102 protein-coding genes, 25 tRNA genes, 4 rRNA genes, 1 riboswitch and 2 other annotated features (1 of these 134 running past the window's edge) are annotated in these 115,343 nt (G+C 35.5%); of the genes, 100 read left to right on the top strand and 31 right to left on the bottom strand.

The genetic code is table 11. From position 1 onward, the window contains the following. The 3 genes from NST49_RS00655 to NST49_RS00645 form a co-directional block, all read left to right on the top strand. Positions 1-1,705, top strand: the 3' portion of a protein-coding gene (locus tag NST49_RS00655; protein WP_341046468.1) for an ABC transporter ATP-binding protein. It extends 11 nt beyond the left edge of the window; only the last 1,705 of its 1,716 coding nucleotides appear in the window; its start codon lies beyond the left edge, outside the window; it ends in the stop codon at positions 1,703-1,705. Between the two features lies 1 nt (position 1,706). Further along, complete coding sequence (locus NST49_RS00650; RefSeq protein ID WP_341046467.1) at positions 1,707-3,461, top strand: ABC transporter ATP-binding protein; 1,755 nt, start codon at positions 1,707-1,709, stop codon at positions 3,459-3,461. A 105-nt stretch (positions 3,462-3,566) separates the two neighbouring features. Next, positions 3,567-3,843: a binding site (T-box leader), on the top strand. Positions 3,844-4,013: 170 nt separating this feature from the next. Then, positions 4,014-5,672 carry a peptide ABC transporter substrate-binding protein gene (locus tag NST49_RS00645; protein WP_341046466.1) on the top strand — a complete coding sequence of 553 codons (1,659 nt, stop codon included), beginning with the start codon at positions 4,014-4,016 and terminating at the stop codon, positions 5,670-5,672. 967 nt (positions 5,673-6,639) lie between these two features. Here the strand turns inward: NST49_RS00645 and NST49_RS00640 are convergent. From NST49_RS00640 to NST49_RS00625, 4 genes are all read right to left on the bottom strand, one after another. Next, complete coding sequence (locus NST49_RS00640) at positions 6,640-8,292, bottom strand: peptide ABC transporter substrate-binding protein (protein WP_341046465.1); 1,653 nt, start codon at positions 8,290-8,292, stop codon at positions 6,640-6,642. 232 nt (positions 8,293-8,524) lie between these two features. Continuing rightward, positions 8,525-8,929, bottom strand: coding sequence for a Zn-finger containing protein (locus NST49_RS00635; protein WP_034538315.1), 405 nt, complete (start codon positions 8,927-8,929; stop codon positions 8,525-8,527). A 161-nt stretch (positions 8,930-9,090) separates the two neighbouring features. Further along, complete coding sequence (locus tag NST49_RS00630; RefSeq protein WP_034538316.1) at positions 9,091-9,531, bottom strand: hypothetical protein; 441 nt, start codon at positions 9,529-9,531, stop codon at positions 9,091-9,093. A gap of 2 nt (positions 9,532-9,533) precedes the next feature. Continuing rightward, positions 9,534-9,731: a helix-turn-helix transcriptional regulator gene (locus tag NST49_RS00625; RefSeq protein WP_034538318.1), complete on the bottom strand. Its 198-nt coding sequence runs from the start codon at positions 9,729-9,731 to the stop codon at positions 9,534-9,536. A gap of 232 nt (positions 9,732-9,963) precedes the next feature. On the opposite strand from NST49_RS00625, the gene NST49_RS00620 reads away from it, so the two are divergent. The 28 genes from NST49_RS00620 (at position 9,964) to NST49_RS00485 (ending at position 37,842) form a co-directional block, all read left to right on the top strand. Further along, on the top strand, positions 9,964-10,719 hold the full coding sequence (locus NST49_RS00620) for a class I SAM-dependent methyltransferase (protein ID WP_341046463.1): 756 nt from the start codon (positions 9,964-9,966) through the stop codon (positions 10,717-10,719). 326 nt (positions 10,720-11,045) lie between these two features. Next, entirely contained in the window at positions 11,046-12,035 is a 990-nt protein-coding gene (locus tag NST49_RS00615; RefSeq protein ID WP_187949172.1) for a mannose/fructose/sorbose PTS transporter subunit IIA, read from the top strand. Positions 12,036-12,073: 38 nt separating this feature from the next. Beyond that, positions 12,074-12,874 carry a PTS mannose/fructose/sorbose transporter subunit IIC gene (locus NST49_RS00610; protein ID WP_341046462.1) on the top strand — a complete coding sequence of 267 codons (801 nt, stop codon included), beginning with the start codon at positions 12,074-12,076 and terminating at the stop codon, positions 12,872-12,874. 21 nt (positions 12,875-12,895) lie between these two features. Further along, on the top strand, positions 12,896-13,807 hold the full coding sequence (locus NST49_RS00605) for a PTS system mannose/fructose/sorbose family transporter subunit IID (protein WP_341046461.1): 912 nt from the start codon (positions 12,896-12,898) through the stop codon (positions 13,805-13,807). A 155-nt stretch (positions 13,808-13,962) separates the two neighbouring features. Further along, the gene (locus tag NST49_RS00600; RefSeq protein WP_341046460.1) at positions 13,963-14,346 is read left to right on the top strand and encodes a DUF956 family protein; all 384 of its coding nucleotides are present in this window, start codon (positions 13,963-13,965) and stop codon (positions 14,344-14,346) included. Between the two features lie 283 nt (positions 14,347-14,629). Continuing rightward, on the top strand, positions 14,630-15,457 hold the full coding sequence (locus NST49_RS00595) for a hypothetical protein (protein ID WP_341046459.1): 828 nt from the start codon (positions 14,630-14,632) through the stop codon (positions 15,455-15,457). Between the two features lie 512 nt (positions 15,458-15,969). After that, entirely contained in the window at positions 15,970-18,747 is a 2,778-nt protein-coding gene (locus NST49_RS00590) for a sigma 54-interacting transcriptional regulator (protein WP_341046458.1), read from the top strand. 72 nt (positions 18,748-18,819) lie between these two features. Then, positions 18,820-19,239, top strand: coding sequence for a PTS sugar transporter subunit IIA (locus NST49_RS00585; RefSeq protein WP_341046457.1), 420 nt, complete (start codon positions 18,820-18,822; stop codon positions 19,237-19,239). Positions 19,240-19,253: 14 nt separating this feature from the next. Further along, positions 19,254-19,724, top strand: a complete 471-nt coding sequence (locus NST49_RS00580) for a PTS sugar transporter subunit IIB (protein WP_341046456.1) — start codon at positions 19,254-19,256, stop codon at positions 19,722-19,724. An 18-nt stretch (positions 19,725-19,742) separates the two neighbouring features. Beyond that, positions 19,743-20,534: a PTS mannose/fructose/sorbose/N-acetylgalactosamine transporter subunit IIC gene (locus NST49_RS00575; protein ID WP_341046455.1), complete on the top strand. Its 792-nt coding sequence runs from the start codon at positions 19,743-19,745 to the stop codon at positions 20,532-20,534. Next, positions 20,518-21,345, top strand: coding sequence for a PTS system mannose/fructose/sorbose family transporter subunit IID (locus tag NST49_RS00570; protein ID WP_341046454.1), 828 nt, complete (start codon positions 20,518-20,520; stop codon positions 21,343-21,345). The genes NST49_RS00575 and NST49_RS00570 overlap by 17 nt, the downstream gene beginning before the upstream one ends. Positions 21,346-21,356: 11 nt before the next feature. Beyond that, on the top strand, positions 21,357-22,406 hold the full coding sequence (locus tag NST49_RS00565; protein WP_341046453.1) for an SIS domain-containing protein: 1,050 nt from the start codon (positions 21,357-21,359) through the stop codon (positions 22,404-22,406). 20 nt (positions 22,407-22,426) lie between these two features. Continuing rightward, on the top strand, positions 22,427-23,422 hold the full coding sequence (locus NST49_RS00560; protein WP_341046451.1) for an SIS domain-containing protein: 996 nt from the start codon (positions 22,427-22,429) through the stop codon (positions 23,420-23,422). Between the two features lie 293 nt (positions 23,423-23,715). Further along, positions 23,716-24,312 carry a DJ-1/PfpI family protein gene (locus NST49_RS00555; RefSeq protein WP_341048636.1) on the top strand — a complete coding sequence of 199 codons (597 nt, stop codon included), beginning with the start codon at positions 23,716-23,718 and terminating at the stop codon, positions 24,310-24,312. A gap of 573 nt (positions 24,313-24,885) precedes the next feature. Next, the gene (locus NST49_RS00550) at positions 24,886-26,847 is read left to right on the top strand and encodes a peptide ABC transporter substrate-binding protein (protein ID WP_341046448.1); all 1,962 of its coding nucleotides are present in this window, start codon (positions 24,886-24,888) and stop codon (positions 26,845-26,847) included. Positions 26,848-26,935: 88 nt separating this feature from the next. Next, a complete protein-coding gene (locus tag NST49_RS00545) occupies positions 26,936-28,438 on the top strand; it encodes an ABC transporter permease (RefSeq protein ID WP_341046447.1) in 1,503 nt (500 codons plus the stop codon). Position 28,439: 1 nt separating this feature from the next. After that, entirely contained in the window at positions 28,440-29,369 is a 930-nt protein-coding gene (gene oppC, locus NST49_RS00540) for an oligopeptide ABC transporter permease OppC (RefSeq protein WP_023177001.1), read from the top strand. An 11-nt stretch (positions 29,370-29,380) separates the two neighbouring features. After that, on the top strand, positions 29,381-30,472 hold the full coding sequence (locus NST49_RS00535; protein ID WP_341046446.1) for an ABC transporter ATP-binding protein: 1,092 nt from the start codon (positions 29,381-29,383) through the stop codon (positions 30,470-30,472). After that, entirely contained in the window at positions 30,465-31,418 is a 954-nt protein-coding gene (locus tag NST49_RS00530) for an ATP-binding cassette domain-containing protein (RefSeq protein WP_341046445.1), read from the top strand. Before NST49_RS00535 ends, NST49_RS00530 begins: the two co-directional genes overlap by 8 nt. Before the next feature lie 222 nt (positions 31,419-31,640). Then, the gene (locus NST49_RS00525) at positions 31,641-32,561 is read left to right on the top strand and encodes an alpha/beta fold hydrolase (protein WP_341046444.1); all 921 of its coding nucleotides are present in this window, start codon (positions 31,641-31,643) and stop codon (positions 32,559-32,561) included. Positions 32,562-32,630: 69 nt separating this feature from the next. After that, positions 32,631-33,173 carry a DUF1697 domain-containing protein gene (locus NST49_RS00520; RefSeq protein WP_187949180.1) on the top strand — a complete coding sequence of 181 codons (543 nt, stop codon included), beginning with the start codon at positions 32,631-32,633 and terminating at the stop codon, positions 33,171-33,173. 140 nt (positions 33,174-33,313) lie between these two features. Continuing rightward, on the top strand, positions 33,314-34,255 hold the full coding sequence (locus NST49_RS00515) for an alpha/beta hydrolase (RefSeq protein WP_023177006.1): 942 nt from the start codon (positions 33,314-33,316) through the stop codon (positions 34,253-34,255). 148 nt (positions 34,256-34,403) lie between these two features. Further along, positions 34,404-34,688: a hypothetical protein gene (locus NST49_RS00510; protein WP_034538341.1), complete on the top strand. Its 285-nt coding sequence runs from the start codon at positions 34,404-34,406 to the stop codon at positions 34,686-34,688. A gap of 81 nt (positions 34,689-34,769) precedes the next feature. Beyond that, the gene (locus NST49_RS00505) at positions 34,770-35,039 is read left to right on the top strand and encodes a toxin-antitoxin system YwqK family antitoxin (protein WP_051932769.1); all 270 of its coding nucleotides are present in this window, start codon (positions 34,770-34,772) and stop codon (positions 35,037-35,039) included. Positions 35,040-35,269: 230 nt separating this feature from the next. Continuing rightward, the gene (locus tag NST49_RS00500) at positions 35,270-35,836 is read left to right on the top strand and encodes a hypothetical protein (protein WP_023177009.1); all 567 of its coding nucleotides are present in this window, start codon (positions 35,270-35,272) and stop codon (positions 35,834-35,836) included. Positions 35,837-36,038: 202 nt separating this feature from the next. After that, a complete protein-coding gene (locus NST49_RS00495) occupies positions 36,039-36,848 on the top strand; it encodes an aldo/keto reductase family protein (protein ID WP_341046439.1) in 810 nt (269 codons plus the stop codon). A 95-nt stretch (positions 36,849-36,943) separates the two neighbouring features. Continuing rightward, positions 36,944-37,390: a VOC family protein gene (locus tag NST49_RS00490; RefSeq protein WP_301426271.1), complete on the top strand. Its 447-nt coding sequence runs from the start codon at positions 36,944-36,946 to the stop codon at positions 37,388-37,390. 14 nt (positions 37,391-37,404) lie between these two features. After that, positions 37,405-37,842 (top strand): GNAT family N-acetyltransferase, encoded by a 438-nt coding sequence (locus NST49_RS00485; RefSeq protein ID WP_341046435.1) that lies wholly within the window; start codon positions 37,405-37,407, stop codon positions 37,840-37,842. 63 nt (positions 37,843-37,905) lie between these two features. Here NST49_RS00485 and NST49_RS00480 read toward each other — a convergent pair whose 3' ends face one another. From NST49_RS00480 to NST49_RS00460, 5 genes are all read right to left on the bottom strand, one after another. Then, positions 37,906-38,238 carry an MGMT family protein gene (locus NST49_RS00480; protein WP_034538344.1) on the bottom strand — a complete coding sequence of 111 codons (333 nt, stop codon included), beginning with the start codon at positions 38,236-38,238 and terminating at the stop codon, positions 37,906-37,908. 111 nt (positions 38,239-38,349) lie between these two features. After that, a complete protein-coding gene (locus NST49_RS00475) occupies positions 38,350-38,973 on the bottom strand; it encodes an amino acid ABC transporter permease (protein ID WP_034538824.1) in 624 nt (207 codons plus the stop codon). Positions 38,974-39,016: 43 nt separating this feature from the next. After that, positions 39,017-39,664: an amino acid ABC transporter permease gene (locus tag NST49_RS00470; protein WP_023177014.1), complete on the bottom strand. Its 648-nt coding sequence runs from the start codon at positions 39,662-39,664 to the stop codon at positions 39,017-39,019. Positions 39,665-39,730: 66 nt separating this feature from the next. Continuing rightward, positions 39,731-40,531 (bottom strand): transporter substrate-binding domain-containing protein, encoded by an 801-nt coding sequence (locus NST49_RS00465; protein ID WP_034538348.1) that lies wholly within the window; start codon positions 40,529-40,531, stop codon positions 39,731-39,733. Between the two features lie 21 nt (positions 40,532-40,552). Continuing rightward, the gene (locus tag NST49_RS00460; RefSeq protein ID WP_034538350.1) at positions 40,553-41,281 is read right to left on the bottom strand and encodes an amino acid ABC transporter ATP-binding protein; all 729 of its coding nucleotides are present in this window, start codon (positions 41,279-41,281) and stop codon (positions 40,553-40,555) included. Positions 41,282-41,878: 597 nt separating this feature from the next. On the opposite strand from NST49_RS00460, the gene NST49_RS00455 reads away from it, so the two are divergent. Genes NST49_RS00455 through NST49_RS00440 form a run of 4 tightly spaced genes read left to right on the top strand, consistent with a single transcriptional unit; the run spans position 41,879 to position 45,537 of the window. Continuing rightward, complete coding sequence (locus NST49_RS00455; protein WP_034538351.1) at positions 41,879-43,270, top strand: bifunctional metallophosphatase/5'-nucleotidase; 1,392 nt, start codon at positions 41,879-41,881, stop codon at positions 43,268-43,270. 24 nt (positions 43,271-43,294) lie between these two features. Next, on the top strand, positions 43,295-44,113 hold the full coding sequence (locus NST49_RS00450) for a YutD family protein (RefSeq protein ID WP_034538353.1): 819 nt from the start codon (positions 43,295-43,297) through the stop codon (positions 44,111-44,113). A gap of 30 nt (positions 44,114-44,143) precedes the next feature. Beyond that, complete coding sequence (locus NST49_RS00445) at positions 44,144-44,908, top strand: TIGR01457 family HAD-type hydrolase (protein WP_023177020.1); 765 nt, start codon at positions 44,144-44,146, stop codon at positions 44,906-44,908. 29 nt (positions 44,909-44,937) lie between these two features. Further along, a complete protein-coding gene (locus NST49_RS00440) occupies positions 44,938-45,537 on the top strand; it encodes a TIGR01906 family membrane protein (protein WP_341048635.1) in 600 nt (199 codons plus the stop codon). Positions 45,538-45,597: 60 nt separating this feature from the next. On the opposite strand, the gene NST49_RS00435 is transcribed toward NST49_RS00440, so the two are convergent. From NST49_RS00435 to NST49_RS12655, 4 genes are all read right to left on the bottom strand, one after another. Continuing rightward, complete coding sequence (locus NST49_RS00435) at positions 45,598-46,104, bottom strand: phosphatidylglycerophosphatase A family protein (RefSeq protein ID WP_341046425.1); 507 nt, start codon at positions 46,102-46,104, stop codon at positions 45,598-45,600. 119 nt (positions 46,105-46,223) lie between these two features. After that, a complete protein-coding gene (locus NST49_RS00430) occupies positions 46,224-47,216 on the bottom strand; it encodes an NAD(P)/FAD-dependent oxidoreductase (protein ID WP_187949228.1) in 993 nt (330 codons plus the stop codon). A gap of 143 nt (positions 47,217-47,359) precedes the next feature. Then, entirely contained in the window at positions 47,360-47,863 is a 504-nt protein-coding gene (locus tag NST49_RS00425; RefSeq protein WP_251166353.1) for a divergent PAP2 family protein, read from the bottom strand. An 82-nt stretch (positions 47,864-47,945) separates the two neighbouring features. Then, positions 47,946-48,146, bottom strand: a complete 201-nt coding sequence (locus NST49_RS12655; RefSeq protein WP_432803437.1) for a hypothetical protein — start codon at positions 48,144-48,146, stop codon at positions 47,946-47,948. Between NST49_RS12655 and NST49_RS00420 the strand changes: the two genes are divergently transcribed. Then, a complete protein-coding gene (locus NST49_RS00420; RefSeq protein WP_023177025.1) occupies positions 48,076-48,666 on the top strand; it encodes a peptidylprolyl isomerase in 591 nt (196 codons plus the stop codon). The genes NST49_RS12655 and NST49_RS00420 overlap by 71 nt on opposite strands. 39 nt (positions 48,667-48,705) lie before the next feature. Here the strand turns inward: NST49_RS00420 and NST49_RS00415 are convergent, their stop codons facing one another. Then, a complete protein-coding gene (locus NST49_RS00415; protein ID WP_034538359.1) occupies positions 48,706-49,887 on the bottom strand; it encodes a MalY/PatB family protein in 1,182 nt (393 codons plus the stop codon). A gap of 221 nt (positions 49,888-50,108) precedes the next feature. Between NST49_RS00415 and NST49_RS00410 the strand changes: the two genes are divergently transcribed. The 32 genes from NST49_RS00410 to NST49_RS00255 all read left to right on the top strand — a co-directional run bounded on the left by NST49_RS00410 (position 50,109) and on the right by NST49_RS00255 (position 61,541). Next, complete coding sequence (locus NST49_RS00410) at positions 50,109-50,489, top strand: CvfD/Ygs/GSP13 family RNA-binding post-transcriptional regulator (RefSeq protein ID WP_023177027.1); 381 nt, start codon at positions 50,109-50,111, stop codon at positions 50,487-50,489. A 65-nt stretch (positions 50,490-50,554) separates the two neighbouring features. Beyond that, positions 50,555-50,938 carry a hypothetical protein gene (locus tag NST49_RS00405; protein ID WP_023177028.1) on the top strand — a complete coding sequence of 128 codons (384 nt, stop codon included), beginning with the start codon at positions 50,555-50,557 and terminating at the stop codon, positions 50,936-50,938. 133 nt (positions 50,939-51,071) lie between these two features. Further along, positions 51,072-52,418, top strand: coding sequence for a glucose-6-phosphate isomerase (locus NST49_RS00400; protein WP_023177029.1), 1,347 nt, complete (start codon positions 51,072-51,074; stop codon positions 52,416-52,418). Between the two features lie 646 nt (positions 52,419-53,064). Beyond that, a complete protein-coding gene (locus NST49_RS00395; RefSeq protein WP_023177030.1) occupies positions 53,065-53,595 on the top strand; it encodes a GNAT family N-acetyltransferase in 531 nt (176 codons plus the stop codon). Between the two features lie 540 nt (positions 53,596-54,135). Then, a 16S ribosomal RNA gene (locus NST49_RS00390) occupies positions 54,136-55,697 on the top strand. Between the two features lie 216 nt (positions 55,698-55,913). Beyond that, positions 55,914-58,834, top strand: a 23S ribosomal RNA gene (locus NST49_RS00385). Positions 58,835-58,925: 91 nt separating this feature from the next. Continuing rightward, positions 58,926-59,041 (top strand): 5S ribosomal RNA (rrf, locus tag NST49_RS00380). The 16S, 23S and 5S rRNA genes sit together here with 25 tRNA genes alongside, the layout of an rRNA operon. Before the next feature lie 24 nt (positions 59,042-59,065). Then, positions 59,066-59,141 (top strand) — tRNA-Val (locus tag NST49_RS00375). A 1-nt stretch (position 59,142) separates the two neighbouring features. After that, positions 59,143-59,215: transfer RNA gene (locus NST49_RS00370), tRNA-Lys, on the top strand. Positions 59,216-59,254: 39 nt separating this feature from the next. After that, a tRNA-Leu gene (locus NST49_RS00365) sits at positions 59,255-59,339 on the top strand. A 33-nt stretch (positions 59,340-59,372) separates the two neighbouring features. Beyond that, positions 59,373-59,445 (top strand) — tRNA-Thr (locus tag NST49_RS00360). Between the two features lie 7 nt (positions 59,446-59,452). Further along, positions 59,453-59,524: transfer RNA gene (locus NST49_RS00355), tRNA-Gly, on the top strand. Between the two features lie 50 nt (positions 59,525-59,574). Further along, positions 59,575-59,663 (top strand) — tRNA-Leu (locus NST49_RS00350). A gap of 3 nt (positions 59,664-59,666) precedes the next feature. Continuing rightward, positions 59,667-59,740: transfer RNA gene (locus tag NST49_RS00345), tRNA-Arg, on the top strand. A 34-nt stretch (positions 59,741-59,774) separates the two neighbouring features. Next, positions 59,775-59,848 (top strand) — tRNA-Pro (locus tag NST49_RS00340). 11 nt (positions 59,849-59,859) lie between these two features. Beyond that, positions 59,860-59,932, top strand: a tRNA-Ala gene (locus tag NST49_RS00335). Positions 59,933-59,962: 30 nt separating this feature from the next. Next, positions 59,963-60,036: transfer RNA gene (locus NST49_RS00330), tRNA-Met, on the top strand. Between the two features lie 25 nt (positions 60,037-60,061). Beyond that, positions 60,062-60,135 (top strand) — tRNA-Ile (locus NST49_RS00325). 37 nt (positions 60,136-60,172) lie between these two features. Further along, positions 60,173-60,262, top strand: a tRNA-Ser gene (locus NST49_RS00320). Positions 60,263-60,289: 27 nt separating this feature from the next. Then, positions 60,290-60,362 (top strand) — tRNA-Met (locus NST49_RS00315). Positions 60,363-60,400: 38 nt separating this feature from the next. Next, positions 60,401-60,473, top strand: a tRNA-Asp gene (locus NST49_RS00310). A 6-nt stretch (positions 60,474-60,479) separates the two neighbouring features. Further along, a tRNA-Gly gene (locus NST49_RS00305) sits at positions 60,480-60,550 on the top strand. 8 nt (positions 60,551-60,558) lie between these two features. After that, positions 60,559-60,632: transfer RNA gene (locus NST49_RS00300), tRNA-Ile, on the top strand. 36 nt (positions 60,633-60,668) lie between these two features. Next, a tRNA-Ser gene (locus tag NST49_RS00295) sits at positions 60,669-60,756 on the top strand. A gap of 25 nt (positions 60,757-60,781) precedes the next feature. Beyond that, a tRNA-Glu gene (locus NST49_RS00290) sits at positions 60,782-60,853 on the top strand. 47 nt (positions 60,854-60,900) lie between these two features. After that, a tRNA-Ser gene (locus tag NST49_RS00285) sits at positions 60,901-60,990 on the top strand. A gap of 24 nt (positions 60,991-61,014) precedes the next feature. Beyond that, positions 61,015-61,087 (top strand) — tRNA-Met (locus NST49_RS00280). A 38-nt stretch (positions 61,088-61,125) separates the two neighbouring features. Continuing rightward, positions 61,126-61,198, top strand: a tRNA-Asp gene (locus tag NST49_RS00275). Between the two features lie 15 nt (positions 61,199-61,213). Continuing rightward, positions 61,214-61,286: transfer RNA gene (locus NST49_RS00270), tRNA-Phe, on the top strand. A gap of 10 nt (positions 61,287-61,296) precedes the next feature. Beyond that, positions 61,297-61,367 (top strand) — tRNA-Gly (locus tag NST49_RS00265). Between the two features lie 8 nt (positions 61,368-61,375). After that, a tRNA-Ile gene (locus NST49_RS00260) sits at positions 61,376-61,449 on the top strand. Positions 61,450-61,469: 20 nt separating this feature from the next. Further along, positions 61,470-61,541: transfer RNA gene (locus NST49_RS00255), tRNA-Glu, on the top strand. Between the two features lie 119 nt (positions 61,542-61,660). On the opposite strand, the gene NST49_RS00250 is transcribed toward NST49_RS00255, so the two are convergent. Further along, entirely contained in the window at positions 61,661-62,500 is an 840-nt protein-coding gene (locus tag NST49_RS00250; RefSeq protein ID WP_341046418.1) for a hypothetical protein, read from the bottom strand. A 177-nt stretch (positions 62,501-62,677) separates the two neighbouring features. Continuing rightward, a riboswitch (SMK box riboswitch) is annotated at positions 62,678-62,765 on the top strand. Between NST49_RS00250 and metK the strand changes: the two genes are divergently transcribed. Continuing rightward, positions 62,763-63,953 carry a methionine adenosyltransferase gene (gene metK, locus NST49_RS00245; RefSeq protein WP_034538365.1) on the top strand — a complete coding sequence of 397 codons (1,191 nt, stop codon included), beginning with the start codon at positions 62,763-62,765 and terminating at the stop codon, positions 63,951-63,953. Its footprint overlaps the riboswitch before it by 3 nt. A 22-nt stretch (positions 63,954-63,975) precedes the next feature. Here the strand turns inward: metK and NST49_RS00240 are convergent, their stop codons facing one another. After that, a complete protein-coding gene (locus NST49_RS00240; protein WP_023177033.1) occupies positions 63,976-64,554 on the bottom strand; it encodes a tRNA (mnm(5)s(2)U34)-methyltransferase in 579 nt (192 codons plus the stop codon). Positions 64,555-64,710: 156 nt separating this feature from the next. After that, entirely contained in the window at positions 64,711-65,385 is a 675-nt protein-coding gene (locus NST49_RS00235; RefSeq protein WP_023177034.1) for a phosphatase PAP2 family protein, read from the bottom strand. 198 nt (positions 65,386-65,583) lie between these two features. On the opposite strand from NST49_RS00235, the gene NST49_RS00230 reads away from it, so the two are divergent. The 7 genes from NST49_RS00230 to rbsK all read left to right on the top strand — a co-directional run bounded on the left by NST49_RS00230 (position 65,584) and on the right by rbsK (position 76,511). After that, complete coding sequence (locus NST49_RS00230) at positions 65,584-65,847, top strand: hypothetical protein (RefSeq protein ID WP_341046413.1); 264 nt, start codon at positions 65,584-65,586, stop codon at positions 65,845-65,847. A 236-nt stretch (positions 65,848-66,083) separates the two neighbouring features. Then, positions 66,084-69,392 (top strand): LysM peptidoglycan-binding domain-containing protein, encoded by a 3,309-nt coding sequence (locus NST49_RS00225; RefSeq protein ID WP_341046411.1) that lies wholly within the window; start codon positions 66,084-66,086, stop codon positions 69,390-69,392. Between the two features lie 74 nt (positions 69,393-69,466). Next, complete coding sequence (locus NST49_RS00220; protein ID WP_023177037.1) at positions 69,467-69,796, top strand: putative heavy metal-binding protein; 330 nt, start codon at positions 69,467-69,469, stop codon at positions 69,794-69,796. A 96-nt stretch (positions 69,797-69,892) separates the two neighbouring features. Next, positions 69,893-70,134: a binding site (T-box leader), on the top strand. Positions 70,135-70,201: 67 nt separating this feature from the next. After that, on the top strand, positions 70,202-72,619 hold the full coding sequence (leuS, locus tag NST49_RS00215) for a leucine--tRNA ligase (protein WP_023177038.1): 2,418 nt from the start codon (positions 70,202-70,204) through the stop codon (positions 72,617-72,619). A gap of 210 nt (positions 72,620-72,829) precedes the next feature. Continuing rightward, positions 72,830-74,506 carry a putative polysaccharide biosynthesis protein gene (locus NST49_RS00210; protein ID WP_251166412.1) on the top strand — a complete coding sequence of 559 codons (1,677 nt, stop codon included), beginning with the start codon at positions 72,830-72,832 and terminating at the stop codon, positions 74,504-74,506. 108 nt (positions 74,507-74,614) lie between these two features. After that, a complete protein-coding gene (locus NST49_RS00205) occupies positions 74,615-75,334 on the top strand; it encodes a pseudouridine synthase (protein ID WP_023177040.1) in 720 nt (239 codons plus the stop codon). Between the two features lie 178 nt (positions 75,335-75,512). Beyond that, a complete protein-coding gene (gene rbsK, locus NST49_RS00200) occupies positions 75,513-76,511 on the top strand; it encodes a ribokinase (protein ID WP_341046406.1) in 999 nt (332 codons plus the stop codon). A gap of 269 nt (positions 76,512-76,780) precedes the next feature. On the opposite strand, the gene NST49_RS00195 is transcribed toward rbsK, so the two are convergent. Together NST49_RS00195 and NST49_RS00190 are read right to left on the bottom strand one after the other, a co-directional pair. Then, entirely contained in the window at positions 76,781-77,380 is a 600-nt protein-coding gene (locus NST49_RS00195) for a general stress protein (RefSeq protein WP_251166413.1), read from the bottom strand. A gap of 160 nt (positions 77,381-77,540) precedes the next feature. Beyond that, positions 77,541-78,377: an NAD(P)H-hydrate dehydratase gene (locus tag NST49_RS00190; RefSeq protein WP_251166414.1), complete on the bottom strand. Its 837-nt coding sequence runs from the start codon at positions 78,375-78,377 to the stop codon at positions 77,541-77,543. Between the two features lie 186 nt (positions 78,378-78,563). Between NST49_RS00190 and pepV the strand changes: the two genes are divergently transcribed. From pepV to NST49_RS00135, 11 genes are all read left to right on the top strand, one after another. Beyond that, positions 78,564-79,964: a dipeptidase PepV gene (pepV, locus tag NST49_RS00185; RefSeq protein ID WP_341046402.1), complete on the top strand. Its 1,401-nt coding sequence runs from the start codon at positions 78,564-78,566 to the stop codon at positions 79,962-79,964. 181 nt (positions 79,965-80,145) lie between these two features. Next, positions 80,146-80,931 carry an SDR family oxidoreductase gene (locus NST49_RS00180; protein WP_023177049.1) on the top strand — a complete coding sequence of 262 codons (786 nt, stop codon included), beginning with the start codon at positions 80,146-80,148 and terminating at the stop codon, positions 80,929-80,931. 88 nt (positions 80,932-81,019) lie between these two features. Continuing rightward, the gene (locus tag NST49_RS00175; protein WP_301426548.1) at positions 81,020-82,027 is read left to right on the top strand and encodes a glycosyltransferase family 2 protein; all 1,008 of its coding nucleotides are present in this window, start codon (positions 81,020-81,022) and stop codon (positions 82,025-82,027) included. A 91-nt stretch (positions 82,028-82,118) separates the two neighbouring features. Then, positions 82,119-82,868, top strand: coding sequence for a DUF975 family protein (locus NST49_RS00170; protein WP_341046397.1), 750 nt, complete (start codon positions 82,119-82,121; stop codon positions 82,866-82,868). Between the two features lie 97 nt (positions 82,869-82,965). Next, positions 82,966-84,225, top strand: coding sequence for a voltage-gated chloride channel family protein (locus NST49_RS00165; RefSeq protein ID WP_341046395.1), 1,260 nt, complete (start codon positions 82,966-82,968; stop codon positions 84,223-84,225). 133 nt (positions 84,226-84,358) lie between these two features. After that, entirely contained in the window at positions 84,359-84,928 is a 570-nt protein-coding gene (locus NST49_RS00160) for a DsbA family protein (protein ID WP_023177056.1), read from the top strand. A gap of 447 nt (positions 84,929-85,375) precedes the next feature. Continuing rightward, positions 85,376-86,290, top strand: coding sequence for a PLP-dependent cysteine synthase family protein (locus NST49_RS00155; RefSeq protein ID WP_341046392.1), 915 nt, complete (start codon positions 85,376-85,378; stop codon positions 86,288-86,290). 13 nt (positions 86,291-86,303) lie between these two features. Further along, positions 86,304-87,461: a cystathionine gamma-synthase gene (locus tag NST49_RS00150; RefSeq protein WP_341046389.1), complete on the top strand. Its 1,158-nt coding sequence runs from the start codon at positions 86,304-86,306 to the stop codon at positions 87,459-87,461. 6 nt (positions 87,462-87,467) lie between these two features. Then, a complete protein-coding gene (locus tag NST49_RS00145) occupies positions 87,468-88,112 on the top strand; it encodes a class I SAM-dependent methyltransferase (RefSeq protein ID WP_341046387.1) in 645 nt (214 codons plus the stop codon). A gap of 159 nt (positions 88,113-88,271) precedes the next feature. Continuing rightward, entirely contained in the window at positions 88,272-89,072 is an 801-nt protein-coding gene (locus NST49_RS00140; protein WP_034538390.1) for a formate/nitrite transporter family protein, read from the top strand. Between the two features lie 129 nt (positions 89,073-89,201). Beyond that, positions 89,202-90,989 (top strand): DUF4153 domain-containing protein, encoded by a 1,788-nt coding sequence (locus NST49_RS00135; protein ID WP_341046386.1) that lies wholly within the window; start codon positions 89,202-89,204, stop codon positions 90,987-90,989. A gap of 84 nt (positions 90,990-91,073) precedes the next feature. On the opposite strand, the gene NST49_RS00130 is transcribed toward NST49_RS00135, so the two are convergent. The 6 genes from NST49_RS00130 to rpoN all read right to left on the bottom strand — a co-directional run bounded on the left by NST49_RS00130 (position 91,074) and on the right by rpoN (position 95,831). Beyond that, positions 91,074-91,889, bottom strand: coding sequence for a carbohydrate ABC transporter permease (locus NST49_RS00130; RefSeq protein ID WP_023177066.1), 816 nt, complete (start codon positions 91,887-91,889; stop codon positions 91,074-91,076). A 25-nt stretch (positions 91,890-91,914) separates the two neighbouring features. Beyond that, on the bottom strand, positions 91,915-92,787 hold the full coding sequence (locus NST49_RS00125; protein ID WP_341046385.1) for a carbohydrate ABC transporter permease: 873 nt from the start codon (positions 92,785-92,787) through the stop codon (positions 91,915-91,917). A gap of 213 nt (positions 92,788-93,000) precedes the next feature. Continuing rightward, on the bottom strand, positions 93,001-93,837 hold the full coding sequence (locus NST49_RS00120; protein ID WP_341046383.1) for an ABC transporter substrate-binding protein: 837 nt from the start codon (positions 93,835-93,837) through the stop codon (positions 93,001-93,003). Further along, positions 93,809-94,021 (bottom strand): hypothetical protein, encoded by a 213-nt coding sequence (locus NST49_RS00115; protein WP_236620732.1) that lies wholly within the window; start codon positions 94,019-94,021, stop codon positions 93,809-93,811. The genes NST49_RS00120 and NST49_RS00115 overlap by 29 nt, the downstream gene beginning before the upstream one ends. A 24-nt stretch (positions 94,022-94,045) precedes the next feature. Further along, the gene (locus NST49_RS00110) at positions 94,046-94,186 is read right to left on the bottom strand and encodes a hypothetical protein (RefSeq protein WP_236620733.1); all 141 of its coding nucleotides are present in this window, start codon (positions 94,184-94,186) and stop codon (positions 94,046-94,048) included. 289 nt (positions 94,187-94,475) lie between these two features. Continuing rightward, on the bottom strand, positions 94,476-95,831 hold the full coding sequence (rpoN, locus tag NST49_RS00105) for an RNA polymerase factor sigma-54 (RefSeq protein ID WP_034538828.1): 1,356 nt from the start codon (positions 95,829-95,831) through the stop codon (positions 94,476-94,478). A gap of 192 nt (positions 95,832-96,023) precedes the next feature. Between rpoN and NST49_RS00100 the strand changes: the two genes are divergently transcribed. Both NST49_RS00100 and NST49_RS00095 read left to right on the top strand, forming a co-directional pair. Then, entirely contained in the window at positions 96,024-96,503 is a 480-nt protein-coding gene (locus NST49_RS00100) for an LURP-one-related/scramblase family protein (RefSeq protein ID WP_023177068.1), read from the top strand. Positions 96,504-96,601: 98 nt separating this feature from the next. Then, positions 96,602-97,516, top strand: a complete 915-nt coding sequence (locus NST49_RS00095) for a YsnF/AvaK domain-containing protein (RefSeq protein ID WP_341046376.1) — start codon at positions 96,602-96,604, stop codon at positions 97,514-97,516. Positions 97,517-97,596: 80 nt separating this feature from the next. On the opposite strand, the gene NST49_RS00090 is transcribed toward NST49_RS00095, so the two are convergent. From NST49_RS00090 to NST49_RS00075, 4 genes are all read right to left on the bottom strand, one after another. Continuing rightward, positions 97,597-98,076 (bottom strand): LapA family protein, encoded by a 480-nt coding sequence (locus NST49_RS00090; RefSeq protein WP_043945148.1) that lies wholly within the window; start codon positions 98,074-98,076, stop codon positions 97,597-97,599. A 599-nt stretch (positions 98,077-98,675) separates the two neighbouring features. Further along, positions 98,676-99,899: an MFS transporter gene (locus NST49_RS00085; protein WP_251166422.1), complete on the bottom strand. Its 1,224-nt coding sequence runs from the start codon at positions 99,897-99,899 to the stop codon at positions 98,676-98,678. 237 nt (positions 99,900-100,136) lie between these two features. Beyond that, positions 100,137-100,952, bottom strand: coding sequence for an aldo/keto reductase (locus tag NST49_RS00080; RefSeq protein ID WP_341046373.1), 816 nt, complete (start codon positions 100,950-100,952; stop codon positions 100,137-100,139). Between the two features lie 103 nt (positions 100,953-101,055). Further along, positions 101,056-101,508, bottom strand: a complete 453-nt coding sequence (locus NST49_RS00075; protein ID WP_341046371.1) for a hypothetical protein — start codon at positions 101,506-101,508, stop codon at positions 101,056-101,058. A gap of 1,178 nt (positions 101,509-102,686) precedes the next feature. Between NST49_RS00075 and NST49_RS00065 the strand changes: the two genes are divergently transcribed. The 4 genes from NST49_RS00065 to NST49_RS00050 all read left to right on the top strand — a co-directional run bounded on the left by NST49_RS00065 (position 102,687) and on the right by NST49_RS00050 (position 105,395). Beyond that, on the top strand, positions 102,687-103,031 hold the full coding sequence (locus NST49_RS00065) for a hypothetical protein (RefSeq protein ID WP_341046370.1): 345 nt from the start codon (positions 102,687-102,689) through the stop codon (positions 103,029-103,031). Between the two features lie 185 nt (positions 103,032-103,216). Further along, a complete protein-coding gene (locus NST49_RS00060; protein WP_341046367.1) occupies positions 103,217-103,690 on the top strand; it encodes a hypothetical protein in 474 nt (157 codons plus the stop codon). A gap of 115 nt (positions 103,691-103,805) precedes the next feature. Beyond that, positions 103,806-104,300 (top strand): AAA family ATPase, encoded by a 495-nt coding sequence (locus tag NST49_RS00055; RefSeq protein WP_023177079.1) that lies wholly within the window; start codon positions 103,806-103,808, stop codon positions 104,298-104,300. A 237-nt stretch (positions 104,301-104,537) separates the two neighbouring features. Next, complete coding sequence (locus NST49_RS00050) at positions 104,538-105,395, top strand: DUF368 domain-containing protein (RefSeq protein ID WP_023177081.1); 858 nt, start codon at positions 104,538-104,540, stop codon at positions 105,393-105,395. Between the two features lie 85 nt (positions 105,396-105,480). On the opposite strand, the gene NST49_RS00045 is transcribed toward NST49_RS00050, so the two are convergent. After that, positions 105,481-105,963, bottom strand: a complete 483-nt coding sequence (locus tag NST49_RS00045) for an ECF transporter S component (protein ID WP_023177083.1) — start codon at positions 105,961-105,963, stop codon at positions 105,481-105,483. Positions 105,964-106,127: 164 nt separating this feature from the next. Here NST49_RS00045 and NST49_RS00040 point away from each other — a divergent pair, with 164 nt between their 5' ends. From NST49_RS00040 to NST49_RS00020, 5 genes are all read left to right on the top strand, one after another. Beyond that, complete coding sequence (locus NST49_RS00040; protein ID WP_341046363.1) at positions 106,128-106,988, top strand: pyridoxamine kinase; 861 nt, start codon at positions 106,128-106,130, stop codon at positions 106,986-106,988. Positions 106,989-107,188: 200 nt separating this feature from the next. Further along, complete coding sequence (locus tag NST49_RS00035; RefSeq protein ID WP_023177086.1) at positions 107,189-108,130, top strand: NADP-dependent oxidoreductase; 942 nt, start codon at positions 107,189-107,191, stop codon at positions 108,128-108,130. A gap of 295 nt (positions 108,131-108,425) precedes the next feature. Continuing rightward, positions 108,426-109,754: a murein hydrolase activator EnvC family protein gene (locus NST49_RS00030; protein ID WP_341046360.1), complete on the top strand. Its 1,329-nt coding sequence runs from the start codon at positions 108,426-108,428 to the stop codon at positions 109,752-109,754. A gap of 131 nt (positions 109,755-109,885) precedes the next feature. Further along, entirely contained in the window at positions 109,886-110,647 is a 762-nt protein-coding gene (locus NST49_RS00025; RefSeq protein WP_023177090.1) for a TrmH family RNA methyltransferase, read from the top strand. Between the two features lie 157 nt (positions 110,648-110,804). After that, on the top strand, positions 110,805-111,320 hold the full coding sequence (locus NST49_RS00020) for an HD domain-containing protein (protein ID WP_034538410.1): 516 nt from the start codon (positions 110,805-110,807) through the stop codon (positions 111,318-111,320). 88 nt (positions 111,321-111,408) lie between these two features. On the opposite strand, the gene NST49_RS00015 is transcribed toward NST49_RS00020, so the two are convergent. Next, entirely contained in the window at positions 111,409-112,401 is a 993-nt protein-coding gene (locus NST49_RS00015; protein ID WP_034538411.1) for a hypothetical protein, read from the bottom strand. A gap of 325 nt (positions 112,402-112,726) precedes the next feature. Between NST49_RS00015 and NST49_RS00010 the strand changes: the two genes are divergently transcribed. Together NST49_RS00010 and NST49_RS00005 are read left to right on the top strand one after the other, a co-directional pair. Further along, complete coding sequence (locus NST49_RS00010) at positions 112,727-113,251, top strand: GNAT family N-acetyltransferase (protein ID WP_034538412.1); 525 nt, start codon at positions 112,727-112,729, stop codon at positions 113,249-113,251. Between the two features lie 471 nt (positions 113,252-113,722). Next, positions 113,723-115,284, top strand: a 16S ribosomal RNA gene (locus NST49_RS00005). Positions 115,285-115,343: the final 59 nt, after the last annotated feature.

Here is a 115,343-nt window from a genome sequence, read left to right as displayed (position 1 = left end):
GTTACACTATGCCAAAAGATATCGGAAACAAATTATATTAGGACCTTTTTTCAAATTTTTAGAGGCCTTCTTTGAATTGCTCTTACCTTTAATGATGGCAATGTTGATTGATGAAGGAATAGCCGTTGGAAATAGTACACGCATTTGGCAAATGGCAGGATGGATGGTGTTACTGACGGTGGCTGGGGGAGTTTGTGCTCTGATCTGTCAGTATTTTTCTTCTATTGCATCACAAGGGTTTGGAACGGAATTGCGTAATCAAATGATGAGAAAAATCAATCAGTTTTCCCATGATGACCTCAATCTCTTTGGAACAGATACATTAGTGACAAGGATGACCAATGACATTAATCAATTACAGCTGGCTTTGGCTATGTTGATTCGTCTTGTCGTGCGAGCTCCCTTTTTAAGCGTGGGCTCTGTTTTGATGGCCTTTATCATTGACGCACGTTTAGGCATGCTTTACCTTCTATTACTACCCATTTTTTGTGTCATACTTTATTTGATTATTCGATATGCTGTTCCTTTGTATCAAAAAGTTCAACAGCGTTTGGATAGAGTGAATAAGCTGATTGCACAAAACTTGAGCGGTGTACGCGTGATTCGTGCTTATGCCCGAACAGAAACGGATACTAAGGTTTTTGCCAAGACGACAGATGAATTGGCCGATATTAACGAAAAAGTTTCCAATATATCTGCTTTATTATCTCCAAGTACGACATTAATTATGAATTTAGGGGTTATTACTCTATTATACTTAGGTGGTTTTTCTGTTAATGAAGGAACACTGCAACAAGGCCAGATCTTAGCTTTGATTAGCTATATGAATCAGATGTTGCTTGCACTGATCGTAGTATCAAATCTTGTCGTTATCTTTACCCGCGCATATGCTTCAGGGCAACGAGTAAATGAAGTGTTAGATACTGAACCAAGCCTAGTTTCTCCAGAAAATGGCAAAATTGAGAAGCAACTCAATCAGCCGCTGGTTGAATTTAATCATGTTGATTTTCGTTATAGTAAAGATGCTGGCCTTTCGTTAACGGATATTGATTTTTCGATAGAGGATAACACCGTTATTGGCATCACTGGTGGTACTGGTAGCGGGAAGTCAACGTTGACTCAGTTAATCCCACGTTTTTATGATTCCAGTGCCGGTACTGTCGATTTTATGGGACTAGATGTCAAAGAGTGGAACTTAAAAGAATTGCGCAAACAGATTAAAATGGTACCGCAAATAGCGGTGTTATTTCATGGAACGATTCGTGAGAACTTGCAGTGGGGAAAAACGGATGCAACGGATGACGAATGTTGGGAAGCGTTGAAAACAGCACAATGTTTAGAATTTGTCCAGAAGTTGCCAAGTAAGCTGGACACTCTTGTAATGGAAAATGGAAAAAATTTTTCTGGTGGTCAACGTCAAAGGTTAACGATTGCACGTGCAATCGTTAGTAAACCAAAGTTATTAATTTTGGACGATTCGTTATCTGCATTGGATTATCAAACAGACTTAGATTTGCGGGAAGCATTAAAAAATGATTTAAATGGTACGGTTATTATTATTTCACAACGTATCCGTTCATTGCAGCAAGCCAAGCAGATTTTGTTGATGGATAGTGGACGAATTTCAGCTGTTGGAACACATGAAGAGTTGTTAAAACATTCTGCAGCTTATCAAGAATTGGTTGCTTCACAGGAGGAGGTTTAAGATGAAAAAAATATCTTCCAAAGGATTCAAATTGTTTTGGCCATATCTTACTGCGTATCGAAAAGAATTAGGATTTGCCAGTTTATTTGGTTTAGTTAGCGGGGTAACGGTTGTTTTAATGACTTATTATATAGGAGTCGGAGTAGATTTGTTAATAGGAGCAGGGGAAGTGGATTTTTCTGTTTTATATCGAACACTATTTTTATTAGCAGGAATTTTATTGGTTACAGTGGTGAGCCAATGGTTGATCCAAATTTTAGCGAATCGAGTCGCTTACAAGTCGATCGCAGAATTACGAAAAGATACGTTTATCCACTTAAATCAACTGCCGTTAAACTATTACGATCAAACAGCTCATGGAAATATTGTCAGCCGGTTTACAAATGATATGGACAATGTATCTGTAGCCGTTGCTTCTGTATTGATGCAATTATTTTCTGGCGTGTCGACATTAGTGGTTGCCTTTATTTTTATGATGGTTTTAAGTCCGATACTAACATTAGTTGTATTAGTTGCAACACCCGTAATCTTTTTTGTGATGTGGTTTGTAGCGAAAACCTCTCAGTATCGTTTTAAAAGTCAACAAGGGATAACGGGAGAATTATCTGGGTTTATTAATGAAAGGATTCTAAATCAAAAAATTGTTAAAGCTTTTCAACAAGAAGAATCTTCTCAAGAAAAATTTGAAGTCATCAACCAACGGTTATATGTAGAAGGACAAAAAGCACAATTTGCTTCTTCTTTAACGAATCCTCTTTCAAGAGTTGTGGATCACTTAGCGTATATTGCGGTAGGTTTAGTAGGTGGGCTATTGATTATTTATGGCAACACTGGTGTGACGATCGGAATTATTTCTAGCTTCACGATTTATTCGACACAATTTACAAAACCGTTTATTGAGATTTCCGGAATCACGACAGAAATTCAATTGGCAATAGCTGGACTTGATCGAACTTATGACATCATGAAGCAAACAATTGAAAAACCTGATGAAATAACTGCAAAGGTTCTAACGAATGCTAAAGGTGTAGTGGAATTTGATCAAGTCGATTTTGCGTATAAAAAAGACCAACCTTTGATTACTGATTTTAGCTTGAAAGTTTATGCGGGAGAAACAGTTGCGATTGTAGGGAAGACGGGTGCTGGAAAATCTACATTGATCAATCTGCTTATGCGCTTTTATGACGTTGATGCAGGGAGTATCTCTATTGATGGAACCGACATTCGCGCTATTACACGAGACAGCTTACGTCAGAGTTTTGGCATGGTATTACAGGATACTTGGCTTTTTGATGGTTCTTTACGCGCTAATTTACGATATGGAAATAAAGAAGCGACAGATGAAATGATCTATGACGCATTGAAAAAAACTTACATGTATGAATATGTGATTCGGTTACCTGAAAAGCTGGACACGAATATTGGAGCTAGTGGAATAAAGGTATCAGAAGGTCAAAGACAATTATTGACGATTGCGCGTACGATGATTTCCAATCCGGATATGTTGATTTTAGACGAAGCAACAAGCTCTGTAGATACATTGACGGAGCAAAAAATTCAATCTGCTTTCTTGCAAATGATGGAGGGACACACAAGTTTTGTCATCGCCCATCGATTATCTACGATTAAGAATGCTGATCAAATTATCGTTTTAGATCAAGGACATATTCTAGAAGTTGGTACACATGAGGAATTGCTGGAAAAAGGTGGAAGTTATGCTAAACTTCATAAAGCTCAGTTTACTGTAGAAGACTAGCAATACGCTTATTATTTCAAAATGGTAGCCTTTCATTAGTTGGCAATTGACTTCTTTAGGTCCAGTATGATAGGGTAATTGTACGAACACTAACGAACGATAAAAATATACACAATGATGAGAAGAGTAAAGTATCCATTTCTTTTTTTAGAGAACCTGGTAAGGTGAAAGCAGGTAAAGAAATGCTACTCGAAGATGGTCTCGGAGTGGCTAATTTGATTGTAGCAGTTGATGCTATTTTAAAATTAGACGGGTCCTCCCGTTACAGTGGAACAGTATAACTTTTAAGTAATTTTTAAAGCGTACTGGTTGAGGCAAAAATAGTAATGTTTTTGCGAAAAAAGGTGGTACCACGTGTAGATTTAACATCTCCGTCCTTCTTTCATATGTTTCGGCATATGAAGGGAGGACTTTTTTTGTTCTTTTTTTTAGAGGTTCTGTGTTCAGAAAGCATTTTTTAATTGTGAGAACAGGAGGGAGAGCAAGCAGGGGAAACAATGTTCAAAAAACTAGGTATCATCAAAAAAATTATAATAGAAAGTAGGAAAATAAATGTTTAAATCTATAACAAAAGGATTTATTGCGTTAGCATCAATAATAGTTTTGAGTGCTTGTGGACAAAACGGAACTGCAGAAGATTCAGAAACATCAAGTAACGGAAATGGTTTAGCGGAACAGCAAGAATTGAGCGTCAGTGTTCCAGCAAGTATAACGAGTATTGATACAATACAAACGACTGATAAAAATACTTTTACGATTATTCAACATTTATATGAAGGATTATACCGTTTGGATGAAGATAGCAACCCAGTTCCAGGTTTAGCTGCAGAAGAAGCCGAAATCAGCGAAGATGGACGAACGTATACATTTACTTTACGGGATGATGCTAAATGGAGTAATGGAGAACCCATTACTGCTCATGATTTTGTTTATTCTTGGACAAAACTAGCTAACCCTGAAACAGCTGCTCCAAATGCTTATTTACTGGATAGCGTTGTAAATGGATTGGAAGTACGTACAGGAGAGAAAGCGCCTGAAGAACTAGGAGTTGAAGCCTTATCCGATACCGAATTTCAAGTGGAACTAGTTGAACCTCTGCCATCTTTCTTAACATTGATTTCGGTTGTTTGGCTAGCTCCACAAAATGAAGCTTACGTTGAGGAGCAAGCTGACAGCTATGCAGCTTCTAGCGAAAATGCGATTTATAGTGGTCCATTCGTTTTATCTAATTGGACACAAGGTGAAGAGACTTGGACACTAGAAAAAAATGATGAATATTATGCGGCTGATGAAGTGAAATTAACAAAAATTGATTTCAATACGATCAAAGAAGATCAGACTGGTATTAATTTGTTCAATGCAGGAGAATTAGATTTAACTAAAATTACTGGTCAATATGTAGCGCAATATCAAGATAATGAAGGGCTGGTTTCTCATAATGATATAGCAAATACATTTATTGATTTTAATAAAGAAGAAGGAACGCCTTTAGCGAATGAACATTTAAGAAAAGCGATTGCCCATTCTATTAATAAAGAAAATTTAGTCAACACGGTTCTAAATGATGGATCAGTAGCACTTAATGGACTGATTCCGAATAATCTTTATCGAAACCCGGAAACGGATGTTGATTTTAGAGAGTACAGCGGTGAGTATTTGACATACGATGTTGAAAAAGCGCAGGAAGAATGGAATCTAGCAAAAGAAGATCTAGGAGATTCTATAGAATTGAGTTTATTAGTTGCAGAAGATTACACAAATACTCAAACAGCGGAATATGTACAAAGCCAGATTCAAGAAACATTGGATGGCGTAACAGTTACAGTAAATAAACAACCTAAAAACAATGTAAACCAAACACGTGCGGATTCAAATTATGACATGTCTATTTCTGGATGGATCGCCGGTGATAATAACTTAGGTTATTACTTCATTTTATATGAAAATGGTTCTGCATATAATTATGGCAACTATCAAAATGAGAAGTTTAATCAATTAGTGACAGATGCAAAAACGGTAAACGCAAATGATGTGAATCAACAATTTGAAGATTACAAGCAAGCAGAAACCATTTTACTTGAAGAAGATGCAGCTCAAGTTCCGTTATACCAAGGCGCATCAAATTACTTGATTAATCCGAAAGTAAAAGGAATCCAATACCATCTTTATGGAGATTATTTCCACTTCAGAACAGCTTATTTGACTGAGTAGCATCTGATAAGAGCCTGCTCTTTTAGTTAATATAATGAAGAAAACTATTGATACCAGCAAAGATCCAAAAAGGAACTTGTTGTGGTGTCAATAGTTTTTTGTGTTTAAAAATGGATCTTGTATAAAATGTTGGATCACTAAAAAAATAGTTTTATTTCGCTAATCTTTTTTGTAGTAGACAAAAACTTATCTAACTTTCAGCTTGTACAATCAACCATCACATGGTTTCTCCCATTTTAAGTTCTAAATCCGTTTCATTTGTCATGTTAACGTGCTCTTATTTGTTTAGATCGTTCAATCAGTTCATTAAATGTTATTTCGTTCATGAGAAATCCTCCTTTTTAGGTTACAACTATTTAAATGGATTAATATAGCACATTACGAATAAGTAGTATTCAAAGGTTGTAGCTATTTTTTATTTGAGTAGACACAATAAGCCATAATTCGATTAACTCAAAGCTATTTTTTATTTGAGTAGACGCAATAAGCCGTAATTCAATTAACTCAAAGCTATTTTTTATTTGAGTAGACGCAATAAGCCATAATTCAATCAACTCAAAGCTACTTTTCATTTGAGTAGACGTAATAAGCCGTAATTCGATTAACTCAAAGCTATTTTTTATTTAAGTAGACGCAATAAGCCATAATTCGATCAACTCAAAGCTGTTTTCCGTTTGAGTTAATGAAATGAGTATCAGTTCGTTCAATTTAAAATAGAATTCTTATTGAAAGGACCAAATCTAAGGGACAATACCAAAAGAAATTACTAAAAATACCTTGATTGAGTGATGCTGTTTGACTAAATGCAGATACCCTTATCGAGCGTGCTAAGCTTATGGATAAACTTGTTCTAGTTAAACCGATGCCAAGCAAATCATTCTATATTTAGAAGAAAAAATATTTGTTATGCATCAAAAAAAGAAGATAATTCCGTCACTTCAGGAAATATCTTCTTTTTTATTATTAATTAATTTTCAACACTTGCGCGACTTAAATCAAATTCTACACCAACTGAATGGAAAATGATTCCTTTAACAGCCGGGTTCCGTAGTTGTGTTTCTGCTTCTTGGTACAAAGGAATGAAGGCAAAGTCATCTGTTAAGATTTTATGCGCTTCTTGAAGATCTTCCCAACGCTTTTCATCATCATTAGCATTTGTTGTTTTTGATTGATCGATCAGAGCATCATAATCAGAGTTGGAATAGCCGCCTTCATTATATGCTGAATCACTATATAAAAGATCCATAAAGTTGATGGCATCAGCAAAGTCAGCGCCCCATCCAGTAAGAAGGATATCGAAGTCGCGAGAGTCTGCTAGAGCAAGACGGTTCTTCTTAGGAACATTACGCAACTCAACAGAAATACCAGGTAAGTTGTTTTGAATTTGACCTTGGATGTATTGACTGATTTGTTTGCTTTTTTCATCATCATCCCCAACGAAAGAGATGGAAATATTATCCACGCCTAATTCAGCTTTGGCTTCTTCCCATAATTCTTGAGCACGCTCAATATCGTAAGAAAGGAATGAGTCAGTTTCTTCAGTGAAATCTTCTCCTGTAGAAGGGTTTGTGACAAAGTCAGCTGGTAAAAATCCACTGATTTCAGTAGATCCGTCAGCTAAAACAGTATTCACTAAATCATCGGTATTGATAACCAATCCTAATGCTTCTCTTAATTTTTCATTTTGCAAGTATTCGTTGTCCCAATTGAATTCCAAGTAAGAAGTTCTGGCTTTCTTTTGAACGACAACATTTTCATTATCAGCGTATTGTTTAACTATTTCACCAGTCAGTTGAGAGTTGTCAATTTGCCCGCCTTCAAATAAATTGACGCCGGTACTTGTTTCTTTGACAACTTGTACATTGACAGTATCTAAAGTTACTTCGTCAGCTGCATAGTAATCTTCATTTTTTACTAAGTCCCAAGTCAATCCGGTTCCATCCCAATTATCTAAAATAAAAGGACCATTTGCTAATAGTGCATCACTTGTAGTGCCGTAATCTTCGCCTTGTTCTTCAACAAATGCTTGATTTTGAGGGAAGAAGGCTGTGAAAGATAATAGGAATTCAAAGTAAGGTGTTGGTTGTGTTAAGTTAAAAGTGATTTCATAATCACCATTAGCTGTAACCCCTAATTCACTTGGTTCTTTTTCACCTGCCATAATTTCATTCGCATTTACAATCGTTTCAGCTAAATAGCTATATGAAGCACCCGTATCTGGGTCAACTAATTTTTGCATAGCATATACGAAATCATTTGCAGTAACGGGATCGCCATTTGACCAGACAGCATCTTCACGAAGCTTATAGGTGTATGTAAGTCCATCTTCTGAAATGGTTCCCTCATCAGCTGCAATAGCGGGTACAGGATTCCCTTCTTCATCAATTCTCAATAAGCCTTCAATCACATGTCCTAAATAGTTTGAGCTATTGATGTCGGTAATTAACGCGGTATCCATAGTTGATAATTCTGTAGGTGCACTATAGTGAACTACTTGTCCTTCTGAATTGTTACTCGTTGAATCACTGCTGGATGTGCTAGAAGTATCTCCATTACTACTACATGCACTTAATAAGAATACGGTACTCAATGATGCTGCTAATTTATATGTTGTTCTCACTAGAAACACTCCTTAATCTAATTTAATTAATGATATTTTAATATATTAACATATCTATACAAAAAATGTGTAATTTAAGCTAAAAAATTAGGTTATTATGAATAAAAGGGTCGAAATACTGTATTTTAAGAGGCGTTATTGCATTATGAAAAAACCTACTGCAGTCTATCGGAGAAGATAGACTGTAGTAGGTTTCTAGTTTTCAATTGCTATTTGATAAGAAGCTAGCAACTTAAGTTTTTTTGATGAATTTTTCACGGCAATGCGGACAAGTGATAGTGATTTTTCCTTTGTTTCGCGGCACACGTAATTTTTTATGACAGTTGGGACAAGCATAGTATTTGTATACTTTTCGTTGTAAAAATTTATTGCGCTTTTGATTCCAACTTCTAGTTAGCTGACGTGTGAAGGTCAAAAATTTTTGGTTTTCTTGGTACCTTTTTGTCCGATTACGGGAAAATGCTCGGTAGTAACCAAAGAGAATGGCTGCCCAACCTAGTAATCCAATAATTGACCAATGAAATAAATTAGCCAAGACGAGGATAATCAGTCCTCCGTATAGCAAATAGTTAGAAAGCTTATCTACGCCGTATCTGCCAATCATAAATTTTTGAAGTTTAGCTCTTAATTTTCCCATGTAAAGTGGTCGCCTCTTTCTATTTCTATCAAGTACATACTAAACAGTATACCATTTTACGAAAAACCTGCGACCGTCTTTAGTCTGATTTTTATCCTGATATAAATGATAATAATGAAAGATGAGTTCCACAAATTCAATTTCTTTTTGATTAATGAAGTTTATTCTTTAGCGGATCTTTTCTTATCGATTTTATCTCTAATAAAATAAGTAATAGGAATAGATAGAAACATTAGGCCTGAAAAAAATTGAATCAATCCTTCTCCTATTTTTCCGTTTAAGATGAAATCCTCAGGGTAAACACCCAAAGATTGGTAGGCAACAAAAATGTTAAATATCCCTAAAAACAGAAGCCCAATAATAGAACCTTTTTTATCTTCATTTTTACGAAAATAGGCATTGTGATAAACACTGATATTAATAAAAAACAAAACCGTTATAAAGGTAATGATAATTGTTTCCAGCTCTTTTGTTTGAGCCCATTGAACTTCAAAAATGAGTCCTAAAATATAATTTGATACAATTAGCAAAATTAAAGTCATAAATGAATAGTAACCATATTTATATCTCATGAACTTTTGATACTCATCATATTGTTTCATCATTATTCCTCCCAAAATAAGTCATTCAAGGTTAAGTCAAATACTTTACAAATGTCTATACATAAATTAACTGTAGGGTTGTAATCCCCTCGTTCAATAGCACTGATCGTTTGTCGTGTTACGTTTACGGCGTCTGCTAGTTGTTGTTGAGATAGTTCGTATTGAGCACGAGCTACTTTTAAACGTAAATTTTTAGCCATTATGAAATTTCCCTTTCTTAACGTAAAATATATTTTACATCAAGAATGATATACCATTCAAAAAAAGGTGTCAAATTTTTTACTATACTATTAATTTTTATGATAGTTTAGTCATTTAGTAGCTAAAAAAGAGAATTATATTAGGTAGAATAGTAGTAAAATGTACAGGAAATAGTAGAATAAGAGATAGTTAAGAATATGAAATTCAGTAAGTATTGGAGGAAACTAATTAATGAAGAAAAATATAAAGACAGAAGATACTATTAAAAGATGGGACAACTTTGCAGAAACTTATTCAAAAAGTCATACAGAGCAAGGAGATGTACATAAAGAAATTTTTTTGAACCCAACGTTATTTTCATTGATGGGAACAGTAAAAAATAAAAAAATTTTGGATGCGGGATGTGGTGAAGGGTATTTAAGCAGATTGCTAGCTAAGTCTGATGCTAACGTAACAGCAGTAGATTATTCCCCAAAAATGATTGAAATTGCACGTGAGAGAACGCCCAACGAATTATCCATTCATTATATAAAAGGTAATTGTGAAGATTTACATAGTTTAGAAGATGCAAGTTTTGATTTAATCGTGTCCAATATGGTCATACATGATCTGGAAAATTATAAAAAAACATTCAAAGAAATGTTTCGATTATTAGTTGATGGAGGAACCTTTGTTTTTTCTATTCTGCATCCTTGTTTTGTTACTCCGGGTAGTGGTTGGGAAAAAACAGAAAATGGAGAAAAACTGCATTGGAATGTAGATAATTATTTTTACGAAGGAGCTTATGAGCAGAAACTAGGAAATACAGAGAAAATGGTTTATTTCCATAGAACTTTAACGACATATATTAATACACTCATACAAACTGGTTTTACTTTAGAATGTATGGTAGAACCTGTGCCGTCGAAAGAAATGTTAGAGAAATACCCTTCTTTTGAAGAGGACTTTAGATGTGCTGATTTTATGGTGTTTAAGTTAAAAAAATAAAAGGTGAAAGAGTGTAGTGTTTTTTGATAATACACTAAATAAAACATGAATATAATCCTATTTAAAAAACGATACACTAATTAGTGTATCGTTTTTTGTTTTTCAGAGGAGTGTATCTGCTGGAAAGATAACCTTTCTGAACGATACACTAAACTTGGCACGATACTTGCTTTATATAAGTGAGGGACAAATATCAGATAGTGATAGGAGGGAACTTTTACAGTAGTAGGAAAGTTGGTTTTAAATACAGACAAAACGATAGATATTTTTTCTGGAAGTTGTGTCTAATTAGCAAGTAAGAAATAGATCATTTAGGAGGTAGAAATATGGTAGGAATTATACTAGCAAGCCATGGCGAATTCGCTGAAGGCATCTTGCAATCTGGCGCAATGATTTTTGGAGAACAAGAAAATGTTAAAGCTATTACCTTAATGCCTAGCGAAGGACCAGAAGATGTTAAAGCAAAAATGAAAACTGCAATTGCATCTTTTGATAATCAAGATGAAGTATTATTCTTAGTTGATTTATGGGGCGGTACTCCATTTAATCAAGCGAATACTTTGTTTGAAGAACACAAAGAAAAATGGGCAATCGTTGCCGGGTTAAATTTACCAATGGTAATTGAAGCTTATGCATCTCGTTTGTCAATGGAGTCTGCGCAAGAAATTGCAGCACATATCATTGAAACAGCAAAAGAGGGTGTGAAAGTTAGACCTGAAGAGTTAGAACCACAAACAACTAATGCTGCACCTGTTGCTGCACAAGTACAAGGTTCGATTCCACCAGGCACAGTTGTTGGCGATGGAAAAATCAAGTTAGTTTTGACACGTGTGGATTCTCGTTTATTACATGGTCAAGTAGCAACTGCTTGGACTAAATCAGTGTTGCCAAGCCGTATTATCATTGTTTCAGATGCAGTTGCTAAAGATGATCTTCGTAAGAGATTAATTGAACAAGCAGCCCCACCAGGAGTTAAAGCGAATGTTGTTCCAATCAGTAAAATGATTGAAATTGCTAAAGACCCTCGTTTTGGAGGAACAAAAGCATTATTGTTATTCGAAAATCCACAAGATGTTATCAGAGTTATGGACGGCGGCGTAGACATTAAAGAAGTTAACGTTGGTTCTATGGCACACTCAGTTGGTAAAGTGGTTGTAAGTAAAGTTCTTTCAATGGGACAAGAAGATGTAAAGGCTTTTGAAGAAATGAAATCTAAAGGCGTTAAATTTGATGTACGTAAAGTACCAAATGACTCTAAAGCTAACATGGATGATATTCTTAAAAAAGCAAAAAATGAATTAGCACGCGCAAAATGAACTAATAAAATAATATTAAATTAAATAGGAGGCTTATTATGTCTATAATATCAATTATTCTAGTAATTCTTGTTGCATTTCTAGCCGGTATCGAAGGAATCTTAGACGAATTCCAATTCCACCAACCATTAGTGGCATGTACATTGATCGGTTTAGCAACAGGTAACTTAACAGCATGTATTATTCTTGGCGGAACACTTCAAATGATCGCTCTTGGTTGGGCAAACATTGGAGCAGCCGTAGCACCAGATGCTGCATTAGCATCAGTTGCATCAGCAATTATTTTAGTATTAGGTGGACAAGGCGTTGAAGGCGTTCCAGCAGCAATCGCTGTTGCAGTTCCACTTGCAGTAGCAGGACTTTTCTTAACAATGGTTGTTCGTACTTTAGCTGTTCCTATTGTTCACTTGATGGACAGTGCAGCTGAAGAAGGAAACTTCAAAAGAATTGAAATGTTGCACATTGGTGCAGTAGCTATGCAAGGGGTTCGTATTGCAATTCCAGCAGCAGCTCTTTTATTCATACCAGCATCATCAGTACAAGCATTCTTAGAATCTATGCCAGCTTGGTTAACAGATGGTATGGCTATCGGTGGTGGAATGGTCGTTGCGGTTGGTTATGCACTAGTTATCAACATGATGGCAACAAAAGAAGTATGGCCGTTCTTCATTATCGGATTTGTAGTAGCAGCAATTTCTCAATTAACTCTTATTGCTCTTGGTGCATTAGGTGTAGCTATCGCTCTAATTTACTTGAACCTTTCTAAAATGGGTGGTTCTTCAAATGGTGGCGGAAGCAACTCGGGTGACCCACTTGGCGATATATTAAACGACTATTAATCCTGAAGGAGGAGAAGAGACATGGCAGAAAAAATTACTTTATCTAAAAAAGATCGTTTAGCCGTAGCATGGCGTTCTACGTTTATCCAAGGTTCTTGGAACTATGAACGTATGCAAAATGGTGGTTGGGCTTACTCAATGATTCCAGCAATTAAAAAATTATACACTACTAAAGAGGACCGTGCAGCAGCATTAAAACGTCATTTAGAATTCTTTAATACTCACCCATACATTGCTTCACCAATTCTTGGAGTTACTTTAGCTCTTGAAGAAGAGCGCGCAAATGGAGCTCCAGTTGATGATGTAGCCATTCAAGGGGTTAAAGTTGGTATGATGGGTCCTTTGGCCGGTGTTGGTGACCCTGTGTTCTGGTTTACTGTACGTCCGATGTTAGGTGCTCTAGGAGCATCATTGGCAATGGGTGGAAGTATTCTTGGACCAATCATCTTCTTTGTAGCTTGGAACCTTATTCGTTGGGGATTCATGTGGTATACACAAGAATTTGGTTATAAAGCCGGTTCTAAAATCACTGAAGATCTTTCAGGTGGATTATTACAAGACATTACTAAAGGTGCATCAATTCTAGGTATGTTCGTATTAGCTGCTTTAGTACAGCGGTGGGTATCGATCAGTTTCCAACCAGTTGTTTCCAGAGTTCAACTAGATGAAGGAGCATACATTAAATGGGATGAACTTCCAATGGGTGGCGAAGGAATTCGTCAAGCCTTTGAACAAGTCAACTCAGGATTGGCACTTTCACCTACAAAAGTAACAACTCTACAAAACAACTTGGATCAATTGATTCCAGGATTAGCTGCATTGGCTTTAACAATGTTCTGTATGTTCTTGCTTAAGAAAAAAGTTAGTCCAATCGTTATTATTCTTGGCTTATTCATAGTCGGTATTGGTGGACATTTAATCGGACTTTTATAATATAAATTGTAAAAAGGCCGTTTGAAACCTGTGGATTACTAACAATTCGCAATAAAAAAAGTGGCTGGGATTCTCTCAGTCACTTTTTTTATTGCTCTAAGTGCAGGTAACAACGTATAATGAATATAACAGGATAAAGAAATGGAGCGGATAGAATGGTTGAATCAATTAATACGAAAGTAGACTTAGTAACAGACGCCACCGCTTTTACAGGATTGACGGATTACGGAAAAATTATGATCGGCGATAATGGATTTGAGTTTTTTAATTCTCGTGATGCGCGTAAATTTGTTCAAATTCCGTGGGAAGAAGTAGAGAATGTTGTTGCTTCAGTTATGTTTAAAGGAAAATGGATTCCACGTTATGCGATAGAAACAAAGAGATCTGGAACATTTACCTTTTCATCTAAGAATCCTAAAAAGGTACTTCGAGCTATACAGGTATATGTAGACCCAAGTCATATGGTTCATTCACTAAGCTTCTTTGATGTTTTGAAACGTGCGTTTAAATCAATGGGTGGTAAAAAGAAAAAGAAATAATAAATTCAAGTTATTTAAAGAATGATACTAAGGTTTAGAACTCAACAGTTCTGGATCTTTTTTTTTTTTTGAAATTTATACCTTAGAAAATAAACTAGCAATTGAATTGAAGGAATAAAATAGAAAAAAACATGAACTGAAAACACTACAATCCATTTGCTGTATAAAGACAAGCAAATTATGATAAAAGAACTGATAAAAATGATAAAATAAAGAAATAAAGAGAGAGTTATTAACTAAGAGTTGAAATTATTTTGTTTGAATAATTGGAGGAATTGAGTAGATGAAATTCAATAGAATGTTTGGAGTGAAAAAAAGAAAGAAGAGTTTGTTGCTAGGACTGACGATAGGATTAAGTATAAGTTTATTTGGTTGTTCGGGAGAAAATGCGAAACAGGAAGAAAGCAGCAGTAAGAGTATTAATAGTTATGATTCAGAAGAACAATTAGCTTCTTCTGAAAAAATAGAAGTAGAGGAAAGCGAGAGTTCTTTTGATAAAGAAATAAAAGAGAGTGGAAATGAAGAAGAAACCTCTGAAGGTAATCAGCCAATAGTTGAAGTTAAAAAATATTCTTTTGAAGAAGCAAGTGCAAAAACATCAGCTTTTCTAGAATGGGCTGCTTCAAGAGCGGAGAAAGGGAATATGGCTGTAACTGATTTGTTTTTTAATCATGGAGCTGCTGGTAAAGGAGATTGGTATGCTGTAACAGAAGATGGAGAAATTCAGGTTCAACAACCATTCCTAGATGAAACATTACCTGGATATGATGCTTTTGATATACATGCTTTGGGAGGGGTAGTATTTTATACTTCACTTTCAGGCATTACGGGCTACGATGGGACCCCAGAAACGCAAGCTACTGCAGTAGGATTTCATGAAATTGCAGATCTTAACTATTCTATGCACAAATATTTATTAGGAGACAATGGAGTAGTTTATGAATTAATTGGAACAGTGGAAGAGATAGGAAGCTTTAGTGCAGGTTATGATGAGTATTCTGATGATGGTTTGACTAAGCCAGGAGCTGAAGCAGTTGAAAAATTTGTTTTTGAAGTTTCAGAAGATAAAGATGCACAAAAAGAATGGGTGCGTATACTGACAGAAGATTAAAAATCCTAAAAAATTTGAGTCAGTTACTAGAAAATGTAAATTTAATTTTCCTTATTGTTCTAAATAGTTGATTATCGGTATTTTTGTATGAATAGAAATTAAACAAACGTTATTATTAGATAACTAAATATTAAGGTAATCCTTTTAGATTAATAAATTAGTTATCTTGAAAGGATTATTTTTTCACAAAAAAAGTTCTAGAGTTAATAGCATTTCTAGGGTCAAAAGAAAAAAGAAGAAATTAATGAAAATTGAAAGTATGGCTAAAAAACGTTATTTAAGATTATTAAATATAGTAACTAAAGAAATATTGAAATTATATTCTTATAACGAAAAGAGTTATTAAACTGGCTGTTTTTTTAGAGAATCGATATATTTTAGTTATATTGAGAGAACTAAAATATATCGGCGTAGGGCTTTTTGTTAGTTTTTTTGACCACATGAATAAACCAAACTATTAATGAAAGATTGACTTATTGGATTATTTGCTTAATATAAAATTGAGGTGAATAATGTTGTTAAAGAAAAAACTGATTGATTATTTAGAAAACCAAACAGCTTTTTTTGATTCAGATAATGTAAGCGATATTTTTACAGCTAAAAAAATGGCTGAAGAATTTGGAATCAAAAGAAATACTGTTAGTCATTACTTAAGTCAACTAAATGAGCAAGAGATCATTGTCAAAATTAATACTCGCCCTGTTTATTTTTTACACAAAGAAGCTTTTGAAAACCAATTTTATTTTTTATCTAAAACTATTTACAGTAGCTTAGAAGAATTAAAAAAAGAAAAACCTTTATTTTACAAAAAAAATGATTTTTTCTCGTTATTGATTGGGAACAGTGCAAGTTTATCCCGCAGTATTGAACAGCTAAAAACAGCTATCTATTATCCCGATAATGGTTTGCCGGTTTTACTGACAGGTGAAAGTGGAACAGGGAAAAGTTATATGGTGAAGATTATTTATCAATTTTGCTTGGCTAATGACTTAATCGAAGAAGATGTTCCTTTGGTTACCTTGAATTGTGCGCAATATGCCAATAACCCAGAGTTATTGACGAGCCAGTTGTTTGGGCACGTTAAAGGTGCGTATACAGGAGCTGATGAAAATCGTAAAGGAGCATTTGAAGAATCGGATGGTGGAATATTATTTTTAGATGAAGTCCATCGTTTGAACGCAGAAGGGCAAGAAAAATTATTTACCTATTTAGATCAAGGAATTATTTATCGGATGGGTGAATCGAATAATCCACGCAAAGTAAAAACACGTTTATTCTTTGCCACAACAGAAGATCTTTCTAGTAGCTTTTTAACGACGTTTATTCGCCGGATTCCGGTACAAATTGAATTGCCTGCTTTAATTTCTCGTACACAAAATGAACGTTTAGAAATGGTTTATGATTTTTTAATTAAAGAGCAGCGAAAAATAAAAAAAACGTTATTAGTCAGTGGTCAAGTATTGCATTTGTTGAAAAACGGGATATATAAAGGCAATATTGGTGAACTAAAAAATGTAATAAAAGTAATTGTAGCAAATGCATTTTCGCTGCAAAGAGAAGAATCAGAAGTAAAAATAGCCATCCACCATTTGTCACCAGATTTTCTATCTCATGCTGTGCTTAATACGAGTGCAGTGGTTGAAGAAAGTGTGCGGATTGACGAAACAACGACAGTGGAAAACTTAATTGTTCAAAAAAATCCTGATCAACAAAGAATCATTCATACTTACGAAAAGTTATTAGTTGAATTCAGCACTCATCGATCAGATTTAACTGTAGCAGAAGAAAGTATGAAGCAAGAAGTGGATAATCTATTTGATTTCTTGATTTTTGAAACAGATAGGGAACAAAAACAAGAATTGCTTTTATTTATGACCCAATATGTACGGGATACGTTAAAGCAGATGGAGGCTTCTTATCAAATTACTTTTAATGGCAACACAGTATATGCCATTAGTTACTATCTTTTCCAATGCAGTAGTGTCCGATGGCAACCGGAAAGTACTGGATTAATTCGTTTAATCAAAGAATTCAAAGAAAAAGTAGCACAGACATATGCTACACAGTTTCAATATATCGAACGGATCCTCATTTTAATTCAACCTAAATTAGATATTGAAGTATCGGATATGGACAAGGTATTGCTTACGCTCTATCTTAATCGACTAGGAGTATCCCGAGAATCTATATCTGCTAAAGCCATTATTGTAGCTCATGGTTACGCTACAGCCAGTAGTATTGCAAATGTTGCCAACAATATGTTAGGGAAAAATATTTTTGAATCGTTTGATATGCCACTGGATACTACGCCGCAAAAAATTGCTGAAGAAATTGTTGACTATTCAGAGAAAAATGACATTAGTAATGGCTTAGTTATTTTAGTTGATATGGGTTCATTAAAAGAAATTTATGAATATTTTCCACAACAATTAACAGCTCCGATTATGATCATGAATAATGTTACAACACCTTTAGCACTTGCTGTTGGAGAAAACATTCAAAAAGAACTGAGTCTTTCTGATGTAGCAGTCCGTTCGGCGAGTTATCTTAAACAGAATTGGAAATTAATCTATCCGCAAGAAAATAAGGCTAAGGCTTTGTTGACGACTTGCTTTACAGGAATCGGAACAGCAAAACAAATCAGTCAATTATTAGAAGAAAGTTTGCCGGCAGCTAGTCACTTAAAAGTTATTCCTTATGATTATGAAACATTGTATAATCATAAAAAGAAAGAAACGGTCTTTTCATTATATGATGTTGTTGGTATTATAGGAACCGCTAATCCCGCAATCGATGACATGCCCTATCTTTCTCTTGAAGAATTAATTTCTGGAAAAGGAACGCAAAATCTTTCTGATTGGCTGAAAAAAGTCATGACTCCGGAAGAAAATGAACAATTTAATAATCGTATGATTCGTAATTTTTCATTAAAAAAAGTCATTGATTCGGTTACCATCCTTGACAGTGATAAAGTCATGTCAGAAGTTGAATTGTTTATGCGCATATTTGAAGAACTAACAGAACAACAGATTGCGAATGAGGGTAAGCTTGCTTTATACATTCATATTAGTTGTTTAATTGAACGGCTAATCCGTAATGAGACAATTGAAAATTATAGTTGGGAAAGGTTTATAAATCAGTGTCAAAAAGAACAGCTAAAAAAAATCAAAGAAGCATTTAGTGTCATAGAGAAAAACTACAGTGTCAAGATACCTGATTCTGAATTAGCTTATATCCATGATATTATTTTCCAAAAACTTGATGTATCAATAACTGAAGAAGAATTTTAATACTCGTAAAGAGCGTGCCACTAAATTTGGCACGCTTTTTGCATATATATAGATATAAGAGAGGTGAATAAAGTGGAAAGAAAATTAATTTTAGCCAGTCATGGAAATTTTGCATCAGGAATTTTAAGTTCATTAGAATTAATTTGTGGTAAAAACGATAAAATCACAACTATTGATACTTATATGACAGCTGATTATAATTTGAGCGAAGAAATAAAAGGACTTATGGACGTAAATAAAGAAAACGAATTGATTGTTGTAACAGATATTTTTGGCGGTAGTATAAACAATGAATTTTTAAACTATATTCATACTCCCAATTTTTATTTAGTTGCAGGAATGAATTTACCGTTACTGATCGAATTAATGACTCAATTGGAATTCGCTGATTCGATTCCGGAAATGGTTAAAAAGGCACTAAATAATTCAACATCGACAATTCAATTTTGTAATGAAACGATTCAAAATGAAACTGAAGAAGAAGAATTTTAAGGGAGGAAAATAACATGCTTAAATTATTACGTGTAGACCATCGCTTATTACATGGACAAGTAGCTTTTTCATGGACACAAAACATAGGGGCAGATTGTATTTTAATTGCTAATGATGATGTTCCACAAAATGATATCCGTAAAACAACGATTAAATTGGCTAAACCCCAAGGCGTAAAGTTGGTTATTAAAAGTATCGAAGACTCTATTAAAGCTTTACAAAGTGGTGTAACAGATAAATATAAGCTGTTTATTGTTGTGGAATCTGTAAAAGATGCTAAGACACTAGCAGAGGCTTATCCAGAAATCCAACAGATCAATTTAGGAGGTATAAAGGTACGCGAAGGTACAAGAAATATTTCTAAAGCAATCAATGTTACATCTGAAGAAGAGGAGTTGATAAAAGAATTAGTCGATAAAGGAATTGAAGTGGAAATTCGTCAAGTACCAGCTGATAAAAAAGTTGCTGCATTAAATGCTTTTTAAAAGAAAGGAAGAAAATAGATGATCATGCAAGCTGTCCTTCTGGGAATTGTGGCTTTTATTGCCCAATCTGAATATGCTTTAGGAACGTCATTATTATCTCGTCCGATTGTGACGGGTTTGTTTACTGGAATTGTATTAGGTGATATTAATACTGGGATTATCATGGGAGCTACTTTAGAGTTAGCATTCATCGGTTCATTTTCAGTGGGTGCTTCAATTCCTCCAGATGTTGTAACAGGTGGTATTTTGGGAACTGCTTTTGCTATTACGGCTGGTGCTGGTACCGAAACAGCTCTATTACTTGGGCTTCCAATTGCTACATTGACGTTGATTTTTAAAAATATTTATTTAGGATTATTGATTCCAATCATGAACAACAAAGCAGATAGTTACGCAAGTGAAGGGAATTATAAAGGTGTTGAACGGATGCATCTAACTGCAGGATTTGGTTTATCTTTAATGCTTGCTTTAGTTGTTGCAATTTCTTTTTCAGTAGGGAGCAACACAATCAAAGGATTATTGGATATGATTCCTGAATTTGTCCAACATGGGTTATCTGTTGCTACTGGTATTATCCCTGCACTAGGGTTTGCTATGTTAGCTCGTCTATTAATTAATAAAACGGTAGCACCGTACTTTTTCTTAGGGTTTATTGTTGCAGCATACTTAGATATTCCGGTTACTGGGATTGCTGTTTTAGGTGCAATCATAGCGGTCATCGTTGTAAATATTATGAACTTTAGAAAAGGACCAACTGACGGGGTTCAGACAACAAATGGGGAGGTTATTGACGATGACGAAGACTTCTAAGTCAAAAGAAGAGAATTTAATAACAAAAAAAGATTTAAATAAAGTATTCTGGCGCTCTTTCCAAATGGAATTCTCTTGGAACTATGAACGTCAAATGAATATGGCGTATGCTTATGCGATGATCCCAATTTTAAAAAAATTATATAAGACTAAAGATGAAATGTCTGGTGCTTTAAAGCGTCACCTAGAATTCTTTAACACAACACCGCATATTGTTACCTTGATTCTTGGAATCAATGCAGCGATGGAAGAAGAAAATACATTAGATGAAAATTTTGATGTAAAAACAATTGATAGTATCAAAACATCTTTAATGGGTCCTTTAGCTGGTATTGGCGATTCATTTTTCTGGGGTACCTTACGTTTAATTGCGACTGGTATTGGAACATCATTGGCTTTACAAGGAAACGTTTTAGGACCTATTTTATTTCTATTGATTTTTAATGTTCCTCACCTTATTTTACGGTATTTATTTACTAATTGGGGTTATAAATTGGGGACGGGGTTCTTAAAGAAAATCCAAAGCAATGGAATGATGGATAGTTTAACTTTAGGGGCTTCAATTATTGGATTAATGGTGGTTGGTGCTATGACAGCAACACTAATTGACATCACTATTCCGCTTTCAATCGGTACTGGAGATGGTGCAGTAACTGTACAAAGTATTTTTGATAATATTATGCCAGGATTATTGCCTTTAGGAGCTTTTGGAATCGTCTTTTATTTATTGAAAAAGGATGTTAAGCCACTAATGATTTTAGGTGGAATGGCCGTTGTAGGTATCTTAGGATCTTGGATTGGCATTTTTTAAGGGGGAATATAATGACAACAATGCTAGATTATATCGCAGAAGAACAAACTAGTTTAACAACTATTCTTGCTGAATTTATTTTTGATAAAAAACAATTGGCAGACGTAAAACATTACTTGATTTTAGCAACGGGGTCTTCTTTCAATGCTTGTTTAGCTGCAAAGTACTATATGGAGAGCACAGCACCTATTTATATCGATATCCAAGAGCCTTTCAATTTCTTACATTATGGCAAAGTGGATCCTAAAGTTGATTTAGTAATTGCTGTCTCTCAAAGTGGTAAAAGTACATCAACGATCCAAGCGGTTGAAAAAATAACAAAAGCACAAAATATTAAAACCATTGCTATGACAAGTGATGTTACTAGCCCCATTACTAAAGTTGTCGACACTGTTTTTGATTTGAATATGGGAATTGAAAAAGTTGGTTTTGTCACAAAAGGGTATACAGCAACAGTCTTAAATCTTATGTTAGTAGCCCTGGCAGCTGCTAAGGAAGCGGATTTCCTAACAGCTGATGAAGTAACGCAGGAGATTAGTGATATTCGTTCAGCAGTTATGAATATTGATAGTGTGATTGCTAAATCTATTGATTTTTTTGAAACACACAAAGAAGCTTTTAAATTAGGACAACGCTTTATCGCAATGGGTTACGGTCCTAACTGGGGTACGGCAAAAGAATTTGAAACTAAATTTACTGAAACAGTGAGGAAACCGGCACAAGGATTTGAACTAGAAACTTATATGCATGGACCTTATCTCGAAGTAGATCAAGACCACACGCTTTTCTACATTGAAACGGACAGCAGCTTAAAGGAACGCTCAATAGCATTAAGAAGTTATATGAGTGAGTATGTTAAAGATTCTTTCACTATCACCACAGACAAGAGCGATGATATAAATACTTTGGCTTTGGGTGTAATAGTTAGTGAAAAAATCAGTCCTTTATTACTAATCATTCCTTTCCAATATCTGGCTTATCAAACTGCAACTGCTCAAGGGATTGATTTAAGCAAAAGGATTTTCGATGATTTTGATGAAGTATTAAAAAGCAAAATATAATAAAAAGGGGAAATAAAAAAATGTTGAAATTCGATGAACCTAAATTAATTGATAGTGTAAATGGAGCTTTAAAATTAAGAAGTGAAGTAGAAAAAATAGTAGATGAAGTCTGGGAAAAAGGTTTTGACAATATCTACTACTTAGGAATAGGCGGAACTTATGCATCAAGCATGCAAGCTGTTACTTACATCAATAGCAAAAGCAACTTACCTGTGTATGTTCAACATGCAGCTGAATATTATACAACAGGCAACAAACGGCTAACGGATAAATCAGTAGTCATCTTATCTTCAGTAACAGGTACAACTCAAGAAGTTGTGAAGGCAACTAAAGAAATCAAAGAACTAGGAGCCACTATAATTTCTTTTGTAGATTTACCAAACACTCCTTTAGCAGATATTGGCGATTACTTAATTACCTATCCGATGAATGAACAATTGAAGTTTTTTATGGCGGCAGATCGATTCATGTATCGTAATGGAGAATTTGACGATTATGAAGACTATTATAAAGAATTAGAAGCACATTTAGCTATTGGATTGATAGAAGCTGAAAAATCAGCTGATGATTTTGGGCGTGAATTTGCTGAAAAACATAGGCACGATGATATGCATTACTTTATTGGTGCAGGTAACCAATGGGGAGGAGTCTATTCCTACGCGATGTGTTATTGGGAAGAGCAAAGCTGGTTGCCTTCAAAATCAATTCATGCAGCAGAATTCTTACATGGAACATTAGAAATCGTGGAAGAAGCAACTCCAGTTACGTTATTCATTGGTGAAGACGAACAGCGTTCTTTATCTGAACGGGTAGCTAAACTATTGCCTCGTATTTGTGCGAATTATACAATAATTGACTCAAAAGATTATGCATTAGAAGGAGTCAGTGAAAAATATCGAGGTCGACTTTCGCATTTAGTGGCACACTGTGTGACTCAACGAATTGATACACATGTTGAAAAACTTAACTGTCATCCGTTAGACATTCGTCGTTACTACCGTCAATTTGATTATTAAGATTTTCCAGAACAATTATGTATTTGCTCATTGCAACCGTAAAGGTGAAAATGAGCATTTTTGCTTACATAGAAAATAGTATACAAGGCTAATACACTTAACAGTTAGTATTAAAAATTCAAATATATTATCTGTGGAAGTAGCTAAAATATTTTGAATTATCAATTTTCAAATGCCAAATTGAAATATTAAAATAAATTATGAATTTACTATAACGATAATAGCTCAGGTGATTTCAGTAGGTAAAAACTTATCGGGGAAAGTAGACAAGATGAAGGAACTGATAAAATAGTATAATTAACAGTGAAAAAGGTGGTATCCCGATAAATACAAAAGATGTATTACTTTTATTAACCGATAAATGGGCGGATTGGGAAGCTTCGTATGCCATTACTGAAGTAAATTCCGTTAAGACCATTGCTTTGGATAAGACCTCAAAGTCTTCTATTGGCGGTTTACGAGCTGAAATTGATGTTTCGATTGAAGAATATTCTGACCTTAGCAATTTAGCTTTAGTTATCTTGCCGGGCGGATTTTCATGGCAAGATAATCGATATGAAGAAATTGCTCAATTTGTTAAGAAGGTTATGGAACAAGAGATTCCGATCGCAGCGATTTGTGGAGCAACAGTTTTTCTTGGTAAACATGGGTTACTTGATCATGTGAAACATACTGGGGACGATTTTTCTTTTTTTGAAAACCAAGAAGGATATCAGGGAGCAACGAACTTTTTAGAGGCACAGGTGGTCCGAGATAAAAATATTATCACAGCTAATGAAACAGCTGCTATTGAATTTGTCTATAAAATTTATCAGGTACTGGAAATTGACGAACCTAAAGAACTTGAAGATTGGTATGATTATTTCAAAAATGGTCTCATAAGGGAGTAGCTTTTGCCCCTTCAATGAGGGAGTTGTTAAATAGCTTAACTTTTTAAAAAGGAGAAAACCTAGACTATATTGTTTAGGTTTTTTTTTGTGTTTTATAAGAGGTGGAATAAATTAAATAATCATTGTATACAATTATCAGAACTTTTACATAAATTACATAAATGCTATTGACATTATAAAACGATTAGATTATTATGATGAAATAGTTAAAACATATAGAGTGTTTTTTAAAAAGAATACTCTAACTATAATCAGGAAAGTGGTTTTCCTATGGTACTAATGCATTCATTATTTCCCCCTACGAGTTTTGGATAATTAGAAAACTATGAGGATTATCATTTTCCATTTATAGATTATACTTCATGTTTAGAGAAAGTATATAAATACTTTATAAACATAAAAAAGAAGAAGAAAGAAGGGGAATAATTAATACTAAATTTAAGATCTTTAATCGTTCTCATTATCTGTATAAAAAATTGTTAGATTCTATTTTGAAAACAGTAGGTTAAACACATAATAATAATCTTTTAAACAAAAAAATATCTAGAAGTTTATTAAAAAGGAGGAGTAAATTTGAAAAAAACGATACTATTATTTCTAGCAACTTCACTTGCATTGGCAGGATGTGCGGGGGCTAATGATGAAAGCAAAGCTAGCACTGATTCAACTACAGTAGTTGAAGGAGGTACCTATAACAACGTTTACTCTACTGATATTGCAACCTTAGATTATATTTTTTCGAGCCGTCAGACCAATAGTATACATTATACAAACTTTGTAGATGGTTTACTTGAAAATGATTCATTAGGAAACTTGATTCCAGCCCTTGCAGAAGACTGGGAAGTTAGTGATGATGGATTAACCTATACTTATAAACTCCGGGAAGGTGCTAAGTGGGTAACGAATTCTGGAACAGAATATGCAGAGGTCACAGCTCACGACTTTGTAACAGGATTAAAACACGCAGCTGATATTAACTCAGAAACACTTTACATAGTGGCTGATAGTGTAGCAGGATTGGCAGATTATGCTAGCGGGAAAACTACTGATTTCAGTACAGTAGGAGTTAAAGCAATTGATGATTACACAGTTGAATATACACTGAACACTCCAGAATCCTATTGGAATTCAAAAACTACTTACGGTATTCTTTATCCCGTTAATGAAGAATTCTTGAATTCTCAAGGTGAGAATTTTGGTTCTGTTTCTCCAGACTCAATTCTTTATAATGGAGCATTTATTTTAACCAATAACACAGCAAAATCGGTTATCGAATATGAAAAGAACGAAATGTATTGGGACAGCGACAATGTACATCTTGATGATGTGAAATATACGTATAATGACGGAAGCGACCCAGATGGTTTATTTGCTTCTTTCCAAGAGGGCAATTTGAGTTTGGCTAGAGTTTATCCTAACTCAGCAGGATATGCAGAAGTTCAAGAAACGTATCCAGAGGGTGTAACTTTCTCTCAAACAGATGGTACGACTTATAATATGTCATTTAACTTGAATCGGGAATCTTACAATGCAACAAGCAAGACGACTGATGAAGAGAAATCTTCCACAAAAGCTGCTATCTTAAATCGTGATTTTAGACTAGCTATTCAATTTGCTTTTGATCGTGCATCTTATAATGCACAAAGTGTGGGAGAAGAAACATCAAGCGAAGCCTTAAGAAATACACTAGTTCCTCCTACGTTTGTAGCGATTGACGGCGAAGATTACGGGGATACTGTTGAAACTGAACTTCAAGCTCTTGATGCTGAAACGTGGGCAGACATTGATTTAGCTGATGGACATGATGAATATTTTGACAAAGATAAAGCGGCTGAGCATTTAGAAAAAGCCAAAGAAGCTTTGGCTGCTGAAAATGTTTCATTCCCGATCCATTTGGATATTCCAATTATGGAAACAAGCGAAATCAGTGTGAATAGTGCAAAATCATTGAAGAACTCAATTGAAAGTACTTTAGGAACAGACAATGTAGTTGTTGATATCCAATTGCTCAATGATGATGCTTACTTAGCTGCAACATACCAAGCAACAACTGGTACAGCTAGTGACTTTGATATCTCTACAGCTTCTGGTTGGGGCCCTGACTATCAAGATCCATCAACTTACTTGAATATTTACAACTCAAGAACTGGAGATATGCTTACAACTCTTGGACTTGATGGTAGTGATCTTGTTGAAGGTGAAGATGTAACTGCTGATGCAAAAGAAGCAGTTAACCTTGATGAGTACGATGCTTTATTAGATGAAGCGAGCAAAATTTTGGACGAAGATGAACGTTATACAGCTTATGCTAAAGCTGAAGCTTGGTTATTGAACAATGCTCTTCAAGTTCCAGTTTATGCTGGTGGTGGTCTGCCGCGTGTAACGACGGTTGTTCCATTTAGCGCTCCATATAGCTGGTCAGGAATTGCTGCTGATAAATTGAAATATATTCAGTTGCAAGAGGATGTTGTAACAACAGACCAATATCAAGAAGCTCTTGATAAATGGAATGATGAACGTAATCAAGACAAATAAAAAAATCTATGAATAAAATGAATAGGAATGCTGAAAAGGATTAGCATAAAAACTAATCCTTTTTTGTTATAGGTCTGGAGGAAAGAAAGTGAAAAAATACATTTTCTATAGAATTATTCGTTCAATCATCAGTATTTTTTTGGTAACGACTATTGGTTATATCATGATTTTTTCTTTAGTACCGAGATATACGATTTTCCAAAGTGATCCTGTGTACAGTCGTTTAAAAGGAAGCCCAGATGAAAGAGTCGATTATGAAAATAGTACATACAAACGTATGGGGTACATTGATTATTATAAAAGCAGTGATATCATTTCGGAAATAGCTAAAGATGATGACGAGTACGCTGCCCTTATGAACGAAGAAAATAGTCAAGTTTTTGAGGAATGGCAAGAAAAAAATAAGAGTAAAGGCTGGAAACTAGGACAAATGCCGATATCCAAAACTTACTATGCTGTAAGGGAAATTCCAATTTTGCAAAGAGTCGGGCGATTTTATTCAAAATTGATTCAAATTGACCATCCATGGGCGGTACAAGATCCAGAAAATCCTGATCTTCCTAGATATCTAAAGTTTGAATACACTGAATCGGCTGGGTTAACATTAACAGGTTCTGGAACGAGATCTAAATATTTGATTTACTTTGATTCTTCTTTCCCTTTTATTCACCAGAACTTTGTCAAATTAAATCTAGGAACTTCATACCCAACATATAGTGGTAGAAGTGTGACCGATGTCATCTCTAGCGGTCAAGGAAAGGTAAAACCAGAAGAAGTAACCTATGAAACTGGATTGACTGAAAAGTCACCAGCAGATCTGCATTCAAGAAAGTACAAAACACCAAGTTCATTGGACCGTTTGGAAACTGAACGCTATAACGATAGTTACGTTAAATCTGAAGACAACTATCAGGATCCGTCAATGATCAAAATCTCTATGATCACTGGCCTGATTTCCGTTGTTATTTCTTATACGATCGGTATTTCATTGGCTGTACTGATGGCACGCCATAAAGGAAAACTCATTGACCGATTTGGAGTAGGGTTGGTTACGATTCTTATCTCCGTACCAAGTTTGGCTTTTATTTATTTCTTCCGATTCATTGGAAGTACGTTCTTCGGCTTGCCAGATTCATTCCCTACACTAGGTGCAGCAAGTATTCAATCATATATTCTTCCAACTGTTATTTTAGGACTGTTATCCATTTCAGGACTGATTATCTGGATCAGAAGATTTATGATTGATCAGGCATCTGCTGATTATGTGAAATTTGCAAAAGCTAAAGGATTATCTGAAAAAGAAATTTCACAGAAACATATCTTTAAAAATGCGATGATTCCAATCGTGAGTGGAATTCCGGGAACCATTATTTTGACCATCCAAGGTGCAACGATCACAGAAACGATTTTTGCAGTTCCAGGTATGGGTAAAATGTTGCCAGATGCGATCATTGCACATAATAATCCTATGGTTATTGGTTTATTATTTGTGTTTACTACTTTATCGATTCTAGCTGTCCTGTTAGGGGATATCATGTTGACCATTATTGACCCTAGAATCAGCTTATTATCGAAAAAAGGAGGCCATTAAGATGGTACAAAATACAAATACAGACAAGTTTCAATTTGTAGCGTTGGATTCTTTAAAGTCTGAAAGAATTGATGCACCAAAATACTCTTATTGGAAATCAGTAGGCAGAAAATTTTTCAGCAGTAAAGTTGCTATTAGCATGCTTATCGTATTGCTTATCATTTTAGGTTTTTCTTTTATTCATCCACTAATCAGCCAGTATGATTTTATGGATGTGGAAGGCATCAATGACTTTTCCAATCGTTACAACTGGCCTTCTAAAGGAAATTGGTTTGGAACGGATTCAAATGGACAATCTTTATTTGATGCTGTTTGGGCAGGGGCAAGGACTTCTATTTCAATCGGCTTACTGGCAACCCTCATTACAACAGTTGTGGGTGTTGTCGTAGGAGCTATCTGGGGAAGTTCAAAAGCGGTAGACCGTGTTATGATCGAGATCTATAACGTGGTTTCTAATGTTCCGACTTTACTGATTGTTATCGTCTTATCGTATGCATTTGGTAGTGGATTTTGGAATTTACTGTTTGCAATGTGTGCGACAAGTTGGATAGGGACAGCTCATTTTATTCGTGTTCAAGTCATGATCATGAGAGACCGTGAATATAATCTAGCATCTAAGTGCTTAGGGACACCTTTGCATCGAATGATTTTAAAAAATATATTGCCGTATCTTATTTCAGTTATTGTAACGGATGTATCACGTGCTTTGCCAAGTTTCATCTCCTATGAAGTATTCTTATCCTTTTTAGGAGTGGGTTTAAGTTCTGATATTCCTTCTCTAGGACGAATCATCTCAAAATATACTGTGAATATGAACAATTTCCCTTATTTATTTTGGATACCAGTTATCGTACTAGCTCTTGTTACCGTTTCGCTTTATATTGTTGGTCAAACATTAGCTGACGCATCCGATCCTAGAACACACATGTGAGGTGTAGAAAAATGTCAAAAGAAAAAAGTGTCCTTTCAGCAAAAAATATTACCGTTAAATTTAATGTTCGTGATCGAGTACTAACCGCTATTCGAAATATCTCACTTGATTTATACGAGAATGAAACATTAGCGATAGTTGGAGAGTCAGGTTCTGGAAAATCAGTACTAACAAAGACGTTTACTGGTATGTTGGATTCGAACGGTTTTGTTGCAAATGGAGAAATTGAATACAATGAGAAAAATTTATTAGAACTAAAAAATGACCGTGAATGGGAAGGAATAAGAGGAGCTGAAATAGCAACTGTCTTTCAAGATCCGATGACTTCACTTAATCCTATCCGTACAATCGGTTCCCAAATTACAGAAGTGATCATCAAACATCAAAAAAAGAGTAATGGAGAAGCAAAAAAACTAGCCATTGAATTAATGGAGAAAACGGGAATCACCAATGCAAAAGAACGGTTTAATGAATATCCTTTCCAATATTCTGGTGGTATGAGACAACGAATCGTCATTGCCATTGCATTGGCTTGCCGTCCTAAAATTTTGATTTGTGATGAGCCTACTACAGCTCTTGATGTAACGATTCAAGCGCAAATTTTAACGTTGATCAAAAGTCTGCAAGAAGAATTTTCGTTTGCAACGATTTATATTACTCATGATTTAGGAGTAGTAGCTTCAGTTGCAGATCGAGTAGCGGTTATGTACGCGGGGCAAGTTATAGAATATGGAACAGCTGAAGATATCTTTTATAATTCAAAACATCCTTATACATGGAGTTTACTTTCTTCTATGCCCCAATTAGGTATTAAAGGAGAGTCGCTCAGCATGATTCCTGGGACTCCACCATCGCTGTATAAAGAAATAGTAGGAGATGCATTTGCACCACGAAATGTTTATGCTATGCAGATCGATTTTGAAGAGGAACCGCCTTTTTTTAAAGTAAACGATGAACATTATGCTAAAACATGGTTGCTGGACCCTCGCTCACCTAAAGTAGAAATGCCGGAAGCTATTCAGAATCTGAATGAAAAGATGAAAGCAATGGTGAGAAATACAGGCTATGGCAGTAATAAGGAAGGAGGAGCAGTTCTTGAATGAGACAAAGATAAAGACAAAAGAGGAAGTTTTGTTGTCTGTAAGAGATCTTGAAGTGACTTTTGGAGAAGGAAAAAATAAATTTGTAGCGGTTAATCATGTGAATTTTGATATCTATAAAGGAGAAACATTATCCTTAGTTGGAGAATCTGGTTCAGGAAAAACAACTATTGGAAGGTCCATCATTCGAATCAATGAAACAACGAATGGAGATATTCTTTTTGAAGGAAATAAAATCAATAAAAAATTATCCCGTAAAGAAAATGCGAATATTATACGAAGCATTCAAATGATTTTTCAAGACCCATCTGCTTCGTTAAATGAACGTTCTACGATCGATTACATTATTTCAGAAGGGCTGCATAATTTTCATCTTTATGAAAATGAAGCAGACCGAATCAGAAAAGTAGAAGAGATCATTTTAGAAGTGGGACTGTTACCAGAACACTTGACTCGCTATCCTCATGAATTTTCAGGTGGACAGCGTCAGCGTATCGGAATTGCCAGAGCCTTAGTTATGGATCCAACATTAGTAGTGGCCGATGAACCTATTTCTGCATTAGATGTATCCATTCGCGCTCAAGTACTTAATTTGTTAAAAAAGATGCAAATTGAAAAAAATCTTACTTATTTGTTTATTGCTCATGATCTATCGGTCGTACGTTTCATTTCAGACCGAATAGCGGTCATCCATCATGGAGTAATTGTGGAATTAGCAGAAGCAGAAGAATTATTTACAAATCCGATACATCCTTATACTCAATCTCTGTTGTCTGCAGTACCTATACCAGATCCTCAAATAGAAAAAGAAAAAGTGTTGATTGTTTATGATGAATCCACCCACGATTATTCTGTAGAAAAGCCTTCTTTTGTAGAAATAAAAGAGGGACATTTCGTATGGGCAAACCAACCGGAAATTGAAAAATATAAGGTTGAGCTGGATAACTAATTGACTTTCTAAGAGAGTGAAAAATAAACCACTACTGTTCTATGGAAATAGTAGGGGTTTATTTTTTTTGCAATGATTGGTAATAGTAAAAGGAAACGATAAGAATTATAATGAAGAAAGATTTTAATCTTGATACATTATAGAAATAATAAAAAAGGACCAATTCAAGGAAATTAGATTATTTTTGGTAGTATAGTAAAAAATAGTGAGGAGTAAAGAGGTATGAAAAAGACGTTCTTTTTTTCTTTTCTAATCCTAGTGCTTAGTTTAGTGAGTGTAGGGTGTGGAAATGAAAAAACAGCTGGAACTGTTAAAGAAAGTGATCCAACTAGTGAAACGAAGTCAAATAGTCTTAGTGAACCTAGTACTTCCAGCAGTGGCGTAACGGATCCATTAACTACAAATCAAACGACCATTCCAACACTCTTTATTCATGGTTATGGAGGAACGGAAGGAAGTTTTAGTGGCATGCTGTCTCGTTTTGAAACAAGTGGTTGGGGTAAAAAACGTTTAACGGTAACGGTTCAGCCGGATGGCAGTGTTTTGGATACAGGTACGTGGGATGACCAATCTGATAATCCAATGATTCAAGTATTGTTTGCAGACAATAAAAATAATGAATGGAACCAAGCAGATTGGATCAAAGCTGTTCTAGTCTACTTAAAACAAACATATCAGATCGAAGAAGTGAATCTAGTGGGCCACTCAATGGGTGGAGTGAGCAGTTTCCGGTATCTGGTCACTTATGGGAATGATGATTCAATGCCAGTGGTCAATAAATTTGTTGCGATCGGAGCACCATTTAATGATTTTGTAACAGGTAATGAAGAGCAGTCATTTGATGCATTGATCCAGGATGGTCCATTAGTCATCAGTCAGCGATATAGTGATTTTGCTGCTGGCATCCAACAGTATCCCAAAGAGACACCATTGTTGAATATCGTTGGATATGTGCAAGACGGGTCAGATGGAGATGGAACTGTTTCTCTTAGAAGTGGATTATCCATAGGGCACTTAATGCAAGAAAATGGGCTCAATTATCGTGAAGAAGTAATCACAGGATCTCAAGCATCTCATAGTCAGCTGCATGAAAATAGCCAAGTAGATAAAGCGGTTGCTGATTTTTTATGGGGAACACCATAAAAAGGTAATGATTATGAAAAAGCCATCTGTTATTAACTAAGTGTTTAAACGGAAAAAGGAGTTGGCAGTATGCAATTTATTATCTTATTACGAGGAGTCAACGTTGGTGGAAAAAATAGAGTGCCAATGAGTGTTTTAAAGCAGTATCTAATTGATACTGGTTTTACAAATGTCAGATCACACATTAACAGTGGCAATTTGATTGTTGATAGTGCAGAAGGAACGGAACAAGATATTTTGGTGAAATGCCAAAATATCTTAGCGAGTTACTTTGCTTTTCCAGTTGATATCGTGATTATTTCTGGTAAGAAATACCAAATGGAATTAGCAGGTATACCAACATGGTGGGGAGAAGATGCAGATTACAAACACAATGCGTTATTTTTGTTGCCTTCAGCAAATAAGAAAGAAATTGTTGAACTATTATCAGCTATTGATACTACTTATGAAAAAGTCTATATAGGAAAACATGCTATCTTTTGGTCCTCTGCTTTTAAAAATAATTACAGTAAAACGTATTATTCGAAGCTGGCCCACCAATCATTCTATAAAAAGGTAACCATAAGGAATCGAAATACAACCCTTAAACTGCTTAATTATTTAGAAGATTAGTAAGCAATTTTGAGTATAACAGTTCGAATAATGCGTGTCTTTTTATTTTTTGTCTTTGTTGTACACATTGATAGAAGAAAAGGGTAGAATAAACTGAATGGTTATATGGTTCGATCAACAAAAAAGTGGAGTGTGAGTAAATGAAAAGAAAAATTTGGATAAGTTTAGGAGTTTTAGTAATTTTAGTTGTGATTGGTTTGGGTTTCGCAGGAAATTATTTCTATGATGTAGCTGTAGCCATCAACCAAAAGGATTTTATTGAAGCAGCTGATGTAGACGGAGATTATGATCCAGAAGATCCATGGCTGGAAGAAAAGAAATGGTACGATAAGATAGAGCGTGAAGAAGTATCTATTGAATCTGAGGATGGTTTAAAGCTTTCTGGAATTTATATTGAAGGCGATCCTAATTCTGAAAAAGTAGCTATATTGGCCCATGGATATGCAGGAAACCTAGAACAAATGGCACCGTATGTTAAACTGTATCATGATATGGGGTTTAATGTATTAGTACCGGATGCCCGTGGACACGGAACAAGTGAAGGGGATTATATTGGTTTTGGCTGGCACGAGCGAAATGATTATTTGCAGTGGATTCAACTGATGCTTGATAAGGTCGGTACAGATGCTGAATTGGCATTATTTGGAATCAGTATGGGCGGAGCTACGGTCATGAATGTCAGTGGAGAAGAGTTGCCAGATAATGTTAAGGTGATCGTGGAAGATTGTGGATACAGCTCTCTAAATGGAGAATTGGCGTATCAATTAAAAGATATGTACGATTTGCCAGAATTTCCTTTGATTCCTGTAACCAGTTTAGTAACAAAGATTCGTTCGGGTTACTGGTTTGGAGAAGCAGATACAGTAGGACAAATTAAAAAAAATACCGTTCCTATGTTGTTTATTCATGGTGAAAATGACAAATTTGTACCAACAGAAATGGTGTATGATGTGTATGAAGCTAATCCATCACCTAAAGAACTATATATTGCACCGAATGCTGATCATGCAGAATCATATGAACAGAATAAAGAAGACTATAAGAAAAAAGTTCAAGATTTTGTGTTGGAATATATTTCATAAATAAATAAGCTAAAAGCCCAAAAGTGAGATGTAATTAACCTTTGGGCCTTTTTGATGGACCAATCATTTTAAGAGCAACTTATTATTGGGATTAATTTATATTTAAGTTATACTAAATGAAAAGGCTTTTAGAGGAGTGAAGTGTACCGTGACCAAGAAAAAAGAAGAACGAACAACTACTTATGAACTAACTAAAGGATGGAAAATAAATTTGTGTGATAAGGTAGATATATTGGATAATAAAGATGGTAAAGTTGCTGTTATTCTCAAGTCAAAAAACTTTGGAAATATTGAACCTATCGTTATTGATTTATCAGAAGATGCCATTCGAATCCATTCATTGCCTCATTTTGTAGACAGCCTATCGTTCACCTTAGATAAAAAAATTGAAATAGTTTATAGTCCGTTTATTTTTGAACAAGAACAACAGTAGAAATGAAGAAAGTAAGTGCCATTTTAATTTAAAAGGTACTTATTAAAGAGAATTTGAAACTAATTCACAAGGAGGGGTAATATGGAAGGGTATTATAAGAACGGTCAACTAAAACAACTGACTGAAGATGGGATACGTACTCATTATTTCGAAAATGGGAAAGTTAAAGCAACGGGTCCATTTGATGGGAAGATGCAAGGGGAGTGGAGTTTCTACCGAAAAACTGGAGAATTATGGCAAGTGGGCCACTTAAACAATGATAGTAAAGACGGTAAGTGGGTTCGTTACCATCGAAATGGAGAAATTGAAAAAGATACTCAATTTAATGATGGAAAAGAAATTAAGTCTTGAATAGCTTAGATTTATTAATGAAATTTAAAAATATCAACGAGGAAAATAATTATTCATACAAATTTTAGTCACAAAATGATTATTTTTCATTTTTTTAACAAAACAAGTTGAATAATTCACAAAGATGTTGTACACTATATTTGTAGTTGTTAAGGCGGATCAATTCTTCTTAATAAATGGTATTGGTAGCTTTGGAAACGCATAAAAAAATTTGGAGGTAAGGATATATTATGATTAAATCAAACAAAAAAAGAGCCCTATTTTTAGGAGCTTGTGCATCAATTGTCATTTTCGCAGCAGGTTGTGGAAATAATGAAGATACAGCTGACAAAGAATCAACAGCTTCATCAGTTGCAGAAAGTACAGAAGTTGTAACAACAGCATCTATTAGTAATGATCCAGCAGATGTAATGGCAGGACTTAGTGCAGATGGTACCTGGATCTATGCAATCACAGAAGATGTAACGTTATCTGAAGATCTTGTTGTAACAGGAACTTTCCATGACAAAGGTGAAGAAAGCGGAGATATTTACCGTAAATTAGCTTTGTACTCACAAGATGATGACCACAACGTAACCGATGAATTTACCTTAACAGCACCAACTATGACTGTTGAATCTCCAAATTTTAAAATCCAAAATGGAACATTTGTTGGAGATGTTGTAGTAAAAGCTGAAGGATTCGAACTTGCTGAATCAACAGTTGAAGGAAATGTTACATTCGATTCTCAAGAATTAATGGATTCTGCAGTATTAGATGCAGGTACTGTAACTGGAGAAACAACTGTAGCTGAATAAATTAACTAAATCGTTTATAAACATCTTGTCTCTATCTAACAAAGAGGCAGGATGTTTTTTTGTTCTAAACATTTCAGCTGCCAAATTTTATTTAGAAATTATTTAGTGGGGACAAACTGTTAAAACTTGACTTAGAACTATAAAAATCCTTAGTATGAGAATAGAAAAAGAATTCAACAAAATAGTAAAGGGGAATGAGCCAATGCAAACCATCACATTAGCTAATGGAATAGAAATACCTGTAGTCGGAACAGGAACGAACACCTATGGAAAAGAAGGCAATCAATACAATGGAGAATTAAATGGAGACTTTAATGCATTGAAGTCGGCTATTCAAGCTGGATACCGACTGGTTGATACGGCTATTTCTTACCGAAATGAAGCAGGAGTTGGAAAGACAATTTTTGAAAGTGGCATTCCTCGTGAAGAATTTTATATCACTACAAAAATTCCTGCTGATGATGCTTATATTGGTTCAAAAGAACTAGTAGAACAAACCGTACTAAACAGTTTGAAAAATCTAAAAACAGATTTTATTGATCTTTATTTGATCCATCAACCCATTGAAGATGAAGCAAAATTGAAACAGACTTGGCAAGTATTAGAATCTTTTGTGGACAACGGGAAAATTAAATCGATAGGTGTATCGAATTTTACCATTGAACTGTTGGAAACTGTGCATAACTTTGCTCGTATTCAACCAGTAGTAAATCAAATTCAATCTAATCCACATACCTGGAACCATGAGTTAATCGATTATTTGCTTAAAAATGATATTGTACCTGAAGCTTGGGGACCGTTAAGTAAAGTAAGCCTAGAACAAATTTCTAAATTAGATAGAATTGCTGAAAATTACGGGAAAAATTGGGGACAAATCTTATTGCGTTATCAAATCCAAAGAGGTGTAGTGGTTATTCCGAAATCTCATAACGTAGAACGACAAGCGTCAAATTTAGAATTGTTTGATTTTGAATTAACAAAAGAAGATCAATTTGTAATTGAGTCCTTATAATTGAAAAGCTTATTTAAGTGATCAGGCTTAAATAAGCTTTTCGTCATCTATATGAACAACTAAATAGGAAAATAAAAGAAAAAGGAGACGTTTAAATGAACCGAATCAATTTAATTTGTCTAGGGGTAAGAGATATGAAGGTTGCTTTAGATTTTTATAAGCGTATCGGCTTTCAAACGTTCGAAAAGACGGAACAACCAGCTATCGTTTTTTTCAATAATCAAGGAAGTAAGTTAGAATTATTTCCAATCGAAGAATTAGCAAAGGATATTAATGAAGCAGCGCCTCCGATGATCCAAGAACGTGGATTTAATGGGATAACTTTAGCGTGTAACGTGAAATCAGAAAATGAAGTAGATGATATGATGGCTCGCGTAAAGAAGAATGGTGGAGAAATCGTAAAAGATCCGGTGAGAACAAGTTGGGGCGGATATAGTGGATATTTTCAAGATATAGATGGTTATTATTGGGAAGTTGCTTACGGACCTAGTTGGAAATTCGATGAGAATGAAATGCTCATTATTGAAGAAACTCAAATTTAAAAAGGAGAAAAGTGATGGCCATTAGAAAGTTTACAGAATCAGATTTAGAAGCTTGTACGGAACTGTTAATAACTGTGTATAACCGAGAGCCTTGGAATGAAAAGTGGACAAAAACGACCGCTGCCAATCATTTAACCGAGCTTATCCACCGAATGCGTTCATTCGGCTTTGTTTTTGTGGATAAAACGACTATTGTGGGAGTCTTATTCGGTGTTGAGCGCACATTTTGGTCTGGAGAGGAAGTTTATGTGGATGAATTTTTTATTCATCCAAGTTATCAACAAAAAGGTATTGGAAAAGAAATGGTGCGTCACTTAGAAGTCTACTGCAAAGAAAATGACCTTGAAGATATTACGTTACTAACAGATAAAACGGTACCCGCACACGTCTTCTATCAGAAGCTGGGGTTTAAAATGTCTAATAAAACTGTTTTTATGTACAAAAGTTGTTAAGACTGATAATTTAAAATAAAAAAACGGATTCAACTAGAAAAGAGTATAAGTTGAATCCGTTTTTTATTGGTCTTCTAGGTCCCAATCGATTTGCGGAGTATAGCGGTAAAAGGCTAAATCAACTTTGCCAGCTTTTGTTAAAGCGATACCCTCTGATAATAAACGGTCTTTTTGAGTAAAAGCTCCTTCAGCATCTTTTATAACAACTTCGCCTTTAGCATTGATTATTCGATGCCAAGGCAAGTTATAGTTCTGGCTCATTGAATGCAAGATACGAACTACTTGTCTTGCTCCGCGGGGATTTCCAGCTAATCCAGCTATTTGACCATATGTCATAACTTTTCCACTTGGAATCGATTGGATGATTTTGATAACACGGTTTGTAAAGGGAGTCATGAAAATAGTCCTTTCTGTCTTCTAACATAAACAACTTTCTTCTATCGTAACCGAAAATAAGACAAAAAAATAGCCGTCCACTAAAATTATTGCTAGTGAGCGGCTATTTGGTTAGGATAATTTTGCTTCAAAACGTTTTGCTACTTTTGATAATGCGTAACAAACAATGAAGTAGAAGAACGCTAAAGCGATGAACATTGGAATCACATAGGTGGTATTTTGACCATAAATAATTCTAGCGTTATGTGTCAACTCAGGCAAAGAAATAATGGTTGCTAATGAAGTATCTTTGATCAATGATACGAGTTGGCTGACAATAGGTGGTACCATAGCTTTAAAGGCTTGTGGGATAATGATAATCCACAAGGTTTGTAGATAAGTTAATCCAGTTGAACGACCAGCTTCCATCTGTCCAGAAGGAACAGAATTTAAACCAGCACGAATGATTTCTGAAAGCATAGCAGATTCAAAAATCGTCATAGCAGCTACGGCTGACCAAAAGATATCTAAACGAATACCAATTTGTGGTAAGGCGAAATAAGTAAAAAAGATAATTAATAATAATGGTAAATTACGTATTAAGTCAATGATAGCCCCGACGATTTTCGAAAAAACGGGAATTTTCATATAGCGAAGCAATCCTAAAATAGCTCCAATAATGAAACTGAAAATAATGGAAAGTAAGGCTACTTCTACTGTAACGAGAAGTCCATCCAGTAAGAAGCGGATGTTCATCCATGAAAAAGCTTCTATAATAGTCAAATGATTTCTCCTCCTTTTAAGATGTTACATTTAAGCGGCGTTCGATATAACTCATCAAGTAAGTTAAAGGTAATGTAATGATGAGGTAAATTAAACCAATTAAAATATACGTGTCAAACGTATTAAATGTCTCACTGGCGATCAGATCACCTTGATACATCAAGTCTAGACCTGTAACCATTGCTAGAACAGATGAGTTCTTTACTAAATTAATAAATTGATTGCCAAGCGGCGGGATAACGATTTTGAAGGCTTGCGGTAAAATAATATAACGCATCGTTTCATTTTGAGTCAACCCTGTTGAAAGTCCAGCTTCTGTTTGACCTTTTGGCACGCCCATGATTCCGGCACGAACCGTTTCTGCAATAAATGCAGAAGTGTAGATTGTTAAACCAATCGTACCAGCTACAAAACCATCAATAGAGAACCAATATAAAGGCACGACTACATAAAAGAACATCACAATGATCAAAAGAGGAATATTCTTAAAGAACTCAACATAAGCATTTGCCAAACCTTTGATCCATTTTGTTTTAGATAATTGAAAGATTGCCATTAATGTCCCAATGATCAGACTGAAAAATAAGGCAATGATACTTGAATACAGTGTATTTAGAAACCCATCGATTAAAACATCGGAGTAGGTTGTTAAGATCGTTAGCATAGGTGCACCTCGCTTTATTATTTCTTAGCAGTAAATTCCTGCTTATAGGGTGTAATTTGAAAATGATTAGTCCAATTCAGGGATCCATTTAGCGTAAATTTCATCGTATACGCCGTTAGCTTTGATGGTATCCAAGGCCTTATTGACTTCTTGTAAGAAAATATCTTGTCCTTTATTTATTGCAATACCATAAGGTTCTTGAGTAAAGTTTCCTCCGGCTAACCGGTAGCCAGGGTTATCCGCGATAATCCCTAATAAAATAGCATTATCTGTTGTAACAGCATCTCCTTGGCCAGATTGTAAAGCAGTAAAGGCTTCAGAATAATTTTCTAATTCTAATACATTTGCCTCAGGAGACAACTCACGAATATTTTGTGCTGAAGTTGAGCCTTTAACGGCCAATACAGTTGTTTCAGCAGATAGATCCTCTAAATTTTGGATAGAACTGTCATTTGGAACCAACAAGGCTTGACCAGCATCAAAGTAAACATCTGTAAAGTTTACTTGTTGTTTTCGTTCTTCTGTGATGGTCATCGTTGCTATAATAGCATCGATGTTTCCGTTTTTTAATAAAGGAATCCGTGTTTTAGAAGTTACTTCAACAAATTCTGCATTATCAGCGTTTCCAGTAATTTCTTTAGTGATAGCTTTGGCAATATCGATATCGAAACCTCTGATCTCACTAGATTGAATATCGTAAAGACCAAAAAGATTGGTATCGACTTTTACGCCCCAAGTTAGGGTCGGATTTTCTTTTATCCGTTCTGTTATATCTATTTCAGCTGCACTTTTAGAACCACAAGCAGCAAGAAATAAAACAGGCAGGAGTAAGAGAAGAAAAAGAGATGGTTTGTTTGATTTTTTCATCTGAAAAATCCTCCTATAAAATTAATGATTGATAATTTTGCTTAAGAACTGTTTTGCACGTTCATCTTTTGGATTTTCAAAGAACGAAACTGTTTCACGGTCTTCAAGGACTTCTCCGTCTGCCATAAAAATAACACGGTCTGCAACTTCACGCGCGAATCCCATTTCATGGGTAACGACGATCATCGTCATACCTTCTTTAGCTAATTTTTTCATAACGTCAAGTACATCTTCAATCGTTTCAGGATCTAGTGCACTGGTAGGCTCATCAAATAATAAAACACTTGGCCCCATAGCTAAACCTCTTGCAATCGCAACACGCTGTTGTTGTCCACCTGATAAATTAGAAGGATAAGAATCTTTTTTGTCTAACATGTTAACTTTATCTAAAAATTTCTCAGCGTTTTGTTGAGCTTCTTCTTTAGACTGTTTTAAGACCTTCATAGGTGCCAACATAATGTTTTCTAAAACCGTTTTATGTGGGTAGAGGTTGAAATGTTGGAAAACCATCCCGACATTTTTACGAATCTCATTAATATTTGTATTCTTACCATGAAGATTTTTACCTTTGATCAGTAGTTCTCCTTCAGAGATATCTTCTAATCCATTGATGCAACGCAGCATTGTACTCTTACCAGAACCAGAAGGTCCGATGACAACCACAACTTCACCTTGATTAAAGGTAAGATTGATATTTTTCAAAGCGTGAAATTCACCGTAATACTTTTCGATATTTTTAAATTCAATCATTTAGACACACTCCTTATTTTCTATGTTGTTCTTTAAGTAATTAAATTAAGAAGTATGAAAGAGGAAGGTCCTCTTTCATACTTCCTGACGGAATAACAAAAGTTTGTTTTTGAGCACTAAAAAAAGCTTAGAACGAGTAGAGAATTTTCTAATGCTTGCAGTAGTTATATAGAATATTCTGTTTTTATAAACCAACGGTTCTATTAGAAAGAATGCACGTCCAGAAAGCATTCAATTAAAATGAAAAAAAACTTTAGGTATAAAGAAGTAGGGATATAATAGAAGTCTTCATAATTATGAAGAATAGTTTTGAAAAAGTAAAGTCAGAAGACTTTGCTTTTTTTGATAAATTCATATGATAGGAAGATAGCCAATCTTTTATGCGAAATTTTACAATCATGGTAGCCCTGAGAATTTTATCATTAAAGAAGAAGCTTTGCAAATTGTTTCGCTTTTTCAAGCGAAACAAAAGCTTATCTAGAACAATTGTAGGATAATTTAATTAATCAGTGTATCTTCTTTAGATACACAAGATATTTTTTTTGAAGATTGGTATAATATAAGCAGTATAAATTTCAGAAATAAAGGATGAAGCAAATGGAACGTATCCACATTTTTCATACAAACGATATTCATTCTCACTTTGAAAATTGGCCGAGAATTTCTGCTTACTTACGTGACGAGTCTAGACGATTGGAAAAAGAAAATGAAGCAGTATTTTCATTTGATATTGGAGACGCCTGTGATCGAGTCCATCCTTTGACAGAAGCTACCGATGGAAAAGCAAACATCCAATTACTAAATGAAGTAAGGTATGATGCCGTTACGATTGGGAATAATGAAGGAATTGGAAGTTCTAAAAATCAGCTGAACCATTTATACGATGAGGCTAATTTTCCTGTTGTTATTTCAAATTTAGTTGATGAGAATACAGGACTCCCCCCAGAATGGGCAAAAGTCTTCCACATCGTTCAGACAGCATCCGGTTATAAGATTGGTTTATTTGGACTGACCGCTCCTTTTCCTACGAGCTATAAACCAATTGGATGGAACGTGAAAAATCCGGATGAAGTGATTGGAGACATTTTAGAATTGCTAACTCCTCTAGTTGATTCCGTTATATTGCTGTCTCATTTAGGAATTGGTGAAGATCAGCGAATTGCTGAATTGTATCCAATGATCTCCGTTATCATCGGATCACACACGCATCATTTACTGCCACATGGAAAAGTCGTTAGAAATACATTGCTTGCTGCAGCTGGAAAATATGGGCAATATGTTGGTCACATTGAATTAGAGATAGAGGATAATCGAATTAAAAAAGCTACCGCGACCGTTAAGGAAACGGTAACGATAAAAGCACCTCTGAATGAGGAACAACTGATTGAAGGCTACGAAATAAAAGGACATCAATTGTTGAATGAGCAGATTGTTGCCTCAATTCCTTCTAATTATCCTGTTAGTTGGCAAGGGAGTTCTGAACTTGTTGATGTTGGATTAAAAGCCCTTAAAGAATATGCTAATACAGACGCGGCAATTTTAAATGCAGGTTTGTTTATGCAGCCTTTGATTGAAGGAACGGTGACAAAAGATGAGCTACATCAGGTTTTGCCGCATCCAATGCGTATCTTAAGATGCACATTAGATGGAGAAAATCTGATCCGAGTCATTTATGAGATGGAAAAAAATCGTTTGTTTTTACGGAATTTTCCGATTAAAGGAATTGGATTTAGAGGGAAAATATTTGGTGAAATCTGTTACAATGGAGTAGCGTATGATAAAATGACCGGTGAAGTTACTTGGTTAGGAAAGCCAGTAGAAAAAACAAAGCACTACACATTTGCTACGGTAGATCATTTTATGTTTATTCCGTTTTTCCCAACTATTGAGATCAAAGGGGAAAATGAAGTGTTGTTTCCTTATTTTATCCGAAATGTCTTAGGACAATATTTGAAGAAACATTATCCCGCAGATAACGTAACAGAATGAATGGAAAGAAAGCAGGTGAACGAAATGACAAGCGAAAAAGAAACAACTAAAGAACGGACGAAAGCTTCGAATTTATCTAAAAAGACTTTTTCGTCAAAGAATCGCCAAACAAAGCCAAGGCCAAAAAAACAAGTAAAAGAATCACAGACTGTTCCAGTAGAAGAAAAGCATGAGACTGAAGAGAAGATGAATCTTTCTTTAGAAAAAGAAGTCACTCAATTGATTACGACAACTGAAGAGCCAATCGTCCAAAGAATTGATGCTACAACGATCAGGATTGAAGACAAAAAGTTTGAAATCGTGAAAGATTACCGAGATGCGTTTGATGCAGAACGATTGGGTGAGCGATACAGTGAAATTTTAAATAAGTACGATTATATTGTTGCGGATTGGGGATTTGAACAAATTCGTTTAAAAGGTTTCTATGACAACCGAAATCGCAAAGTCCCTCAAGATCAACGAATTGGGAACCTTCAAGATTATTTGTATGAGTATTGTAATTTTGGTTGTCCTTATTTTGTCTTGCAACGAATGGATGACAAAAAGGAACGCACTAAGCCCAATAAACCAAAAAAACGCAGAACACAAAAAAGTAAAAGTTTGACAAATGAAAAAGTAGTCAAACAAGTCCAATCAAAAGAGACAAATGCAAAACAAACGAATGCATCTAATAAAAAGAGATCGTCAGATCGAATGAAACCAAAAAAAGACTTTGTTAAAAAAGAAGTTTTACCAGTTGAAAAAACAGTTGAAAAAAGTGTTTCTAAAGAAACGGTTGAGACTGTTAAAGATGCTAAAGGAAAACGACAATACAGCATCAGAAGAAAAGTTGTTCCGAAATAAACTAATGATAATAAAGGTTGGGTTAACTAGATGAAGTATAAAGGATATTTAATTGATTTAGACGGTACGATGTATCGAGGGAAAGAACCGATTCCTGCAGCTTCACGGTTCATTAAAAGATTACAAGAAAATAAGATTCCTTATTTATTTGTTACCAATAATTCTTCTAAAACACAAAAAGAAGTAGCGGATAATTTGATTCAAAACTTTGATGTCCAAACGTCAGCAGAAGAAGTGTACACTAGTTCGTTGGCAACAGCTGATTACTTAACTTCATTAGGCGGAGGAAAAAAGGTTTATATAATAGGCGAAACAGGTATCAGAACTGCATTGAAAAACGCAGGGTTTGTTGAAGATGAAGAGAATCCAGATTATGTGGTTGTAGGAATCGATCGTCAAGTTACCTATCATGATTTTGAAATAGCAACTTTAGCCATTCATAAAGGAGCTCGTTTTATTGCAACAAATAAAGATACAAATTTACCAAGTGATAAAGGGATGGTACCTGGTGCCGGTTCATTAGTGGCTTTATTGATTGCATCAACAAGAGTTCAACCGACGTTTATCGGTAAGCCTGAAGCTATTATTATGGAAGAAGCCATTAAAACAATTGGGTTAACAAAAGAAGAAGTCATTATGGTAGGCGATAATTATGAAACGGATATTTTAGCTGGCATCAATAACGACGTGGATACTTTATTAGTATTAACAGGATTTACAACAAAAGAGGACTTAACACTTGTGGAAGAACAACCTACCTATTTATTGAATTCACTGGATGAGTGGGTGTTTTAGTGAAAGAAAAAGGCATTCACCTTATAGGAATGATTGGCTTGTTTTTATTTATTCTATCGTTTGCTATAGCGTTGACAATTAATTTGACGCCATTATACGCATTTGATATAGATTACTTAAATATTCCACAAAAAGTAGGGTTACCTAAAGAAGCATTAATGGAAAACTATCGTGTGCTGCTTAACTATTTAAACTTGCCATGGGTGTCAGAATTAAATTTTCCAGATTTTCCAAGTTCCCAAAGCGGGTTGTTTCACTTTTATGAAGTTAAGAGACTGTTCATAGTGGATTATGTCATTATGGTAATTACTGCTGTAGGTTCATTTTTCTATATTCGTTACATTAAGAGAAATCAGCTTTTTTGGAAGTTGGTTCGTCCATTCCAAGTTGGAATAATGGTCCCTTTTGTGGTGTTTTTTATGATAGCTGTGAGTTTTGATCAGTTATTTGTAGCATTTCATAAATTGTTTTTTAATAATGATGCTTGGTTGTTTAATCCTTCTACAGATCCCATTATTTTAGCTTTGCCTGAAACATTCTTCATGCACTGTTTTATTTTGGCTTTTGTCCTGATTGAACTTCAACTTATCTTTGGGTATTTCCATACTAAAAAAAAGGCCTTTAATTAAACAAGAACGCACTGACAACTATTAGATGTCAGTGCGTTCTTGTTTAATTTAAAAGTATTTTTATTTTGTAATGTCGCTTTTTGTTGGATGAGCATGCGCTAAGCGACTAGCAGCTGCAGCCGCGATAGCTCCAACAATATCATCTAAAAACGTATGAACTTCATTATCGTTGTGACTATTTAATTTTTTTAAAATACCAGGTTTGATTTTGTCGATATATCCGTAATTTGTAAAGCCGATAGAACCATAGACGTTCACAATAGAAAGAGCCATGATCTCATCTATTCCATATAGGCCTTCATCCTCAACGATGATGTCCAATAAAGGATTCATCAATTCTTTATTTTCAGCTAAAATATCCAACTGGATTCCAGTCAGAATCGTATTTTGAACTTCTCTTTTTTTCAAAACAGCTTTTACGTTTTCTAAACAAACTTCATCAGTTAAATCATCGATATAAGATTGTTGTAAAAACATCACCAATTCAGCAATGTCAGCTAATTGGACTCCACGTTGGTTTAATAAGGCTAAAGCTTTTTCATGTAACTCATTTGTATCTTTTACCATTTCTATCCCTCCGTTTTAAGTATAATTTAATTATACTAGAAAGGAGGGTAAATGACTTATAATAACTATCCAAGTCTACTAAGAAAAGTTGCATTTTTTCAGCTAAAGAAAAATAAAAACTAAAAAAGGCTGGTACTGTGCATGGGTTGAACACGTTCATCAGGATTGATATAACTCATTGCATTATTGATAGCCGTAGGAGCTTCACCAAATCCTGTCGCAATCAATTTAATTTTCCCTTCGTAAGTACAGATGTCGCCGGCTGCATATATACCAGAAACACTAGTTTCCATTTTAGTATTTACTGGAATCTCGTTTCGTTTAACATCAAATCCCCATTGTTTCATTGGTCCAATAGAAGAAGTAAAGCCATAATTGATTAAGAAGTTGTCAATTTTAAGTTCTTTTTCATCTTCACCTCGGACTTCTTTCAAGTGGACAGATTGGATTTGAGGGCGATCACCCTTTAACTCAACTGGAATATATGGGGTAATCACTTCAACGCTAGATTGTTCTAATGAAGAAACACTGTGCTCCATCGCTCTAAATTTATTCCGGCGATGAATAAGGTAAACTTTTTTTGCAATTGGTTCAAGCGTCAGTGCCCAATCCACAGCAGAATCACCGCCGCCACATATAGCCACAGTACGATCTTTAAATTGTTCAATATTATTGACATAGTAATGAAGCGTTTTGCCTTCGTAATCATCAGCGTGTTCCAACTCTAATCTTCTTGGTTGAAAGGCTCCATTCCCCGCTGTTATAATAATAGCTTTTGAATAATGGATACCTTTTTTTGTGGTCATCTCAAATAATCCATCATCATTTTTAATGACATGGGTGACTTCTTCTTCTAAACAGATAGTTGGATCAAAACGTGACATTTGGACAGTAAGGTTATCGATCAATTCTTGTCCTTTTACTACTGGAAGAGCCGCAATATCATAAATATCTTTTTCAGGGTATAACATACTTAATTGTCCGCCTAATTGTGGCAAACTTTCAATAATCTTAACTTTTGCATTTCGCATACCTCCATAAAAAGCAGCAAACATACCAACAGGACCGCCACCAATAATCGTAATGTCAAAGACTTCTTTAGTCATATTCAAAACTGAATTCCTCCAAGAGTACAATTTTATCAATCAAATTGTCTTAAAGTATAGCATATAAGACAAGAGTAATCATAGGTTTCAATAAAAAAATAGTCCTCTAACCAACTCCTTTTTCAAGGCAAGTAAAGGACTAGTAAAGATTATAAAAATGAAAAATAGGTCAATAGAGCTCGGGTAATAAAAGCCACTCCAATACCGGTCAGGATTCCAAAAAAAACTTCGATAGGTTTATGTCCAAGATATTCTTTTAAGTGGCGTTCTTTTTTCTCATCTACAAGTGACATTGATTCATGAGAAAGTTTCACTACTTTTTTACTCAAGGTATGAAAATCAACCATCAATTGATTCAACAAGATTCCCTGTTCTCCACTTTGTCGGCGTACGCCCATGGAATCAAACATAACAATGGCTCCAAAAGTACTTGCTATAGCTACAAAAGGAGAAGCAACCCCATATTGTAGAGCTAAAGCTGTAATAAGTGCTGATACAGCTGCTGAATGTGAACTAGGCATCCCGCCAGTAGAAGTAGCTAATGCCCATGTTGTCTTTCTTCTTAATAGAAAAGCTACTGGCACTTTAATAAATTGTGCAAATGTGATAGCTGCAAATGCTGCAACAAGCGGAAAATTCGATAAAATAAGCATAGTGTCCCATCCTTTAAAAAATCAATAGTCTTTTTTCATATCATAACATGAAACCCCTCTTACTTTGATAAAAAAAGTATTCTTAAGAGCGAAAAAAATACATCGGACATCTATTTTTCTTCTCTCCAGTTAAATTAGCCAAAAAAAATAGCAATACAAGTAAGATTTCGGTATGATAGAGAAGTAAATATAAAAAATAGGAGGACGATAAAATGTCTGAATTTCCACAATTATCAACTGAAGTAGCAAGCAATGAAAAAACTGCAACTATTAAAACAACTATGGGTGAGTTGAAAGTTAAATTATTCCCAGAAATTGCTCCTAAAGCTGTAGAAAACTTTGTTAAGTTAGCAGAGAGCGGCTACTACAACGGAATCATTTTTCACCGTGTTATTCCTGATTTCATGATTCAAGGGGGAGACCCAACTGGAACCGGTATGGGTGGAGAAAGTGTTTGGGGAACTTCTTTTGAAGATGAATTCTCAGATAAAGCTTTCAACCTTAAAGGAGCTCTTTCAATGGCTAATGCAGGTCCTCATACAAATGGAAGTCAATTCTTTATTGTATCAGCTTCTCAAACACCAGCAAACATGGTAGGCCAATTGGAAGCTGCCGGATACCCAGCAGAAGTTGTTGAAGCTTATAAAGAGAATGGTGGAACACCATGGTTAGATAACCGTCATACTGTTTTTGGTCATGTAGTTGAAGGCATGGATGTTGTAGACAGCATCCAAAATGTTAAACGCGGACCTCAAGATAAACCTGTAAATGATATCGTTATTGAAAGCATTGTAATAGGTTAAAAAAAAAGAAGTTGAGAATACTATTCTCAACTTCTTTTTTTATCTATTTGAATGGTCAAAAGCAATCTTGATACGGTTCAATCCTTCTATAACAGTTGCATGAGGAGCAGCAAAATTTAACCGCATGTATTGGGTTCCTTTAGGGCCATATGCTGAACCAGCATTTAATCCAATTTTTCCCACCTGTGCAAAGTGATGGATTAATTGTTCATCTGGAATACCTAAAGTAGAGCAATCAAACCAGAATAAGTAAGTGCCTTGTGGTCTCATATAATGGACTTGAGGCAATTCTGTATCAAAAAAAGTACAAATAGTTTCTAAATTAATTTTTAAATAGGCTAAGAGATCTTCTAACCAAGGACCGCCAGTTTTAAAAGCAGCTTCTGTAGCAATGTATCCAAATGTATTGATGCTATTTTGTTCTGTTTTTGCTTGAACGTGTTTTATAGCATTGCGCAATGTTTCGTTTTGAACGAATATCATTGAATTTTTAATGCCAGCTAAGTTGAAAGTCTTAGTGGCTGCTGTAAGTGTAATAACGAAGTCTTGGTAGTGTTCATCGATAGCCGCAACAGAAACGAAATTCTCAGATTTGTAAACAAGATCTCCATGTATTTCATCACTACACAAAATAACATGATACTTTTGACATAAGGTAGCCAATTGAATCAATTCTTCCTTTGTCCAGACACGGCCACCAGGGTTATGAGGGTTACTTAAAATAACTAAACGGACCTTTTCTTGCTTAAACTGTTGTTCAATAGCTGCAAAATCCATTTTAAATAAATTATCCTCAATGAGCAGTGGAGAACGAATGGCTCTGCGGTTATTCAACGTTACCATTTGCTCAAATGGGTTGTAGACGGGATCGTGAATCGACACAGCATCCTGTTCTTTAGTGAATGTTTGAATAATGAGTGCAATACTTGGAACAACGCCAGGTGAAAATAAAATATCTTGAGGCTTCAAATGCAAATTGTGGCGTTCTTTTTGCCAGTCAATAATAGATTTGTAAAGTGAATCAGATGGAAAAGAGTAACCTAAAATCTGTTGTTCTACTAATTTTTTCAATTCATCGACAACTGTGGGGGGATTGGCAAAGTCCATATCGGCTACCCACATAGGTAAAACATCCTCGTTTTCAAATAATTTTTTAGCATAATCCCATTTAATACTATGTTGTCCATTTCGATCAATAATATCATCAAAATTCCATTTCATTTAGCTGTTCCTCCGTTCAAATAGATAGTCAATGCCTTTTAATTTAGTATACTGATAAAATTAATAGATATCTAATATTCGCTCTATCTATACTAAATACATAAAAAAATTAAGGTAACGTTAAAATGAAAACGTATTCTGAACACACGTTAATATTATTTGTGCTAGAATAAAAACATAAATAAAAAGTTTTTTTAAAACGTATAAGTGAGGTGATAGGGGTGGAGTACAAAATTGGTATGGTAATCAAAGGAACAGTTACTGGAATTCAACCTTATGGAGCATTCGTCTCTCTTGACAATGAAACACAAGGACTTATCCATATCTCAGAATGCAAACACGGTTTTGTTAAAGACTTAAGTGAAGTATTAGAAGTAGGCAGCGATATTGAAGTGATGGTATTAGATATTGATGAATACACAAAAAAAATCAGTTTATCTCTAAGAGCGTTAGAGGAAAGTACGACCTATCAATATCATCCTAAGAAAAGACGTCAACACCATGAAAAATCCGATAAAATTGGTTTCGCTACAATAAAGGAAGCAATGCCTAAATGGATTGAAGAAGCAAAAGAAGATGAAAAAAAGAAATTAGTGTATTAAGGTAATGATTGACCTATTGTAAACAAAATAAATGAGCTTAAAACTATAGGTAGAGGTGTAAACTAATGATAGAAAAAAGATGGGTAGCTGGGACGATAATGGCAAAAGGACCAGAAGGAAAATATGTATTCTTGGTAAAAGAAGAAGCTGAGTTGCACTCTTTCCCTACCACAGAAATCAGTGATGCTAAAACAGGGTTAGCTTGTATAATAGACCAGTTAAAGTTAATTTTACCCATTGATGCCTCTGATTTGAATTTATACGAACTGACAAATGCAGTAGTTAATGATAAACGTATCCCGTTGTTTGTTTTCGAATTATATAATGAAGAAATAGACCATAGCCTTCTAACTGAAAACAACAAACATTCTTTATCTTGGCTACATTCTGATGATCTTACAAAAACCTTAGAAAATTGGGAAATCTCAGGAGTTCCACAATTTAAATAATATTGACCTTTAGCGGTATTTCTCATATAGGAAATGCCGTTTTTTTCTTGCTTTTTTTCAGTAAAACAACTAAAGTTAAAAGGTATGGGAATAGTACTTTTATTCTCTAAGACAATTAATTGGAGGGATTTAAGTGGGTCATATTAAATTTGATTATTCAAATGTTGAGAAATTTGTACAACCACATGAAATCGCGAACTTACAACAACAGGTAACTACTGCTGATGAAATGTTGCGCAAAGGGACTGGAGCAGGTAGTGATTACCTAGGTTGGATCGACTTACCAAAAAATTATGATAAAGAAGAATTTGCTCGCATCAAAGAAGCAGCTAAAAAAATTCAAAATGATTCAGAAATTCTTGTTGTTATCGGAATTGGTGGATCTTATTTAGGAGCAAAAGCTGCCATTGATTTCTTAAATCATTCTTTTGTTAACTTACTAGATAAAGAAACGCGTAAAGCGCCACAAATTCTGTTTGCTGGAAATAGCATCAGTTCAAGTTACTTGCATGATTTGATCCAAGTAATTGGAGACCGTGATTTCTCAGTAAACATTATCTCTAAATCAGGTACGACTACTGAGCCAGCTATTGCTTTTAGAGTATTTAAAGAATTATTAGAAAAGAAATATGGTGCAGAAGAAGCTAAATCACGTATTTATGCTACTACAGATAAAGAACGCGGAGCTTTAAAACAAGAAGCAAATGCACAAGGCTATGAATCATTCATCATTCCTGATGACGTTGGCGGACGATTCTCTGTATTAACAGCAGTAGGTTTATTGCCAATCGCAGCAAGCGGAGCAGACATTGATCAATTGATGATAGGTGCTGCAGATGCGTCAGTTGCATTATCAAATGATAAAATTGAAGAAAATGAAGCTTACCAATATGCAGTATTGCGTAACGTCTTCTACCGTAAAGGGAAAGATACTGAAATTTTAGTTAATTATGAACCATCATTACAATACTTCTCTGAGTGGTGGAAACAATTAGCTGGAGAATCTGAAGGTAAAGACCAAAAAGGAATCTATCCTTCAAGTGTAAACTTCTCTACTGATCTTCACTCAATGGGTCAATACATCCAAGAAGGACAACGTAATATCTTTGAAACGGTTATTAAAGTAGATAAACCAAAATTTGATATTGCTATTCCGGCTACTGAAGCAGATTTGGACGGCTTAGGCTATTTAGAAGGAAAAGGAATAGACTACGTAAATACTAAAGCATTCCAAGGAACTCTATTGGCTCATACTGATGGAGATGTACCTAATCTAATTGTAACGATTCCTCAACAAGATGCTTATACTTTAGGCTACATGATGTACTTCTTTGAAATCGCAATCGGTTTATCTGGTTACTTAAATGGTGTTAATCCATTTGACCAACCAGGTGTTGAAGCATACAAGAAAAATATGTTTGCTTTATTAGGAAAACCAGGCTTTGAAGAATTAGGTAAAGAATTAAATGCACGTCTGTAATCTAGCATCATATAAAAAATAGTTACCAGTTAAAAGCTTTAGTATCTTTTTCTATCGTTAATATAGAAGAAAGATATTAAAGCTTTTTTTGTACGTAATATTAACTAGGGAAATTAATTTAGTGAAGCTAGTTAAATGGGTTAGAATAAATGATTTCTTTAAGTTAGTATAGAATATAAAGAAAAGTAGAAATTGAAGTCGGATTAATTATAAAAGTTAGCTGTTATTTTATTCGGATTATTGTAAGCTTATTGAACTGTCTATAAAAATTATGATCCAAACCAGGTTAAACTTTCCTGCACTTAATCTAATTTTTAAATCTCTCGCGAGTTCTTTTATTCTGATCAGTGGTTTAGGAGTTTTTTTTAAGCTTCTTATATTTGGGTGTACTTTTAGCGTTATGCTATTTATTAGCTGACTTATTAAGAAAGCAAGTATTATTTGTAAAAGACACATCGAACATTTTTTTAATAGTTTATTTGAGCAGGCATATAGTTTTGCCTAGTTATTTTTTTTGTTAAATAAGCCAACATATAAATAGAAAAAGTGAAAAAGATGTTGAATAGTAGAGTTTGTCTATAGTAAAGTATTCTAATAATCAAAAAATAGTTGTGATTTACTCTTATATAGAAGAAAGGAGAATAATATGAACAAAAATTTTATATTACATCAAGCAAAGCCTGAAGATTTCGAAATGATTGAAGGGCTACTTAAAGAAACGGCATTATGGTTAAAAGCTAAAGGTTCTTTACAATGGAACGGAATATTAGATGGCAAAGATAACCACGATACAGCAAGTGCAATTTTAAGAGGAGAGGTCTTCTATGGAACAGTTGATAATGAACTAGCAGGGATGTTCATTTTATGGGATTGCCAAAGTAAGTGGGATGTTACGTTATGGGGAGCAGATTCAAGTAATGATTTTTATTACCTTCATCGATTAAATATAAAAAGAAATAAATCAGGAATGGGTATTCCGCATTTGATGATCAATGCAGCAAAAGAATATGCGAAACAAGAACGAAAAAAAGCACTTCGGTTAGATTGCATTGCTGAAAATAGATTTTTAAATCAAATGTATCAACAAGAAAAATTTGATTTTATTGATTGTGTAAAAGATGTTAATGCAGGAGAACAAATAAATGACTTTAATTTGTATCAATATGTAATAAAATGATTTTCGGAAAAAGCGAACAATCCTAAAGCCATTTTTTAAAATATACTTAATTTTGTATACCTTTGATTTATGTAAGGCAAATTAAAATGCAATAAAATGATAAAATATACGTTTTTTGAAAAAAAGTAAAAAAAAGGAAATCTTTTTATTGACCAGTCTTAAAAAACTTGTTATAGTAATTGATGTCGCTAAGAGAGATACGTGATAGACCTAGTAGTTCGGAAATGTTATTGTAAAAATAATGTTGACAGAACGTAAAGAGATATGTTATTCTACTAAAGTCCTCATGAAATAACTGAGCTGGCAAATGGATAAATATTCAAATAAAAAAATATTTATTTAAAAAGTTGTTGACAAGTTGAAAAACAACTGCTATAATTTAGAAGTTGTCAGAAACAAAACAACAAGCTTTAGACCTTTGAAAACTAAACAAAGTAAGACGAACCAAATGTGAGGGTGACTCAGCAGTGCTGAGTCAACAGTAACAAATATAGTGAATAATTATTCGCTAGCAATCAATAATGAGCTTCAAGCATCATTTTATATGAGAGTTTGATCCTGGCTCAGGACGAACGCTGGCGGCATGCCTAATACATGCAAGTCGAACGCTTTTGTTTCACCGGGTGCTTGCACCCACCGAGACAAAAGAGTGGCGGACGGGTGAGTAACACGTGGGTAACCTGCCCATAAGAGGGGGATAACATCCGGAAACGGATGCTAATACCGCATATTTCCAATTGTCTCCTGACAGATGGAAAAAAGGTGGCTTCGGCTACCGCTTATGGATGGACCCGCGGCGTATTAGCTAGTTGGTGAGGTAATGGCTCACCAAGGCGATGATACGTAGCCGACCTGAGAGGGTGATCGGCCACACTGGGACTGAGACACGGCCCAGACTCCTACGGGAGGCAGCAGTAGGGAATCTTCCGCAATGGACGAAAGTCTGACGGAGCAATGCCGCGTGAGTGAAGAAGGTTTTCGGATCGTAAAACTCTGTTGTTAGAGAAGAACAAGGATGAGAGTAACTGCTCATCCCCTGACGGTATCTAACCAGAAAGCCACGGCTAACTACGTGCCAGCAGCCGCGGTAATACGTAGGTGGCAAGCGTTGTCCGGATTTATTGGGCGTAAAGCGAGCGCAGGCGGTTCTTTAAGTCTGATGTGAAAGCCCCCGGCTCAACCGGGGAGGGTCATTGGAAACTGGAGAACTTGAGTGCAGAAGAGGAGAGTGGAATTCCACGTGTAGCGGTGAAATGCGTAGATATGTGGAGGAACACCAGTGGCGAAGGCGACTCTCTGGTCTGTAACTGACGCTGAGGCTCGAAAGCGTGGGGAGCAAACAGGATTAGATACCCTGGTAGTCCACGCCGTAAACGATGAGTGCTAAGTGTTGGAGGGTTTCCGCCCTTCAGTGCTGCAGCTAACGCATTAAGCACTCCGCCTGGGGAGTACGACCGCAAGGTTGAAACTCAAAGGAATTGACGGGGACCCGCACAAGCGGTGGAGCATGTGGTTTAATTCGAAGCAACGCGAAGAACCTTACCAGGTCTTGACATCCTTTGACCACTCTAGAGATAGAGCTTTCCCTTCGGGGACAAAGTGACAGGTGGTGCATGGTTGTCGTCAGCTCGTGTCGTGAGATGTTGGGTTAAGTCCCGCAACGAGCGCAACCCCTATTATTAGTTGCCAGCATTCAGTTGGGCACTCTAGTGAGACTGCCGGTGATAAACCGGAGGAAGGTGGGGATGACGTCAAATCATCATGCCCCTTATGACCTGGGCTACACACGTGCTACAATGGATGGTACAACGAGTCGCAAGGTCGCGAGGCCAAGCTAATCTCTTAAAGCCATTCTCAGTTCGGATTGCAGGCTGCAACTCGCCTGCATGAAGCCGGAATCGCTAGTAATCGCGGATCAGCACGCCGCGGTGAATACGTTCCCGGGTCTTGTACACACCGCCCGTCACACCACGAGAGTTTGTAACACCCGAAGTCGGTGAGGTAACCCTTTTGGGAGCCAGCCGCCTAAGGTGGGACAGATAATTGGGGTGAAGTCGTAACAAGGTAGCCGTATCGGAAGGTGCGGCTGGATCACCTCCTTTCTAAGGAATATAACGGAAACCCACACATTCGTACTTACTTTGTTTAGTTTTGAGAGGTCTAATCTTCTCAATAGATAGATGTTGTTCTTTGAAAACTGGATAAAGTTAAAAATTGTAATTCAAGTAAGAAACCAGAAACACACCGAAAAGTTTTAAAAATGAGTTTTTTAAGGTTCTCATCGTAAGATGAGTATTGAACATTAACGATTAACCATAGGTTAAGTTAATAAGGGCGCACGGTGAATGCCTTGGCACTAGGAGCCGATGAAGGACGGGACTAACGCCGATATGCTTTGGGGAGCTGTAAGTAAGCTTTGATCCAAAGATTTCCGAATGGGGGAACCCAGCATCTTTGATAGGATGTTACTGCTAACTGAATACATAGGTTAGTAGAGGTAGACGCAGAGAACTGAAACATCTAAGTACCTGCAGGAAGAGAAAGAAAAATCGATTCCCTGAGTAGCGGCGAGCGAAACGGGAATAGCCCAAACCAGAAAGCTTGCTTTCTGGGGTTGTAGGACTGAACACATAGAGTCATAAATGGATTTGGTAGGAGAAGCGACCTGGAAAGGTCTGCCGAAGAAGGTAAAAGCCCTGTATCCGAAACCACATCCACTCTGATCAGTATCCTGAGTACGGCGGAACACGAGAAATTCCGTCGGAATCCGGGAGGACCATCTCCCAAGGCTAAATACTCCCTAGTGACCGATAGTGAACCAGTACCGTGAGGGAAAGGTGAAAAGAACCTCGGAAGAGGAGTGAAATAGCCCCTGAAACCGTGTGCCTACAAATAGTTAAAGCCCGTTAATGGGTGATAGCGTGCCTTTTGTAGAATGAACCGGCGAGTTACGATCCCATGCGAGGTTAAGTTGATGAGACGGAGCCGTAGCGAAAGCGAGTCTGAATAGGGCGAATGAGTATGTGGTCGTAGACCCGAAACCAAGTGATCTACCCATGTCCAGGTTGAAGGTGCGGTAATACGCACTGGAGGACCGAACCCACGTATGTTGAAAAATGCGGGGATGAGGTGTGGGTAGCGGAGAAATTCCAATCGAACTTGGAGATAGCTGGTTCTCTCCGAAATAGCTTTAGGGCTAGCCTCGGAATTAGAATCATGGAGGTAGAGCAACTGTTTGGACTAGGGGCCCTTCTCGGGTTACCGAATTCAGATAAACTCCGAATGCCATTGATTTATATCCGGGAGTCAGACTGCGAGTGATAAGATCCGTAGTCGAAAGGGAAACAGCCCAGACCACCAGCTAAGGTCCCAAAGTTTATGTTAAGTGGAAAAGGATGTGGAGTTGCTTAGACAACTAGGATGTTGGCTCAGAAGCAGCCATCATTTAAAGAGTGCGTAATAGCTCACTAGTCGAGTGACCCTGCGCCGAAAATTTACCGGGGCTAAACATAACACCGAAGCTGTGGATAGAACCATTGGTTCTATGGTAGGAGAGCGTTCTAAGGGCGTTGAAGCTAGATCGTGAGGACTAGTGGAGCGCTTAGAAGTGAGAATGCCGGTATGAGTAGCGAAAGACGGGTGAGAATCCCGTCCACCGAATGACTAAGGTTTCCTGGGGAAGGCTCGTCCTCCCAGGGTTAGTCGGGACCTAAGTCGAGGCCGAATGGCGTAGACGATGGACAACAGGTTGAGATTCCTGTACCAGTTTGTTTTGTTTGAACAATGGAGGGACACAGTAGGCTAAGGAATACGCGCTGTTGGATATGCGCGTCCAAGCAACAAGTTTTGAAGTGAGTCAAATGCTTGCTTCTTTAAGAACAAGTTGTGATGGGGAGGGAAATTAAGTACCGAAGTTCCCGATGTCACACTGTCAAGAAAAGCTTCTAGTTAGAAACAAACTGCCCGTACCGCAAACCGACACAGGTAGTCGAGGAGAGAATCCTAAGGTGTGCGAGAGAACTCTCGTTAAGGAACTCGGCAAAATGACCCCGTAACTTCGGGAGAAGGGGTGCTGACCAATTGGTCAGCCGCAGTGAATAGGCCCAGGCGACTGTTTATCAAAAACACAGGTCTCTGCAAAATCGTAAGATGACGTATAGGGGCTGACGCCTGCCCGGTGCTGGAAGGTTAAGAGGATGGGTTAGCTCTCGGGCGAAGCTCAGAATTGAAGCCCCAGTAAACGGCGGCCGTAACTATAACGGTCCTAAGGTAGCGAAATTCCTTGTCGGGTAAGTTCCGACCCGCACGAAAGGCGTAACGATCTGGGCACTGTCTCAACGAGAGACTCGGTGAAATTATAGTACCTGTGAAGATGCAGGTTACCCGCGACAGGACGGAAAGACCCCATGGAGCTTTACTGCAGTTTGATATTGAGTGTTTGTACAGCTTGTACAGGATAGGTAGGAGCCATTGAAGCCAGGACGCCAGTCTTGGTGGAGGCGTTGGTGGGATACTACCCTTGCTGTATGACCACTCTAACCCACAGCCCTTATCGGGCTGGGAGACAGTGTCTGACGGGCAGTTTGACTGGGGCGGTCGCCTCCTAAAGTGTAACGGAGGCGCCCAAAGGTTCCCTCAGAATGGTTGGAAATCATTCGCAGAGTGTAAAGGCATAAGGGAGCTTGACTGCGAGACCTACAAGTCGAGCAGGGACGAAAGTCGGGCTTAGTGATCCGGTGGTTCCGCATGGAAGGGCCATCGCTCAACGGATAAAAGCTACCCTGGGGATAACAGGCTTATCTCCCCCAAGAGTCCACATCGACGGGGAGGTTTGGCACCTCGATGTCGGCTCATCGCATCCTGGGGCTGTAGTCGGTCCCAAGGGTTGGGCTGTTCGCCCATTAAAGCGGTACGCGAGCTGGGTTCAGAACGTCGTGAGACAGTTCGGTCCCTATCCGTCGCGGGCGTAGGAAATTTGAGAGGAGCTGTCCTTAGTACGAGAGGACCGGGATGGACACACCTCTGGTGTACCAGTTGTTCTGCCAAGGGCATTGCTGGGTAGCTATGTGTGGACGGGATAAACGCTGAAAGCATCTAAGCGTGAAGCCCCCCTCAAGATGAGATTTCCCATCACGTAAGTGAGTAAGACCCCTGAGAGATGATCAGGTTGATAGGTTGGAAGTGGAAGTCTAGCGATAGATGGAGCGGACCAATACTAATCGGTCGAGGACTTAACCAAAGAATAAACGGTGTACGACGGTTTCTAAACGAAGAACAAACTTTTAACTTATCCAGTTTTGAGAGAACAACGTTCTCTAGATTGAAATTTGTGTGGTGGCGATGGCAAGAAGGTCACACCTGTTCCCATGCCGAACACAGCAGTTAAGCTTCTTAGCGCCGATGGTAGTGAAGGGTTTCCCTTTGTGAGAGTAGGACGCTGCCACGCAGATTCAATTATTTTTTCTCAGATGGAGGTTTAGCTCAGCTGGGAGAGCATCTGCCTTACAAGCAGAGGGTCGGCGGTTCGATCCCGTCAACCTCCACCATGAGTCATTAGCTCAGTTGGTAGAGCATCTGACTTTTAATCAGAGGGTCGCAGGTTCGAATCCTGCATGACTCATAACTAATCATTCAACATGTTTAGTTATGCCATACTTTTGCGGGTGTGGCGGAATTGGCAGACGCACTAGATTTAGGATCTAGCGTTGAAAGACGTGGGGGTTCAAGTCCCTTCACCCGCACCATTTTTTTTGAATGATTAGTGAAGTACCACTTTAGCCGGCTTAGCTCAGTTGGTAGAGCATCTGATTTGTAATCAGAGGGTCGAGGGTTCAACTCCTTTAGCCGGCATTTTGTTGCGAAAGTAGTTCAGTGGTAGAACATCACCTTGCCAAGGTGGGGGTCGCGGGTTCGAATCCCGTCTTTCGCTTACTAGTTCAACTAGTGAGCTCATTCGTAAGAATGACAAGCTGTTCTAATGCCGGGGTGGCGGAACAGGTAGACGCACAGGACTTAAAATCCTGCGGTGAGTGATCACCGTGCCGGTTCGATTCCGGCCCTCGGCACCATTTGCACCCATAGCTCAATTGGATAGAGTACTTGACTACGAATCAAGGGGTTAGAGGTTCAAGTCCTCTTGGGTGCATTTCTTTTGTAAAAAAAGATAAAACTCAGCATTACGGGAAGTAGCTCAGCTTGGTAGAGCACTTGGTTTGGGACCAAGGGGTCGCAGGTTCGAATCCTGTCTTCCCGATTTAAAATTTAGGGGCCTTAGCTCAGCTGGGAGAGCGCCTGCCTTGCACGCAGGAGGTCAGCGGTTCGATCCCGCTAGGCTCCACTTTTTTAAAAATATTCACCTTATTATTATGGCGGTGTAGCTCAGCTGGCTAGAGCGTCCGGTTCATACCCGGGAGGTCGGGGGTTCGATCCCCTTCGCCGCTATTATTATTATTATTTAAAAGATCTTGGACCTTTAGCTCAGTTGGTTAGAGCAGACGGCTCATAACCGTCCGGTCGTAGGTTCGAGTCCTACAAGGTCCATTAATCAGTAAAGATTAAAGTAACCTTGTATCATTATGGAGGATTACCCAAGTCCGGCTGAAGGGAACGGTCTTGAAAACCGTCAGGTGTGTAAAAGCACGCAAGAGTTCGAATCTCTTATCCTCCTTTTTTTAAAATGATTCATTAATATTATCGCGGGGTGGAGCAGTTGGCAGCTCGTCGGGCTCATAACCCGAAGGTCACAGGTTCAAGTCCTGTCCCCGCAATTTATCTTTTGTAAAAAAGATAGTATAAAAGTAAAAAAGGTCTCGTGGTGTAGGGGTTAACATGTCTGCCTGTCACGCAGAAGATCGCGGGTTCGATTCCCGTCGAGACCGTTTTTTGCGGGTGTAGTTTAGTGGTAAAACCACAGCCTTCCAAGCTGTTGATGCGAGTTCGATTCTCGTCACCCGCTTTTTTTATGGGCCTATAGCTCAGCTGGTTAGAGCGCACGCCTGATAAGCGTGAGGTCGATGGTTCGAGTCCATTTAGGCCCATTGAATAAATTAAATAATTAACTATTTTGGTTTTTTGGGGAAGTACTCAAGTGGCTGAAGAGGCGCCCCTGCTAAGGGTGTAGGTCGTTAACGCGGCGCGAGGGTTCAAATCCCTCCTTCTCCGTAATTTATTTTTTTGTGTTTTTTTCGGCCCGTTGGTCAAGCGGTTAAGACACCGCCCTTTCACGGCGGTATCACGGGTTCGATTCCCGTACGGGTCATAAACAATTATGTTTAATTTAATACTGAAATATCTTATCAGTCTTATGGAGGATTACCCAAGTCCGGCTGAAGGGAACGGTCTTGAAAACCGTCAGGTGTGTAAAAGCACGCAAGGGTTCGAATCCCTTATCCTCCTTTTTCAAATTAATATTAATATTATCGCGGGGTGGAGCAGTTGGCAGCTCGTCGGGCTCATAACCCGAAGGTCACAGGTTCAAGTCCTGTCCCCGCAATTTATCTTTTTTATAAAAGATAGTTTAAAAATAAAAAAGGTCTCGTGGTGTAGGGGTTAACATGTCTGCCTGTCACGCAGAAGATCGCGGGTTCGATTCCCGTCGAGACCGTTTAATTGAATAGTTGGCCTGGTAGCTCAGTTGGTAGAGCACTTGATTGAAGCTCAAGGTGTCGGCAGTTCGATTCTGTCCCAGGCCATTTATGTAATGCGGGTGTAGTTTAGTGGTAAAACCACAGCCTTCCAAGCTGTTGATGCGAGTTCGATTCTCGTCACCCGCTTTTTTTATGGGCCTATAGCTCAGCTGGTTAGAGCGCACGCCTGATAAGCGTGAGGTCGATGGTTCGAGTCCATTTAGGCCCATTAATTAAAAATAGTAAACTGGCCCGTTGGTCAAGCGGTTAAGACACCGCCCTTTCACGGCGGTATCACGGGTTCGATTCCCGTACGGGTCATAAAATAACAAAAAAAGAACAAGAGAAAATTCTCTTGTTCTTTTTTTGTATTGATTAGAAAAAACAGTACTAGAAACTTAATCTTGCTAGTACTGAAAGGGATATACGGGAAGAGAAAATTAAAATATATGGACAAATAAAATAATACTAAATGCGATAAAGAAAGAAATAGAATAGACATACAGCATTCTTTGTTTAAGTTTAGTTGGAACAGTTTTTTTAGTAGATAGAATGGACTGAATAATGCTAAGAGCGAAAGGAATAGTCAATAAAATAATAAAACTCAGTTTGTTAAATGTAGGAATAAAGATGATAAAGCTGATGAGATAAATAAGAACAGTCAATCCTAAAAAGATGCGATTAAACAGCTCTTGTTTTAAAAATAATAAGGTTGTCTGATCGTTGCTGAAATCTTTATGGATACTTCCATAATTTAATTGAAGTTTTCCAAACTCTACTAAGAATACAACTAGGACTAGAGGAATGCTCCAGTAAAAAAGAGTTGAGGGGATAAAGTTAGCTTGAACATAAAAACTTAAGTAGGTTAAAATCCCACCTTTAAAAATACTAGAGAAAACTAACATTAGCCAAGCATAACCTTGTTTAACAAGATAGAATTGTAGATGAATCACTAAACTGTACAAAAGTAATAGCAAACCAGCTAAATAATGGACTCTAAAAGAAAAATAGAAGATAAGCAGTAGATTAATGATTTCGAAAGCAATAAAAGACAATTGAAAATAAGAAATCGATTCCTTAGTCTTTTTAAATAGAAAATTCCCTAATAAATGGTTGATAAAAGTAAAACTATACAATAAGAAAAAATGCACAACACTAAAGTGAGCATACTGACCTGCATACAAAGTCCCACTTATTAAGTAAGATAAAGGAATGGTTAAAACTAAAAATAAAGGATGGTAAAGATAATGGTTTATAGTTTTGAAGATAGATTGGAACAATTTAAAAACCCCTTTTAACTGTTTGTCTATTCTTATTTTACCTAAAAAAGAGATAAGGGTATAGATAAATAAAGTATAAGAGTGCATATTTAATGATAAGCAAATCGGCTTTCAATCAATTTAGTACAAAAACAACACATTCTATACTAATAGATAATGAAGTATGGTAGAATATATAAGGTTTGCAAATCGGATTCCCGAGAGGATTCACTTTAGAAGTGGAGAAGCCTTGTAACCGAAAATTTAAAGGGGGAACAAAGTAATGTCAGAAAGAAGATTATTTACTTCTGAATCTGTTTCAGAAGGACATCCAGATAAAATAGCGGATCAAGTCAGTGATGCTATATTGGATGCAATTTTAACAAAAGATCCGGACGCACGCGTTGCTTGCGAAACGATTGTAACAACAGGTTTAGTATTAGTAGCAGGAGAAATTTCTACTACAACGTATGTTGATATCCAAAAAACAGTACGTGATACAATTCGTGAAATAGGGTATACAAGAGCTAAATATGGTTTTGACGCAGATACTTGTGCTGTAATCGTATCTATTGATGAACAATCAAGAGATATTGCTCAAGGTGTTGATGAGTCTATTGAATCTAAAGAAACGAATCAAGATGAATTAGATCAAATTGGTGCAGGGGACCAAGGGTTAATGTTTGGTTTTGCTGTAAACGAAACACCTGAACTAATGCCATTACCTATTTCATTGAGCCACCGTTTGACAAAACGTCTATCTATAGTTAGAAAAGAAAAGCTGGTTTCTTACTTAAGACCAGATGCGAAAGCTCAAGTTACGGTTGAATATGATGAAAATAATAAACCTTTGCGTGTAGACACAATCGTTATAAGTACTCAACATCATCCAGATGTGACATATGAATTATTGAAAAAAGATATGATGGAACTTGTCATCAAACATGAAATTCCTAGTGAATTACTAGATACAGAGACTAAATACTTTATTAATCCAACCGGTCGCTTCGTTATCGGAGGACCTCAAGGAGACGCAGGTTTAACTGGACGTAAAATTATCGTTGATACTTATGGCGGATATGCTCGTCATGGTGGAGGTGCTTTCTCTGGGAAAGATCCTACAAAAGTAGATAGATCAGCAAGTTATGCAGCTCGTTATATTGCGAAAAATATTGTGGCTGCTGGATTTGCAGATAAATGTGAAGTTCAATTGGCTTATGCAATCGGAGTAGCACACCCAGTTTCTATTTCTATTGATACATTTGAAACTGGAACCATTTCAGAATCAAAATTAATTGAAGCAGTACGTGCTAATTTTGATTTAAGACCAGCTGGTATTATCAAAATGTTGGATTTACAAAGACCAATCTATAAACAAACTGCAGCATATGGTCACTTTGGTCGTACCGATATTGATTTAACTTGGGAACATACAGATAAAGTTGACGATTTGAAATTATTTTTAGCTAAATAATGTAAAAAGAAAGAAATGACGCTTAGTTGTCATTTCTTTCTTTTTTTTCAATAGCTATTAATAAAGGTGGATTGTTTTTTTGATTTAAAAAGTCGTAACGTAAAACAGTGTAATTCATTTGAGGAAGTGTTTGGACATAATTAAGTACAGTCTCTTTTTCTTCTTTTCCTCCCTCATGACCATAATAAACAACGAGTAGAAGCAAACCTCCTTTTCTTAGGCGAGGTAAAATTTCTTTGATGGCGATTAATGTAGTTTCAGCCTTTGTAATAATGGTCTTATCACCTTTAGGCAGATAGCCTAAATTAAAAATTGCTCCAGCTAAAAGAGTATTTTCAGGCAGTACAGAACTAAGCGTCTCATGACCTTGCTGAAATAACACAACTTGGTCGGTTAAGCCGGTTAAGAGCAGTTTTTCTTTGGTTTTTTTAATGGCTTGTTCTTGTAAGTCAAAGCCATAAACCTTCCCAGTTTTACCTACTAATGTTGCTAACAGAACTGTGTCGTTCCCATTTCCTATTGTAGCATCGATAACAATATCCCCAGGTACAAGAGTATTTTTTAATAAAGTACGACTATAGTGTAGAGCATTTTCAAGCATGATTATTCATCCTTCCTATCCGATCAATGAATGGACTTATTTATTCTATTTTATCATTTATAAATAAATATGGAATAATCAAAAAAGAAGGAAATTGGAGTGAGACGTCAATTTCCTTCTTTCTATTTAAATAATCTTGTTTAGGGGTCTATATGGCTAAAATGTAGTCTTTTTAATTCTGTTAATTTTTTTTAGTTTAATAGAGTAAAAGGCTGCAGAAAGAGCAAACCAAGAACCTGCTAAACAAAATCCAGCAACTACATCAGAAGGAAAATGTACCCCCAAGTAAATACGACTTAAACCAACAATACTAACAATGAGTACGGTTATTAAACAAGTTAACCACTTAATCCATTTTTTTTGAGTGAAGTGGATGATCAAAAAAGCAATTCCACCATAACAAATTAAGGAAGCCATAGAATGACCGCTTGGAAAACTATAACCGTCTTGTAAAACCAAATGTTCAATAGTTGGCCGAGTTCTCTGGAAAAAGAATTTTACGACTTGATTTAAGAGCCCAGCTCCTAGAGCAACATGTAAAATAAACCAATATGCTGTTTTAGTATCTTTCTTTTGCCAAATAAAATAAAGACTGACGATCAACGTAAGAAGTACAATAAAAAAGGTTCCACCCATATCGGTTATAAATGAATAAAAAGCAGTGCTTTTAGGAGAACGATTCATTAAGATAGGAGAGGCGATAAAGTGGTCAAACACATTGATCCACTCAGCTTGCTGTGCGACTCCATATGCAAGTACACTAAAAGGAATGAGTAACACTAGACACAATAAAAAATAATTCGAGGTAAAAAAAGATGTTTTAGATTTCATAATTTTTCTCATACTTTCTATAAATTGGATATACTTATTGAAAAAATAAGTTTAGCATATTCTACGTATAGAATAAACTAAAAGTATTAAACAGAACAAAGACTATCAGTAAAAAAATAATAACTTTTTTTAAAAAACACACTTTCTTATTTCTTTTTTAATAGTTGAAGAATATACTAAATGTAGTAGGTTAAGGGAGTGAAATACATGCTAATTGATGACAGTGAATATGTTCAACTAATAGGGACGTGTCAAATTAAGAGCATTCAATTTCCAAAAATTTTAGTACAAACAGAAAATGGAAAGAGCCTAGTGCTTAATACAACCAAACAACAACAAACAGATTCGGTGTTTTGGGACGCTATTATAGATATTATTGCAGCTGATCTTTGGATACCATACAATAAAGATACATACTTTTTGTTGCAACAAGATTGGATAACAGATACTTCTTTTGCTTAAATGATAAATGAGTCGAATCAACCTAATGTCACTATACATTTAGGTTGATTTTTTTGTCTATTTTAGTGAAACGCTATATGTGTATATTACGGTTGTGTAACGTATATTAAAAAAAGGTCTTCTACTTAACTTAACCTTCCATTCTATCTATGGGAAAGATATAATAAAATAGCAAGTGCTTTACAATAAAGTAGACCTTGAGAATGATTAAAGAATAAAAGTAGGAGGTACTCACTTTGGAAAAAACAAGAAAAGAAAGAATTTCAGCTGAAAAAAATAAAAAAAGTTTTGATCAATCAGGATATACTAATGGATTGATGAAAAAAGGCACAGCTGTTTTTAGCACAACTTTATTAGTGAGTTTACTAGCATTTCCAACTTTTTCTGCATCAGCTAGCGCAAATGAATTAGCTGATACAAGTAGTAAAAAATTGGAAGAAACGCTTGAACATAACAGCAATGTAACTAATGTAACCGAAGAAGCAACCACAAAGACAGCTGTAGAAACGGACAGTAGCGAGTACATATCACAAGACGATTTAATTGAGAAAGAACAAAAAATTAAAGAATTAAAAACTATTATATCTACAGAAGATTTTGAAACTTTAAAATTTGACGAATTATCAGTTGAAGAAATTGATGAATTAATTTTAACTGCTCTAGAAAAATTAACAGAAGAATCAAATGAAGAAATAGAAAATGAAGCAGGTACCGGAATAACTGGTGAGTTAAATGATTCTACTACTGAACCAACCGAGGCAGTTAAAGATGAAAGCGATGTTTCAGAAGAAGATACAGCTGAAGAAATTGAAGTGTTAAAACCAGAAGTAGTAGAGGAATCACTTGAGATTGAGGATACTATTTCAAAAGATGAATCTGAAAAAGTAGTAGAAGAAGAAATTGATCTTGTTGCTGAACCGAGCGAATCAGAAGTTGTAGAACTACCAAATGAAATTGAAAAAGATGTACCAGAAGTAGAAGCAATTGAAGCAGTAGAACAAGAAATTATAGAACCAGAAGTTGCAGAACTTCCAAACGAAGCTGAACCTAGTATTCCAGAAGAAGCAGAAGATACGGTTGAAACTATTGTAGAATCTGAAGAACCAGTAGTAGAAGAACCGACAATTGTAAAAGAAGAGGTTAAAAAGGAAGTTGTAAAAGAAACGGTTAAAGCCAAGGTAGTTGCTCCGAAAACTACAACGACTTCGGCTAAAACAACTGCAGTTACTTTAAAAGTTGCAACGACTTCAGCTAAAACAACAGCAGTAGCAACAACTTCTGTAGCAACAGCAAAAACGTACACAGTAAAATCGGGAGATACACTAAATAAAATTAGTAAAGCCAATAATGTGACTGTAGCAAACTTGAAAAAATGGAACAATTTGTCTTCAGATTTAATTAAAGTTGGACAAGTTTTAGCATTAAATGAAGCAGCAGCCAAGAACGTAACAACTCCAACGCCTTCTAAAACAAATGACTCTATTGCAAATGCAACAACACCAGCTGGTTTTGTTAATGCTATTGCCTCTTATGCAAAGCAAGTTGCAGCTAAAAATGATTTATATGCTTCTGTTATGATTGCACAAGCAGCTTTAGAAAGTGGCTATGGCAGCAGTAAACTAGCAACTAGTCCAAACTACAATCTATTTGGTATCAAAGGAAGCTACAACGGAAATACAGTTACGATGTATACTTCTGAATGGAGTTCTTCAACAGGCTGGATTTACATTCCGCAAAACTTTAAGAAATACCCGTCTTATGCTGAGTCTTTACAAGATAATGCAAATTTAATAAAAAATGGAACTTCATGGGATCATGGCTATTATTCTGGAGCTTGGGTAAGTAATTCATCAAATGCATTTGAGGCAACAGCTTGGTTACAAGGGCGTTATGCGACGGACCCAACTTATGCATCTAAATTAAATGCTATTATAAATGCATATAACTTAACACAATATGATACAAAATCTTCAGGAGGATCAACAACAACTCCTGAATCAAATGATAATTCTTCAACAACACCAAGCACTGGAAATACAGGAAATACAGGGTCGTCGAATACAGGCGAAACGTCATATACTGTAAAATCTGGTGACACTTTAACAGGTATTGGTTCAAAATACGGCGTATCTGTGTCAAACTTGAAATCATGGAACAACTTAAAATCAGATACGATTTATGTGAATCAAACGTTGACGATTAAAGGCGGTTCAACTTCAGGTGGATCAACGACAACACCAAGTACAGGGAACACAAGCAGTACATCGTATACTGTAAAATCTGGTGATACGTTAACAGGTATTGGTTCAAAATACGGTGTATCTGTGTCAAACTTGAAATCATGGAACAACTTAAAATCAGATACGATTTATGTGAATCAAACGTTAACGATTAAAGGCGGTTCAACTTCAGGCGGCACGACGACAACACCAAGTACAGGGAACACAAGCAGTACATCGTATACTGTAAAATCTGGTGATACGTTAACAGGTATTGGTTCAAAATACGGTGTATCTGTGTCAAACTTAAAATCATGGAACAACTTAAAATCAGATACGATTTATGTGAATCAAACGTTAACGATTAAAGGCGGTTCAACTTCAGGTGGATCAACGACAACACCAAGTACAGGGAACACAAGCAGCACATCGTATACTGTGAAATCCGGTGACACATTGACTGGAATTGGTTCAAAATACGGTGTAACTGTAGCGAACTTGAAATCATGGAATAGTTTGAAAACAGACGCGATCTATGTGAATCAAACATTGACGATTAAAGGCGGTTCAACATCGACTGGTGGGTCAACGACAACACCAAGTACAGGGAACACAAGTAGCACATCGTATACTGTGAAATCCGGTGACACGTTAACTGGTATTGGGTCAAAATACGGCGTAACTGTATCGGACTTGAAATCATGGAATAGTTTGAAAACAGACGCGATCTATGTGAACCAAACATTGACGATTAAAGGCGGTTCAATATCGACTGGTGGGTCAACGACAACACCAAGTACAGGGAACACAAGCAGCACATCGTATACTGTAAAATCCGGTGACACGTTAACTGGAATTGGTTCAAAATACGGCGTAACTGTATCGGACTTGAAATCATGGAATAGTTTGAAAACAGACGCGATCTATGTGAACCAAACATTGACGATTAAAGGCGGTTCAACATCGACTGGTGGGTCAACGACAACACCAAGTACAGGGAACACAAGCAGCACATCGTATACTGTAAAATCCGGTGACACGTTAACTGGTATTGGGTCAAAAAATGGTGTATCTGTAGCGAACTTAAAATCATGGAATAATTTATCAACGGATACAATTTATGTAGGTCAAAAACTAGTTTTAAAAAGCACGAATGCTGTTTCAATAGTAACAACACCAACTAGTGCAACTACGCATAAAGTTGTAAGTGGCGATACTCTTTGGGATATTGCTCAAAAATATAGTATGTCTATCTCAGATTTGAAATCAGCGAATTACTTAAAATCAGATGTTATATTTGTTGGTCAGTCTTTGATTATCAAATAATCATAGAAGGAGACTCAACATAAAATTTGAGTCTCCTTTTGTGCTGTAAGATAACTAAAAAGGGAGTGAAAATGATGATCGTTACGACAACTACTTCTGTTGAAGGTTTTGAAATTTCTTCTTATGAAGGAATTGTATTTGGTGAAGTTATCTCTGGTATCAATATGTTTAAAGATATGGGAGCGGGCTTGCGAAACATGTTTGGCGGACGCTCTCAAGGTTATGAGAACGAATTATTAGAAGCTCGTAGTAAAGCGTTAGAGGAAATGGAAACAAGAGCTGACGAACAAGGGGCAGATGCTATTGTAGGGGTTAAAATGGACTATGAGACATTAGGATCAGATAATGGCATGATTATGGTTACCTGTAGTGGAACAGCAGTAAAGCTTAAAACAGTTAAATAATAGACGAATAGACGAATTGAAAAGACATTTTAGAAATCAACTGTTGTTTTTTCTTATTGCTCCTATAGTCATTTTTTGTTAAAATGAAATCAATAGAAAAAAACAGTGAAAAGGAATAGTAGAAATGATTTTTTTTGAGAGAGTGCATGGGTGGTGGAAATGCATAAAAAAGACTTTCGAACTCGCCTTTAGAGTTGCTTTGTTGAAAAAATAGTAGACAAAGACGTAACGCCTGCGTTAAAGGTATGAGGAGTCCACGATGTATTTTATTAGGAATAATAAGGTCGTGGAAAACATAGGTGGTACCACGAATAATAAATTATTTAATCGTCCTATGAGTACAGATAGTCATCTGCATTCATAGGACGATTTTTATTTTGAATAAGAAATGGAAGAGGGATATATATGAGCTTTAACCACAAGACGATAGAAAAGAAGTGGCAAAATTACTGGGCTTCTAATCAGACTTTCCGAACAACTGAAGATCCTAAAAAGGAAAACTTTTATGCATTAGATATGTTCCCATATCCATCAGGACAAGGTCTGCATGTAGGACATCCAGAAGGATACACAGCAACAGATATCATTTCTCGTATGAAGCGTGCTCAAGGATTCAATGTATTGCATCCAATGGGTTGGGATGCATTTGGCTTACCAGCTGAGCAATATGCTCTAGATACAGGTAACGATCCAGCTGAATTCACAGCTCACAATATCGAAACATTCCGTCGTCAAATCAATTCTTTAGGATTTAGTTATGACTGGGAGCGAGAAGTAAATACAACAGATCCTCAGTACTATAAATGGACTCAATGGATCTTTACAAAATTGTACGAACAAGGATTGGCTTATGAAGCCGAAGTAGCTGTTAACTGGTGTCCTGCATTAGGGACGGTATTGGCTAATGAAGAAGTAATCGATGGTAAGAGTGAACGTGGGGGACACCCTGTTTACCGTAAACCTATGAAACAATGGATGCTGAAAATTACAGCTTATGCTGACCGTTTGCTGGATGATTTAGAATTAGTTGACTGGCCTGAAAGTATCAAAGACATGCAACGTAACTGGATCGGTAAATCAATTGGTGCAAATGTAGAGTTTACTGTTAAAGGAACTAACCATAAGTATACAGTCTTTACGACTCGTCCAGATACGTTGTTTGGAGCAACTTATAGTGTTTTGGCACCTGAATTAGATCTCGTTAAACAAATTACAACAGCTGAACAAGAAGCTGAAGTTCAAGCGTATATCGAAAAAATTAGTCTGAAAAGTGATTTGGATCGTACAGATTTGAATAAAGATAAAACAGGCGTATTTACTGGTGCTTATGCGATAAACCCAGTCAATGGCAAAGAAATCCCTATTTGGATCGCAGATTATGTGTTGTCTTCATATGGAACAGGTGCAATTATGGCTGTTCCAGCACATGACGAACGTGATTATGAATTTGCTAAGGCTTTTAACTTGGAAATTCTTCCTGTACTTGAAGGTGGAAATGTAGCTGCTGCTGCCTTCACTGAAGATGGTCCACATATAAATTCTGAATTCTTAGATGGTCTTGGAAAACAAGAAGCTATCGATAAAATGAATGAATGGTTAGAAGAAAATAATTTTGGAAAAAAAGAAACAACTTACCGTCTACGTGACTGGTTATTTGCACGCCAACGTTATTGGGGCGAACCTATCCCGGTCATTCATTGGGAAGATGGGACTTCAACAACATTGCCTGAATCAGAATTACCGTTGATCTTGCCAAAAACAAACGAAATCAAACCAAGTGGAACAGGAGAGTCTCCATTAGCAAACATTACGGAATGGGTAAATGTAGTAGATCCCGAAACTGGAATGAAAGGACGCCGTGATACAAATACAATGCCGCAATGGGCAGGGAGTTCATGGTATTTCTTGCGTTTCATCGATCCTAAAAATGAAGAAATGTTAGCTGATCCTGAAAAACTAAAACAATGGTTACCAGTAGATATCTATATTGGTGGAGCTGAGCATGCTGTACTCCATTTATTGTATGCACGTTTCTGGCATAAATTCCTTTACGATATCGGTGTTGTTCCAACTAAAGAACCATTCCAAAAATTGTATAATCAAGGAATGATTTTAGGTGGAAACAATGAAAAAATGTCTAAATCTAAAGGGAATGTTGTTAATCCAGATGATGTTGTAGAAAAATTTGGTGCAGATACGTTACGCATGTATGAAATGTTTATGGGGCCGTTGGATGCTTCAATTGCTTGGAGTGAAAATGGGCTAGAAGGAAGCCGCAAATTCTTGGATCGTGTATGGCGTTTGATCATGGATGAAGATGGAAAAGTCCGTGACCGTATCACAACCTTTAATGATGGATCTCTTGATGTGGTTTACCACCAAACCGTTAAAAAAGTAACCGAGGATTTTGAACACTTGCGCTTCAACACAGCTATTTCTCAAATGATGGTTTTTGTTAATGAAGCCTATAAAGCAACTGCATTACCAGTGAATTATATTAAATCTTTTGTTCAATTGCTTGCGCCAATTGCTCCGCATATGGCAGAAGAATTGTGGGCTAACTTAACAAACAGCAATGAAAGTATTTCATATGTTGTTTGGCCGACATTTGATGAAAAATTCTTGGTAGAAGATGAAATCGAAGTAGTTTTCCAAGTAAACGGTAAATTAAAAGCAAAAGCTCAAGCATCAAAAGAAATTTCTAAAGAAGATCTAGAAACGTTAGCAATGAATAATGAAAAGATCAAAGAAGCCATTGATGGAAAAACAATTCGCAAAGTGATTGTTGTTCCTGGTAGATTGGTAAATATTGTAGCAAACTAAAGTGTTTTCTACGTTAAGGTTTTAAAGATTTAACTTAAGTAGAAAGGACTGCAACTTAATCGTTGCAGTCCTTTCTACTTTTTTCATCTTCAAAGAGACCTTAATTTTTCTTTAAAGTTGAATGCAGAAAGCTCAATAAACATTGCAACCCTCTGATTTAAGAAGTAAAATAGAACCTGATACAAAAGTATGAGAGTAGGTTTTTGAATCATGTCAAAAGATACAGTCAGTGATAATAAAATTGGACAACAAACTAAAGAATTAAGCTCAAAAGATAAAATGATCAGTGGGTCAGCTTGGATGACAGGTGCAAGTATTTTGTCCAGGTTATTAGGAGCTCTTTATATTATTCCTTGGATGGCTTGGATGGGAAATCCCAGCGTAGCAGCGTCAGCAAATGCCCTTTACATTATTGGCTACACACCTTATGCATTATTCTTAAATATTGCGACAGCTGGTGTACCTTCTGCCATTGCTAAACAAGTCTCTTATTATAATAGTCTAAACGAATATGAAACGAGCCAAAAAATTTATAGAAAAGGATTACAAGTAATGGCAATTACAGGTGTTGTGTCTGCATTGATCATGTATGTTGCGGCACCTTTGATAGCTGGAAGCAGTCCAGGTATTTCGGTTGACGATGGAACACAAGTTATTCGGTCTCTTAGTTGGGCGTTACTCATTATTCCATGTATGAGCGTTACACGAGGATATATTCAAGGGCATCATGTAATGAAATATTCTGCTATATCGCAATTTATTGAACAATTAGCTCGCGTCATCTTTATGCTTGCGGCTGTATACTTTATTCGTCAAATATGGAATGGTTCAGTAGTGAATGCGGTTTCTGCTTCAACATTTGGAGCCGTTATTGGAGCTGTTTTTAGTATAGGGTATTTATTTTATATTATTTGGCGTAAAAAACCAGAGCTAGATGAGCATGCTGCTCAGAGTTTAAATAAGGTGAATATTTCTACAAATGAGATCTTTAAATCGATTATTCGTACGGCTATTCCATTTATCATTATTGGATCTGGAATAACATTGTTTCAAATGATCGATCAGTTTACTTTCCAACAAATTATGACCCGCGTTTCTGATTTTACCCCAAAAGAGATTGTAGATAGTTATGGGATAGCATCAGGAAATGTCAATAAATTGATTATGATTGTTATTTCTTTTGGAGGTTCGATGGCGATAACATCTGTTCCGCTGATTTCTGAGTTGATAGCAAAAAATGATTTGAAAAAATTATCCCGTCAAGTTAGTGATAGCTTGCAGTTGTTTTTCTTCATCATGCTGCCGGCAACAATTGGTATGGCTGTTGTAGCAGAACCTTTATATACCGTTTTTTATGGACAAAATGATTTTGGAACAAATCTGTTACAAGTTGCGTCATTTATGAGTTTATTTTTAGGGTTGTTTGTCCTTATGGGCTCAACGATGCAAGCTGCAAATCAAACAAGACCGGCTCTATGGGCTTTAGCAATTGGGTTAGTTGTGAAATTAGCATTGCAATACCCAATGCTTGCAATAGCACAGACAAATGGAATGTTTATTTCTAATATATTTGGATTTGGTGTAACAGTCTTTTTAATGTTGCGAAAAATGTACAAGGTTACTAATTTTAATATTGGGCTCTTACTCAGAAGAGTATTGTTGATGGTTATCCTAACAGTAGTAATGGCTATTGTAACGTTTGCCGTTAAAGAAGCTCTTTACTTAGTTGTGCATCCAGAAAATCGTCTTAGTGCACTTCTAGTAATGGGTGTTTCAGCTGGAATGGGCGGTATTGTTTATGTATATGCTTCATTAAAAACACGTTTAGCTGACCGTTTATTAGGAGCTCGTGTAGCGAGTTTGAGAACCAAATTACACATTAAATAAGAAAACTGGAGCATGTTCTAGAATAATCATTTGGATATAAATAAGAGGCTAGGACTTTTGTCCCAGCCTCAGTTTTTTGACTAGACTTAAAAGAATGGAGCAGAGGAAATGCGTTTAGATAAACTTTTAGCTAATATGGGGTTTGGAACAAGAAAAACCGTAAAAACGCTATTGAAAGCAAAAGAAGTAACGGTTAATGGAAGAGTTATAAAAGATGGAAAAAGCCAAGTCGACCCAGATAAAGACAAAGTTGTTGTTGCGGGTGAAGCTGTTGAATACCAAGAATTTGTTTACTTTATGTTGCATAAACCACAAGGAGTAGTAAGTGCTACAAATGATAATCTGCATAAAACAGTTATCGATTTATTAGCCCCAAAAGATCAAGTACTGGATCCATTTCCTGTAGGACGATTGGATAAGGATACAGAAGGGTTGTTGTTATTGACTAATGATGGAACTTTAGCACATAATTTACTTTCACCAAAAAAACACGTTGATAAATGTTACAAAGCTACTATAAATGGAATAGTGAATGAACAGGATATTGTAGCATTTAAGAACGGGATAACACTAAATGATGGTTTTAACTGCCAATCAGCTGAATTAGACATTTTGTCTATCGATGTTGATGCAGAACAGTCTATTATTCAAGTGACGATACATGAAGGGAAATTTCACCAAGTAAAACGCATGTTTGAAGCAGTAGATAAATCTGTTACTTATCTAAAACGATTATCTATGGGGAATCTTAAATTAGATGAAACATTAGAAATAGGAAAATATAGACAATTGACTGAAGAGGAATTAAGTTCTTTAACTAATGAATAAGCAAAAAAACTTAGAATTTAGGATAATAAATATAAAAGTCGAATGCATACAAGAGAGTAAAAAAATGAGAGACCGATAAAGCATATTAGTTCATTATAATTCATCAGTACTCCTGTATAACATGAGATAGGGATATAGTGAAGTAGTTCATTCCTTGCCTTGAATAGGAATGAAAGGTATGCTTTTATTGTATAGAAAAAATAAAGAAACAAAAAAGGGAGTCGTTGATTCATTGAAGAAAAATAAAATTTTTGTAATGGGCAGTTATGTAACCGATTTAACAGCAAGGGCATCGCATTTACCAAAACCAGGAGAGACCGTTTTTGGTCAGTCATTTCGAACAGGTGCAGGCGGGAAAGGAAGCAATCAAGCAGTCGCAGCGGCACGATTAGGTGCAGAAGTAACTTTAGTGACTAAGCTAGGAGACGATGCTTTTGGGAAATTGGCATTGGAGCATTTTACAAAAGAACAGATTGATACTTCGCAAATTGCTATTGATAAAGAAATGCCCACAGGATCTGCGTTGATAGCAGTCGATGACCAGAGTGAAAATATGATTGTTGTGACAGCAGGTGCGTGTGGAAAGATTAAAAGAGAGGAAATTGAACAAGCAGAAGAAAAGCTGGCTGACGTTGCGATTGCACTAACACAGCTAGAGACTAATTTGGATGCTGTGGAAAGGACTTTGGAATTAGCAGAGAAATATCATATTCCGGTTATTTTAAATCCAGCTCCTTATCAAGCGATACCGAATGAATGGCTAAAGAAAGCAGCTTATATAACACCAAATGAAACAGAAGCAGCTCAATTAACGGGTATACGTTTAGAGACTGAAGAAGACGCAAGGTTAGCGGCAGAAAAATTGTACCAAATGGGAGTTGCAAATGTTGTTATCACTTTAGGTAAAAAAGGATGCTTTTTGTATAATGAAGAATATAAAGGAAAAGTATTCCCAGGACTTATAATGGATGCTGTTGATACAACAGGAGCTGGAGATGCTTTTAATGGTGGATTGGCCTATGCATTAGCGAATGAGGTAGAGTTGATAGAAGCTCTTCAATTTGCAAACATAGTTGGAGCTCTAGCAGTAACAAAAGAAGGCACGGCACAGGCAATGCCAACGTTAGCAGAAGTAGAAACATGTCTGAAACATTCTCTTTTAGAAGTAAAGTCTTAAAAAATAATAGCTAGCACAAAAAAAGTGTATACTTAGAAAACAAAAACCTATTTTATATGGGTAAAAAAAATTCTTAGCTAGAGCAATACTTTTATTAGGCAGCTTGACTTTTATACTCTAAAGGAGATAGGCAGCCTATTTATTCAGTCCTATAGCTTTTTTAAGCATAAATACCCGTATTAAATTCATTTTATTGAACTTAATGGAGGTATTTATGCTTAATTCTCGTTAATTGATGTTAGTCCAAAAAATCTGTTATTCTTTTTTAGTTAGTGAGAAAAATCAGATCTGTCAGGTGTTTCAGTAGGAGGAAAGTCTTCTTCTATTTCTAAGTCTCCGTCTGTATTGATGCCAGGATCTAAATCGTCCTCATTGTAATTTAAATGTTGTGTTCTCATTGATGGAGGCTGCTTTTCACCTCTAGCTAAATCTGATGGGTCATCTTCTAATTGAAGATCTGGGTCATTAGGATAAATACCTGCTGCATCTTCTCCAACAGCATCTACGTTTACTGGATAAGTTGTTTCATTTGAGTCATCTTCCAAAAGAATGATGATACTTCCTTTTTTAATCGATTCTTTATAGTTAACCAAAAGTTCTTCATCAGTAACTGCAGAATCAAGTGTTGTATCTGCTTGTGGACTTAAGGAAAAGAAGTCTTTCATTTTATCTCCTAATGATTCATCATTTTTGGGTTCAGAAGATAACGCTATTACCTCTACATCAGTTTGACTGTGGATTGAACGTTCCGTATCTGGATTGGTTACTAAAGTAATCAATTCTTTGGAGTAGCCTTGAATTAAAAGTTCATTGAGTTTTTGTAAGGCTGTTGTTTTAGATGGGTAACTTCCAATAACACGTTTTTCCATTTACATCACTCCTCATTTAGATTAACGAACTGGTTATACCTGAGTATACTTAAAAGAAAAAGAGAATACAATTAATACGGTGAGGGGAGGTTAAACGCAAATAAAAGGAAAGACCGCTAATTAATTTATAGCAGTCTTTCCTTTTAAATTAGTGAATAGATCAAAAAATAAACTTAGTAGAAAATTCTTTCATCTCATTAGGAATTCTTTCAATAATCTGAGACGGAAGAACCACATATTGTTTTTTAGCTAAATCGTCGCCTATTTTACTATGAAGAAAAACAGATGAAATAACTGCAAAACGATAATTTTTCAATTGAGCACTAAATCCTGCTATCATTCCTGCTAATGTATCGCCCATTCCACCTGTTGCCATTGCAGGATTTCCATGGCTGTTTTTCCAAGCTTCATCCAAAAAATAAATTTCAGTTCGAGATTGTTTTAAGACAACAAAAGCTTTTAATTCTTTTCTAGCTTGAATATTTAGTGTTTCATTTTGTTCAGTAGGTTTCAAGTGAGCAAGTTTTTGCCACTCTCCTAAATGTGGTGTGTACGTAGTTTTTGCTACAGGAGTTTTTAAATTGTGAATGGCCATTAAAGTAATCGCACTGCCGTCAATGATTAACCGTTGTTCCTTTGTCACATGCTCTAAAACTGATTTTAGAATCGTTAATGATTCAGGAGATAAGCCTAAACCAGGTCCAATGACTATAACCGTTGCTGTCGCTAGTTGTTTAAGCAAGCGATCGTTATTATACATATCAATAACCATTGCTTCAGGAAGACGAGCATGTAAAGCTGTATGATTTACTTTAGCTGTTGCCACGGTAACCAGTCCAGCACCGCTATAAACGGTTGCACTGGCTGTGAGAATAATTGCTCCGCCCATTTCTTCATTTCCACCAATGACAAGAACTCGGCCGTAAGTAGCTTTATGACTATCTTTTTCTCTTTTGGGAATCATGCCTTGAATGGCTTCTGTATTTATTTCTTTCACTTAAGAACCCTCCAATAATAACGAATAAATGATATACGTGTAGTCCAATTGATTATAGACCGAAATGTTATTTTTTGCACGAATCTTTATTGATGTCACGAAGAAAAATAAAGACTAGGCGTTGGTCTTAGAAACGAAAAGTGATATGATAGATATGTTGACAAAATAATAAGGAGTGTTGTATAAATGGCAATTGACTGGAAAAAAGAAGCAGCAGCTCGAAAAGAAAATTTTCTAGCTGACTTAACAGAATTACTTAAAATTGACAGTGTGCGTGATGATAGCAAAGCGACAACTGATGCCCCAGTAGGTCCAGGACCGAAAAAAGCATTAGAAGCTTTCTTATCTTTAGGAGAACGAGATGGATTTGTTACTAAAAATGTTGGCAATTTAGCTGGACATATCGAATACGGCGATGGTAATGAAACGATGGGTGTTTTTGCTCATGTCGATGTTGTACCCGTTGGAACAGGCTGGGAAACAGATCCGTTTAGCCCTGTAATCAAAGATGGCCGTATTTACGCTCGTGGATCTAGTGATGATAAAGGACCAGGTGTGGCAGCTTATTACGCTTTAAAAATGATCAAAGACCTAGATTTGCCAGTCTCTAAAAAAATTCGCTTTATTATTGGAACAGATGAAGAGAGTGGCTGGATGTGCATGGACCACTACTTAGCTAATGAACCTATTCCTGATTTTGGTTTTTCACCAGATGCTGAGTTCCCAATTATTAATGGCGAAAAAGGGATATTAACCGTTTATGTAAATACAAAAGGAGACAATAAAGGCGGAAAAAATGAATTGAACAGTTTTGATGCTGGTCTACGTGAAAATATGGTACCTCAAGACGCTACAGCTATTTTTACTAGTGAAGAAGCTGAACAAATCGAAAAAGATTTTTATGATTTTGTTGAAGTTTCACCAATTACTGGGACAATAAAAGTAGAAGGTACTGACGTTACCATTGAAGTAGGAGGAAAAGCTGCTCATGGTATGGCGCCTCATTTAGGTGTAAATGCTGGAACTTACTTAGCTGCTTTCTTAAATGAGTATTCATTTGGTGGAGATGCTAAAAACTTTTTGCAATTGACAGCTGATTATTTGCATGAAGATACTAAAGCTGAAAAATTAGAATTAAACTACATTGATGATGTTATGGGAGATTTAACAATGAATTCAGGTGTATTTACTTTCACTCCTGCAGATGGCGGCGTAATCGCTGTAAACTTCCGTTTCCCTAAAGGTGTGACACCTGAAGGAATCGAAATCAAAATGGAAAGCAAACTAGCAGAATTCGGTGTAACGCTTAGCCGTGGCAAAGAACAATTGCCACATTATGTATCGGCAGAAGATCCATTAGTTAAAACATTATTAGATGTTTACCAAAGACAAACTGGATTAGAAGCTCATGAACAAACAATTGGCGGCGGAACATATGGCCGTTTATTGGAACGTGGAGTTGCTTATGGAGCTATGTTCCCTAACAGCATTGATACAATGCACCAAGCTAATGAATTCATGGCGATTGATGACTTGATGAACGCAATGAGCATCTACGCAGAAGCGATTTATGAATTAATCAAATAATAAGTAAAAGCCGAATCTCCTATGAGATCCGGCTTTTTTTTAAAATTTGTACTTCAATTGTTTAGATGAAAGGAAGAGCCTAAAAGAAGAAATCACAGTAAACGTTTACTTTTATGTTGGAGTATGAAAAAATGAAAGAAATACAATTAGATAAAGTATAAGAAATAAGGAGGAGTCATTTATGGAATTAAACTTAGCGAATAAAACGGCTTTAGTACTAGCGTCTAGTCAAGGATTAGGAAAAGCGATTGCGACTGAGTTAGTAAAAGAAGGAACAAATGTTATGATTTCCAGTCGAAATCCAGATAAATTAAAAAGAGTTCAAGACGAATTAAATGGGCTTAAAAAAGGAAAAGTTGTCTTTTTTCCTGCAGATCTTACAAAAAGCGAAGACATCAACCAACTTGTTAAAGAAACCAGAAAAACATTTGGTTCTATCGATATTCTTATTAATAATGCAGGTGGTCCTCCATCAGGAACTTTTGAAGAGTTTTCAGATGAAGAATGGGAACACTCTTTCCAGCTGAATTTAATGAGTTACATCCGTACCATTCGAGAAGTCTTGCCTGACTTAAAAAAAACTGGAGGAAAAATTATTAATATTGCTTCTTCCTCTATTAAACAACCTATTTCCGGGTTAATATTGTCTAATACCTTTCGAATGGGTATCGTAGGTCTTAGTAAGACATTAGCGGAAGAGTTAGGACCATATAATATTTTGATCAATACGGTCGCTCCAGGAAAAATCGCAACCGATAGAATAACGACATTAGATGAAATGACAGCCAAAAAACAACAAGTTTCAGTAGAAGAAATCGCTAAAACTAATCAAAAAGCTATTCCACTTGGTCGTTATGGAACACCAGAAGAGTTCGCGAAGTTTGTTGTTTTTCTTGTTTCAGATGTCAATACGTACGTTACTGGATCAGCTATAATCATTGATGGTGGAAGCGTAAAAGCTATTTGATTGGAATGTAAACTTAAAAAAACGAGTTCGATAAGAGCTTGTTAAGACCAATGAGGGAAGGTAACTAGTTATTCAAGGAGGGAAGAAAATGTTGTTAAGTGTGATTATGCCTGTATACAATGCAAATGAAACTATAGGTGATGCAGTGAAAAGTGTACTACAACAATCATTTGCCGACTTTGAACTTATTTTAGTTAACGATGGATCTACAGATAGTTCAGCAGAAATTTGTGATTTACTAGTAAAAACAGATCAACGCGTCAAAGTTGTTCATCAAAAAAATCAAGGAATAGCAGTAGCTAGGAATCAAGGAATGAAAGCAGCTTCCGGTAAATTCTACGCATTTATTGATAGTGATGATCGATTTGATAGGGAAACTTTTTTGAACTTTTATGAAGCAAGTATTCAGCACAGCGATATGACGATGTATGTGATGAATTTTGATAAAGTATATGGTAAATTCAATGTACCAAAAATACGCAACAAAGATCGAGTCATAACCAACAATAAGGAAATGATACAGTTAGTTTTTACATCATCTAATGTTGCTTTTTATACATGGAATAAAATCTATCACAATAGCTTATTTCGTGATATCCAATTTCCAGAAGGAAAATTTTTTGAAGATATTGTAACAACTTACAAATTAGCAAAAATTTCTAAAAAAACGGTCATCTCTAATAGGATCGGATATCATTATATTAGAAGATCTAATACAACCGTCAGCAGTTCATTTTCACCAAATTACTACGATATTGTGACAGAATGCGAACGGTTGTATGCATTGATTAAAGTAGATTTTCCGGAATTACAGCATTTGGGATTACAGAAATTTTTAGAAAGTATCATTTCTGCCGGGTACAAATTGAGTCAAGCTTCAGAGTCTATTATAGTTGAAGAATTTCAAAATAGGCTGCGAGAGGATATTCAGGTTTATCAAGAGGATATTGATGAAGATAAAAAAGTTCCTTTATATTATAAAGTTGGTGTGAAATTGATCCAAAGCGACATTGTCAGGTATAAAGACTATTATAAAAAAAATATTAAGTTATTTATTACAAGAAAACAATCGGAATCAGAAGACGAATATTTATAATTGCTGTTATTTATTTAATAAATAGGTAACAACTGCCGGTTTTTTTTGTTACTATAAAAGAAATCGATTCATTTGTGGAGGGTAACAAATAATGGAACAATATAAAACACGAGCAGAGCTGAAATCAGATACAAAAGAATTGTTTAGAGGAAGATGGAAAGATGCAATTTTACTAAATTTTATTCCAACATTGATTACATTTATTGCATTCTTAGTTATTGTGGTTGTCTCTTTTAGCATAGCCGATCAGATAAATACACCTATTGAAAACTGGACAAATGATTCTTATGTGTCTGAAGATATAGGGGAATCAACCAATAGTGGTAATGGGACAAGTAACGTCACTAGTGGAATACTGTCTACTTTATTTACAGTTGGGATTTCCTTTACTTTTTTAGACTGGTTTAGAGATCCGGGTAAGAAAATTCATCCGATAAAAAATAGTTTGCAAGTATTCTCAAGAAAATATTTTCTTAGAACCTTTCTTATTTATATCTTAACCAGCATTTTTACTACATTATGGAGTCTACTATTTATCATTCCTGGAATCATAAAACATTATGCCTATTCTCAAGCCTATTTGATTTACAAAGATCAAACCAATTTATCTCCAAATGAAAAAATTTCTTCACTGAACTGTATCACCGAAAGTAAAAACTTGATGAAAGGTCACAAGTGGCGTTTTTTCTTATTAGAAATGAGTTTTATTGGATGGGGAATATTAGCTGTTCTATCTTTAGGGATTGGATTCTTATGGTTGTTCCCATATGAGAATGCTACAAGAGTAGCATTCTATGAGGATTTAACCAAAGGGAAATACCTAAACGAACAAGATTACTGAAATGAAAGTTAAAAGATTTGAAGCACTCTGCTCAAGTCTTTTAACTTTTTTAACTAACAAGAAAAGCAAACGAGAAAATAAATGAAGAGGAATCTATATGAACTCATTGAAGCCTTTAAAACAAAAAGAATTTTTTTTAGTAAGCTGTTATTTTTTTAAAAGTATTTTTTATAGCAGTATCGTCGGAATAATCGTTGGGAACTTATCTGCATTTTTTCTAACGAGTTTAGCAACTGTAACAACTGCTCGCCTAAATAATCCATGGTTGCTTTATCTGTTGCCAGTAGGAGGCGCAGTTATTAGTTTTCTTTATTGGAAGTTTGGAGAAAATGCGATCCTTGGAAATAATTTAGTGATTCAAGAAGCTCAAGGCCAATCAGCAAATCAAGAGTCTATTCCTAAAAGGTTGATACCTTTGACGCTTTTTGGCACATTGATTACACACTTATTCGGTGGGTCCGCTGGAAGGGAAGGCACGGCTGTCCAAATGGGTGGATCTGTAGCTGATGCTGTAGGTCGTCTTTTTCATCTATCGAAAATAAACCGTCGTATAGTGTTAATCAGTGGAATGAGTGCCGGATTCAGTTCCGTTTTCGGTACACCTATTGCAGGTACTCTTTTTGCAATGGAAGTATTAGCAATTGGGTATGTACGTCAGGAAGCTTTATTTCCAAGTCTTTGGGCGGCTTTAATAGCTAATTGGGTAACAATTGCTTGGGGTGTGACCCATACACATTATGATATGGGAGCTATACCAGAGGCCAACCCTTTGTTGATTGTAAAATTGCTGCTAGCAGCCATTCTATTTGGTTTTACAGGGCGTTTATTTAGCTGGTTAACCAGTACAGTAAAAGCGATTATGACTAATTGGTTTAAAAATCCTGTCTTGAAAAGTTTTATAGGTGGTCTGATTGTTATTCTCTTGGTTGTGATCATTGGTAAGAGGGATTATTTAGGACTCAGCTTACCTTTGATCGATCAAGCATTTTTAGGTGAAACAGGGCATTTTGACTTTCTAGGTAAGCTAATCTTTACATCCATTACTCTAGGTTCAGGATTTCAAGGAGGAGAAGTCACACCTTTGTTTACAATAGGGGCTACTTTAGGAAGTACATTAGGCAGTATCTTGCATATTTCTATTCCGTTTTTAGCTGGACTTGGATTTATTGGTGTTTTTTCAGGAGCAACCAACACTCCTGTAGCATGTTTTATCATGGGACTGGAGTTATTTGGGGTAGGAGCGTTGCCGTATTTGTTTTTGGTCTGTGTCGTCAGTTATCTTTTTTCTGGTAATCAAGGAATCTATGAAACACAACAGGTTTATTTACGAAAAGGCCACTTATTTGAAGAGGAATAAAATAAGTTTCTAGCAACCGTATAGATAGCTGCAATATTGGATTGACAAGCTTTCTTGAGCAAAATAGTTTATATAAATGACTATTATTGTTACTATAAGAATAGTAACAAGCTAGAAACGAGGTGAATCGTTTATGGTAGAAAGAAATAAACAAATTGAAATTTTTCTGTTTATTAATCCAATCAGTGAATCTTCTTTTAAAATGGAAAAAGAAGTATTAAAATTTATTGGAATTTATGAAAAAGATGCTCAAATGAGTATTCTTCCTTATCACAATCCTCAGACCCTTTTTAATTATATGCAAAGAAACCAAATGCCAACGCAGAGTACACAATTATGGAATACCTTACAAAATGATATTTACCATGTTTCGCTAGCTTATATTGCGGCAACGATACAAGGTAAGAAAAAGGGCCGTAACTTTCTTATGACTGTGCAAGAGCAGATTGTTGATCAAGATAAGCCGTTATCAAAAAAACTATTGATTGAGGCAGCAAAAAAAGCACGACTAGATATCGAGATGTTTCTATCTGATTTTCACTCTTCATTTACTCAATCGTTGTTTCATTTAGACCAAGAAGTCTCTAAAACAATGGGTGCAACAGATACGCCAACATGTGTCTTGGTTACTACTGGAGAAGAAAAAACGACGACTCTTATAGAAAGCTCTGTAACAGCTGAAGATTTGTGTCAAATGGTTTAAACAGAGATGTTTAAACCATTTTTTTCTTTTAAATTGTTTTACTAGTTGATGAATAAGGGAACCAAAATATTCTTGACAAATGAAAATAGGACTGTTAACATAACATTCATACCAATAGATAAAAGGTGTTACTTAAAACTACTAATTAAGAAAGGAGGAAGCCGGAATGAAAAAGATGATCGAATTAGACGTGTGTTGTTGTCAATGTTGTATGAAACGCTCATGTCTTCAGCTCTCATCTTTTATGGCTTCTTCCTGTGAATAAACCCTTTTCATACCCCTATATGCTGAAATTTAGAGAAATTCTCTAAAGAGGTATGAAACTGTTTTCAGTGAATGTAATGAGATAAAAGAATGATTTTCTGTGCATGAGTGGCTACACTCATGCACTTTTTTTGTCTACTTTTTTTAAGACTACGTATGCTAAGAATGAGGAGAGTGAGAAATATGCTTTATAAAAAAACACAAGATTTAATTGGCCTAACTCCATTACTTGAGATACAAGGTGTTGAAATTCCAAAAGGCAGCAGAATATTTGCTAAATTGGAAATGTTCAATCCGGGAGGCAGTATTAAAGATCGTTTAGGAGTTAATTTACTTAAAGAAGCATTTGAAAAAGGGTATATAGATAAACAGTCTACTATTATTGAACCAACTGCTGGAAACACTGGAATTGGTTTAGCATTAGCTGCTCAGCAGTATGGATTAAAGGTTATTTTTACTGTTCCAGAAAAATTTAGTCAAGAAAAACAAGAGTTGATGAAGGCTTTAGGCGCAGAGTTAATTTTTACACCGACGAACATTGGAATGTTAGGTGCTATAGAAAAAGCCAAAATCTTGGCAGCTGAAATCAAAAACAGCTACATTCCTATGCAGTTTGAAAATCCGGCTAATCCTCAAACGTATTATGAAACGATTGGACCTGAGATCATGGAAGATATGGCCAACATTCCTATTCATTCTTTTGTAGCAGGAGCCGGAAGTGGTGGAACATTTGTTGGAACGGCAGCGTATTTAAAAGAAAAACAATCATCGATTCGTGCTGCTATTGTAGAACCTGAAGGCTCTATTCTAGGTGGAGGTATGAGTTATGGGCATAGAACTGAAGGTATTGGAATGGAATTTATTCCCAGTTTTTTAGACAGATCAATCATAGATCACATTTATACGATCTCAGATGAGGAAGCTTTTTACTATGTTAAACAGTTAGCCAAAACAAATGGATTGTTTGTTGGAAGCTCAAGTGGAGCAGCGTTTGCTGCCTGTTTGAAAGAAGCAGAATTGTTACCTGAAGGAAGCAACATTGTTACTATTTTTCCAGACAGCAGTGAACGTTATTTAAGTAAACAAATCTATCAATAGGAGAGTGTTAAAAATGAAAATGAAAACAAAATTAATTCATGGTGGTATTAGTCATGATGAAGCAACTGGTTCAGTAAATGTACCGGTTCACCAAACTTCAACGTACAAACAAGAAAAAGTAGGCAAACATAAAGGATACGAATATTCTAGAACCGGAAATCCAACTCGTTTTGCAGTAGAAGAGCTGATCAAAGATCTAGAAGAAGGTGTACGTGGATTTGCTTTTGCTTCTGGTTCTGCTGGAACGCATACTGTAATGTCTTTATTTTCTAAAGGAGACCACATTATTGTGGGCGATGATGTGTATGGAGGAACGTATCGATTAATGAATAAAGTGCTTGTCCATTTAGGAATAACATTTACGACAGTCGACACAAGTGATCTAAGTACTATTGAACCGGCTATTCGTCCAGAAACAAAAGCTATCTTTTTAGAAACGCCAACCAATCCATTGCTAAAAATAACCGATATTACAGAAGTAGCTAGAATAGTGAAAAAGCACAACATAATTACTATTGTTGACAATACATTTGCTACACCTTATCATCAACGCCCACTTACCCTTGGAGCCGATATCGTTGTTCATAGTGCTTCTAAATATCTGGGAGGACATAGCGACATCGTGGCAGGTTTAGTTACAACAAATAACGAAGTATTAGCAGATAAAATTGGTTTTTTACAAAATGCTATTGGTGGAATATTAGGGCCTCAAGATAGTTGGATTTTACAAAGAGGGATCAAGACATTAGGAATACGGATGGAAGAGCATGAAAAAAATGCTTTTGAGATTGTGCATTACCTAGTCAATCACCCTAGTATTGAAAAAGTGTACTATCCTGGTTTGGAAAGTCACCCTGGTCATGAAATCGCTAAAAAACAAGCTAACGGATTTGGCGGAATGATTTCCTTTGATTTAAAAGAAGGGTACTCAGCTGAAATATTTGTTGAAAAATTGAGACTCATCACCCTTGCAGAAAGTTTAGGAGCCGTTGAAAGTTTGGTTGAAATTCCTGCTTTAATGACACATGGATCTATTCCGAAAGACGTTCGAGTAAAATCTGGAATTAGCAACGAATTGATTCGCTTGTCTGTTGGGCTAGAGGATGTAGAAGATCTGATTGAAGACTTGGATCAAGCATTAGCTTTTGTCGCGAAAAATAAGGGAGAGTAACAAGATATGGGACGTGAATTTCTAGATATTTTTACTGATTGGTCAAGTGATTATGATGAATTTGTAGAAGGGAAAGATCCAGAATACGAAGCCGTTTTTGAAGGTTATAAAGATATTTTAAAAGATATTGTTCAAAGAAGTGGTACGCGAGTATTAGAATTTGGAATTGGTACTGGAAATCTAACTCAGCAATTGGTTACAGCTGGAAAATGGGTGTTCCCAATAGAACCGTCAAAAGAAATGCGACAATTAGCAAGGAAAAAGCTGCCGAAAGAGGTCATCATTTATGACGGGGATTTACAACAGTATCCTAAACCATTGAGACAAATAGATACTATTGTTAGTTCATATGTTTTTCATCATTTGACTAACGAAGAAAAAGGAAAAGCATTAATCGATTATGCGCATCAACTTGAAATTGGAGGGAAAATCATTTTCGCAGATACTATGTTTGAATCTCAAAAAATAATGGACCAACTCATTCAACAGGCTAAACAAAATGAATTTTATACTTTAGCAGATGATTTAGAGCGCGAATATTATCCGTTGATTTCCACCTTAAGAGAACTATTTAATCAAGCGGGGTTTAAGATAGAATTTGAACAGAAGAATGAATATGTTTGGATTGTTGAGGGAACGAAACAAGTTTAATCAATTGAAAATGAACAGCATCGACTGAGGAGATGTTGTTCATTTTTTGTTCTTATTTTTCTTTTTTTGAAAGCGCATTTTTATATTAAAATGTCAGTAATTGCTGTATAATAATTATATTGTTAAAAAGATAACAAACTTAAAAAGGTGGTAGGGAAAATGGATACTCAAAATACGGGATTAATATACAACATTGAAAAAAGCATTCTGAAAAAACAAAGTTTATATGATAATAGTAAACTTCGCTATTTTGTACGTGCTATGTTAGCTTGTTTGTTTTTAACTTTAGGAACAGCTGTAGCCGTTATGATTGGCCAAGCAGGTGAAGAAATAGCACCCGGATTAGGTAAAATGCTTTATGCATTTATGTTTAGCTGGTCATTGGTGATGATTATTTATATGAATGCAGAACTGGGCACTTCAAATATGATGTACATGACAGTAGCTATACAAAGAAAACTAATAAAACCTAAAAAAGCTTTGTCAATATTATTCTATTGTCTCTTATTTAATTTAATCGGTGGAATTATTGCTAGTTTAGTTATATCTTTCACATATAAGTTTCATGCACTACCAAGTGATCATTATCTCTTTACAGCAGTAGCTGGAAAATTAGCTAAGACACCTCTTCAAATCTTTTCGGAAGGTATATTTGCTAATATTATTGTAAATACTGCTGTTTTCTGTACCATTCGCATGAAAGATGACGCTGGAAAAATTATTGCTATGATATTTATTATTTTTATTTTTGCTTACTTAGGCTTTGAACACGTTATTGCCAATTTTTCATCTTTTTCACTAGCCTTTTTTGCTTCAGGCGGAACAGTCCCTGGTATGACAATCGGTGCTGTCTTACTGAATTGGGTCGTAGCTTTGCTAGGCAATTATGTAGGTGGCGCATTAGTGATCGGTCTGCTTTACTCTTGGTTAAATAAAGATCAAACAGAATACGTTGATTAGTAAATAAATAGCCCTAAAAAATCTGATACGTGTGTATCAGATTTTTTTTATTATAGACTCTATAGGTTTACGATTGACAGAAATCTAAGCTAGACTACATAATAAGAATGAGGAGAGGAGTGTTTATTGATGAAGGTGATACAAAATATACAGAATAAATTTCAAGGATTCATTCAAGCTTGTAAACGGTATCCACTAAGTGTTGTTTTTTTAGTTGCTATTGCTGGGTTAAATGCTTATATGATCCAACAGGAAGCAGACGATTACACAAGGTATCTTTACAGCTTTTTTATAGGCGTTTTTTTAAGTGCAACAGCACAGCATGTATATGAACGTTTTTTTGAAAAAACTATGCAACGTATCTTATTAATGGTCGGAGCCATAATATTGACTGTTTTATACTTTTATACTATTGGTTCATCCGTTGACTATGATCTGGAAACAACTATTAAGACTGGGATCATTTTCTTTGCTTTAACGTTTGCTTTTATGTGGATTCCTACTATAAACAGTAAAGTTACTTTTAATAAAAGTTTCTTAGCGACGTTTAAATCCTTTTTCACGACAGTATTATTTTCAGTAGTTCTGTACGCAGGGATTGGATTTATTCTTTTAGCTGTTGACCAATTGTTATTTTCTTTAGATTATAAAGTGAATTTACACTGTCTAAATTTAGTTGCTTCACTATTTGCGCCAATTTTTTTCCTTTCGGGAACGCCGCTTTATCTAAGCAAACAAGACGAATCTACTCAGTCTTTGGAAGAGCAGGCTGATAAACAAGAACAGATCGAACAAGAGCTAATGGTTCCTAAAGTACTAGAACTTTTACTTTCCTATATTGTTATTCCATTGACAGCTATTTTTACCATAATATTGTTAGTTTATCTTTTACAAAATATCACAGGAGAGTTTTGGACAAACAATTTATTAGAACCTATGTTGGTTTCTTACGCTATTACGGTAATCATTGTGTACTTTTTAGTGAGTACTATAAATACAAAATCGGCTATTTTCTTCAGAAAAATTTTTCCGAAAGTATTGGTACCCATTGTTTTGTTTCAAACTGTTTCTTCTGTATTAAGAATTCAAGAAACGGGACTAACACTCGGTAGATATTACGTTATTTTATTCGGAGTATTTGCATTTATTGCTGGAATTATTTTCAGTGTTTTACCTGTTAGAAAGAATGGATGGGTAGCAGTGGTCTTAATAGTTTTTTCTTTGATCTCAATCCTTCCTCCAGTAGATGCTTTTACGGTTAGCCGTGTGTCTCAAACAAACTTATTAAAGGAAACACTTGTAAAGAATAATATGTTGGAAGGAAATAAAATCATACCGAATGCTTCTATTCCAGATGAAGATAAGATCAAAATCAGCCAAACAATTGATTATTTAGCTAGTATGAACTACAGCAAAGAAATTGAATGGCTAGCACCATATAATCAACGATTAAACTATCAGTTTGAAGAAGTTGTCGGTTTTGAACCGGTTTATGATGAGTCAAGTTTTTCACCTAATCAATCTTATTATGCAACGATAGATTGGAAAGGAAGTCCGCTACTTTCGATTGAGGATTATGACAAAATGATCGTATTTTCTCAATATAATTCACCGACTCTCTCAGCAATAGATTTTGAAGTTGAAAATTCAACATATGATATAATCTCCAAAAATGAAGATAATACAACCAACCTTTCATTGATAAATGAACAGAATGATACTCTTATCACTATTGATCTTCAAGAGACGATTGATCAAGTTGCAGCAAGTGCACAAACTAAAAATGTGATTACTTTAGAAGAAGCAACCGTTACTACAGAAAATGAAGAAGCTAAGATGAATATTGTGTTTACCTCTATTGACATTTACGATAATAAATACAATAGTGAGTTTTATCTATTTATTGATATTAAATAAAAGCATAAAAGCACTTGGTTAATCTTATAAGGATTAATCAAGTGCTTTTTCATGACCATTATTTTTAATTAACTTAATCATGATTTAAGCTTTTAAGGAACCTGTCATTCCTGCTACGAAACTCTTTTGCATAATTAAGAATAGAACAAGTGTTGGCATGGTAGCAATCGTTATTGCCACCATTTGTACACCATAATTTGCTACATAAGAAGCGGAGGATAAACCGGAAATAAGTAGTGTCATCGTATATTTATCTTCAGTTTGCAGTATGATCAAAGGCAACAAATAACTGTTCCATGCATTCATAAAAGAGTAGATAGCAGCAGCTGCATAAGCTGATTTCATCATTGGGAAAACTAATTTAAAGAAAATTTTGTAGTTGCCTGCTCCTTCGACCCTACCTGAATCAATGATATCATCTGGAAAGGACTTAAAGCTTTGCCTAAAGAAAAAGACAAGAAAAATATTCGATACAGACGGTAAAATGATAGCTAAATGTTGATTAATCAAATCTAAACCAGCCATCATTTTAAACAGAGGGATAACAAGCGTAGCAAATGGAATCATCATAAATAATAAGAGAATAGAATAAATAATCTCACTTTTACGAGTCGTAAACTTTTCAAATCCGAAGGCAGCCATTGAGGTAACGATTAAACTTAGCACCGCAGTAACCAGAGATACTTTTAAAGAATTCCACATAATGAGTGGAATATTATACCCTTCAAGTAGATCACTGAGATTTTTCAATAAATTAGATCCAAGTGATAGTTTCCCTTCCGCTATTTTATTAGATGTATTCGTTGCTCCTGCAATCATCCAATAAAAAGGAAAGATGGAAACAAAAGAGCATAGAATCAAAAAAGTATATTTCAAAAAGCTAAGTGCTTTTGATCTCATTAAAATTTCCTCCTTACGTAAAAAATTATTTTTTATTGGTAATAGCGAGTTGAATAATGGATAATACCGCAACGATGGCCACTAAAGCCCAAGATATAGTCGCTGAGTATCCAAAATTAGAAGTGTACACAAAAGAATGATTATAGATAAGTTGTGCTGCTGTAAGAGTCTCGTTAGATGGGCCGCCACCTGTAAGATTAACCACTTCATCGAATAATTGTATGGTACCAATTGTTGAAGTGATTATTGTAAATACAATAACGGGTTTAAGCTGTGGAATAACCACACGGAAAAACTTTTGAAAGGCATTAGCTCCATCTATTTCAGCTGCTTCTAAAGTATCTGTGGACATATTTTGAAGTCCTGCAAGGTAAAAGACCATATTGTATCCCGTCCATCGCCAACATAAAGCAATAATAATCGTAACTTTTGCCCAGAATTGGCTATTCAACCAATCAATTGGAGATTGAACCAATCCAATAGTAAGCAAGAAATCATTAACTACGCCGCTAACTTGAAACATCATTTTAAATAAAACGGCATAAGATACTAATGAGGTAACACAAGGTAAAAAAATAGCTAGTCTAAAAAAGGTTTTGCCTTTTAAGTTAGGCGAATTCAGTAAGAAAGCTAACAGCAGTCCCAATATCAACATGATAGGAACTTGAAAAATCAAATAAGTAAAATTGTTCATGAGTGCTTTTCTAAAAACATCATCTTGGAACATACGAAGATAGTTACCAAATCCAGTAAAAACTGAGTTTAAACCTCTCATATTATGAAAGGATATATAGATGGAGTAAAAGATCGGATAAAGCAAAAATATTGAGCTGAAGATAACAGCAAACGATATAAATTTCCAAAGATCCGATTTTTTTGATGTATGTTTTAATTTCATAATAGTTCACCCCCATATAGTAAAGAATAAAAAATGCGGCCAGCAGGAATAAACTACTAACCGCAATCCACTAAGAATATTATTCTCCTATTTGCATAGTGTAGTATTCTTCAGCTTGTTCAAGTATTTCATCTAAAGTAAGTTTGTCATCAAAGTAATCTTGTAAAACAGATCTCAAAGCTTCATAAGCAACACTGGTATTTACTCCATAATCTACCCCAGGAATTTCTTCGGCCCAGCTTGAAAAGTCTTTATAGATCTGTGCGTCATTGAAGTAGGGATCTTGTATTGATAAGCTTCGCCTGTTTGAGATGGAATATAGGTTCCTACAGCACCATTTTCTACTAGAATATCTTGATAAAATTCATCATTTCCTGCAAATTCAGTTTTGAGGAATTCTATTGCCAGATCTTTGTTCGGAGAATCCTCTAAAACAAACCAGCTTGATCCGCCTAAATTAGAATAAGGAGTCGCATTTTCCACTGTTTCCAATAGTGGAAGGTTTGTATAAGCCCATTTACCAGCTTGATCTTCAGCTGACTTTATCGTAGCAGAGTACCAGACAGCTGAATTGACCGCAGCTATTTCCCCGCTTGTTACAGCTCCAATTCCTTCCGGAGCGAAGTAATCAACTGGTTTAGTTAAATCATTTTTTTCAATTTCTTTTAGGATTTCGGCCATTTCTCGTACAACTGGATTATCTTTTAAGAAGATTTCTCCATCTTCATCAAAGTACCAGACACCAGCAGATTGCATAGCCATTTGAATGTAATGTGTTCCTCTATTAGGAATAAAAGCTACAAACCATTTTCCTGTTTTTTCTTTAACATCTTTCCCAATGTCAACAAATTTAGACCAAGTTAAATTTTGCATATCCTCTTCAGTGTAGCCCGCTTCAGCTAAATAATCTGTACGATAATAAAGACCAGCAGAGCCTGAATCAAAAGGAACAGCATAAATACCCTCATTATGGGTTACGGCTTCAACTTTATAAGGAGCAAATTGAGCAAAATCAATCTCTTCAGATAATTCGGAAAAACTTTCCTTCATAGTTGATCAAGAAATTTTGAGCAGCATAATCTTCGACTAAAACAATGTCTGGCAATCCTTCAGAAACACCTGAAGTAAATCCAGAGACAAGTTTTTGAATAGTATCTTCATTTGACATTTCAACTACATCAACTTTAAAATCTTCATGACCATCTTCTGTATAATATTCTCCAGCACGTTCCATAATAGGAATATTGAAATTTTTATCTCAAGCCCAGACAGTTATAGTAGACTCATCTGAACTTGCAAATTGATCTGGATCACTCCCAGACTCAGAAGAACCAGAACAAGCTGCTAGCAAAGAAAGTGTTGCTGTACCATAAATCAAACCCAACCATTTTCTTTTCATTAGTAATCCCCCCAATAAGATTAATTAACCTCAAGTATAAATATTGGTATTCTTTACTCACAAAAATCATACGAATAAATAATGAATACGCTTTCATTTTAAACTGATAAATGCATAACCATAAATTGATTATTACACAGGAAGTTATAGAAGTAAAATGAAAAGCTGTGGATAAGAATAACCCATAATATGGCGAAATATAGGTCAAAATAAAAATCTGAAATAGTGCATGTAAAGGCAAAAAACTACCTCCACCTTAAATAGGCGAGATAGCTAAATTATGATCGTTTTAGTCGAAACGTTTGCGTTTAGGAGAGCTGGGAATAAAAAGAGCTTCTCGATATTTTGTAACAGTTCTTCTAGATATTTCGATACCGCCTTTTTTTAAGAGATCCACAAGTTTTTGATCTGATAAAGGTTTTTTAGTATCTTCATTTTGAATAATTAACTGTATTTTTTTCTTTATTTGGTTAGAAGAAATTGATCCTTCTCCTTCTTCAGATGAAGTGACTAAAGCATTTGTAAAGAAGTGCTTCAATTCAAATATACCAAATTCAGTCGTAAGGTATTTTCCGTTAACAGCACGACTTACTGTAGATTCATGGATATCCAGTTCATCAGCAATCTTCTTAAGAGTCAACGATTGGATCGGATGATCTTCGGATAAAAAGAATTCCTTTTGAGCATTGACAATAGCAATGCCTATTCTAAGAATAGATTCTTCTCGATGCATCAAACTTTTTTTTAGCCATTCATATTCGGATTGCTTGTCATGAATAAATGTTGAAACTTCCTTATCTTTAATTGCAGTTAGCTCCTCATAGTATTCTTTTTGAAACACGATAACTGGAAGACCGGATTTAACAGACCGTACTACTATTTGACCTTCATCATCTATTTTAACCGATAGATCTGGTCGAATGTATTGAGTAGGAGTACTCGAAAAGATAGCTCCAGGGTGTGGCGTAAGAGTCTTGACGAAATCTGAAACTTCTTGAACATCACTTAATGAGATAGCATAACGCTTTGCGATGTGCTCCCACTTGCGGTTTGCAAAAGCCTCAAATTCTTCTTCCAAAATCAGATAAGCTAGATTAGGGGCTTGATTGTTTCGTTCGGTTTGAAGCATTAAGCATTCTTGCAAATTTCTGGCACCGACACCTGCTGGTTCTAATTGCTGTAAAAGGGTCAAGGCATCTAATAACTGAAACGGTTCTGCTTGGGTTAGCTTAATAGCCTCATCTAGTGAAAGAGTTAAGTAACCGTTATTATCAATATATTGAGCCAACCAAATAACTAAGTCACGTAAAGCTGTATCTCTAAAGGATAAATGGATTTGCTCTAATAGAGCAGCGTAAAGAGAAGTAGTAGATGAGGTCGCTAATGTGTCCCATATGGAACCAGTAGTAGTTTGGTTTAAGTGTGACTGATTACTATTGTATTTTTGAGTTGACGTTCCTTGTGATTTTGTTGTTGATTTTACAGAAATAGAGATAAAAGGGTTCTCTAAGGATTTCTGTTTTAAAAAATCAACTAGGTCTTTACGATTGTATTGCAGCATTTGAATCGACTGTTGTAACTGAGGAGTCATGGTCAATTGCTGTTGCTGCTTTTGTAATTGAGTAAAATTTTGTTCGAAATTCAAAACGTTTTCACCTCTAGTATCAATATGTTCTGATAGGTTCATCATAGCATATTGCACTATAAATGAGAACGTTAGCTAAAAGAAAGAAGCAGTATGGCTAGAAATAGTGTAAAAAAGTGTTCACAACTAGCTTTATAGTAGCATACAGTCAAACAAATGATTATAATCGGAAGTGAAAGTAGGTGATCCATTATGAAGCTTTATATTAAAGAAAAAAGATTTTCATTACGAGACCAATTACTTGTACAAGATGAACAGAAAGAAGTCCTTTATACCGTTAAGAGTGAACGAATAGCGATTGGAAATAAAGTGCACATTTATAATCAGTCTAAAGAAAAAGTCCTATCCATTGAAGAGAAAAAAATAGGCTTTTCACCTAAATATATGATTTACCAACAAGACGAAAAAGTTGGTGCAGTAAAAAAAGAAACTAATTTAATTGCTTCTGATTACGTTATTGAGAAAATTGATTGGAAGATTAAAGGAAATGTCGAAAAAGAAGATTATGAAATAAAAAAAGGATTTAGCAAAATAGCTTCTTTTAAAAAGAAAAGATTTTCTTATGGAGACTCTTATGTTTTAGATATTGAAGAAAAAAAGGATGCCCAAATGGTACTAGCAATCATTATTGCTGTTTGGTGTTTGCAACTAGATGAAAAAAACGATGGATAAACAAATTTTTTTGCAAGAGCTATCGTTTGAGTAACCATTTTGGACTCAGTACAATAAAGATAGCATGAAGTCTATGAAGATGAAGGGAAGGAAAGAAAATGAACAGATATGTTGTAGGAAGCTATACATCACCACAAGAAGCAATAGAAGCCGTTAGGAAATTACAAGAAGAAGGCTATCGAAAGGAAGCTATCACATTAGTGTCCAGTACGGAATCTAAAAATTCAATTTCCACTACTACAGATGTAGAAGTGAGTACAGATGAAGCTGTTACAAATCAAAAAACTAATGCAAAAAGAAGCGATGATCGTTCTGCTTGGGAAAAAATCAAAGGTATTTTTTCTACAGAAGATCATGATGGAAAAGTTTCTACTAGCTCTGATGATGATCCACTGTATTCTTACCAAAAGGACCTTGCAAATGGAAATATTATCGTTATGATAAATGAAGAAAAAAAAGACCGTAATGAAAATGAGTCACACGAAAAGGGAAAGACAACTACTCCTTTGGATCCAGACCCTATGTTTGGAGCAGATCCAGGAATAACTGTAGAATCTTCATCAAATCCAGATGAACCTACAAATACCTCGAATTTGGAGTCTTTAGATCAAAAGCAACGGGCAACGGATGAAACTATCCAATTAAAAGAAGAACAATTAGATGTAACGAAACAAGAAGTTCAAACGGGTGAGGTTCAAGCTAAAAAACGTGTGATAGAAGAAACAAAGACAATAGAAGTTCCAGTTCGTCATGAAGAAATCGTCATTGAACAGCATAACCTTGATGGGACAAACGATTCAAATGGTATAGAGAAAGAAAAAGAAATCGTTATACCTATTTCTGAAGAACAAATTGAGGTAACGAAACGGCCAACAGTAAAAGAAGAAGTATCGATTCATAAACAAAGCGTAGAAGATACAAAGCAAGTTAAAGGAACAGTAAAAAAAGAAAAATTGAATGTGGAAACAGAGGGTCATGCACATATAAATGAAATCAATGATTCCAATCAATAAATTAATTGGAATAACGGAACAAAAAAAGAGGCAGGAACACAGTTCCTAGCCTCTTTTTAACAGGTAATTGTTTATGCTTATTATTTCTTAGGAGTAGTTGTGTCATCAATATGGTACTCTTCTACATGAATTTCTTTAGCAGTAGAGGTATCACTGATAGGATCTACTTGTTGTGTAGTTGTAACTGTTTCATTTTGTTGAGCCGTTTGATTGTTTTCTAAACCAGCTAAACGAGTATTAAGACTTTGAATTTCAGCCTCTTTCTTTTGCAATTCGAGTTGTGCTTCTGATTCTTTTTTGACTCTATTAACTGCATCGTCCCTAGACGTTTCAGCATTTTTTAATTCTTCATTCTTGTTCTTGATCACTTGTCTATTACGTGCCCCTTTAGACATTGCAAACAATGCAGCTATCAGCATTCCAATTAATAAGAAGCCAACGAAAAGTAACCATAAAGGGAGTTCTAATGAAGTGAAATAAAGATTAAAAGTAGCCATATCCATATTTAAAAATGCTACTATCCCTACCAATACCAATAATATAATCGCTATTATTATCATAATTTTCATTCTCCTTCCTAATAATGAATCTTGATTGAATAAATACTTTTGAAGATTTAAATAAGTAGATACACTGTAAGCTAAGACAACTGACAAAAATACTGAGAGAGTAACGATTGCCTAAAGAAATAGAGTGAATTTACAAATGAAACTAAAAAAGATTGATTAATCTATAAACCAATTATAAACGTTGAAAGGTAAATAATGAAATAATAGGGCTTTAAACCAAAAAAAGTCTATGAACTTGTTTACTTAACCGCTCATAGGCTTTTTACTTTACTTATTGATTAAATAAAATGAATTGATTCTTGGTATCAGATCGTTTGTTTTTTAGTATTGAATAAAAAAAGTAACAGAATTCCAATGAAGTAATTAATGGAAGTAACTAACATAAAAAAACTTTAAAACTAGTGACAATGACGACTAACCTCATAAGTATATAAGATAAAAGCCAATCCTCTTAATCAACTCACATACAATTTCTAAAAAAATAAACCAACTACCCAAAGTTTAGTATTTGTTTCGCTGTCAGCTTTGATTACACTAAGTTGAATAATGACATATAAGATGACTAAAAAGGGTGAAAATAATATAAAAATTTAAATGATAGATTTTTCTTTATTAGTGTATAAGCTAGAAATAACAAAATAAATACCGGCTATACCTAAAATAATAATGTAACCACTAATTAATCCAGCAGCGAGATAACCACCTAATGTTAACCCTAAAGCAGCTAAAAGCTGAGAACCTTGGAAAGAAAGAGAAGCAAAACTTAAATAAGAAGCTTGTTTGTCTTCGGGTATCAAACTAACTTGACGGGCATTTAGAATAGGAGCAGAAGCCAATTCTCCAATGGTTGCTATAATTGCTAATGGAATCAAGAAGTAAATACTATTGGCAGAAGCCATTAAGCCATACCCGGTCACATAAACCATTAATCCAACGAGTACAACAGTGCGTTCGTTTTTCTTCTCCGTTAATCTTGAAACAATGAATGTAAAACAAACAACCATAATAGTATTGATCACTTGTAAAATACTAAGCATCCTCACACCGTCAATAGGTACAGAAAATAATGTGATGGGCTTAAATTCTTTTGATAAGCGAATTCCAGTATAGTTTTGTAATGAAAATTCTGCAGCGCTATAAAGAGCGATCCCTAAAATTAAAATAACCCACCGTTTATCTTTAGCAGCAATATAATAATTGGTAAACAGATCATGAAAAATTGTTTTTCCCTTTGTGCTGGAAACATTATTTTTATAATTAAGGTTTCTTTGCAGAAAAGCAGACATTAGGAATTGTAAAAGAGCTGCTCCTAAAAATAAGTAGACTAAGTAATGTTTAAATAAGAATCCACCAATTGAAGCGCCTAAAGCCATTGATAAATTGAATGTCCAATACTGTAGCTGATATACTTTTTTACGTTCATTTGGAACAGTAGAGTCAAGCAATACCGCATCAAAAGCTGAATAATACAAATTATAAGTGATACCACAAATAAGATAACCTGAAATCAGCCAAAAATTTTGTGGCAGAATATCCGCAAAATTTAGTGCGACAATAAATAAAGATATTCCATATAAGTTTTGAAAGATCAATAAGATTTTTTTTCGCTGAAAGTTATCTGCTAAGTAGCCGCCAATGATTCCAGCCAAAAATGAGGAAACTACATTTATCATAACTAAGACTCCGATTGTTTCCTTACTAAATATGCCTGCTAAATAGATAATCAAGTAAGGAATTGTACAAGCATAAACTAAACTACTAAAAAAAGAAGTGACTAACGTTGTTTGAATATTTTTTGAAAAAGATGATAGCATAATAATCTCCTTATAAATAAAGAAACAGGTTATGATTTTTTTAATCCGTATCCTTATCTCGTTTTTTATAAAGCAGTAAGAAATAAGGACACAGAACCTATTTTTCGAACAACTTAATAAAATTAGCGTAGCATAATTATAAGAATAAGAAAATAAAAAAATTAGAAAAAACTAATTTAATTTAATGAAAAAAGACCTGAGATAATTCTCTCAGGTCTTTTAGTAGTTTATAAAAGATTATTTACGGACATCTTCAACAGCGTCCAATTTTTTCACGTCTTCTGGAGAAATAGTGAAATCTAATTGACTATTTTCAACGATTCGTTCTTCATGTGTTGATTTAGGAAGTGGCAATGTTTCACGCTCTAAACAATAACGGATACATAATTGTGCAGGAGTCACACCATATTTTTCTGCCATTTCTTTAATTTTTGGGCTGTTCAATGTTTGACCAGTTGCTAGCGGTGAATAAGCTTCTACTACAATGTTGTGTTCTTTACAAAAAGCAAGAAGGTCCTCTTGATCATGTCCAACGTAGAACGGAATTTGATTAGCCATAGGTACAATGTCACAAGCATCGATAAGAGCTTGAATATCTGACACAGAAAAATTAGAAACTCCGATAGTGCGAATCTTTCCATCATTGTATAATTTTTCTATTGCTTTCCAAGATTGAATATTTTCTTCAGTGTAGTCAGCACCTTTTTCATCCCAAGGCCATGGAGCATGAATAAGATAAAGGTCTAAGTAATCCACACCTAAGTTTGTAATAGTGGTATTAAAAGCCTCTAAAGTTTCATCGTAACCTTTAATTTGAGCGGGTAATTTACTAGTGATAAAGATTTCTTCACGTGGTAAATCAAAGTCTTTGATAGCTTTTCCAACATTTTCTTCATTTTGGTAAGCTAATGCTGTATCAATATGAGTATAGCCATTTTTAAGAGCCATTGTTACGGCATCGTAAGCTTCCTCATTTGGGATTTGCCAAGTACCAAAACCGATATTTGGGATCTCAACACCATTGTGAAATACAAAAGAATTTTCTTTCATCATAAATCATTTCCTCCTCATTTTTAAAGATGTTACTTTCTTATTGTATGCTTTTTTTCAAACTAAGTAAAATATTATTGCATACGTTTTCTCTGTTTTCTATATCTCAGAAAAATTTTGAGCTTGAAGCAGGTATCTTAAGTAATGGATAACCTGCTATCCGAAAAGCTTCTGCTAATTTGGAATCTGTTACAACATAGATATCTTCGTGAATAACAGAATAAAATACACATCTATCATTCAACAAAAAAAATACATCAATCGTCTGTTCTTGATTTATATTAATGAGAGAACGAGATTTTTTTAATAAAGTATAACTTGACTGATTGTAAGCATAAAAATCGACTCTAGCTTTTTTGCTATTGATCGTTCCAGGCCATTTTTTCATCCAATCAGTTTCAAGATAAAAATTCATTAATGCCGTTCTTATTTCCATATCGTTCTTATTTTCTACTGAAGGATAGTAAACTATGGCAATTTTATCAGAATAGTCTTTTAAAATTTTGAGTATAAGTAAATAATCTTTTTTAAAAATAGGATTCGAAATTCGGTAAAACATACTAGTTAAAACCTCCTTTCTTGTCATAATATTTTAGATGAAAGTACCAAGTTAGGTTAAGAGTGATTTAAAGTTTCAATTAATCATAAATACATAAACTTTTTAGGGAGAGACAATATAGATAAACATACACTGCGGAAAACGTTTGGTTATCACATTACAAGAAAATCAAAGAAGTAGCTATACTGGTGGAAATATTAGGCTACAGCAACGAGAAGATTACGGAACGTTGTATTGTGATTAATGAAGTCGAAATCAGTAAATCCCTATTTAACTTTAGCTTAGACACTTCATCTATATTTTCTCTAGCCACATATAGGTTCTCATTTTAGATTATGACAGGTAATAGACTTAGTTGTTTCTTTTGGCAAGTAGTTTACTATTTCTTTTTATTTATACGATTATGAATATCGGAAAATATGGAAAATACACCATACAAAAAAATGAAAAAAACGACTAGAAATAAAATATAATTCAATATCTGCAAAATCTCCTTTATAATTTATATTATTGAACTTTTTTTCATAAACCCGTTGCAGGAATGTATTAGCCTTCTTTAACAGTTAGAACAGTTTCTTGAGTATAACATTGTCGTATGAGCACTTCCTACAGGGTTGTACTTAGTTGAGTTATCCATCGGTGTTACGTTTAAAGAAGAAGGTTTAGACATATTAACACTCTATTTTTATACAAGATCAATACTTAGTTATTTACTTTCCATCCAACGGCTCTATATGAATAATGATAAGTGTGTACTGTAACTTTTTTGAGAGCTCCTGTATTTTGATTTACTTTTATATTAAAGATATAAATTAACACATAACACTGATAATCATTTCCTATTTAATAGAATAATAACTTCCAGCCCCCCCTTAATTTGTTACGTTCATTATCTCTAACTTCACTTGAAAAGTAATGCACCTATTGGTTTACGTAGTAGCAACCACTGGTTGCTACTACGTAAACCGCTGCGTTCTTTTAGTTTTAGTAAATTAAATAGATAATAGGATTATGAATTAGTCCGTGTGAAGATTAGCTATCGGAGATATCATAATGAAAAACAACTAAAAAAGTTATTATCTCCAGCTGAAATCAGATTCAGAAGACTAATGAATATAATTAATCCTGTTCATTTAATAATTGATAAGCTTTATAAACTAATGAATAGAGGGGTTTTTTTGAGAAATTATATAGCTACTACTTTTTTATCAATACTTATTTTAGGTAAATTGATGGGTATACTTAATATTTTATTGGGTAGATATACCTCTACTTTCTTAAGCTATTTTACTATAGCGCCTATTGACTCATACCAAATTAACGATTTAGCTAAAGAAAAACAGACTACATTTAAACTTTTAGCTGTTTTGAGTGGAATTATAGACATCTTTATTTCTCTACTTTTGATTCTAATTCTATCAAAAGTAGAAACAGAAGTGATACTACTTTTAGGAGTTCTTCTCTATGCAAACACCACTCTTTTTTCCAAATATATGGAAAAGTATTTACAACTCAACTATTAAAATAACTTTATTTCTTTAAGTCATTTTAATTGAATATGATGAAGACGATCCAGTTAGTGTAGGATATTAAAAAATATTAAAACAGTAAGCACTGCAAGCATTAATATCTAAGCTGGAAACTTATAGCTGAAAATATTTGCAACTAAATACAAAATGAAGCAACTATATAAATTAGAGGTGAAATTATGATTAATAAATATAAAGAATTTACAGAAAAGCACCCATATGCGAATGTCATACTACTAATGGTATTTACTAGTTTTATTGGTATTTCAATAGAGTGGATAATAAATAAAGACTTCATTGGTGCAGGATTATATACCGCTATAGCACTTACTTTAATTGAACTTTTAAGAGTCAGAAAAAAAATAGTTAGGAGGCAGCACATGGGCAAAAAGTATGTACTAAAAGGATTATCTTTGCTTTTATTTATTCCATTAACAATCAACTATTTTTTTAAAACTCCATTCACATCAGATATATCCTTAATTTCACTTATTGTTGTGCTCGGGGTTACATGGATGACATATGAAGAGATTAGATTATTTTTAGACCACTCAGATAGCAGGAGTAGGAGTCAAATGATTATAGACCGTACTTTTTTGTTGATCCTGATTTCTACGTCGATAGATATAGTGGTTTCATTTTTTGTTAACTAAAATACCGAAAAAAATTAAAGGAAAAGAAGGAAATAAAGTGTCAGTTAACCATAAGGAGTATATTAGAATGCATTCTCTATATAGAAAATGATTTAGTCATTGGAGGAGTTTCAGATTGGGCTCAAAAAGAAGAATACATATCATTGGTTCTGTAGGTAGTGGAAAAACAACTTTAGCAAAGAAACTCTCAAAGGAACTGAGCATCCCATATTACGAGATAGACAATATCATTTTCGAAAGGCATTCAACGGGAGATACTAGGAGATCAGATAAAGAGATAGTTAAGAGGTTAGAAGCAATCGTTAAAAGTGATGCATGGATTCTAGAAGGAACCAGTACAAAAAAATGGATAATTAAAAGTTTTGAAATTGCAGATTGTATTATCTTTCTAGATACACCTTATCTCATCAGATTGAAACGTATTTTATTTAGATATGTTAAGCAACTATTAAAGATAGAAAAAGCAAATTATAAACCAACTTTTTCAATGCTTATAAATATGTTTAAATGGAATCACAAATTTAACAAGGTAAATAAAATTGAATTTTATAAATTAACCCAAGAATATAAAAATAAAGTGAGAACATATCCGTCTAAATTAAATAAATAAAAAGTGGTTGTTTATATTGTTATACTTGCCACTTGGTCAATAGGCAAGTATTATAGAAAAGGTTGGCTTCCTACTGACTGTTTGTAGTATGAGAGATATCCGGATTATTTATTTAAAAATCATTAAGAATTCATACGAAGAGTATCAAAAGGAATATATTTGCGTCATAATATTAAAAGCAGCATATGTAAAATAATAATCACTTTTTTTAAGTGAGTGGAGGTAAATTTAGTTATTATGAAAAAAAACGAAGGTATTATTGATTGGTTTTTCCGTTTTGTGAAAGGAATGTTCATTGGTTCAGGTGCTATCTTGCCAGGTGTAAGTGGTGGGGCTTTAGCTGCTGTATTTGGAATTTATGAAAGTATGATCGCATTTCTGTCAAATATCCGCAAAGATTTTCTTAAAAATGTAAACTATTTTATTCCGGTAGGGATTGGTGGTTTGTTTGGTATATTTGTACTGGCATATCCTATTGATTATTTTTTAAAAAATAATGAGGTTCAGGTATTATGGTGTTTTATCGGCTGTATCTTGGGAACCTTGCCTGCTTTATATAAAGAAGCTGGAAAAAATGGACGCAAACCTTATCACCTTGTTATCACAGTAGTTGTTGCGATTCTTGCATTTATCGGTTTACTGTATGCGAAATTTAATATGAATGTAGTAGTTGAACAATCTACATTATCATGGGTAATGGCTGGTGGTATTTTTGCATTAGGTTTTATTGTTCCTGGGTTAAGCCCATCTAATTTTTTGATGTATATGCATTTGTATGAACCTATGACAGAAGGAATAAAAGATCTGAACTTTTCTATTTTGATCCCTGTCGCAATTGGTGCAATTTTATGTGTTCTGTTACTGTCTAAATTGGTAAGCAAATTAATGGAGATCGCCTATGCAGTGATTTTTCACTTTATTTTAGGTGTTGTAATAGCTTCAACGGTTATTATAGCTCCGATGCCGGAACAGTACAGTGGCATGTCTGCGGGAGGAATAGCAGTAACAGTTGTATTATTCTTTGTTGGTTTGTCTGTAGGATTGCTGATGGAAAAATTGGAAAATAATTATAAACCGGCTGAGATAAATAGCTAGAAACTTTTAATTATTTTTAATTTTGGTTCAAGTAATCTAAAAAAAGTATTGATGAGTATGCTCATCAATACTTTTTTTAATACAACTATCTTTTTATTTTAGTGCCTATTCCTTTTTGTAATAGAACAGCACCTAGCGCTCCAACCATTCCTTGAAGTAAATTTCCAGGAATTGAAACAGCTGCTCCAGCTATGCCATACATAAAGCTTTCAGCAATAAAATAACCCAAAGCCATGAAAATACCAGCTGGAATAGCTGCTAGAAAGGGTTTGTTATAGCCAGTTTTTTGAAAAATCCAGCCGCAAATATAGCCTTGCAGCCCTTTTACTACGAATGTGATAGGAGCATAGTAAGCATAACCGATAATAATATCAGCAAGAGCACTTCCTAATCCCCCAACAAAAAATCCAGCTTTTTTCCCTAAAAAGAGTGCTGCGAACAATAAGACCATATCCCCAAGGTTAATGTAACCATGAAGGGATGGAATACGAACAAGGATAGTCATTACGATGGTCAAAGCCATCAGTAAAGCAAATGTTACAATTTCTTTTGTACTAATTTTCCGCATTATCCTCATCCTTTACATATATAGATAAAGTAATCTTATCCTTTTTTAATGCTAATGTCATGATTTTTTTCAAATTCAAAAAAGAATTAGAAAAGAACAGATTCTATCATGCGAATTATGCTAGACTAGATGTAATTAAGAAACAGGTAGAAGAGGAGAAAAAGATGAAGCAACCCAGAATTTTAGTTATTCAAGATATTTCAGCAAGTTGCCGTATTTCAATGAATGTGGCGGTCCCAATTTTAAGTTGTTTAGAGAACTGGGTCAGTATCTTGCCTACAGCATTACTGTCAACTCATACCGGTAAAGGTTTTGAAGAGTATACCTTTTTAGATTTAAGTACTGAGATCCCAGCAATATTAAATCATTGGCGCTCTTTAGGAATAAAATTTGACGGAATAGTTATTGGTTACTTAGGCTCCGTAGAACAAATAAAATTGATGGAAAGCATTATTACTCAATTTACAACTGAAGAAGCGTTGATTGTGCTAGATCCTGTGATGGGTGATCATGGGAAATTATATCCTGGTTACACTTCTGAGCATGTTGAAGCGATGCGTGAACTTTGTCAATTTGCAGATGTTTTGATTCCAAATGTAACCGAAGCTTGTTTGCTAACAGAAACAAGCTATCCTGAAAAGCCCCATACCAAAGAAAAAGTTGAGCCAATTATTAGGAAATTAACTAATAAAAATAAGAAAAGTATCGTTTTATCGGGTGTATCTGGAAATGAAAAACAAGTAGGTGCGGCTTTTGTTACCAAAGAAATTTCCATAGTTCATTATACTTTTTCAGAAGTTTATCCGGGTCATTTTGATGGGGTTGGAGATTTGTTTACAAGCGTAGTAGCAGGTTTTCTATTTCAAGAGCATAGCTTGAAAAGGGCTAATGAAGTAGCAGTAAATTACATTTCAAGAGTTGTCAAACGGACTATTGAAGAACAAATTGATCCCTTGTACGGCATTGCTTTTGAAAAAGACTTGATGTATTTAATGAAAGAATTGAAAAAAGAAGCTTCCTATTAGAACAAACATTAAAAGTTGTAGATTCTGATTTTTTTCTAGATTAACGATTAATGATTGCTGAATAACTAAAGCATTAAAATTAAGTTGTAAACCAGACAAATCATTAGGTTTTCTTTATTATTTCTATTATACTTCTTATTAGTAAGAAGAAGTGCATTGAAAAATAACTTAAATAGTGAGTGTATGGAGGAAAATAAAAAATGAGAGCTGTTATTATCGAAGAATATGGTGGAAAAGAAAAATTAAAAGAAGCAGAAGTTCCGATGCCTAAACCGAGTGCTCATCAAGTCGTTGTAAAAGAAAAAGCAACTTCAATCAATCCTATCGATTGGAAATTACGCGAAGGGTATTTACAAAAAATGATGCCTTGGGAATTTCCAATTATTTTGGGATGGGACGTTGCTGGAGATATTGTCGAAGTCGGCAGTGAAGTAACTGACTGGAAAGTTGGAGATAGAGTATTTGCGCGTCCAGATACAACGCGTTTTGGAACATATGCTGAATATACTGCAGTTGACGACAAATTGTTGGCATATATTCCTGAAAATGTATCCTATGAACAAGCAGCTGCTGTCCCTTTAGCCGGATTGACTGCTTGGCAAGCACTTTTTGATTACGGTAAACTTATTGAGGGCGAAAAAGTTTTGATACACGCAGGTTCAGGCGGAGTAGGAACTTATGCTATTCAATTAGCTAAAAGTAGAGGGGCTTATGTTATCTCAACAGCAAGTGAAAAAAATCGTGAGCTGTTGTTGAGCTTAGGAGTAGATCAATTTATTGACTATAAAAACGAAGACTTTACAGAGATTTTGAGTGATGTGGACGTTATTTTTGATACTATGGGCGGAGAAGTTTTAGAAAATAGTTTTAAAGTAATCAAACCGCATACTGGACGAATCATTTCCGTCGTTGGAAACGTAGATAAAGAATTAGTTGAAAAAGTTGATGTCACATTCAATAACATTTGGTTAGAACCAAATGGAAAACAATTGACGGAGTTAGCTCAATTAATGGAACAAGGAAAAGTGAAATCGATTATTGGAGAAACTTATCCATTAACTGAAAAAGGAATTTACGATGCCCATGCAATGAGCGAAACACATCATGCAGTTGGAAAAATCGTGATCAAAGTAGAAGATTAAGTTTTTAATAACTGGTTATTAAGTATAAAAATAGACTAAAGCAAAGGATGCGATAAAATTCCTTTGCTTTTTATTGTAGAAAAATATATGTTGTGTTAAATATGAACAAAATATGGCTAAATATGCAAAACCGGTGTTTCTTAAATTAAAAACAATATGTATCCGCTTTCAGAAATAGAACTGTAATATACCAAGGAACTTTGTTAAGAAAATTACATCAATTATTAGTAGGATATATGCTATACTAGCACCTGTGAGAAAATAAAAGGGTATAAAAAACCACGGAGGGTATGAATTGAAAAAGAAATTAATGACTGGGATAATTGCTACACTGTTATTTGCAAGTCCCATTGTAATGCCTACTGTGACAGAAGCAGCTAGCGTACAAGAACTTGAAGATCAAAAAGCTGAATTAGAAAATAAATCAAGTGAATTAAACTCAAAAATCCAATCGCAAGAAGAAACATTAAATAACTTAGAATCTGAAAAAGTAAATCTTGAATCAGAAGTAGAAAAATTACAAACGGATATCGATGCAGTTGTTTTAGATTTAAAAGCACAAGAACAAAAATTAGCTGACTCAAAAGCTAAAATTGAAAAATTAAAAGCTGAAATTGAAAAACTCAAAGAGTTGATTGCTAGACGTGAAGAAAAATTAGAACACCAAGCAAGAAGTGTTCAAACAGACGGTAGTACTTCAAATATGGTTGATCTAGTATTATCTGCAGATAGTCTATCTGATTTAATTGGACGCGTTGGCGTAGTAAATCAATTGGTTTCAGCAAATAAAGAAATCGTGACTCAACAAGAAAATGATAAAAAAGAAGTAGAAAAAAATGAAGAAGCAGCTCAAGAAGAAAAAGTAGCTGTTGAAACATTGAAAGCTGAGATTGAAGTAAATAAGAGTAACTTAGTTGCTCAAAAAGCTGAATTGGATGATAAAATTGTTCAAGTAGCAACTAAATACGATATGACAGAGTCTGAAAAGAATGAATTTGTTAAAGCGCAAGCAGTTGTTGCTACTAAAACAAGTGTTTTATCAAGTGAATTACAAGAAGAGCGTCAACGTATTATAGCTGAAGAAGAAAAAGCGCAAGCAGCTGCTAAACAAGCAGAAGCTGAGGCAAAAGCTAAAGCTGAAGAAGCAGAAGCCGCAGAAACTAAACAAACAACAAGTTCTTCAAATTCTTCAAGTCAATCAAATAATAGTGCTCAAGCAAGCACTCCGTCATCTTCAAATAGTTCAGGTTTCATTCACCCAAGTGGTGGTTATCAAACTTCTTCCTATGGATACCGTATTCACCCGATTACTGGTGTAAATAAATTACATGGCGGTATTGATTTTGGCGGCGGCGGTCCTATTGTAGCTGCACAAAGTGGAACAGTTGTTTTCTCTGGTTACGACAGTTCTTGGGGATATTATGTAAAAATAGACCACGGAAATGGACTGCAAACCTTATATGCACACATGGTAGCTGGAAGTTTATTAGTAACATCCGGACAACAAGTGTCACAAGGGCAACAAATCGGTACAATGGGTACAACTGGTTCTTCTACAGGAGTTCATTTACACTTTGAAGTCTATGTAAATGGTTCTCGTGTTGATCCAGCAAACTATCTATAAGAAGAAAGTTTTCAGAATAGTGGTATGCAAATTAAAAATTTGAAAACAGATAGCTTAAGTCCTCTCTTTCAAAGAGAGGACTTTTTTAGTAGAATGAATATGCAATAGATGAAATGGGCGGAGGATTAAAAATGGAACTAATTTTATCCACAAAAAATGAACGTGTAAAGAATTGGAAAAAACTACAATCAAAAAAAGGTCGACAAAAGGCAGGAACCTATTTGATTGAAGGATTCCATTTAATAGATGAAGCAATAAAGAATGATGCAGTGATTTTAGAGATGATGGTAAGTGAAGAAATAGCTTTTGAAAATATCCCTACTTTTGATGAAGAAAAACAAGTAGAGATCTCAGCAGAGATTGCAAAATCCTTAAGTGAGACGGAAACGTCACAAGGTATTTTTGCAATTGTTCAAAAAAAAGAGTTAGTAGAGAAGCCCAGTTTAAACAAACCTTTTTTATTACTTGATAACGTCCAAGACCCAGGCAATGTTGGAACAATGGTTCGTACTGCAGATGCTGCTGGTTTTGGTGGAGTTGTCCTAGGCAAGGGTTCAGTTGATTTATACAATAGTAAAGTCCTTCGTTCTATGCAAGGCAGTCACTTTCATTTGCCTATTTATCAAGGGGATTTAAATGAATGGTTTGATTTGTTTTTTCAGCATGGGCATCCTGTGTATGGTACCGAGTTAAATGAAGAAGCCGTTTCTTATCGAGAGATAGAACCGCTGTCTGTTTATGGGTTGGTTATGGGAAATGAAGGAAATGGAATGTCAGCTGAATTATTGAAACGAACAACTAAAAATCTTTATATTCCAATAGTAGGAAAAGCCGAGTCTTTAAATGTGGCAGTAGCTGCTGGAGTCGTCATGTTTGCATTAACAAAAGAATAATTAAATTTCAAATTATTACAAAACTATGTCTAAAATTTGAAGATTACTAACATTTCCTTAAATTTAGAGTGATTCGCTTTTAAAATCTATCTATCCGATGTATGATAGGAAAAAGTTAAAAAAGCTTGATAACTATCAATGAAAAGGAAGTCGTTTGATGACCCAGCCAAAATGGAAGCAAGATTTAGAATACATTGCGCTTATTGAGGATCTTTTAGAATTTGAAGAAGTAAAAAAGCTTGAAAATTATACGCAGCACCATTTTACTACAAGACTAGATCACTCAATTAGTGTATCTTATATCAGTTATTGCATTGCTAAAAAGCATGGTCTAGATGCTAGAGCGACTGCTCGTGCAGGGCTGCTTCATGATTTGTTTTATTATGATTGGAGAACAACAAAATTTGATGAAGGATCTCATGCCTATGTTCATCCGCGTATGGCTTGTGAAAATGCAAAGAAATTAACAGAATTAAGTGAATTAGAATGCGATATTATTATTAAACATATGTGGTTAGCTACAGTAGCTTTACCTAAGTATAAAGAAAGTTATGTTGTAACCTTTGTTGATAAATATTGTGCGATTAAAGAAGTGACTATTCCTTTAACTGGAAAAGTTCGGACATCTATAAAAAGTGCTTGGGCTCGTTTAAGACCAGCACCAGCACAGTAAGTCAAACTAAAAGTATAATTTGAAGTGTAAAGCATATAGTATTATTCTATTAATAGAAGAAATTAAAAGACTAAGCCGAATACATGGCTTAGTCTTTTTTGACTTCTGTAAGAAGATTTTCTAAAATGTGGGTTCTTATTTCAATCAGTTCAGGAAATTGGTAGAAAAAATTTTGTTTTTCTTGAGCAACTGTTGTATTTTCTTGCCTAGTAGATAGGATAAAAAAAGTCCAAGATTCAGCAATATCTTCTTCAGGATGTACAACAGCATAAGTAGTCAAGAAATCATCTGGATGTTGCAGATAAAATTCTTTTTGAGCTTCTACATTATTTTGAACATCAAGATGTTGCCATTCTTTGTAATAGTCTAACCAAAATTCTTGGTAATAAAGGTTCATATAAGAATCAGGAATACTCTCGCCATAGAAAGAAGAATAAGTAGACTCTGTTTCACTAGATGTACTCCAGTCATAATTGATTACCATTTGATCATTTCCTAAAGTAAGGAGATGCCCATATTCATGGATCAAAGTATAATAGAAATTCTTTTTATCGGTACTATCTGCAAAATCTACACCAAGTTGCCAAGTATCGGCAGCATAATCTAAAGGCTCAACATAACCTAGTAAGTTACTAGTTCCGTCTGAAAAAATGGAGAAAGACTTAACATTGGATCTTAGTTCTGATGGAATAATAGTAGTAAAAGAGTCCCATAGTTCATTATGTTGTAAAGTATCCTTGGCATAATCCTGTTGTTTTGTATTAGAATAATTGATGCTTTCGTCTGAAAGAGCTCCATCAGTAACTTTATAAGTAACAATAGTAGATTCTTTTATCAGGGCGCTTCTATTTTGTTCTATACTTGCACCGGCTTTTGTTAGTGAACCAGATGAGAAATCTAAAGGATCGCCAATAAGGTCTGTTACTTTAGTAAGATAACTATCTCCTTTTTCGATAACTACTTCACTGCTAGTTTCGGAAATTGGAAGGTCACTGTCATCGGGAAGAGTTATTGCATCATAAGACAAATAGCCTAATAAAAGAAAACAGTTAGTAAAGATCCAAAAAAACAATCGTTGCATCTAATGTTCACCTCCTAGAAAACCTATTATTTATATCATAAGTCTAGTAAATACACCTAAAATTGTAAAGTGAAATCACCTTAAATAATAGATGGAAACCTTATTGAGAAAACATTAAAAAAATGCTTGGAAAAGTAATAAAAACAATACAAAAAATTTTCAAAAAAAAGATTGTAGAAGCATAACTCACAGTATATAATAATTCTTGCCGCATAAATTGAACGGAAAAAATAAGCCTTCCTAAGTCAATGATACAGAGGATGCAAACGGTTCAATACATGCTGTAAACTAACCGGAATTTTAGATAGGATTGGAGGAAGCTTAAATGATAGAGGTAACTTTTACCAAACAAAAAGCATTTATTAGAGAAGCAAGTATTGCAGACTTGCCAGAAATGGTTGAGATTTATAATAAGGCAATCATCATTGGAGGCGTCACTTGTGATATCGATGTATTCACAGTAGAAGAAAGAAAATCATGGTTTGAATCCCATCAAACAGAAAAGTACCCACTGTTCGTTTATGAAGTAGATGGAAAGGTTGCCGGATATAGTCATTTAAGTGGATATCGAGTGGGCAGAAGAGCGGTAGAACAAGTAACTGAAATTAGTTACTATGTAAATAGTGATTATCGTAAACGTGGAATTGGATCAAAATTGGTTGATCATACACTACAGCAAGCAAAAAAGATTGGCTATCAAAATGTTATGGCAATGATTGTAGAAGGGAATGGAGCTAGTGAGCACCTTCTTGGTAAATTCGGATTTGAACAATGGGGTAGAATGCAAAAAATAGCAGATTTTAATGGTGTTTTACATGATCACTTATACTATGGGTTAAAAATAAATTAACTAAATGACTTAAAAGGATGAGGAAATCAGCTCATCCTTTTTTTGAATAAATATTCTTTCTCTCCGGATAATAATCATTGAAATAAGTGGAGGGGTTCGTGTTTAACAAAATAAAAGACTAAATTTAGCATGAATATATTATTGTTGTCTGTCTTTTGAAAAAAGTTATCTTTTTTATCAAAAAATTATTGACGATAAGTTAAATCCCTGTTATATTAATACATGTCGCTGAGACAGGTTGAAACAAACCGACACAGCGAAAAAGAAAATTTGAAAAGTTGTTGACAAGTGATATCGAACATGATATTATTAGTAAGTTGTCACAAACGAAACATTCAACTTTAGACCTTTGAAAACTAAACAAAGTAAGACGAACCAAATGTGAGGGTGACTCAGCAGTGCTGAGTCAACAGTAACAAATATAGTGAATAATTATTCGCTAGCAATCAATAATGAGCTTCAAGCATCATTTTATATGAGAGTTTGATCCTGGCTCAGGACGAACGCTGGCGGCATGCCTAATACATGCAAGTCGAACGCTTTTGTTTCACCGGGTGCTTGCACCCACCGAGACAAAAGAGTGGCGGACGGGTGAGTAACACGTGGGTAACCTGCCCATAAGAGGGGGATAACATCCGGAAACGGATGCTAATACCGCATATTTCCAATTGTCTCCTGACAGATGGAAAAAAGGTGGCTTCGGCTACCGCTTATGGATGGACCCGCGGCGTATTAGCTAGTTGGTGAGGTAATGGCTCACCAAGGCGATGATACGTAGCCGACCTGAGAGGGTGATCGGCCACACTGGGACTGAGACACGGCCCAGACTCCTACGGGAGGCAGCAGTAGGGAATCTTCCGCAATGGACGAAAGTCTGACGGAGCAATGCCGCGTGAGTGAAGAAGGTTTTCGGATCGTAAAACTCTGTTGTTAGAGAAGAACAAGGATGAGAGTAACTGCTCATCCCCTGACGGTATCTAACCAGAAAGCCACGGCTAACTACGTGCCAGCAGCCGCGGTAATACGTAGGTGGCAAGCGTTGTCCGGATTTATTGGGCGTAAAGCGAGCGCAGGCGGTTCTTTAAGTCTGATGTGAAAGCCCCCGGCTCAACCGGGGAGGGTCATTGGAAACTGGAGAACTTGAGTGCAGAAGAGGAGAGTGGAATTCCACGTGTAGCGGTGAAATGCGTAGATATGTGGAGGAACACCAGTGGCGAAGGCGACTCTCTGGTCTGTAACTGACGCTGAGGCTCGAAAGCGTGGGGAGCAAACAGGATTAGATACCCTGGTAGTCCACGCCGTAAACGATGAGTGCTAAGTGTTGGAGGGTTTCCGCCCTTCAGTGCTGCAGCTAACGCATTAAGCACTCCGCCTGGGGAGTACGACCGCAAGGTTGAAACTCAAAGGAATTGACGGGGACCCGCACAAGCGGTGGAGCATGTGGTTTAATTCGAAGCAACGCGAAGAACCTTACCAGGTCTTGACATCCTTTGACCACTCTAGAGATAGAGCTTTCCCTTCGGGGACAAAGTGACAGGTGGTGCATGGTTGTCGTCAGCTCGTGTCGTGAGATGTTGGGTTAAGTCCCGCAACGAGCGCAACCCCTATTATTAGTTGCCAGCATTCAGTTGGGCACTCTAGTGAGACTGCCGGTGATAAACCGGAGGAAGGTGGGGATGACGTCAAATCATCATGCCCCTTATGACCTGGGCTACACACGTGCTACAATGGATGGTACAACGAGTCGCAAGGTCGCGAGGCCAAGCTAATCTCTTAAAGCCATTCTCAGTTCGGATTGCAGGCTGCAACTCGCCTGCATGAAGCCGGAATCGCTAGTAATCGCGGATCAGCACGCCGCGGTGAATACGTTCCCGGGTCTTGTACACACCGCCCGTCACACCACGAGAGTTTGTAACACCCGAAGTCGGTGAGGTAACCCTTTTGGGAGCCAGCCGCCTAAGGTGGGACAGATAATTGGGGTGAAGTCGTAACAAGGTAGCCGTATCGGAAGGTGCGGCTGGATCACCTCCTTTCTAAGGAATATAACGGAAACCCACACATTCGTACTTACTTTGTTTAGTTTTGAGAGGTC

Origin of the sequence: Carnobacterium sp. FSL W8-0810 (assembly GCF_038007125.1) — a bacterium.
In the GTDB taxonomy this organism is placed as follows: domain Bacteria; phylum Bacillota; class Bacilli; order Lactobacillales; family Carnobacteriaceae; genus Carnobacterium_B; species Carnobacterium_B inhibens.
This window is presented reverse-complemented; position numbering and strand designations above follow the sequence as displayed.

Excerpts from the sequence above, each read along its gene's own strand:
- NST49_RS00650 (WP_341046467.1), top strand. The coding sequence starts at position 1,707 with ATGAAAAAAATATCTTCCAAAGGATTCAAATTGTTTTGGCCATATCTT.
- NST49_RS00645 (WP_341046466.1), top strand. The coding sequence starts at position 4,014 with ATGTTTAAATCTATAACAAAAGGATTTATTGCGTTAGCATCAATAATA.
- NST49_RS00635 (WP_034538315.1), bottom strand. The coding sequence starts at position 8,929 with ATGGGAAAATTAAGAGCTAAACTTCAAAAATTTATGATTGGCAGATAC.
- NST49_RS00630 (WP_034538316.1), bottom strand. The coding sequence starts at position 9,531 with ATGAAACAATATGATGAGTATCAAAAGTTCATGAGATATAAATATGGT.
- NST49_RS00625 (WP_034538318.1), bottom strand. The coding sequence starts at position 9,731 with ATGGCTAAAAATTTACGTTTAAAAGTAGCTCGTGCTCAATACGAACTA.
- NST49_RS00620 (WP_341046463.1), top strand. The coding sequence starts at position 9,964 with ATGAAGAAAAATATAAAGACAGAAGATACTATTAAAAGATGGGACAAC.
- NST49_RS00615 (WP_187949172.1), top strand. The coding sequence starts at position 11,046 with ATGGTAGGAATTATACTAGCAAGCCATGGCGAATTCGCTGAAGGCATC.
- NST49_RS00610 (WP_341046462.1), top strand. The coding sequence starts at position 12,074 with ATGTCTATAATATCAATTATTCTAGTAATTCTTGTTGCATTTCTAGCC.
- NST49_RS00605 (WP_341046461.1), top strand. The coding sequence starts at position 12,896 with ATGGCAGAAAAAATTACTTTATCTAAAAAAGATCGTTTAGCCGTAGCA.
- NST49_RS00600 (WP_341046460.1), top strand. The coding sequence starts at position 13,963 with ATGGTTGAATCAATTAATACGAAAGTAGACTTAGTAACAGACGCCACC.
- NST49_RS00595 (WP_341046459.1), top strand. The coding sequence starts at position 14,630 with ATGAAATTCAATAGAATGTTTGGAGTGAAAAAAAGAAAGAAGAGTTTG.
- NST49_RS00590 (WP_341046458.1), top strand. The coding sequence starts at position 15,970 with ATGTTGTTAAAGAAAAAACTGATTGATTATTTAGAAAACCAAACAGCT.
- NST49_RS00580 (WP_341046456.1), top strand. The coding sequence starts at position 19,254 with ATGCTTAAATTATTACGTGTAGACCATCGCTTATTACATGGACAAGTA.
- NST49_RS00575 (WP_341046455.1), top strand. The coding sequence starts at position 19,743 with ATGATCATGCAAGCTGTCCTTCTGGGAATTGTGGCTTTTATTGCCCAA.
- NST49_RS00570 (WP_341046454.1), top strand. The coding sequence starts at position 20,518 with ATGACGAAGACTTCTAAGTCAAAAGAAGAGAATTTAATAACAAAAAAA.
- NST49_RS00565 (WP_341046453.1), top strand. The coding sequence starts at position 21,357 with ATGACAACAATGCTAGATTATATCGCAGAAGAACAAACTAGTTTAACA.
- NST49_RS00560 (WP_341046451.1), top strand. The coding sequence starts at position 22,427 with ATGTTGAAATTCGATGAACCTAAATTAATTGATAGTGTAAATGGAGCT.
- oppC (WP_023177001.1), top strand. The coding sequence starts at position 28,440 with ATGGTACAAAATACAAATACAGACAAGTTTCAATTTGTAGCGTTGGAT.
- NST49_RS00535 (WP_341046446.1), top strand. The coding sequence starts at position 29,381 with ATGTCAAAAGAAAAAAGTGTCCTTTCAGCAAAAAATATTACCGTTAAA.
- NST49_RS00525 (WP_341046444.1), top strand. The coding sequence starts at position 31,641 with ATGAAAAAGACGTTCTTTTTTTCTTTTCTAATCCTAGTGCTTAGTTTA.
- NST49_RS00520 (WP_187949180.1), top strand. The coding sequence starts at position 32,631 with ATGCAATTTATTATCTTATTACGAGGAGTCAACGTTGGTGGAAAAAAT.
- NST49_RS00515 (WP_023177006.1), top strand. The coding sequence starts at position 33,314 with ATGAAAAGAAAAATTTGGATAAGTTTAGGAGTTTTAGTAATTTTAGTT.
- NST49_RS00505 (WP_051932769.1), top strand. The coding sequence starts at position 34,770 with ATGGAAGGGTATTATAAGAACGGTCAACTAAAACAACTGACTGAAGAT.
- NST49_RS00500 (WP_023177009.1), top strand. The coding sequence starts at position 35,270 with ATGATTAAATCAAACAAAAAAAGAGCCCTATTTTTAGGAGCTTGTGCA.
- NST49_RS00495 (WP_341046439.1), top strand. The coding sequence starts at position 36,039 with ATGCAAACCATCACATTAGCTAATGGAATAGAAATACCTGTAGTCGGA.
- NST49_RS00490 (WP_301426271.1), top strand. The coding sequence starts at position 36,944 with ATGAACCGAATCAATTTAATTTGTCTAGGGGTAAGAGATATGAAGGTT.
- NST49_RS00485 (WP_341046435.1), top strand. The coding sequence starts at position 37,405 with ATGGCCATTAGAAAGTTTACAGAATCAGATTTAGAAGCTTGTACGGAA.
- NST49_RS00480 (WP_034538344.1), bottom strand. The coding sequence starts at position 38,238 with ATGACTCCCTTTACAAACCGTGTTATCAAAATCATCCAATCGATTCCA.
- NST49_RS00475 (WP_034538824.1), bottom strand. The coding sequence starts at position 38,973 with ATGAACATCCGCTTCTTACTGGATGGACTTCTCGTTACAGTAGAAGTA.
- NST49_RS00470 (WP_023177014.1), bottom strand. The coding sequence starts at position 39,664 with ATGCTAACGATCTTAACAACCTACTCCGATGTTTTAATCGATGGGTTT.
- NST49_RS00465 (WP_034538348.1), bottom strand. The coding sequence starts at position 40,531 with ATGAAAAAATCAAACAAACCATCTCTTTTTCTTCTCTTACTCCTGCCT.
- NST49_RS00460 (WP_034538350.1), bottom strand. The coding sequence starts at position 41,281 with ATGATTGAATTTAAAAATATCGAAAAGTATTACGGTGAATTTCACGCT.
- NST49_RS00455 (WP_034538351.1), top strand. The coding sequence starts at position 41,879 with ATGGAACGTATCCACATTTTTCATACAAACGATATTCATTCTCACTTT.
- NST49_RS00450 (WP_034538353.1), top strand. The coding sequence starts at position 43,295 with ATGACAAGCGAAAAAGAAACAACTAAAGAACGGACGAAAGCTTCGAAT.
- NST49_RS00445 (WP_023177020.1), top strand. The coding sequence starts at position 44,144 with ATGAAGTATAAAGGATATTTAATTGATTTAGACGGTACGATGTATCGA.
- NST49_RS00440 (WP_341048635.1), top strand. The coding sequence starts at position 44,938 with ATGATTGGCTTGTTTTTATTTATTCTATCGTTTGCTATAGCGTTGACA.
- NST49_RS00435 (WP_341046425.1), bottom strand. The coding sequence starts at position 46,104 with ATGGTAAAAGATACAAATGAGTTACATGAAAAAGCTTTAGCCTTATTA.
- NST49_RS00425 (WP_251166353.1), bottom strand. The coding sequence starts at position 47,863 with ATGCTTATTTTATCGAATTTTCCGCTTGTTGCAGCATTTGCAGCTATC.
- NST49_RS00420 (WP_023177025.1), top strand. The coding sequence starts at position 48,076 with ATGTCTGAATTTCCACAATTATCAACTGAAGTAGCAAGCAATGAAAAA.
- NST49_RS00415 (WP_034538359.1), bottom strand. The coding sequence starts at position 49,887 with ATGAAATGGAATTTTGATGATATTATTGATCGAAATGGACAACATAGT.
- NST49_RS00405 (WP_023177028.1), top strand. The coding sequence starts at position 50,555 with ATGATAGAAAAAAGATGGGTAGCTGGGACGATAATGGCAAAAGGACCA.
- NST49_RS00395 (WP_023177030.1), top strand. The coding sequence starts at position 53,065 with ATGAACAAAAATTTTATATTACATCAAGCAAAGCCTGAAGATTTCGAA.
- metK (WP_034538365.1), top strand. The coding sequence starts at position 62,763 with ATGTCAGAAAGAAGATTATTTACTTCTGAATCTGTTTCAGAAGGACAT.
- NST49_RS00240 (WP_023177033.1), bottom strand. The coding sequence starts at position 64,554 with ATGCTTGAAAATGCTCTACACTATAGTCGTACTTTATTAAAAAATACT.
- NST49_RS00235 (WP_023177034.1), bottom strand. The coding sequence starts at position 65,385 with ATGAAATCTAAAACATCTTTTTTTACCTCGAATTATTTTTTATTGTGT.
- NST49_RS00220 (WP_023177037.1), top strand. The coding sequence starts at position 69,467 with ATGATCGTTACGACAACTACTTCTGTTGAAGGTTTTGAAATTTCTTCT.
- leuS (WP_023177038.1), top strand. The coding sequence starts at position 70,202 with ATGAGCTTTAACCACAAGACGATAGAAAAGAAGTGGCAAAATTACTGG.
- NST49_RS00210 (WP_251166412.1), top strand. The coding sequence starts at position 72,830 with ATGTCAAAAGATACAGTCAGTGATAATAAAATTGGACAACAAACTAAA.
- NST49_RS00205 (WP_023177040.1), top strand. The coding sequence starts at position 74,615 with ATGCGTTTAGATAAACTTTTAGCTAATATGGGGTTTGGAACAAGAAAA.
- rbsK (WP_341046406.1), top strand. The coding sequence starts at position 75,513 with ATGCTTTTATTGTATAGAAAAAATAAAGAAACAAAAAAGGGAGTCGTT.
- NST49_RS00195 (WP_251166413.1), bottom strand. The coding sequence starts at position 77,380 with ATGGAAAAACGTGTTATTGGAAGTTACCCATCTAAAACAACAGCCTTA.
- pepV (WP_341046402.1), top strand. The coding sequence starts at position 78,564 with ATGGCAATTGACTGGAAAAAAGAAGCAGCAGCTCGAAAAGAAAATTTT.
- NST49_RS00180 (WP_023177049.1), top strand. The coding sequence starts at position 80,146 with ATGGAATTAAACTTAGCGAATAAAACGGCTTTAGTACTAGCGTCTAGT.
- NST49_RS00175 (WP_301426548.1), top strand. The coding sequence starts at position 81,020 with ATGTTGTTAAGTGTGATTATGCCTGTATACAATGCAAATGAAACTATA.
- NST49_RS00170 (WP_341046397.1), top strand. The coding sequence starts at position 82,119 with ATGGAACAATATAAAACACGAGCAGAGCTGAAATCAGATACAAAAGAA.
- NST49_RS00165 (WP_341046395.1), top strand. The coding sequence starts at position 82,966 with ATGAACTCATTGAAGCCTTTAAAACAAAAAGAATTTTTTTTAGTAAGC.
- NST49_RS00160 (WP_023177056.1), top strand. The coding sequence starts at position 84,359 with ATGGTAGAAAGAAATAAACAAATTGAAATTTTTCTGTTTATTAATCCA.
- NST49_RS00155 (WP_341046392.1), top strand. The coding sequence starts at position 85,376 with ATGCTTTATAAAAAAACACAAGATTTAATTGGCCTAACTCCATTACTT.
- NST49_RS00150 (WP_341046389.1), top strand. The coding sequence starts at position 86,304 with ATGAAAATGAAAACAAAATTAATTCATGGTGGTATTAGTCATGATGAA.
- NST49_RS00145 (WP_341046387.1), top strand. The coding sequence starts at position 87,468 with ATGGGACGTGAATTTCTAGATATTTTTACTGATTGGTCAAGTGATTAT.
- NST49_RS00140 (WP_034538390.1), top strand. The coding sequence starts at position 88,272 with ATGGATACTCAAAATACGGGATTAATATACAACATTGAAAAAAGCATT.
- NST49_RS00135 (WP_341046386.1), top strand. The coding sequence starts at position 89,202 with ATGAAGGTGATACAAAATATACAGAATAAATTTCAAGGATTCATTCAA.
- NST49_RS00130 (WP_023177066.1), bottom strand. The coding sequence starts at position 91,889 with ATGAGATCAAAAGCACTTAGCTTTTTGAAATATACTTTTTTGATTCTA.
- NST49_RS00125 (WP_341046385.1), bottom strand. The coding sequence starts at position 92,787 with ATGAAATTAAAACATACATCAAAAAAATCGGATCTTTGGAAATTTATA.
- NST49_RS00120 (WP_341046383.1), bottom strand. The coding sequence starts at position 93,837 with ATGAAGGAAAGTTTTTCCGAATTATCTGAAGAGATTGATTTTGCTCAA.
- NST49_RS00115 (WP_236620732.1), bottom strand. The coding sequence starts at position 94,021 with ATGGAACGTGCTGGAGAATATTATACAGAAGATGGTCATGAAGATTTT.
- NST49_RS00110 (WP_236620733.1), bottom strand. The coding sequence starts at position 94,186 with ATGAAAAGAAAATGGTTGGGTTTGATTTATGGTACAGCAACACTTTCT.
- NST49_RS00100 (WP_023177068.1), top strand. The coding sequence starts at position 96,024 with ATGAAGCTTTATATTAAAGAAAAAAGATTTTCATTACGAGACCAATTA.
- NST49_RS00095 (WP_341046376.1), top strand. The coding sequence starts at position 96,602 with ATGAACAGATATGTTGTAGGAAGCTATACATCACCACAAGAAGCAATA.
- NST49_RS00090 (WP_043945148.1), bottom strand. The coding sequence starts at position 98,076 with ATGATAATAATAGCGATTATATTATTGGTATTGGTAGGGATAGTAGCA.
- NST49_RS00085 (WP_251166422.1), bottom strand. The coding sequence starts at position 99,899 with ATGCTATCATCTTTTTCAAAAAATATTCAAACAACGTTAGTCACTTCT.
- NST49_RS00080 (WP_341046373.1), bottom strand. The coding sequence starts at position 100,952 with ATGATGAAAGAAAATTCTTTTGTATTTCACAATGGTGTTGAGATCCCA.
- NST49_RS00075 (WP_341046371.1), bottom strand. The coding sequence starts at position 101,508 with ATGTTTTACCGAATTTCGAATCCTATTTTTAAAAAAGATTATTTACTT.
- NST49_RS00060 (WP_341046367.1), top strand. The coding sequence starts at position 103,217 with ATGATTAATAAATATAAAGAATTTACAGAAAAGCACCCATATGCGAAT.
- NST49_RS00050 (WP_023177081.1), top strand. The coding sequence starts at position 104,538 with ATGAAAAAAAACGAAGGTATTATTGATTGGTTTTTCCGTTTTGTGAAA.
- NST49_RS00045 (WP_023177083.1), bottom strand. The coding sequence starts at position 105,963 with ATGCGGAAAATTAGTACAAAAGAAATTGTAACATTTGCTTTACTGATG.
- NST49_RS00040 (WP_341046363.1), top strand. The coding sequence starts at position 106,128 with ATGAAGCAACCCAGAATTTTAGTTATTCAAGATATTTCAGCAAGTTGC.
- NST49_RS00035 (WP_023177086.1), top strand. The coding sequence starts at position 107,189 with ATGAGAGCTGTTATTATCGAAGAATATGGTGGAAAAGAAAAATTAAAA.
- NST49_RS00025 (WP_023177090.1), top strand. The coding sequence starts at position 109,886 with ATGGAACTAATTTTATCCACAAAAAATGAACGTGTAAAGAATTGGAAA.
- NST49_RS00020 (WP_034538410.1), top strand. The coding sequence starts at position 110,805 with ATGACCCAGCCAAAATGGAAGCAAGATTTAGAATACATTGCGCTTATT.
- NST49_RS00015 (WP_034538411.1), bottom strand. The coding sequence starts at position 112,401 with ATGCAACGATTGTTTTTTTGGATCTTTACTAACTGTTTTCTTTTATTA.
- NST49_RS00010 (WP_034538412.1), top strand. The coding sequence starts at position 112,727 with ATGATAGAGGTAACTTTTACCAAACAAAAAGCATTTATTAGAGAAGCA.